A 111852-nucleotide genomic window follows, 5' to 3' on the forward strand; every position below is an offset into this window, starting at 1 on the left:
GCTGGTGCAGATGGGTCACGAAGTAACCGTCTACTGTCGAACTTACTTCACGCCGTCGCTTCCCGAATACCACGGGATGCGGCTGGTACGACTGCCCACCATCCGGTCAAAACATCTGGAGACTGTGGTGCACACGCTGCTGAGCAATTATGGATACTGGCTTTGCTCCTCGGGCTGCATATGTACCTTCTGATATACATAGGCCTCTAAGATGTTCATACAGGAGAAGATTCCATGGATGGGGGATATATCATTACGAATAAGGGAAGTTGCTGGTTCTGATTATGCCTCATGTAGGATACAGAAAGGGCTTTCACTTTCCTTCGGCGATATTGACCTGGCTGAAGAAGGAACAGGGTTCGGAGTCCCCGTACTCAAGTTCGGGCACAAAGCAATTTTTCCGGGCTGTGCTCGCATAACTAAAAACATAGAGAAGGATAAAACCTCATTAACCATTGATTATGACCTCAATCTTTGGGAAAGGATGGCTGTGAAGGGTAAGAAAATAAACAGCAGGACTTTTTACGAGATGAAGGGGTTTCTCTCCTCTTTGCACAGGGAATGTCCTCACCTTCGTAAAATACTCACCCATGCCTCCAGCATCGCAAGGCGCACCTTCGGCATAGTAACGCGATTTGAGGAAATACCTTCTCGCGGCATTGTGCAGGTGCTCTACATAATCCGCGCAGGGAATATCCATATCAGCGTGGATACAAGCAGGGTGAAGAAATATAATTGCACAGGGATAATGCTCATGAACGAGCAGGGTGCAAACTATTTTGATAAGTACCGCGATTCAAGCGGATTATCTCTCAAAGGAAATGCGATAGGGACATGGGATGAGACTTTTGCGGACGAGGCATCATTTGAGGATACCAACCACAGACTTGAATTTACATTGCAGAAGGTGGCTGGAGCAAGGATATTCCGGGGAAGGGAACTTGTGCCGGGCAGGCTTGCATGGTCAGGGCTTGCCTATTCGATACCTCCGGATACACCTAATTTTTCTTATAATATCAGGATGGTATGCAGGTAAAATGACCTCTGTTCTTTTGATATATCCATATTTTAATCCCCCGAACAACAGGTCTATCTTCCGTTTCCCTCCTCTCGGAGTGGGCTATGTGGCATCCAGTCTCAGGAATGCAGGGTACGATGTTGAAATACTTGACTGCACCTTCATGAACAGAGAGGATGCGATGAAGGCTGCCCGTGCTTGTGGCGCAGATGTGGCTGGGATATACTGCATGGTGACAATGCGTGAGGAGTGCATAAGGTTTGCAAGAGCCTTACGGAACAAGTGTGACCTTCTTGTTGCAGGCGGGCCACTGCCGTCGTGCGATCCCCTTCCCTTTATGGAGGATTTCGATGTTGTGGTCAGGGGAGAAGGGGAAAAGGCAATGGCAGAGGTAGTCCGTGCTTATGAAAGCGGCAGCGATTTTGAATCCGTACAGGGAATCGTATGCAGGAGAAAGAACACGATGAGAGGAGAAAAAAGTACGGCTGCAATTGTTTTCACAGCCTCAAGAAAATTAGAGGCACATCTTGATGAAATAGCGTTTCCCGCGAGGGATTTACTCCAGAACAACAAATACATCGGGTATTCGAAGAGAAGGTTCGGGCATGCTACCACCACGATAATCACGACAAGGGGCTGTCCGTTCAGATGCGAGTTCTGCAGCAACGCGGTCTTCGGTATTTCATATCGTGAGAGGTCGCCTGAGAATGTGCTTCTTGAGGTGGAAGAGGCGCTCTCATATGGATATGACCGCATCCACTTTGCAGATGACGTATTTACGCTTAACAGGGAAAGAATTCTTAAGTTTTGCGAGGAGATCAGGAAGCGAGAGCTTGATTTCAAATGGGAATGCCTGGGCAGGGTGGACTCCATCGACAGGGAGATTGCAGCTTTGATGAAGGAGGCGGGTTGCGACAGGATATTCTTCGGGATAGAATCCGGCAATGACAGGATATTGAAGATGATGAAAAAAAAAATCACGGTAGATAATGCGCGCAGGGCTGTGGAGGCTGCCCATTCGGCTGGGATTCGCACGGGGGCTTTTTTCATTCTCTGTTATCCCGGGGAGACCGATGACACAGTGCTCGATACTTTAAGTTTTTCCACATCCCTTCCTCTTGATTACCTTTCATTCACAGTGCCCTATCCACTGCCCGGTACTCTCCTTTATGAGAGGGTGAAGCACAGGATTAAAAAGGAATGGAAAGTCCCGGAGGGTATTTGGGACCATGTGCTTATCTATGACGATGAATTCTCCGAGATAAAAATGAATTTTGCGATTCTTAAAGGGCAGGCGCAGTTCGGGATGAGAAGGAAATTAGGGAGCTTTGCTGTGAAACCTTTTGAGATGCTGACGGATGCTGTTTTTAGGGTTATGAAGTAGGAATGCGCATATCGGGTTCTTTGACAATATACCAAAAACTCATATACGTTACAATCGGTAAACTGGGCTATTGAGAGTTTGAAGATGCGATTAGTGGTGTTTTAAATGGTGATTTTGGATCCGTGCGTCCGGCTGAAGACGATTCAGAAGCAGCTTATCCCTGCAATCATTAACAGTGCCAGGTTTGAAATTGAGACTCTGGACATCAGAGCAGCCATTGAGAAAAATCTGCCCGCTCTCGAAGAAGATTGCTACGAGCTTGCGGATAGATGCGAGAAGGCTTTCCCGGAGTGCGGGAAGGAAATTGAGCTGTGCAGAAAGGAAAGGATAAAGGAACTGTTCCAGGATGCCAGGGATAAGCTCGAAAAGATATGGGAAGAGAAGGAGAAGAAGAAAGAGGCGCAGGAAGCTGAAGCTGCTCAATGAGAAAGAGCCGGGAGGGATAGGGTTAAAGATTGTGAGGAGGAAAAAGGAGGCGTAAAGATGGAACCGCGGATGAACGCAGATTTAATGTTTATATGGTAAGGCTTATTACACTTAATTCAAATTGCAGAGAGCATTATGATATCCAAAAAAGACCTTGAGCACATAGCATGGTTATCCCGCCTTGAATTAAGCGAGGAAGACAAGGAAAAATACACGCCCAAACTTAATTCGGTTCTTGATTATTTCGGGGAGCTTGATGAGGTAGATACGGAAGGTGTTGAACCTGCATACCACATCCTGCCGATGAACAATGTTTTCAGGGACGATGTTGAAAATGTCCCCACACGCTCGCTGCCGCAGGAGGAAGTGCTTTCCAATGCCCCGAAAAAGCAGGATGGTTTCTTCAAAGCTCCAAGGATGATGTAAATGGTAAGTATCAATGAGCTGAAAGAAAGAATCCATGCCGAGTCTTCTCTCGAAATTGTTCTTGAGTATTTTGAGAAGATAGAATCCAGCAGACTGAATGCCTTTATCACCCAGGCAAAAGAAAGTGCGCTTTCCCGTGCCAGGGAAATAGATTCAGAAGGTCATGATGGAGCCCTTGCAGGCATACCTGTGGCAATCAAGGACAATATTTCCACAAAAGGTATCCAGACCACCTGTGCCTCAAAGATTCTGACAGGCTATGTCCCTCCATACGATGCCCATGTTATCGAGAGGCTAAAAGAAGCTGGCGCAGTGATTATAGGCAAGACAAATATGGACGAGTTTGCCATGGGTACCTCTACTGAGACAAGTTTCTACGGTGCTACAAGGAACCCGTGGAACCTGGATAGGGTGCCAGGGGGGTCTTCCGGAGGCAGCGCAGCAGTAGTTGCAGGAGGAGAAGCGCCGCTTGCCCTCGGTTCCGATACAGGCGGCTCTGTCCGCTGCCCTGCTTCGTTCTGCGGCATTGTCGGATTAAAACCAACATACGGCGTTGTATCCCGCTATGGGCTTATCGCCTATGCCAACTCACTTGAGCAGATAGGACCGTTTGCCACGAATGTCCGCGACCTTGCAGCGCTTTTTGATGTAATCTCTGGTTACGACCCTCGCGACTCCACATCCGTAGCGCGAGAAACAAATTATTCGTCAGCATTAAGAAACGATGTAACTGGTTTAAAAATAGGGGTGCCTGAAGAATATTTTGGGGAAGGAACGGATGAAAATGTGGAAAAAGCTGTCTGGGATGCGATTCATACGCTTGAAGACCTCGGAGCAAGCCGAATGAAAGTAAAGATGCCACATACGAAATATGCACTTTCTGCATATTACATAATAGCCATGAGCGAAGCCTCTTCCAACCTTGCGCGCTTTGACGGCATGAGATACGGTCTCAGGACTGAGGATTCGGACTGGCATACCACATTCTCGCAGGCGAGGGCAGCAGGGTTTGGAGACGAAGTAAAGCGAAGGATTCTTTTAGGCACATACGCACTCTCTGCAGGGTATCATGACAAGTATTATTTAAAAGCCCTGAAGGTAAGAACTCTAATAAAGCAGGATTTTGAGCGCGCATTCAGGGATGCGGATGTCCTTATCACGCCCACAATGCCTTATCCTGCATTCAAACTCGGGGAAAAAATAGATGACCCGCTCTCGCTGTATCTCGCAGATGTGGATACCGTGCCCATAAACCTTGCCGGCGTTCCCTCTATTTCAGTGCCGTGCGGCTTTTCAGAAGGGCTTCCAATCGGGATGCAGATAATCGGGAAGCATTTTGATGAAACCACGATATTGCGCACTGCTTATACGTTTGAAGAGAATACGGATTTCCATACCAGAAGACCGGAGGGATTGTAATGTATGAAAATCCTGACGGCGTGAAAATCGGGCTTGAGGTGCACGTGCAGTTGAACAAACTCAGGACCAAGGTATTCTGCGGATGTACCACCGATTATCACAACGACCCACCTAACTCCCATGTGTGCCCTGTGTGCCTGGGGCTTCCCGGCGCCATGCCTGTGATAAATAAAAAGGCAGTGGAAGCAGCCATAAAAGTTGGACTGGCTCTCCGCTGCAAGATAGAGGAGCATACGCAGTTTTATCGAAAGAACTACTATTATCCCGACCTTCCGAAAGGCTTCCAGATAACGCAGTATGATTTCCCGATTTCAAGCCAGGGCTATATCACCATAGAGGGCGAGGGCGGGGAACATACAGTCAGGATTACACGTGCCCATCTGGAAGAAGACCCGGGAAGGCTTGTGCATGAGGGCACAATCGAGAAATCAAAGTATACGCTTATCGATTACAACCGCTCAGGAATGGCGCTTCTTGAGGTTGTGAGCGAGCCAGACCTCAGGAGCCCGAAAGAGGCGCGGCGATATCTCGACAAGCTTCGAAACATACTTGAATATCTCGACGTTTTCGACGGCAATCTTGAAGGCGCCTTGCGTGTGGATGCCAATATCTCCATAATGGGAGGGCAGCGCGCCGAGATCAAGAATATAAGCTCGCATAAAGGGGCAGAGCGGGCGCTGCTGTATGAAATCGTGAGGCAGAAGAACGTGCTGCGCCGCGGCGGCGTTGTGGTGCTGGAGACGCGCCATTTTGATGAGGCGCGGGAGATCACACTTTCCATGCGTTCTAAGGAAGAGGCGCACGACTACCGCTATTTCCCTGAGCCTGACCTCGTGCCCCTCAAGATTTCAGGATGGGCGCCCGCGATAAAGGAGACGCTGCCAGAGCTGCCGGATGCGAGGCGGATGAGGTTTGTGGAGCAGTATGGGATTATGGATGACCATGCCAAGGCGCTGACATCTGAGATTAGGCTGGCAGAATTTTATGAAGATGTAGCAAAGAGAGCAGCCCCCAAAATGGCTGCCGTGTGGATATGCGATGTGCTGAAAGGCGAATTGAATTACCGTGATGCATCTTTTAATGTCTACAAAGAGCCACCGAATTGTTGGAATTGCGGCAAAAGAATGTTCTTGGAAAATGATAGATTTAATTGTGCATGTGGGGCATTTAGGGATAAAAATAATATTTTTATTATTCGAACACAAAAACCAGAAACCCCTGAGCGTGAACTAACATCAAAAGATATGTTAGATATACTTGATTTCTTGTTAAACAATAAAATCTCAGAAGATGGTGCAGTAGAAACCATAAGAGCCATTCTTGAGAAAGCCATACCGAAAGTGCCATCGAAGGAAAAAGTTAGTGAAATAGTTAAAGAAAAGGGATTGCTAAAAGTGGAAGGGAACATCGTGGAGACCGCGGCGCTTGAGGCGATAAAGGAGAACCCACAGGCTGTGGCTGATTACAGAGCCGGAAAGGAAAAGGCGCTCAACTCGCTTGTGGGCGCGGTGATGAAGAAGACAAAGGGCAGGGCAGATGCGCGGGCGGCGAGGGAAGTGCTGCTGGGGAAGCTGGGAAAGTAATTTTTTTGTTCTCAAGACAATGAATAGAGTGGATATAGATTTAAGATTGAAATACCAATGAGTCGTTATTATAATAGTTTACGAGATGGTAACTAATGTTTGGGAATGCACGCTCTTCTGTGATTAAATTTTTTGATTATTTAGAGAAGAATCCAAGTGATGCAGTTTCGTTTTATGCACTTTTTTTTGGCTTAATGACCCTATTGATAGCTTCAAAAAAGGATACTAATGTAGATCTAGGATTGCTGTATGTTTTGGGTATTGTTTCGATTATCGCAGGTTTTGTTTTTGGACTGGATATTATTTTGCGTAAAAAATTTAAAAATAAATTTTTAACAAATAAAATTGATTTTATGGTGAATATTTTATTTATTATAATATTTATTCCACAATTAATTAGATCAAATTCTAAGTCCGTTTCGTTTATCTTGATGTTAATAATAGTTGTGTATTCATTACGTGTTGTACTTTTTTCCTATTTTATGTTCGCATGGAGATTAAATAAGTCATCGGAAGAAGATAAAAAATTCAATGCATCAACTTATTCATTTGTATTTACATTATTCCCTTTATTAACTTCTTCGAGTATTGATTTTTTGTTTTTTAAAGTTTTCATACTTTTCTTGGCTTATGGTATTTATTATTTGGTAAGGGAAAGATATTTACCTGAATCTATTAAATCCTCTATGGAGGGAAATATAACTTATAAAAAAAGTGTTTTTTCAGAAGTTTGGAGTATGGGTCTTTTGGTTATGTATATTATATTATTAATGTTTTTATTGTTTTATTTTAATGTCTTAGTAGTTTCTGAAACCCAGCCCACTCTCTATTATTTTTATTCCACTGCAGCGCAAGTATTTGCGGCGCTTCTTGGGATTGTTGTAATGTTTAGCATATTAATTTTGCAAAAAGAAGAAAAACAGCATGCTGATAGGAGAAGAATCTTAAAAAAGGGACTTAAAGGATTTACGATATTATATATCATAATCATAGTTTTATCCATCACTGGAATTGTAATAAAAGACACTATTAATTTCAATCCAATAGAAAAAATGCCCGATATGCCTAATCTTAGTGTATTTAGGGATGTATTAAATGTGGGGATTTTTGAATTAATATTCTTAATGATCCCAGTAGCGTTATTATATCTTTACGCAATGATATCTTCATTTTTAAACTGGGAAGCTACATTTGAAATTAAGCAAGGTCAAAAAATCCTTTCAGATACAATTAAAGAAGCCAGTGGAGCAGATACGATCAAAATAGAAGTTAAATAGAATTTATCCTAGGTCATCCAATATTAACCTTTTCTTTTTTTGGTATTGCGCCGCCCCTCTTCTGCAAACTCCCGCTGGCACAGCCGCACTCGCCGACGGCGCCGCCGAGCCACGCATCGCCAGCAATGTTCCAATTTTATTCAAGCAACCTTTATAACGTTAAAAGCCAATGCATATTACAGTTATGTCCTCCGAATACGTGAAAGCCATAAATTCCCAACTCTCCCACGGTCTTGAGTTCGAGAAAAAATATATAGAGTCCACTATAAATAAAATGTTAAAGGTAGAGCTGGGCATGGTCAAGCGCGAGCTCAAGCAGTTCAAGAACTCGCTTGCTGATTTTGAAAAACGCCACAAAATGAGCTCAGACGAATTTTACGAGAAATTCAAGGCAGGCAAACTTGGGGATGACAGGGAATACCTAAAATGGTATGCTTATAAGGATACATTCAACAAGCTCATGGAACGGTTAAAGGAGATTGAAAAGGTAGTTCATGCTTGAGAACTTCCTTGCTGATCTCAAGGCATCTTTAACCGCATCTCCGATTGTTAAGGATATTGAGATACTTGATGAATTCATCACCTCTGTTTCTGGATTTTTGGATTGCAGGGTTCTGATGATTGATGGGTCAGAACTATTTGTTTCTGAATATATCACTATTCTTAAGGACAGGATAAAACGCGATAAATATTCGTATCATCTCCAAAAAAATGATGAACTTATAATAAGATGGGACAATGCGCCTCATCATAGAGAAGTTTCCACTTTTCCAGACCATGTGCACAGGAAAGATGGAGTTCATGAGTCAAAAGAGATGACCGCGGAAGATATACTGGAAGAGCTTTCAGTGATAGTTCAGGAAGGATTTTAAGAAATAATAAACTCCTATTCGGTCGCGCCTCCCTCCCTCACACAACCCACGCTGGCACAGCCGCACTCGCCGACGGCGCTCCCGAAGCGCTCACATCTTCTTCTCAAGCTCGGTAGGAGTTATTGCTGCTTTCTCTACGCCGTTTTTAAATACTATTATTAAATAGTATTATTTATGACAACCGTGACTGTTACGCGACATGCACAAATAACCATCCCGAAAAAGATAAGGGAAGCACTTGGGATCAGAGGAGGAGAGAAAGTTGATGTGTCTCTTGATAACGGAAAAATCATTGTGAGAAAAACTATACCCAGAATAAAGGAGTTCTGCGACTTTCTGCCCCAAGATTTCACTATTGTACTTGAAAAAATGCGAAAAGATTCCAGTATTCGTAATTTTACAAAACCAAGGTCTCCTTATTGAAGAATAAAAAACAAGACAATCGCCGGAATTCCTATCATCGCCCATAATACCGGGTTGTAGCGCCACACTTTTGCACCATCAAGCGGTCCGAAAGGTATCATGTTGAATCCTGCAAGGAACACATTGATAAAGGCGCCCCTACTGAGAACCTCGTATGCTAGGCCAGAAGGCATAACGAAGAATGAAGCGGTAATAAAAGATACCGCAAGTATAAGATTCACTATCGCACCAGAAACCGAGATGTATGCAAACTCCTTTGCGCTCTGGAGAGACTCCCAGTAGCGGTCTTCAGGCGGGCTGTACAACGCTCTTTTGCCGCGAATCATTACAGCACCAGGTGCAGCGAATACGAAATTACCTTTAGTGACAAAAGAAAGACCAAGCGCTAAAAGAAGACCCATTGGACTTGCTTCATAGTCAGCAACATAGCCATATTTTTGAGCTGTGAATTTATGGGCTAGTTCATGTAGCATGAAACCTATCCCCACTCCAAAAGCTGATATTAACAGTGTTTCACGACTTAAACTGGGATAGGGAGTAAACGCAATAGTTAGAACTATTAGGGATGCAACGAGATGCACTATCTCCCTTGAACTGCTCCTATCCATAGCCTAAAAATACAGTTAAAAACATATAAACTATACCATGCCGCACGCGAAGTTTGACAATAACTCGTCTTGCTGAGGGCTTTTCACACCATAGAGGCACTGGCGCGCATCCTTATAATAGAGCCGCTCTTCAAGGATGCCTTCCTTTTTTAACCTGCTCAAGGCATAGCGCACCGTTCGCGGGGGCAAGTAACTCTCAGCCACGAGCTCTTTCTGCGTAAGAAGACCTTTGTATTCAAGCACCTTGAAAACGAGTTTAACCGAAGGGGATAACTGTCCTATCTTTCGGGTGTAAACGTCCTGAACGGCTGCGGTTTCGGAATAAAGGTATTTATCCATCGTTTTTGCCATATAAATATAAAGATGCATTGATACGATTTAAATCTTTAGGCAAAATATGCCTCTATAATAAGGAATAATAACTTCCAACCAGCAGCGCTATTAATGCATCAAACCACATGTAGATTATATGGTACTGTGCTGGGGTAAGTATTCATCTACAAGACCTTGGGCTTAGTCTTCCTGGCATCCTGCACCCACTGCTGAACATTTTCCAGAGGCGGCAATTGCTTCACCAAAGATTGTGCCTTGTTAACTTGGCTTAACAAATTTGCCAGTTCACACGGGTCGCTTACCTTCTTAAGAGCATCAAGCGAGCCCACATCTGCAGCTTCCAGCAGGTTGGCATACTGTGTGTTCCCTACGATGCGCATCAGATCAGCCAGGAGCGCCCACCGCCGCAGGAGCGTGGTGCTGATGCCGAGCTTTTTCGCCAGCTCTTCCCGTAATGATGGTGTATCAGCCTTCAGGATCAGGTCGCAGTGCGAGAATATTCCCTCCTCTTTAAGTTGCCTGGCGTAAGCCTCCCTGATAATTGCCAAGCCTGCTAAGGGTAACAGGTCAGAAGTGTCAGGTACGGAAGTTCCATACTTCTTGATAATTTCATCAAATTTAGTCTTTGTCTCCTTAAACTCACGTACTCCTTTCAACGAAGGGTCTTTTTGAGCCCACTGGACGAGGGTGCCTCCTCTTTCGAGGGCGTACTCCAGATGGAATAATGCTTCTTGATATGCCTTAGTTGAAGAGTATTTCTTCTTTTCATTATCACCAACATGGGAATAGTAGCAGGCCAGGTTATACCGGCTCCTGTAAGAGAGTTTTTTTTGGTTGATGCTCGTGATCTGGGTCTCAGCCTCCTTTATATTGTCCTTGCCCACCAGGATTCCCGCATACAGGATAACCGCCATCGGATAGAACGATATCAGGAACTCTTTCAATGCCTTGTTTTTACTTTTCTCCAGTTCATTGATAGTTTCCCGGATTGCTTTCACCAACATCTTCGCTTCCTCCTCTGCCTTGGACAGGTCGCCTTTGTACCCGCTGGTGGCAGCCAACTGGTATTCAGCCTTGTACCACACAATCTTATCTGGTTTAGTGTCTTTTCTTACCAGCTCCAGTCGCTCCAGCGCTCGTTCATATTCTCCTGCTTCTGTATCCATAACTCCCAGGTTGAATAGTGCCTCCAAATTGTTCTCATGTCTGTTCAGCACATTCAGAAACATTAGCCTCGCTTTGTCATCTTTACCTTCTATCCTCCAGCGCATGCCGGCTCGTAAGTAAGCGTAACTCTGCCAGTCATTAATGCCTCTATGAGCAGACTTCCCAGCATCTTCCATAGCAGCTCTCAATTGGAAGTGGGCCCAGATTGCTGCCGGTTCGACCAAGCAATAGTACGGCACCGGGTCATTGTCCTTCACCGCGGACTGTGTCGCTGTCGGGTCGTAATCTTTCTGCCAGATCGTAATGTTACTCAGGATATTCCCAGTCTGGTTCTCCACAATAGACAATGTCAACCCAGCACCGCTATCCCCCGGCTTCTCCAAATAACCTGATAGAGTAATCACATTCGAAGGAATTATCCACTCAATCAAGTCCGACATGATCTTTATCTGCGGCGATACCGACTTAACGTCAACAGGAATTTTAGGGAGCATTTCGGCCTCCACTAGATGCACATGTGCACCCCCACTGGTTTCTAACTGCATAAGCGACTCTTCCATCATCGCTCCCATTCCTTTCCCTATTTCAAGTCCCGTTGCTCCTTTGTCGAAGTCCTGGATGTCCAATCGTGGCTCCTTATAGAAGCTCCGTAACCATGGCCAAATCCGAGATATCAGGATGTATAGTCCCAGCAGGAAGATTACAATCTCGCCCACAGGCTGTCCCCATCGCCCTATCCAGCTTCGGGCATCTCGCCAATAGGGTATATTCCCTCCAGGTAAATATTCCAGAGCCTGCTGAGCCTCCGTGAATGTCTGGTTTTTCTTTAAGGCTTCGATATAAGCATTGCGGGCTAAATCCACTTGACTGGCATTCTCATACGCCCGACCTAACTCGTAGGAATTTATTGCCTGTGCGCGCTGCGATTCATTGATTCCATTCAATGCGCAGTCAAGTTTTGGGTCTTGTTTCAGCAAAGCAGTATAATTAGTCAGGGCATCGTCATACAGCTGTGCCTTAAGCAATGCATCGGCTGCATCGCATTGTCCCTGCGCTGCCGCACCGTTTGTGAGCAGCAATGCCGCAACCAATAGCGTAAACACATATCCTGAAACCCTTACATTCACAGACATCCGCATAGATATTTCATATATAGCTCTTCTGGACGAACTCAATTTTCCCATGCATCGTATTTTCATAGCACCCACCATCTAAATATAATGTTTAATTCAATATTTTTAAAAGTTTTATTTATATCTACCGTTCTCACGGGGCTCTAATGACAAAATCCTGCGAAGTACCCGAAAATACCTTCGCAAAGCTTATTTAAAGCTAAGTGAAAGTAATATCACATGAAAGACCTTCTCGCGTGGGACCAGACATTATTCAAAGACAGCGAGCTCTTCGAGCTTGACCACGTACCCGAGCATTTTCTCCACAGGGATGCGCAGTTGCAGGCTCTGATGTACAGCATCCGTCCTGGGCTGGGCGGCTCTCGACCCCTGAACTCCCTGTGCATCGGCGCTCCCGGCACAGGCAAGACCACGGCTGTGCTTAAGATTTTCGAGGAAATAGAGAAGCACACGCCTAAAATAATCCCGGTGCTTGTGAACTGCCAGGTAAATTCCACAAGATATGCCGTGTATTCCCAGATTTTCAAGAAGCTTATAGGGTATGCTCCTCCTTCATCCGGCGTTTCTTTCAAAAAGATTTTCAGCGAAGTGGTAAAACACATCGCTGAGCGCGAGAAAGTGCTTGTGGTAGCGCTCGATGACATGAATTATCTTTTCTACGAGAATGAGGTCAATGAGGTGCTTTATTCGCTGCTGCGGGCGCACGAGACGCATCCAGGAGCGCGTGTGGGCGTTATAGCAGTACTGAGCGATACAGGCGTTCCGCATCTGCTTGACCCGAAAGTGGAATCCGTGTTTTTGCCTGAGGAGATAAAATTCCCGCAGTATTCATACGATGAAATAAAAGATATCCTGTCAAACCGCGCAAAGCTCGGGTTTTATCCAAACGTGCTTGATAGCGGCGTTCTTGAGAAGATTACAGAACACACATTTGCTCTCGGGGATTTACGTGTGGGGATAGACCTCTTAAAACGCGCCGCTCTTAACGCAGAGCGCCGTGCAAGCAGGACGATAGCCCCGCAGGATGTTGAGACTGCCTATGAAAAATCGCGGCTTGTGCACCTTTCGTATATGATGCGGGCGTTGAAAAAGGATGAGAAGATTCTTCTTGGACTGATAGCCGATTTCCCGCAGTCCAATTCAGGCGAGCTTTATGAGAGGTTCCACTCAAAGACCGCCCTCGGCTACACGCGCTTCTATGAGATGCTGAACAAGCTCGGCTCTGTCAAACTAATAGATGCTGATTTTACAGGCAAGGGGGAGCGCGGGAGAAGCAGAGTGGTAAAGCTTCGGTATCATCCTGAGGAAGTCCGTGCAAGGCTGTGAGTTCACTATCCGCGATACTTTTTGATGTAAAAAGAATTATATAAGAGTAATAACAATATCAATATAGAGGGTACAACATGTCAATACTGGACGTAACTGAAGATCAGATATTCCATACGTTAGGAAGAGGAAAGGATCCGAATTTTAAGCCGATAGAGAAAGTCAGGCCTGTAATAACCAAACCAAAGAAAACATATGCACTTAACCAGACTATCAAAACTGCACAGATGGTGAAAGCAACGCAGATGCCGACAGTTCAGGCTCAGCCTGTGATATCAATCCCTTCATCGCAAGTCGATGATGACCCTGTGAAGAAGCTCACGGCAGATCTGGATGAACTGAACAACCGTGTCGCGGGGCTTCAGAAAATGGTAAAATGGTACATAGTTCCGCAGTTTGTAGTCGTTCTGGTTTTATTCTTCGCTCTTGTAGCGAAGGGTTAAACAGTTCCATTCTTAAATTTCCGTGAATCTTTAGATTTTGAAAATAAGGTTATCTCTGATTTTAGAATTTTTGACAGATATTTCAGATCAACCGATATTTTATTGTATTAGCATTCTTTATTGAGGATATGAAATACATCGTCCTTGTAGGAGACGGGATGGCGGATTATCCCATCCCTGAGCTCGGCGGCATCACGCCCCTTCAGGCTGCAAATATCCCGAACATGGATTTTATCGCCAAGCATGGAAAATGCGGTGTTGCTAAAACTATACCTGAGAATATGCCCGCAGGGAGCGATGTGGCGAATCTTTCCATACTGGGATATGACCCAGCACAATATTATTCAGGACGCGGTCCTCTTGAAGCTGCAAGCATCGGAATAACACTTGGAAGTGATGATGTGGCTTTCCGGTGCAATCTCATCACGGAGAAGGAAGGAACGATTGCCGATTACAGCGCGGGGCATATTTCAAGCGAAGAAGCCAAGAGCCTTATCGAGGCCGTTGATGAGGAACTCGGAACCCAGGGGAAATTTTATGCAGGGGTGAGTTACAGGCATCTGCTTGTAATGAAAAAAGGCGAAAAGGCACAATGTACACCGCCTCACGATGTGGTCGGGCAGTCAGTAGATGATTGCCTGCCGCGCGGGGAGGGCTCGGAGATTCTGATAGCTCTCATAAAAGCATCAAAACCAATACTTGAAAACCATGAAATCAATATGAAGCGAAGAAAAGCCGGGAAGAACATAGCCAACCTTATCTGGCCATGGGGGCAGGGAAGGGCGCCGAACATGCCTCGATTTGCGGACTTATTCGGAGTTTCAGGCTCGATTATCTCGGCAGTGGATTTATTAAAAGGTATCGGGAAGTATGCCGGTCTTGATATCATAAATGTTCCCGGGGCTACGGGATATCTGGATACCAACTTTTCCGGTAAAGCAGCGTATGCCCTCCGTTCGCTAAAAGACCATGAATTTGTGCTTGTGCATGTGGAGGCGCCTGACGAAGCAGGACATATGGGAAATATAGAAGCAAAGATAAAGGCAATTGAGGATTTTGATGAGAAAGTGGTTGGAGGCATGTTGAATGAACTTGCCGGGGACTATAGTATTATGGTATTGCCAGACCATTTCACCCCCATTTCTGTGAGAACGCACACAGGAGAGCCAGTTCCTTTTGCGATATATTCTTCCACTGAAAGCGCGGATTATGTGGACAGGTTTGATGAGTTCGCAGCAAAAGAGGGTGTTTTTGGATCTGTGGAAGGACACAGGCTGATGAATTTGCTTATTAAGTAAAAAAGAGAGACATGAGTATGGAATGGTATTTAATAGGAATTGCCGCTGCCGTGCTTACAACTTTCGGGTTCGTGCCGCAGATAATAAAAATGCACAGCATAAAATCTGTAAAGGACGTGAGCCTTGTTACATTGTTCCAGTTCAGCGCAGGCGTAGTGCTCTGGACTCTGTATGGGATTCATCTTGGGGATAATATCATTATTGTGGCCAACGCGGTCAGTTTTATAACACTTGTTGTGGCAATAGCTTTATATTATTATTACAATCGAAAATAATAAAACCATGATATCCGGTATAGAAAAGTTCTACTGCAAATCGCGGCTTCATGCATATATCTGGAGATACCTGGCAAATAAGCTCTTACCTGCTTTAATACCGTATTTTCCGTCTTCTCCTTTTGTTCTTGAAATAGGAACGGGGCAGGGACTTGGAGCTATTTTTCTGGCTGAAAAATTGAAATATTCAAGGTTTATAGCCATTGATTACGAACGCGATATGGTGGAAACTGCGATCTGGAATGTCAATAACAGAGGTCTTCAGGACAGGATAAGAGTGGAATGGGGGGATGCGGTCAGCCTGAATTTCCAGGAAAGCAGTTTCGATGCTGTTGTCTCGATAACAGTGCTCCATCATGTGCCGGGTTATGAAAAAGCGATTTTTGAGGCGGCTCGCGTGTTGAAGCGGGGAGGATTTTTCATGATTGTGGATTTAGATTTCAAGGCAAGTATTTTTCCAAGGTTCGATGTTCTAATCGGAGGGGCTGTCAGTACAGTTTCATGGGAGCAGGTTTCTTTGGCTTTGCAAAATGCGGGGTTTGATGTATTAAAGATAGAGCGCTATGGCATGGGTATGTTCGCTTCGGTTGCCGTGAAGCTATAAAATAGTTAAAATAAAAAAAGCTAAGTACATACCAGACATTGCTACCTTGATGCTCCCACTTACTCTAACAGGATTGAAACTCAAAAACCCGTTCATGCTTGCAGCAGGCATCATGGGTACAACAGGCGGCTCTTTGAAACGAGTAGCCGAAAGCGGAGCGGGTGCGGTTGTAACAAAATCCATCGGGGCGGAGCCGAAGGCAGGTCACAGCAACCCGACTATGGTAGAGGTGGACTGCGGCTACCTGAATGCCATGGGTCTTCCCAATCCTTCATACAGGAATTTCCAGGATGAAATAGAAAAAGCAAAAGAAGGAGGCGTGCCTGTGATTGCAAGCATATTCGGCGGAGAGCCAGATGAATTCAGAGAGGTAGCAAAGGCACTTTGCCCGGATGCATTTGAACTCAATGTGAGCTGCCCGCATGCCCATGGCTATGGGACTGAAGTAGGCACGGATCCAGTTCTTGTTGAAGAAATCACAAGGGCAGTCAAAAGCACCGTCGAAGTCCCGGTCTGGGTGAAGCTAACGCCTAATGTCACCGATATAACCAGAATCGGAGTGGCAGCGCAGCAGGGCGGAGCTGATGCCGTTGTGGCAATCAACACTGTGAGGGGGATGGCAATCGATATCGAAAGCGGCTATCCCCTACTTGGCAACAAATTCGGCGGGCTTTCTGGTCGCGCCATAAAACCCGTTGCAATAAAATGCGTTTACGACCTCTTCAAAACCCTTGATATACCTGTAATAGGCGTGGGCGGTATTTCTTCCTTTCGGGACGTTATCGAGTTCGTCATGGCAGGCGCCAGGGCAGTTGAGATCGGCTCTGCTGTGGGGAATAATGTCAATATTTTCGATGATGTCTCCTCCTGCATGGAAGCATTTTTAGAAGAAAAAGAATGGACATTGAATGACATATACGGGATGGCGCATGAAGTATGAAACCTGTTAATGTTGCGATCACAAAGGTTGTGGAGGAGACCCCGACAATCAGGACTTTTTTCTTCGATACCAGTTTTGAATTAATCCCGGGGCAGTTCGTGATGGTGTGGATCCGGGGAGTGGATGAGATACCGATGGCGCTTTCCTATGAGAATGCGATAACAGTCCAGAAAGTCGGACATGCAACATCAGCGCTGTTTGAACTTGGTGAATGCGATTCTCTTGGCATAAGAGGACCTTTTGGCAACGGCTTTGAGATTAAGAAAGGGCATATCCTGCTGATCGCTGGCGGAGTAGGGGCAGCCCCTTTGGCACCGCTTGCTGAAAAGACAGGCTCAGCGGGAATTAAGGTCACAACTCTGCTCGGCGCAAAAACAAAAGATGAACTGCTGTTCAGGGAGCGCTTTGAAGCTGTCGGCGAAATGCGGATTGCCACGGATGACGGCTCTGAGGGAGAGCGCGGATTTGTGACCGAGTTGCTCGAAGCGCGGGAAAGATACAGCCAGATATACTGCTGCGGTCCCGAGGCTATGATGAAAAAGGTTCTCGATGAGGTTGCTCCATCGAAGGCGCAATTCAGCCTTCATCGCTATATTAAATGCGGCATTGGGATATGCGGGGCGTGCTGCGTGGATGGGTTGCGTGTGTGCAGGGATGGGCCTGTATTTTCAGGAGAGGTTTTGAAGAATACCGAGATCGGGGTTTACAGAAGGAATGAGTGCGGGGAGAGGGTGAAGGTGTAGCGGCAGCAGGCGATCGATGTTTTCCTAATCCATCCTCGCATCCACCACCACATGCCACACGCCCGGCGCGTACTTCTTTATTCTTCGCATCCCGATAATCTCCACCTTTCGCCCCTCTTTCTTCGCAGCCTCAATTATCCTCTCGGCAGGGCGGCGCTCTATCTCCTCAGGCACTGCCTCATGGTAATGAAGAATCCCGCCTGGCAAGAGTGCGCGAATACCCTGCGGAAGATATTCATGCGCGTCCAGATATCCCATTATCACCCTGTCCGCTATCCCGCGCGGAGTAACAATAGCGCAGTCCCCGGGTACAGGTTCAATTATATCCTCAACGTTGTTAAGGCTGATATTCTCCTTCAAATAACCAGATGCTGCAGGATTGATTTCTACAGCGAATATCTTTTTTGGTTTTGAATGTACCGCCATTGGTATGGAGAAATACCCGATGCCTGCGAACATATCCACGACAACTTCACCCCTCCACAGTTTGCTCATGCGCTTTCTTTCAGCGAGGTTTCCCTGCGAATACATGAACTGCATGGCATCGAGCTTAAAAAGGCAGCTATTTTCCTTGTGAATGGTTTCTGTTTTTTCCCCTGCAATGATTTCCCGCTGTGGCTGCCTCATTTTGCCATTTATTCCGTGGTCGAGAAGAACCGTCATGCATCTTGGATAAAGGGATAAAAGCGCCTTCCCTATCTTTGCTTTTCGATTCTCCAGTTCGGCTCGAAGCGAAATTATGATAATATCCCCGAGAATCTGCCATCCTGAGGGCAAAAGTTTTTTCTCGTACTCCGGTATATCAAGAATATCGCCAAGTGTCTTTTTCGGGAAATAGAATTCAGGATTTTCCTGCTCGATGAAGGGATAACCGGTGGTGTTGGTTTTTACCGGGATTTCAACAAAGCCATTCTTTTCAATAAGCTTTCTTGTTTTATCAAGCCCATCCCCTGAAAGCATTTGTTGCCTTATGGTTTCAGCTTCTTCACCGCTGACAAGAACAGCCTTCATGAATTTCTTACAATATACAGGATATCGCTCAGGATTGAGCTTGCGGTCTCAATCGAACCCGCCCCTTTCCCGCTGATGGTGATTCTTCCTGCAAGGTCTGTGAGTATGGACGCAACGTTCAATGTGCCTCCCACAGCAAGCGGATGCCTCTTCGGGACAAGCCGCGGCGCGACTGTGAGCTTATTCCCTGCCTCGCATACGAGTTTCACCACGTAATTATTCTTATTCGCAAGCTCAAGTGCTTCGGGCGTGATTTTGGTGATGCCTGTAACCTCAACATCCCTGTATGTTGCATCCTGCCCGAAAATGGAGTTTGCGATAATCACCAGTTTGCAGGCTGAATCAATGCCCTCCACATCATACGTGGGGTCTGCTTCCGCTATCCCGAGCTCCTGCGCCTCTTTCAGCACAAGTTCATAGGGCATCCTCTCCTCTGCCATCCTCGTAAGGATGTAATTGCAGGTGCCGTTGAGTATGCCTTCAATCCCGATGACGGTATTTCCAGCCAGAGCTTCATGGATAAGGTTGAAAATCGGAACTGCCCCGCCCACGGTAGCCTCATATCGAAAGTACAGCCCGTTATCCTCGGCTGCTTCCTTTAACTCGGTAAAGCGCAGTGCAAGAGGACCTTTATTTGAGGTGACAACATGCCTCCCGACTGCGAACGCAGCAAGCATGTTACTTAAACCCGGCTCCCCGTTTTCGATATTGGTGGGAGTAACTTCCACCACAATGTCATGCTCTACATCGCGGATAATATCAAGGGAAATCTCTTTTCCTTTTGCAACAGTGCCTTTCTGTTTTTTTCTCCTAAGCGCACTTTCAAGATCAATTCCCTTTGTATTTATTTCGCTGCCTTTTGAATCCGATATCCCGACAACGCGCAGGTCGATGCCCTGCTCAATAAGAAGCTCCTTTTTTGCAAGGAGCGAGCGCGCCACTCCCTGTCCAACAGCGCCGAACCCGATGATGGATATCCTGACTGTCTTCATGTTCCCTCCGAATTTGATGAATCCGATGATATCCATTCTTTCTCGACGGGTTCATCAAAATTCAACCTTATGGGTTCTATCATGAGCAGGTCTTTTTTATGCGCCACTTCACGAAGAATGTCAAGAGCCTTGCCCAGTTCTTTCTTGCCCACTGCATTGATGACAAGATATGCGGATGAAGCCTTCTCTATTGCAGGCATGGAGAGCGACATGTCCACAACTTCTGCAAAACCAGTGGAATCTATTTTGTCTATGGTATCTCCCAGGTCTGAATGAACAATGTGCCCTATAAGGATTACAGAAACCGCAGATCTCAGCCTTTCTTCCCCCACCCTTGCTACCTTCACGCCGCTGTTCTCAAGCCGTTCTATGAGTTTATCCAGAACCCTGTGTTCAATCTCAAACCTGACCTGTACGGGTATTGCCCCTCTCGGGGTTTTCTCGTCGTGCTGGTGTACCACGCTCATAATGTTGCCGTGTAATTCTGATATAGGTGAAAGCGCTAAAACAAGCTGCCCCGGAATATCCTTGAGTTCAAGGGTCATGGAAACAATCATGACCCCCACTATGCAGAGGTGAGTAATAAGTTTTTTTGGTGGCTACGGTACTATTTGTTGATGTCTTTCAATGCAAGCATTCCACCTGTTGCAGCCGCCATCCCGCCTATTACTACTGCATATAGCCCGTAACCGATACTGGACTGAATAGTTTCTCCTAAAATTGACCCTGAGAATAAACTAACATCCCGAAGGCTCCAGAGATTGACCGCCCCTCCGCCTATTATAAGGATGCCGCATGCAATCAATGCCAAACTTTGTAACTTCCCCCTTAGAACAAGCGATATTGCGAGGCTTGCGATTCCAAGGGCAAGGACTCCTATTCCCTGGAATTCCCAGTTAGTATTTTTACCAATGAGCCCCAGCAGCATGCCGCTTCCACTTATTGAGAAAAGACCGCTCACCGAGAGGTTGGATGTTGCGCTTGTTGCACTGAACCAGGGGAGAAAGACACTGATAATAGAGATTATTCCACCGACTATGGCCAGGATCTCTGCATTTACGATACAGTTCTTAGGTTCCATCCGTGCAGTCCTATGCTTTCCTTATATAAATTCATTACCACTTGGCCCTTTATCGGATCAAATCTACCATCAAAGCTTTCACTCCCTCTCCTTCACAAGCGCCTCAACCACCGAAGGGTCTGCCAGCGTTGTGACATCCCCGAGATTATGAATATGCGCTTTTCCTCAAGTAATGATTCAATCGTGTTTTCCTCTACCATATTTCACCTGCTCAAGAGCTTAATTTACAGTTGTCATTAAATAGATTGTCCAGACCTGAACATAGTTGTGATAGAATTTTAAGTAATATTCATATCTTATTAAGGCTAAAAACTGTGAATAACTGTTTTTTGTCTAAAAAATACTACCCCTTTGTTTCAACTGGAAAATAACCTCTATTTAAACTCAAAGCTTATATAGCATAACTACCATCTATTCACATGTAGTTCACAACAAATATTTCACCCAGAAGGACATCGGAGGGGAATCCGGATGTTCTGCTGTTCGCCTCGATGGGGCGAACAGCCCTCCTATTTTTGAGGCATAATGAAAATACGTCTTGAAATCGAAGGAAAAAATGCAGGCAGCTTGAATTATAAAGGGCAAGATGCGGCAGAGCTTGCGGTAAATTATCTAAATTCAATCGAAGCCGATGAAATGTTCATTCATCTGGTTAAGGACGACGGCACGAGAGCAGATGCTAGGTTCGAAGGCGAATTCCTTGCGATATCTGCAGCTAAATTTATAATATCGGCTGCAAAAACTAAAATTGAGCTGCAGGAAACAACATTTTCGACCGGTATTGACGGTTCACAGTCTCTCACGCTGAAAGAGCGTCTGGAGATGTTTTTGCGATTTGAATATCCAAGGGTCTGGTTCTCATCCCTTGATGTGAAAAGGCAATATGAGAGCGTTTACGGGAAGATTAACCTGAGCACCGTATCCACGTATCTTGCACGGATGTATCGTGACAATATACTTCTGCGGAAAGGAAATCGCAACCAGAGGGAATACAAGATTAGAGATGGAAGTACCCTTCCAGGTATGGAAGTGCTGGCAGAATAATAAACGGGTTGATGAGCTGACCTTTTTTTCAAAGGCTCACAGCACCCTCGCAACACTGAATTTGTGTTGGCTTTGCCGTGAATCGCGCTCCATGCGCTTTCTTAATTAGCACCCTAAACAGGAGAAATCCCAGTCGAACCACTTTCCTTTTAGACCTTGAATGGTCACGGGGCATTTACACCCTGGAAACTTGGATTTATATTCCAATGTGGTTTTCCTGCCGATCCCTGCTAGCTCATCATAGCGTGCACCTTATTGCAGTGCAATAAGGTAAATAATTATGTTGTTTTGTGGCGATTAATAGTTTTCGATAACAAAAATGATAAAAGATAAGATAACTAACTGTTAATGGTTTCAAGCTTGAACATCACGTTCAAACCCTGCAGTGTAACCTGGACTTTATCACCAAAACGCAGGATCTCTTCTACATTCACATTTTTCCCCCATTCATAGACATAATCGTGGGTGCCCTGCATTGGCTTAAACCCAAGGGACATAAGACGCTGATTAATCTCAGACGGCTTTGCTCCTTCACTATTAAACCATACGATTAGATAGCTTCTCATAGTTTCCCTTATTATTTTAATGTTTTATCATGTTTTTGGTCATTCTCCAGCATATCCCAACTCAGCTAATAGATTTTTTGCTACATCAAGGGAATCTTCTTTACTTTTTGCTTTGATGAGCATCCTGCCGCTGGGGTACATTGAGATTTCAACTCCCTTATAATCCAACAGTAATATATGTTTTGTCGCTACCCTTGTATTCAAAACGCGGCTTGCGCTAATCAGGTCGATTTTGATATTGGTACTAACTTCAAACGCTGTTCTGCCTGAACACAATCTGGCTGAAATTACCATATTTCTTATTTCTGCCAGATGCAAAGGAAATATATAAGCATGCGTACAAACTCAATGAAAATATTATGCTCAGGTTGCGAACTGTTTTATATTTATTTTTATTAATACCTGTGGCATCGGCAGCCAGCGATAGCCTGTTGAATGGAACCAGTATTTATCTTGCCACAGGTGATTCCTATGGGCTGTACCAGGGGTATGTACTGACTCTAAAAAGTGTAAGTGGTGATTCTGTCTGGCTTCAATTAACAGAAGATGATAACATTGTAAAAAGTGAAATCGTGGCTATTAAAGGTTATTTCACGTACAATAAAACCAACAGGACGATACTATCTATTAAAGTTGATAATATATATTCGGGTTCATCTGAACAAAACCTTGTTTCGCTATTCCCTGTTTATCAGTATACCGATCCCGGGAAGCCTTTGCCGAATATAACAAGAGCAATACCAAAAGATACCCAGAATTCAGTTAATGACAGCTCATCTGTTAGAATATCTACTCCAAGAGAACCGGTATTCTGGTCAGTGGGAATAGTTTTCATTCTAATTCTTTTGTATATCATGCGTAAATACTGGTGATTATGAAAAACTTTAGGAAGGTTTTATCAAAAACCTTTGCGTCAGTTTACACCGCACAACCGTCACGTCAGTTGACGCCGTACGACTGTCACGCCAGACGCTTGCGTATCCACCTATTGCTACGCAATACGTGTGTGCATCCTCAAGGGGCGCGACCCTTGACATATGGCATCGCCATACGTGGATTCATAAAACGAGGGATGGCTTTATGAAGGTCTTGAAAAAAGAACTCAGGTTCAATGAAGGGGAGATTTCACTTATTACCGAATCCCTGGACGATCTCTGGCATCTCAAATATATCCTTGAGCCACACGACATCGTTTACGCATTCACCAAACGGCGAATAGAAGGCGCCACAGACAAACTGAGGCCCGAAAAGGCTGATAAAAAAACCATCCGCCTTGGAATAGAGGTTGAGAAAGTCGAGTTCCACAGGTTCTCAAACCGCCTGCGCGTGCACGGGATTATTGCAGAGGGGGGGATTGATGCAGGCGCTTATCACACGCTTAACATCGAGGAAGGGACTAATCTTTCAATAATCAAGCAATGGAAGAACGACCAGCTTGAAAGGCTCAGGGAAGCCGAGCTTGCAGCCAGGCGCCCCAGGGTAATAATCGCAACAATAGAGGAAGGAGAGGCTTGCATAGGAGTGGTGAGGCAGTACGGGGTGGAGGAATCCTCGTCGCTTGAGCAGTCGCTTGGGAAAGGCGAAGGCAATAAACGGAACGAGTTCTTCGGTGAATTTGCGTCGCAATTAAAATGGGCAGCGGAAAAGGTGGAAGCTGTGATCCTTGCCGGACCAGGGTTCACGAAAGAGGATTTTCTGGATTTTTTAAAGACAAAAGAACCTGAACTTGCAAAAAAAATACTTCTTGAGGATACCTCCTCCATCGGTGTATCTGGTTTCCAGGAGGTGCTGCGGCGCGGCGCAGTTGACAGGATAATGGAGGAATCCAGGATCGGAAGGGAGGCAAAACTCATCGAGGAATTGATGAAGGAAATATCAATAGAGGGCAAGGCTGCTTATGGTATGGAAGAGGTACGAAATGCGCAAAGCATGGGTGCTATCGAGACGCTGCTTATCACGGATGAGCTGCTCCGTACAGAGCGCGAGGGTAAGACCATTGATATTTTTTTAAAAGATGTTGAACATTCCCAGGGGAGAATTGTGGTATTCAGCACTGAATTTGAGCCGGGAAAAAAGCTTGAATCCCTTGGAGGCATTGCGGCGCTTCTCAGGTTCAAGGTGGCTGCATGAGCCTTGAGCATGCTGACGCTGATATACGCTACCTCCTCGACAGAGGCTATCCTCCCGGAGGTGCGGTGGCTTTTGTATGCAACCACTATCGCCTGAACGATGAGGCAAGGTTTCTTCTTTCACGGGCTGTTATCTCAAGGTCTGTTGCAGAGAAAAGAAGGGGGAAATTTCTGCCATGCGGTGCAATAAAAGGAAATAAGATCTTGATTGATGGATACAACATCGTAATCGGGATGGAAAGCGTTCTCAATAAAGAGGCTTTTCTGTGCGATGATGATGTTATCAGGGATATTAAGGGTATTTTCAGGAATTTTAAGGCTTCTGAAAACACCCAGGAAGCGGTTGAGCTTATACTGCAGTTTTTGAAGGAAAATAATCCGGATTATGTCTCGTTTATTCTGGATTCCCAGATCAGCAAGAGCGGTTTGTTTGCAAAGATGCTGAAGGAGAGAATCCAAGATTTTGGATTGATAGGAGAGGCAAAGACCTCAAAGCATGTGGATTATGATTTGAAACGTTCTAAAGATATTGTCGCATCAAGCGATGGGGTGATAATCGATGCCGCAGAAAAGGTGGTAAATTTTCTCTCCTGCCTTGTATCAGGATACCCGCATCTCGGGGCAAGTGTTGCCAGGATAAGCGATTTTTCAGGGCAAATATCATGAAAAAAATCGGAATTGCAGTAACTGACCCGCATGACTGGACTGGTGTTGCTCTCTGTAATGCCGTTAAGCATTACGGCATGAATCCAGTGAAATTCAGCTTCAGTGAAGCGACCTCGAATATCTCATCAGGCTTCATATACGCAGGCAAAAGCGATTTAACAACACTCGATGCAGTCGTCGTTCGCGACCTCGGACCTGCCACAAATAGCGATGCTGCTTTCAGATTCGATATCATATGCCATCTCAAAGAGCTTGGAATCCCGGTTATCAACTCGCCTGAAGCAATAGCAAAAGCTGCGAACAAGTACGTCTCAAGCTTTTTGTTCCAGAGAAATGGCATCCCGACGCCGAAAACTGTGGTTACAAACAACATGCGTGAGGCTATCGGTGCGCTCTCTTCCTTTACCTGCGCTGTGGTGAAGCCTGTTTTCGGCTATAAAGGCATAGATGTGGAACGGGTAGAGGATAACGATAATGGTAGGCGAAGGCTTAAAGCTCTGCTTGAAAAAAACGCTTTTCTCTACATGCAGGAATTCATACCCAATCCGGGCAGGGACATCAGGGTATTTGTGGTGGATAACAGGGTTGTGGGTTCGATATACAGGGTTGCACCAGCCGGAGGATGGATAAATAACCTGAGCCAGGGAGGCAGTGCGAAGCCCTGCATATTGACCGATGAGCAGAAAAGATTGGGCTTAAAAGCCACAAAAGTAATAGGCACGGTTTATGCAGGCGTGGATATTATAGAGGGGGATAAGGATTATGTTATTGAGATCAATGGAACGCCTTCCGGGAAAGGTATATTCGAGGCTTGCGGAGTGGATGTGACGATGAAGATTGCGGAGTATTTATACCACTTGATATAATTAATGATAGTACATAAAAGGAGGACAAAACAATGGTAACACCAAAGTTGCTTTATGTATCTGAACAAACACCACAGGGTCCGCATACGCTGGATATTTACTCCCGCCTGCTTGATGACCAGAAAATATTCCTCACAGGTGATATCAATGAGGATACGGCAGAAAGCATCATCGCACAGCTTCTTTATTTAGAGGCGAAAGAATTCGAAGGCGATCTCCACTTTTACATAAACAGTCCTGGAGGAGTGATTGCTGCAGGTCTTGCCATCTACGATACCATGCAGTGCATCAAATGCAGTATCGAAACCATCTGTATTGGACAGGCAGCCTCGATGGCTGCGATTTTGCTGGCAGCGGGAGCCGAGGGGAAAAGGGTGGCGTTTCCCAATGCACGAATGATGATACACCAGCCCCTTGGCGGCGCACAGGGACAGGCATCGGATATAGAAATTCAGGCGAAAGAGATGAACAGAATCAAGAAACGTCTGGATGAAATCCTGGTTTATCACACAGGGCAGCCCATGAAGGTCATAGAGAGAGATACTGACAGGGACTTCTTCTTTACAGCAGAAGAGGCAGTGGAGTATAGGCTGATTGATAGAATAGTGAGAGCTGGTGAGGGAGTGGCGAAGAAATGAAATCCCAAGTTCAAGGGATTTTTGCAATTCGATGAATCCCACTGCAACCCGTTAACTTAAGTTAATTCAGGTAGCAATAGCCTTAATGAAACAGGAAATGTCAAGCGTGGACGTGGCAGCAATAATCAGGGAGCTGCGTCCCCGCCTTCTCGATGCTAAAATCGAAAAGATATACCAGCATTCTCAGGATGAAATGAGAATTGGATTGCATATTTTCAAGGAAGGAAGGGCAAATCTTGTAATCGAAGCCGGAAGGCGCCTGCACCTCACAAAACATCCTGAGACTGCGCAAAAGTTCCCTCAATCTTTTCCCATGCTGCTTCGAAAGCACCTGAGCGGAGGAAGGATAGCCGATATTTCGCAGTATGATTTTGACCGCATAATCGAACTCCAAATCCAGCGCGGCGAGGATAGGACAATACTGCTGATCGAGCTTTTTTCACGAGGCAATATCATTTTGTTGGACTCTGAAAAACGGATAATACTGCCGCTAAAATCCATCAGCTTCAGGGACAGGAAGGTGATACGGGGAGAGGTCTATGAGCTTCCGCAGGCGCAGCTAAGCCCTGTCACAGCTACGCTGGATAATTTAAAAGAGATGTTCTCTCGATCAGACTCTGATATCGTCAGGACTCTGGCGACACGCATGAACATGGGAGGGCAGTATGCTGAAGAACTCTGCCTCCGCGCCGGGGTTGAAAAGAATACGCTTGCGCGGCAGCTGGGCGATGTTGCATCTCTCCTGAGCGCTCTTTCGGATGTTTTCAAGCCTCTTGCCGCAGACCTGAAACCTAATATTGTACTGAAAGAGGGAAAGCCGATAGACGTACTCCCCTTTCCGCTGTCCCAGTACGAAAAAAACGAGAAGAAATATTTTGGCACTTTTAATGAGGCGCTGGATGAATATTTCAGCACGGGAGCCGAGAAAAAGGGTGCGGAGGTAAAAGAGGGAAAAGAGATAAAACCGGAAAAGCTCGGGGTGTATGAGTACCGGCTGCAGAAACAGATGCAGGCACTGGCGAAGTTCAGGGATGAGGAAAGAAATCTGGTGCATAAGGGCGAACTGATATACGGGAATTATCAGACCATCGATGGAATCCTGAACGCCATCAGGACTGCAAGGGATAAGGGATATTCATGGGACGATATCAAGAGCATCCTTAAAAAATCTGATATGCCTGAAGCCGGGGCGATCAAATCCATCAATCCAGACAAAGGGACTGTTAACGTAACTCTTGATAATGAAGAAGTTGAACTTGATATCAAACTCTCAGTGACGCAAAATTCCCAGGTCTATTACGATAGATCAAAAAAACTATCCTCAAAGATAAAAGGGGCGCTTCTGGCAATCGAGGCTACAAAAAACTTAACAGGAAAAGAAGAGGCTCCGAAGACCCGGCTGAAACTCCCTGTGCACAAACAGAAATGGTTCGAGCAGTTCAGGTGGTTTTTCTCCTCTGACGGGTTCCTTGTGATAGGCGGAAGGGATGCAGAGAGCAACGAAAATGTCGTGAAGAAATATCTTGAGAAGCGGGATATCTTCTTCCACGCCCATGTCTCTGGTTCGCCTGCCGTGGTCATCAAAACGGAAGGAAAAGAGGTTCCAGAAACCACGCTCACGGAAGCGGCGCAGTTTACGGTATCGTATTCGGGCATCTGGAAATCAGGACAGGTGAGCGGGGACTGCTACTGGGTATTACCCGAGCAGGTCTCAAAGACGCCGGAATCAGGAGAGTATGTGGCAAAAGGGGCTTTTGTGATCCGGGGCAAGCGCAACTATTACAAGGATGTCATGCTGGGCGCTGCTCTTGGCATTATGCTTAACGAGGGGAAACGACTGATAGGAGGACCTGTGAGCGCAATCCGAAACAGGGCGCAGTTTGTTATCGAGGTAGAGCCTGGGGAGTTTAACCAGAACGACCTTTCAAAGAAGATTTACAGGGTGCTTGGCGATAAATTCGAGGATAAAAAATTTATTAAGACTATTGCCTCGCCAGACAGGATTGCAATGTTTTTGCCGCCGGGCGGGTCGAGGGTGAAGGAATAATGAGTATACACTTTGCGTTCTTTGCGCCCTTTGCGATGGATTCGCCAAGCAGCGACTGATGCGGACTCGTACGAACTGGTCGAGTTCGTTGTTTTTTGTTAAGTTTTGGGGCACTGGTGATTGGTCGGTTTAAGAGAGCACCAAAACCAGTTTTAATAAACTAAAATCATGCCGGAACTGCCTTCGACTTTTTACTTTTAGCACCCGCCGCACTTTTATCGCCGGCATATTTTATCTCAACTACGTGACCTTTTATAAGAGGACCCCACTTTTTATCAATCTCTGGATCGCTCTCTATTTCCTTTATAAGGTCTTCCTCATCTTTGGCTGTGAATTTTCTCATTGTATTACCTTTTAACCATTTCCCTATATAACCTTTTGCGACTCTCTGGGGCATCGTATGCTGTAATTAAAAGCATCTCATCTCCTCCCACCGGTTCTAAGACTAACACCAGAATCCGCCCATACGATTCTCCCAACACTAAATATCTTAAAACTCCTTTTACTATCCTCCTTTGGATGGTAAAATATCCTGCTAAAACTTTATGAACTTCGGATAGGTCAATTCTATGCTTTGCTATATGCCATATAGTGTCTTCATCATATACTAACTTAATTTTTTTCCAATCAACCATCAAACAGAGGATGATATTCAGCCCTTTAATACTTTCTAATTGCCTTTTTACTGCGCCCTATAGTTTTAATGTCTATGCTGACCCTGCTCTCCTCCAATATAATCTCAACCGCGCGCCGGCGGGGCGGGCGGTGCGGCTGGGGGCTACATGGGTTTGCGGAGGCGCCGCAGATTTATAATTTTTGTAATATACTTATAAGCTTTGCGTTCTTTGCGCCTTCGGTGGGTGACAACTACCCGAACTTCACCACAGGGCATGCCCATGTGCATTTCCCGCAGCGGGTGCATTTCCCGTTGAGCCTTGCTGTTCCATTGACGCTGATCGCCCGCACCTCGCACTGTCCCACGCACACACCGCATCCCGTGCATGCCAGCGCTCGCCTTATTGTCTTTTCCGCAAGCCCGATTAATTCCCTTGTCTTTTCTGCGTCGCTGCCTCTTGCAACCACCGTCCCGCTGGCATAAACATGGACATTATCCTCTCCGCGTTGAGTAAGTATAACGCCGTCAATCGAGTTTGTATCTCCGATTACACCGAGCAGCCCCGTCTCTTCTATCAGAGGGAGATTTAACGGCATTCCGAAACTGCCTTCTGCTGTAACCCCGCCTGCCCTGCAGGGTCGGTATCCAACCACCACGGTAAATTTAACTGGCTTTTTCTCATGCTTCCGGACAAGGTTTATGCCCTTTTTCTCAGCCATCATTCTAATCGATTTTGGAAGAACCTGCCAGCGCCAGAAGCCGTATGTCACCCACTCCTGCGGCAGCCCGTTGTGCAAAGCATGTTCTTTGAGGTATTTTTCAAGCTTTTCATACAATTCGGGATGTATTTCACCCAGCCGAGAAAAATCAGCCATGCTTGCCGAGGGACACAGCCAGCATCCTATCCTGTCGAATCCCTCTTCGTACAGAGGATTGTATTTTGCCTTTTTCCAGAAAAGGTACAGCCATACATGCAGTGCTGTCCAGTTTTGAATAGGCGTGGCAGCTATCTGATTCCCTACCCAGGGATTCTTCCAGATATGTTCGCTGTTAGCCCTTATTTCGCTTTCGTATTTTCGCTGGCCTATGAATGTCAGGCAGCCGTTTTCATAGTTTTCCTCTATGATCTGCGTTATAGCCCCGAGCTTGCACACCTTGCAGCACCATCTGGCTTCAACTGTGGGAGGTCCGAAATTATCTATTGCCTGCCAGAAAGACTCGCCTGAGGAGCGCAGCTTCAAAGGCAAAGAAAGCTCCTCTGCTATCTGTCTTACATTATCAACAGTCTCCCTGAATTCAAGACCGGTGTCGGCAAAAAGGATATCGAACTCCGGCACGGCATCGCGCACAAGAAGCACTGTTGCAAGGCTGTCTTTCCCGCCTGAGTACGAGACTGTAACAGGTCTGTTGGTGGTTTCTGCCACGTTTTTTATGAAGCTGTGTGCTTTTTCCTCCATTTTTTTCAGTATATGTATATTCGCCTGCACAGCATCGTCCCATGTCCTTTTTTGTTCCGGATATGATTGCCCTATAGCTTGCGGTTTGCCGTTCCAGCGCGTTTTTACAGCCATGCCCTTCTCATGCGTGAGCATCCTCTCTGCGCTCATCCTGGCTCTTCCAGTAGCGATAACCTCTTTTTGCGGCGTCAGTACAATGACCTCGTCATCCTCCATGATGCCGGCATCCGCATCGTTCACGCCCGGCGCAAGCACCGAAGCCCCTTTTATGATAAAATCTACCGCACCCCTGTCCACAATTATCCATTTCTTCCCGCTGGCAAGAAGCCTTGCCCCGTCAAGCCTTGGGATGAATACCCATTCCATCTTTTCAAGTTCAAAGCGCAGCGAACCCATCACTGCGCCGTCAAAAATCACCTCATCCATCCTGTCCTCGTAGGGCGCCTTGTTCAGCACCACGAGCCTGCTCATTGGTATGAGTTGTACCCCGAACTGTTTTTCTGTCGTCCTGTTAATAAGGTCAATATCGTATTGGAAAGCGGGTCTCACATCACCAGGAGGGGTTATATCGATTTTTTTGGTGGCAGCTGTGCAGGCGCAGGTTTTCCCGAGTACTGGCAGGTTGCAGGAAGGGCACCAGTGCAGGAGGAGTTCGCCGAGGTAATGGGTCACATCTAATCTTTCTTAAGCCACGGCATCATGGCGCGAAGCTCCTTCCCGACCTTCTCTATCTGGTGCTCATTCTCCTGTCTCTCAAGCGCGGACAAAACGGGTCTGTTCGTTTTTCCTTCAAGCACGAACTCACGGGCGAATTCACCGCTCTGTATCCTGCGAAGCGCTTCTTTCATTGCCTGGCGCGACTGCTCATTTATTATCTTGGGACCTACAGTTAAGCCGCCGTACTCTGCGGTATTGGATACATAATACCACATCTTGCTCAAGCCCCCCTCATGTATCAGGTCAACTATGAGCTTTAATTCGTGCAATGTTTCAAAGTACGCAATCTCTGGCTGGTATCCTGCTTCAACGAGTGTTTCAAAAGACGCCTTTATCATGCTCGTGCATCCGCCGCACAGGTCAACCTGCTCGCCAAAGAGGTCGGTCTCGGTTTCTTCCCTGAACGTGGTCTCTATCACGCCTGCGCGCGTGGCACCGATTCCTTTTGCGTAAGCCATGCCGATGTCCCATGCATGTCCTGATGCATCCTGGTATATTGCAAGAAGTGCAGGAACGCCTATGCCTTCGGTATATGCGCGCCTCACAAGGAAGCCTGGACCTTTTGGTGCGACCATTATCACATCCACGTTCCTGGGCGGCACGATCTGGTTATAATGGATGTTAAAGCCGTGCGAGAAACACAGCGTTTTGCCTTCACTCATGTTCGGCGCAATCTCGGTTGCATAGATAGCAGCCTGTATCTCATCGGGCACAAGCATCTGGATTAAATCTCCCTTTTTTGCTGCATCAGCCATTGTCATGACCGTAAGCCCGTCTGTCTTTGCCTGCGCCCATGACTCGCCTCCCTTCCTCACGCCCACGATGACATCCAGCCCGGAATCGTGCAGGTTCTGTGCCTGTCCCGCGCCCTGGCTGCCGTAACCTATAACAGCAATGGTCTTATCTTTCAATCCGCTTAAATCTGCATCCTTCTCATAGAATATTTTTACCATAGTTATACCTTCTTTTCTCCTTTCATACATTAAGAGGGGATATAAATGTTTCATAAATCAAATAGTAAAATATATAGACATACCGAATGATATACCAAACTCAAGGTGCTAAAATGAGTATTAAACTAGGATTCGTGGTTTCAGAATTCAATCGTGATTTAACAATCCAGATGGAGACCCTTGGAAAGGAGCATGCTGCTTTTCTTGGAGCCTCGGTTGAGAAAATTTTATACGTCCCGGGAGTTTTTGATATGCCTCTGGCAGTAAAGAAACTCGCAGAGGATGAGAATATCGATGCAGTAGTAACAATCGGATGCGTTATACAGGGAGCAACCAAACACGATGAGATAGTAATACAGCACGCCTCACGGAAGATAGCAGACCTTGCTCTTGAATATAAAAAGCCTGTAACGCTTGGAATCTCAGGACCCGGCATGAGCCGGCTTGATGCACACGAGCGTGTAGAATATGCAAAACGGGCGGTCGAAGCAGCCATTAAAATGGTTAAAATGTTAAAAGAATAAGGCAGCATTAAAAGCGGCGCTATTGCAAATATTTATCGTCAGGATAAAATCAATCCAGCATAACATATAAACACAACAAAACACATAGTTAACATAAGGGAGGATTACGTATGGAAGTCAAGATGCCGGTAAAAGAAATAATGACAAGGGATGTCGTGACAATAGATATCAAAAGTGATGTTCAGCACTTAGCCAGAAAATTGCTTGAATATGATGTTGGCAGTGTCATCATCACGGATAAAAGCCAGCCTGTGGGAATAGTCACAGAGCGCGATATTGTCAGGAAAATCGTATCCAGGAATCTCAATCCGGATGATATTTCCATCAAAGAATTGATGACAACTCCTCTTTTAACCATACCTGCAACAGAGGACGTCACAGGTGCCATGCACATGATGTTAAAAATGCAGATACGGCGATTGCCGGTTGTTGAAACTGGAAAGCTCGTTGGTATCGTCACCGATATGGATCTCATCGCAGTTTCAGCAGAAATGGGAAGTATCTTTTCCGATCTTATCAAAATGCATCGGGAAAAGATTTCGATAGAAACCCCGCAAAAGATTCTTCGCGGCATCTGTGAGGAATGCGGGGATAATGTGGATAACCTGTTCCTCGTTGATGGAAAGCTCCTTTGCGAAAGCTGCAGAGAGACCCTGGAATAGCAAGCAGAATTTTAAATAACATATTTATACACGAGAAAAGGAGTAAGAGGCTATGAAAGTGCAAGATGTAATGACAAAGAATCCTGTTTTTGTACACGACTCGGATTTTATGACACATGCGCGCCAGGTGATGAGGGATAGAAATTATCGTACGCTGCCTGTGGTGGATTCCAAGAAAAGAGTAATCGGAATCCTGAACGAAAAGGAAATATTAAACATATATTCCACTAAATCCAACGTTACTGTGGAAGGTTATGCATCCGAGTTCCCGTTTGTCTTTCCTGATGCGGAAATGATGCAGGCTGCAAGATTGATGATAGAGTCAGGACTCGGGCGCGTTCCAGTGCTGAAATCCGGGCAGGACAAGACACTGGTAGGCATTCTTAGCATGGTGGATATATTCAGGAACCTGAACCTTGACAAGATTCCCTCAAAAAAGGTTTCTGAAATAATGACCACCGATGTTAAAACATGCTCTCCAAAGGACAATATAGCCAAGGTCTGGCTCAACATGAAAGAGACAGGTTTTTCTGGATATCCAGTGGTAAAAAACGATGAACTCATAGGCATGGTAACCCGGCGCAATATAATCAAAGCTGGCTATGCGAGAATCGAAAGGGAAGATGAGCACGGCACCAAATCTACCATGTCCCCGTCTGTTGAAAAGATCATGAGCACTCCGGCTTATTCTTTAGCTCCAGAAACGGGTTTAAAGGAAGCGATTCAGGCATTCATGAAGCTTGATGTAGGCAGGCTTTCCGTGGTCAATGACGGAAAACTTGTAGGTATAGTTGATAGGAACGATATAATAAAAGCGTTCGTTTAAAGGTGTTTTATGAATATCAGGAATAAAACTAAAAAAGGGCAACAGGATCCCAGAGGGTATATGCGGAACATGGCGCCAATTGATTTTAAATCCAGGATTTCCGAGAGATCGGGAGATATAATGACCATTGCGTCAAGGGAAGTGGTGACAATTCCGCCCACGACGCCGATAATAGACGCTGTAAAAACCATGCTTGGTAGAGGTTTCAGGAGACTTCCAATCGCCGATGCAGGTACCAACCGCTTGAAAGGAATAGTGACCTCGCAGGATATCGTAGATTTTCTTGGAGGGGGCAAAAGAAATTTGATTGTAAAGAACAGCTTCAAAGGGAATTTACTTTCCGCCGTCAACGCCAGTATCAGCGAGATTATGGAAGAAAATGTTGTCTCCCTTAATGAAAAAGATTCGCTAAAGGATGCCTTGAATACAATGCTAACAGAAAATATAGGAGGCATACCTATCACTGATGGTGAAGGAAGGGTGTCCGCCATAATCTCAGAAAAGGACTTTGTCTTTTTCGTCTCGGGTATTGTCACAGGCAAGACCGTGGACGACTACATGAGTAAGAAAATAGTGACCGCGCCGTCCGAGATGTCGGTTGGGACTGCGACCAAATCCATGATAAATAATGGTTTCAGGAGGCTTCCTATTATCAAGGATAATGTCCTTATAGGCATAATAACAGCTTCGGATATCATGCGTTTCTTGGGAAGCGGGGATATTTTTAACAAGCTTATAACTGGCAATGCAAAAGAGGTATTTGAGGTACCCATCCGCACCCTCATCAGAAGGGATGTTGTTTACACAAGGTCTGAGATAGACCTCGGGGAAGCTGCTGGCGTTATGCTGGATAAGAACGTAGGCTCGCTTCCAGTGCTTGAGGAAGGCGAATTGAAAGGGATTATAACCGAGCGTGATTTTGTCCGGGCATTGGCAGAGTAGGAGTATGATATGAAAATCAAGGATATAATGAGTTCACCGGTCTATGTGGTATCGCCTGATGAAAACGTGGCAAGAGCCAGAAACCTGATGCTTCGCCATAAGATCGGAAGGCTTGTAATCATCGAGAATAATAAGCCCATCGGGATAGTGACAAAAAAAGACATAAGCAGAAGGCTTAACCAGGCTGAACCCCAATGGCGGCGCCGCCCAATTGACCACATACCTGTAAAAAAGGTTATGACCGAGAGCATGATAACGATATTTCCCGATGCAACGCCCAAGCAGCTCGCTGAACTGATGAGTGAGAATAATATAGGAGGGCTGCCCGTTGTCAACAATAAAAATGAAGTGATAGGAATAGCCACAAAGTGGGATCTAATCAGGTATTTCTCAGAATTAGATCTTCCGCTGAAAGTCAAGGATTTGAAAATCGAGTCAGCCCTTACGGTTCACAGGCATCATACCATCAGCCACATTCTTCACGAACTCGATGCGAATTCAATGGATAGAGCCGTTGTTCTTGAGGATAACGATATGCCTGTGGGAATCATTACAAGTTCAAATCTTGCTTTCACAGAAATGAAAGATAAAAAAGGGGGTCTGCCTCAAAAGGAGATAAAGATGACCCGTAAGGAGAGCGCCGCAGGAAAAAAACAATACAGGTATATAAGCGAAGTGCCGCTCGTTGCTGAAGATATCATGTCAAGCCCTCTTATTACCATTAAAAGCGACGACCTTGCAACGCATGCCGCAGGCATAATGGTTAGAGAGAGAATCAACGGGCTGCCTGTGCAGGGCAATGGGATTATGGGGATACTGACAGGAGAGAACATTGTAAAATCAATAATGACAATGTTTGATGAACCCGTCGAAAAGAGTTGAATATTATTGGGTTCATCAAAGTGAGATGATAACATGAAAATAAAAGACATTATGAAAGAACCACTTTCGGTCCATAAATCGGATAAGATTTCACATGCTATGCAATTGATGGATAAGCATGATACGCGCAGGCTGCTCGTAATAAACGGCAGCGAACTTCTGGGCGTGATTACGGTGAGGAGCATTGCCAGCAAACTCGGGACGTGGAAGACTTCAAATCTTCCGGCATCTTCGCTCCATGTTGCAGCCGCCACGACGGATATGTTCAGAAAGGTGCTTCCTGATACAAGTATTGAGGATGCAATTGCGCTGATGGACAGAACAGGCGGGATTCTCGTTGTGAGTGATAACAGTAATATCCTGGGATGGGTGACACCTCATGAGATCCTGAAAACGGCTAAAGCTGTGAAAGGGTATGCTGCTGAAATCATGAAGGAACCCATATCAGTAAGTCCCGCGGACAGGGTCTCGCATGCAAGGCGCATCATGCTGGATAACGATATCGGAAGGCTTCCTGTGATCGAGAACGTCGATGTGGTGGGAATCGTAACAGAAAAGGATGTGGCAAGAGCAATGATGAATTTCAGGGCTCTCGTACCCGATAACCAGCAGGATGGAAGGATTCGCAACCTCATCGTGGAGGATATCATGACCCGCAACGTGAAATCTGTCAGGACGAATACTCCCATATCCGAGGTCATATCTCTAATGCTGAATGAAAACATAGGCGGAGTACCTGTTTTGAATCTCAAGGACGAAATTGTGGGTGTTATCAGCAGGAGAGGGATTATCAGGCATCTTGCCGTGATGACCCCTTCCAAAAAAGGATGAATAGGATGAGACAGGATGTCTCAGAACTGGTTAATAAATTAGATGTTGAAAAGATATCAAGGCTGCTTGAAATCCCTGAGCACAGGATAACCGGAGCGCTAAAGAGAAAGACGCTGCAGTATGTTCGCTCAAAGCCTGAGTTATTCAGGTTTGATAAACCCATTTCTTCAGCCGAAGGTGGCACAGCCGTATTCATAGAGCCGTTCGATATAGTACGCGGTTTTCCTAAGATATCGCGCACATTGTTGCTTTATCCGGCTTTGACGAAACAATTCTCTTCATGCAGAAAAGTGGTGGTGGAAGAGAAGATGAACGGTTACAATGTTCGCGTGGCGCTTGTAGGGGATGCGCTTGTTGGGCTCACGCGTGGGGGTTTTGTATGTCCTTATACCACAGAGAAAGCCAATGACTTAATCGGGCTTGAATTTTTCCGGGACAATCCTGAGCTGGTGCTGTGCGGGGAGATGGTTGGTCCGGACAGTCCTTATGTGCCTAAATCCTTTTACGATATCGAGTCGCTTGAATTTTTCGTTTTCGACATACGGGAGAAGATAACGGGGAAGCCCATGCCTGTGATGAAGCGCAGGGAGCTTATGGAGGAGTACGGGATAAAATCAGTCAGGCTTTTTGGGGAATTCGATGTAAACGAGGCGCATATTGAGATTGCGAAAATTATCAGGGAACTGGGCAGTGCAATGCATGAAGGGGTGGTTATCAAAGACCCTGAGATGTTTCTGCCTCCTGTGAAGTACACAAGCTCTCAGAGCAACTGCGCCGACCTGAGATACGCTTTTGAATTCTACAACGACTTTGGCAGGGATTTTTTCTTCGGGCGGGTGTGCAGGGAAGCCTTCCAGTCTGTGGAGTGGGGCGAGGATGAGGGTTCATTGAGCACGCGATGCCTCCAGCTCGGGGAGAGTATTCTCATGCCCATGATTAAGACCATTAAGAAGAAAAAAGCGGGCGAAAGAATCGCTGAGAACGTGCAGATAAGGGTGAGGAGCCTGGATACTGTTAAGAAATTCGAGGAGTACCTGAGAATGCTCGGGGTGGATGCTGTGTTTGAAGAGCCGGAGCAGGTAGGAAATGAATACCTTGTGAGGATTAAAAGGATAAACCAGAGCACCAACGACAAGACCGAGGCGATACTGGGCGGTCAGTTGTGGAGTTGAAAAAATTCAGGGGTATTTCAGACCGAACTCACTTAACCTCTCTTTCGCAATCTTCCTCTTTTCCTGATGTTCCTTCAAAAATTCGCGCATGAGCTCTGCAACATATTTCTTGCACTTTCCGCACACCCTTGTTCCTCCCACGCAGTCCTTATAAACCTCAAGAAGCTCGTTGTCGTCTTCAATTAGATGGTAGAGCAATAATTCATGCACCGTGCATACATCAGGCTCGCCTCCGAGCTTCTTCTGCTCCTCCAGCGTCACCCTTCCGCCTGTCTTTGCGCGCAGAACCTTCTTTTCCCCATCTTCGGGCAGGTCTGTGAGGGCTATGTAGCTCTCAGGGACGCTGCTTGACATCTTGCCACCCTGTAAGCCTGTCATGAACTTGTGGTATGTAGAGGCGGGAGACATGAAGGCATAACCTCCGTATTTAAGTTCAACTTCCCTGACCACAGGTTCGACCTCATCCAGACTTCGTGTTAAAACATCCACATGCTCTTCGTAGAGCTTGCCGCCTGTGCGCTTTGCTATCTCAGATAGAGCCTTTTCCGGGGCAGCTTTCCCTCGTACGCTTATAAATTCCTTTTCTGCTCCGTTTCTTTTCTCCACAACGAACATATTCATCTTATACGCAAGACCGCGCGTCAGCCTGATATGCGGGTCCTGGTCTGCGCCCACGGGAATCACCACAGGTTTTGGTCCTCCAAATTCTTTTAATTGCGGATGCAGTATGTCTGCGCTCTGCGTGAGCGCACTTACCATGTGCGAGATGTTCGTCTCGCCGTTGAAACCATAGATGGCTGACATCTCTGAAAAATTGGCTTTTATGCCAAGCTCGAAAGCCAGGCTTTTAACAATATCGGATTTTGACTGGAAGTAAATATGTGCTCCTGGTTCAAGACCGAGGGCTATAGCGCTTAAAATATAATCTTTACCCAGATCCTCGCATTCCTTCCAAGTTTTACCTCTCACAGCATGCGCCTCCATGTCAGCTATAGCCAGAAACACATCCCCGCCCTGCTGCTGGTGCCAGATAATCTCCTCCATCACCATCTTATGCCCGAGATGCGCCTTACCCGAAGGCATGAATCCGCTCAGGGCTGCAAAAGGTTTCCCTGAAAGCATCGCCTCGAGGACAGTTTCATAACTCCTGTGTCCGAAAATAACATGCCTGCGCATGTATCTGTGCGGGGTGGGTATTTTTCCAAGAAGGTCATCGAACCTTGATATACCGAACTCGTCAAAGAGTTTAGAATAATTATCTATCTTAACTGCGCCCCATGGGTCGAGGGTTGTCATGCCCTCTATTCTGGGTTTGTAGATATGTAAAGGTTATTGTGGTTAGGTTCTGTCAAGCTGTTACAACATGCCTGAAAAAAAGGAGGATTGTCCGAGGGGGGATTTTCGCCCCCTAATAGCAACAGAGGAGCTACCCATAGGAGGTGGGCTCGGACACTGGGCTATAATTATCATCATCATTATGCCCATAATTATACCATACATATACCTGTAATATTTAAGGCTTTCTATTAAATTTAAAAAAAATTAGAAAGTATTAATTTTTGACCGGAAAAGATTGCTTCATTTTATATTTTCCCTTATACTCCTTGCAATCTCATCGAACGCAGGCGGTCTTATCTGGAAAACATCAATGCCTTCAGGGAACTCGATCGGTCTTCCATCGGTTATGATAAAGACGCCGTTAGCATTTTCCGGCAGTTCATTTATTATTTTCGAGGCAAGCTTGCCCATCTCATCCTGCGTTTCCTGAATCTTTTTTACAAGATAGTTCCTCCAGCCTTCAAAATCGATATCCTTGCCGTAAAAGCCCTTATGGATTTCTTCGATCTCTGGAAAGAATGATTTGGAATATTCCTCAAAAAGCAGCTTCGACCGCATAATATATTCTCTTTTATCGATTCCCCTGAGCTTTGCGCCTTTATCCACCAGATTCTTTATTAATTTGTAATGGCTGCTTTCTTTTTCGAATTTATCGAAAAATTCTATTCCTATTTTCTCATCGTCGTTAATCCCTTCGAGATACAGCACGCTGATATCTCCATAAGTTGGGATGAAATAGTCTATTTTTTCCCTGACCTCGCTCCAGAACCGCTCAACCTTTGCAGTATCGAGCTTAAATTGGAAAGCCATTTCTTCTAAGGGCAGCGTCGGAACCACGTAGAGTTTGCGTTTTGCTGTGAAGCCTTTCGCTTCAGGTTTTTCTATTTTACCAAGCTCAGTCATATTATAACTCTTATTATCCTGAAAATATAAACATTATTCATGCTGTTTTAAGCGAATCAAGAATCTCTTTTAATGCCCCTTCATAGGTTCGAAGGTCATGCTGGCTGTGAAGCACAAACCTCACCTCTTCAAACCCATTATTTTTCTCAAGGAATTCCACAACAGCCCTGACGGCGACTCTGCTTGCCTTCTCGATCTGGTACCCGTATGCGCCTGTGCTGATGGACGGGAATGAGATAATCTTTAATCCCATCTTCTGGGCAAGATCAAGGCTGCTAATATAAGCCTGAGCAAGCAATTCCGGCTCTCCTCCATCTCCCCCGCTCCAGATTGGTCCGACAGTATGGATAACTTTTTTTGCTTTCAGTTTTCCTCCTGTTGTCATCACAGCTTTACCTGTGGGCAGACCATCAGGGTATAATGTCTGTCTGATAATTTTGCACTCTTTCAATATCTCCGCTCCCCCTTTCCTGTGTATGGCACCATCCACCCCACCCCCTCCAAGAAGGCTGGGATTTGCTGCATTGACTATGGCATCGGTATCCTGTTCAGTGATGTCTCCAAGTACGAGGATTATTCTTGTGGTTCCAGTAATGGTTTCCATTATTTGTTGAGATGGAATCGCTTATTTTAATTCTTTTGGTGCATATTCTCAGCTCGATAGCTATATATATTTTCGTAACACATGTGTTACATATGGACACTACTATCAGGAACATAGACCCTTTCGTTTACAAAAGATTGAAAGAAAAAGCAGCAGCAGAGGGCTTATCCATTGGGGATGCGGTCACAAAAGCTGTCAGTGAATGGTTAGGTCTTGCGAAAAAAAAGAAGAAAAGTATCCTTGAAATCAAACCAGAACATTTTGGCTACCTGTATCGAAATTTGAGTGAAGAGATCGATGAGGTACTGTATAAAAAGGAGACGGCTTGATATTCCTGGATTCCAGTGCAATTATTGCGTATAAAAATGCAGATGATGTAAATCACAAAAAGGCTGTTGAGATTTTTCAAAAACTTAATGAAGGAAAATACGGCATTGGAATTATTTCAGAATTTATATTCTCAGAAGTCACAACAGTTCTTGCGCTAAGGAAAAGCATTGATGCTGCTAAAGAAGTAGGAAATGTTTTACTAAATGCCAAAGAAATCGAAATAATGAAAGCGAGCGACGTATTTGAGAGGGCATGGGAAATCTTCATAAATCAAGAAAATACGGCTCTGAGCTTTGTTGATGCTTCCAATCTTGCATGCATGGAACAGAAGAGGATAAAGAAGATTGCAACTTTTGACAAGGATTTCCTAAAAATAAGCGAAGTTGAGGCTGTGACTGGTTGAAGGTGCTTGTATCAGCAATTACTTACTTAGAAATTCCTTAACTACCGATTCAACTTCCTGTGCTACAACTTTAAATTCCCTTCCCGCATCTATTACAACGAACCTTTTCGGCTCCCTTTTCGCGAGTGCCAAAAAATTCTCCTGCACCTTTTTCAGGAACTCGATTTTTTCAAACTTTGTATGGTTCCCCCGAACACCGCAACGCGAAACCGCAACACCTGGGTCTATTGTAAGCAGGACGGTCAGATCCGGAACAATCGTCCAGCCTTTATGAATTTTTTGTATCCATTCCATCGGATCATCGAAAAGACTTGAAAGCGTGGCGCCCTGATAGGCATACCTGCTGTCAGAATACCTGTCTGAGATTACTATTTTTCCTTCTTCGAGAGCGGGTCTGATTACTTTGGCTATATGCTCCGCATGGTCGGCTACAAATAGAAACAGCTCAGCCAGAGGGTCAGCCTCAGAGCCTATTGATTTTTTAACTGCCTTTCCAATCCAGCTTTGGGTTGGCTCCTTTGTAAAAACAGCTTCAGTGAATTTAGTTTTCAGCATTTTTGCAATGCTGGTTTTTCCTGTCCCGTCAATTCCTTCAAGAGTGATTAGTTTTCCTTTTGACATTCTGGCTATATATCGCAGTTTTAATGAAAAAGCTTATCCATTTTCCAAATAGTTTTAATTGTAATAGATTAAGTGAGATTAAAGCTTTAAAGATGCTGGTAAAATGAAGAAAAAAATTCCTCAAACAATAAAAACAATTTTAGCTGAAGCCAAAAAGCGCCTTAAGCAAATCTACGGAGATAAACTAAAAGATATTATTTTATATGGTTCCTATGCCCGTGGAGATTTTACTGAGGGTTCGGATATAGATATTATAATTCTTTTAGAAGATATGAAAGAACCAATCGCCGAGCGCAAAAAATATTTCGATGCAATTTGGGAATTAGATCTGAAATACGATACGCTGATTTCTATAATCCCGTTCAAGGAGGAAGAATACAGAACGAGAAGATTACCGCTTATACTCAATGCAAAAAGAGAAGGATTTTCTTTATGAACGAGGGAAATATCTATGGACATCAAGACCACAGCCCGCACTGAACTCATCGAGATAACCGACCGAGTACGCGCAATAGTAAAAGAAAGCGGCGCAAAAGACGGCATCTGCGTCATCTCTACGCGTCACACCACAAGCGGGATAATAGTTAACGAGAACGAGCGCGGGTTAAGAAGCGATATACTGGCGATGTTAGAAACGCTTGTCCCTGAGAATAGAAATTACGCCCACAACCAGATAGACAATAATGCCGATTCGCATCTTAGAGCAGTCCTTCTTGGCAATAGTGAGATTATACCAGTTGAAGATGGACATCTCATTCTCGGAACGTGGCAGAGTATATTCTTTGTGGAACTCGATGGACCGAGAAACCGCAGCGTGAATGTAAAAATAATAGGGGGTTTGATGAACCCATCTAAAAATGAATGAATAAAATCAGGTTCATCAAAGCTAGAAAGTATCCAGCTCTCCTCTGGTAATCATCTCTGTAATCTTTGTGATATCCGCCAGCCTCCTGTCTATGATGGCTTCTGACTCTGATTTGATGACTTTCATATTCGCACCGTCTTGGGGTATCACCTGGGCGCTGGCAATCAGAGGCTGGTCAATGGGCTTCCCAATCTGTGAAAGGATGCGGATGTACACGTCCTCAATCCCTGAAACATTCTCTGCAATATCTTTTGCTATCTGGTTGGAGAGAAGGTTGTACAGCTTGCCTACATGGTTTATCGGGTTCTTGCCGCTTGTGGCTTCCATGCTCATCGGTCTGTTCGGGGTAATCAGTCCGTTGCACCTGTTCCCCCGCCCTACCGAACCATCATCACCCATCTCGGCTGAAGTCCCCGTAACTGTGAGATAAACCGAGCCGGTTTTTTCATCATCGCCTGTGTTAACGAATACCTCGACCTCGCGGTCTGTATATTCCGCTGCAAGGTCGCAGATTTTATTGCGCAGTTCCTCTTTTATTGAAAAATAGTGGTCCTGGTCATCGATATGTTTTCCTATCATCGCACATGCCACTGTGAGAGTTATGTCATCGTTCTTTCTCATACCCATAACCTTGATATCAGTTCCAATTGCAGGGATTTCTTTCTTGAAATTCAACACCATCTGCCGCTCGGTGTTATACACAATCTGCTCCACCTCAGAGAAGGGGGCATGTCCCACGCCAAAAGAAGTATCATTAGCCATAGGAGCTTTTCCGCGTTTGAACACACTCTGGAGGTCGGTTGAGCCCACGCCGAGTTTGCAGTCGATTATAACATCATGTTCTGAATCGATGTCAGGAAGTGTGGTTCTCAGGTATTGTTTTGCGGCTCTTACTGCCGTGGTGTCGGTTGGGATTTTTATGCCCTCGAATTCTTTTGTAGCTCTCCCTACAAGGAGAACATAAATCGGTGAAATGAGTTCCCCGCCTTTATATTGCGGGCAGGAACGTCCTGCCACAACTTCAACCTGGTCGGTGTTGTGATGAAGCACTGTTCCGCATTTTTTAATATATTCGTTGCACAGCGCCCGGCTTACCGCCTCTGCAAAGCCGTCAGCCATGCTGTCTGGGTGCCCGACCCCTTTTCTCTCTACAATTTCAATTTCCTGTTTTTCGATTGGAGTTTGTGTGATTTTTTCAACGCGAATATTTCTTGCCATTAGATTACCTCAAAGGTTTTTCTCCATTTGATGTCATTTTGTATATAATAACTTTCGGTTTGAGGTAAGTCTATTAATCATCCTTTAATATTATGCGGATAAAAGAACCAATTACCAGATAATGACTTCAATCACGGAATCCACCCAAACCCTCCTCAAAAAACATGGCTACCACCTTGCAGGCACTCACGGCGCAGTAAAAACATGCCTTTGGCTGAATAAAAGCCTGCGCGGCGAAGGAGCTTGCTACAAATCCAGGTTCTACGGGATAACTTCGCACCGCTGCATCCAGATGACTCCCATCCTTGCATGCAACCAGAGGTGTCTTCACTGCTGGCGCGCAATTGAGATGCCTGTGGAAGTCCCAGAGGAATTGGATTCGCCTGAAGAAATAGTGAAGAGCTGCCTTGCTGAGCAGCGCCGTTTAATTTCAGGATACGGCGGCTCAGAATTCATGGATAAGGAGAAGTGGATAGAGGCATTTGCACCAAAGCATGTAGCAATTTCGCTCTCAGGCGAGTCCACGCTCTATCCGTATCTGCCTGAACTGGTTGATGAGTTCCATAAAAAGGACATGACCACATTTGTGGTAACCAATGGTACGAATCCTGATATGGTAGGCAAAATCAAACCCACGCAGCTTTATATCAGCCTCAATGCACCTGATAAAGAAACGTACTTGAAAGTATGCGCTCCACTCGGGGATACGTGGGAGAGCATAAAGCAGTCACTGGAAATTATGAAAGATTCAAAAACAAGGACTGCGGTCAGGCTAACCTTGACCAAGGGTATCAATATGATGAATCCTGATGGTTTTGCGCATCTGATAGGGACTGCTGAACCTGATTATGTGGAGCTGAAAGCTTACATGCACCTTGGCTTTTCAAGAAAGCGTTTGTCTTTGAACAACATGCCCTCCCATGAAGAAGTGCTGGATTTTTCAGGAAAGGTAGCACAAGCCCTCGGTTACTGCATCGCTGATGAATCCAGGAATAGCCGGGTAGTACTCCTTTCAAAAGACGGGATAAGGCATGGTATATGACAAAATCCTTATGTGCTTTTATATGCTTATATCCATGCAAATATGACTGAAGGAGAGGCTGAGGTAACTTCCAGTGAAGACATACTGGAAGAACCTATTGAGATTCTGGTGACCCTTGCTAAAAACGGGGAGATCGACCCGTGGAATATCGATATAGTCGAGGTCACGGATAAGTTTTTACGGCATGTAGAAGAGCTTGAAAAGATGGACCTGCGTGTTTCCGGAAGGACTCTTCTGTACGCAGCCATATTGCTGCGCATGAAATCCAATATACTTGTGGAAGTGGAAGAGCCGCAAGATATGATAGAAGATGATTCTGTGCAATTTGAAATCACCGATTATCCCGTGCCTGCAATGCCTCTTCGCCGCTCATCCAACCGCCCTGTCACACTTGAGGAATTGCTGTCAGAGCTCAAGAAGGCTGAGGCATTAGAAAAGAAAAGGATGGAGCGCTTTAAAAACAAAACAGAAGAGCGCCGCATCACCATCGAGGAAGTGCTTTCATTTGCCCATGAAGAAGACATTGAAAGCAGGGTTGGGAGAATGAGAGATTTATTGAATGAACTCTTTGAGAAACAAAAGTATATAAAATTTTCAGATCTCTCAACTCCGCTTGACAGGACAGGACGTGTAGTGGCTTATCTTGCCCTTCTCTTCCTTGCCACAAAGAAGGAAATCTGGCTTGAACAGGAAGAACTTTTTGGTGAACTTTACATCAGGAGACAAGCCATATGAGTGGTGATAAGGAGATTATAGAAGCAGCCCTATTTGCATCAGGTGACCCGCTGGATATAGAACAGCTTCGCAGGTTATTAAGGGGAAAGAACGCCAGGGAATTGATCCAGCAGTTGATGGATGAGTATGCGCAGCGGGGCAGCGCTATCGAGATAAGGGAGATTGAGGGAAGGTTCGTGATGCAGGTCAAGCCCGAATATGCGGAAAAGGTCAGATCGGTCGCGCCAAAAGAGCTGCGCTCGCCAGTGCTGCGCACGCTGGCTATGATAGCGTATCACCAGCCTCTCACGGTGGCTGAGCTTGTATACAGGAGGGGGGCTGCTGCATACGACCATGTAAGGGAACTTGAGGAGAACGGTCTGGTATCAGCCACGCCGCAGGGCAGGACGCGCCTTCTTCAGACAACGACGAGGTTTGCCGAGTATTTCAACCTCGATTCCACCGAACCTGAGGCCATAAAGCGCAAGATTATAGAACTTGCCCGCGAGCAGAAGATGGGGCTTGATAAGTGGCTCGGGAAGCAGGGGATTGGCGTCACGGCGATGTATGAATCATTGATGGCACTCTCTGGAATTGAAGAATATGAGGTGATAAATCCGTATACTCCCACGGACGAAACGCGCGACAGGCTGGCTGAACTGGGCGTGCTTGTGATACCTAAAGGTTATGAAGAGCGAGTGAGAGGATACTTTGACGGAAGGATAATTGAGGTCTCAGGTGCAACATTTGAGGAACTGATTAATTCGGTTAATATTCTTGCTGAGTACGGCAGTAAAAGGAAAGTCAGGGAGAGTATAGAATACATCTCGGGATTGAAGGATGAGTATATAGAAAAAGCCTATGCCATAGGGGCAAAAGTTGCGCCGCAGACTGAAATGGTGTCGCGTATGGTCAGTGAGCTGCGCCTGGGGATTTCCTCGGATGGCGTGAAAATTGCGCCTGATTATGGCACGTCAAGTAAAGGCAAAGAGATTGGAAGTGGGGCTGATATTCTTATTCCCACACATAAGAATGCGGAAGTGGACATTGTTAAAAGGATATGCCAGAGATATGATGCCGTGATCGAGGGATTAAAAAGTGTAAAGAGGTAAATGTTATTCCACTTCGACCTTTATTCCACCCACATGCGGAACGATAAAGTTGTATATAATAGCTATTATTGCGCTGCCGATGAAACCAAGTATGAAAAACGCTACTGGATAGGCGACTATAGCAAGAACTCCTATACCCCGTGCCATCATTGCAGATGGCCCGGCATAGTAGGGCGCAAGGCTCATCATGGCTCCGATGAACAGAGCCTCGATAATACCTACAATGAGACCAAGCACAGCCTCTATTAATCCTATCGTCAGCGCAAAGGGGATTACCTCTATTTTTTTAATTGTCTTTTGTTCCATAAAGCTAACCTCATTTCATTAATTGCAGTGGTCTTTGTATGCACACAAGAAGTCTTCGATGCTCATTTAAAATCCTTTCACCAAAGAATTCCATCTATTACCACCAAGATTTTAAGAAGTTTTGTCCGTTATATACTTTTGCTTAATTAAATAGTTTGGAATGTGGAGGTCGAGCAGTTCAAGACGTTTTCACCTGCCTTTCTCCAGTTTCCTCACAGCAAAATCCGAAGCCTTATTCAGCACATCATAATTCTCGGCAAGCATGGGGCAGTAAGCCATTTCTGTCTGGCTGAGAGTATAGACGTCTATACCGCATTTTATCGCAAGAGAGATGACATTTATGCGCGCCCCGGCTCCTTCCCCGACGACCTGACCACCCAGGACTTTTCCTGTTTTCGCATCCGCAATAATCTTGACCGTGATATCCTTTGCGCCGGGATAATAATCAGGCTTATTTTTCCCGTGGGCTTTTCCTGAGATTATCTTATATCCAGCAGACTGAGCAAAGAACTCATTAAAACCTGTAGCTGCAACCTCAAGTTTTCCTATAAGCGAAGCAAAAGTCAAAAGTGCCCCTTCATACGTATCATACCCGCCAGCTGCATTAGTGCCTGCAACCATTCCCTGCCTGTAAGCCGCTGAGGATAACTGCATAACCGTGGGTCTGTGATCGATAAGACTCACGGTTTCAGTGCAATCCCCGACTGCATAAATCCCTTTGGCATTTGTTTCCATCCTTGCATTTGTTTTAATGCCCCATCTTCCAGTTTCAATACCTGCATTTCTTGCCGTGTCAAGGTTTGCTCTTACCCCTGAAGCAAGAACCACCATATCCGTTTCGATAATTTCATCCCCGATTGAAACAGATTCAACAGGCGAGCCGTTTACACTGCTGACGGTTTTATTGAATAACAATTTAATCTGGCTTTCCTCAACCGACTGCTCCACCACCTTTGCCATATCCCTGTCAAGGGCGCGAGGGAAAGCATGAGAAAGCATCTCCACCACAGCAACATCAAGCCCATTTTTCCTCAAAGCAGCGGCAATCTCAAGACCTATTGGTCCTGCTCCCACGACCACTGCTTTTTTTGCATTTTTGGCATGCTCTATGATTTTTCGTGCGCTCTCAATATCATGAAGGACAAAAACCCCTCTATCAATATTTTCTTTTGCACCTTTTATCGAAGGGATGAAAGGCTCAGCACCAGAGGCAATTATGAGCGAGTCGTATGGAACCGATACAATCTCACATGTTTTCAGGTTCTTTACCACGACCTTTTTCTCAGCAGAATTAATTGCCTGCGCTTCATGCTCCAGCAGTTTTGTTATTTGCTTATCATCCGGCAGGGAGAATCTAAGGTCATCAAGGCTTACTATGCCTTCTATTGCAAAGGGCATCCCGCAGGGAGAAAACATCTCATAAGCTCTTTTCTCGATAATTGTGATGGAAGATTTACTGTCAGTTCTTCGTGCAGCCAGGGTGGCTGCAAAACCACCGCTTCCAAGACCTATTATTACTATATTTGCCATGCTTGTTCATTAATGCCAAACTAATTATAACTTTTCAATTGTCTCCTGCCTTCTCTACCAAAACTATAAATAATATTCAAAGCATACAAATAACTACATAATTACGAGACTAAGGTAAGATGAAGAAGGGTCGGATTTCAACTGGGATATATGGTCTTAATGACCTGATGGGCGGAGGCTTTCGAGAGAACACCATCAATATTATCCGTGGAGGGACTGGCGTTGGGAAAACCACCTTTGCATTGCAGTATTCCCTTTTCGGTCTTGATCGAGGGGAAAAGGTGATATACGTTTCCTTTGAGATGTCGGAGGAACAAATTATCCGTGATTGCACGGACATGGGGTGGGGAGTTATCAAAGATTATATTGAAGACGGAAGTCTAAAAATAATCAAAGTTTTTGGAGAGAATCTTACTTTTCCATCGCTGGATATTGTGGAGATAGTTAAAAAATCGATAATTGCTTTAAACCCCAGAATAGTAATTGATCCCCTCACCTATCTTACCTTTTATTCTGAGAAAGAGAAACGGAAATCCCTGAGCACAATCTTTCAAGAGCTGCGCAAACTGGGAACTGTCGTGATGGTGCTCGAAGAAGCTGTGGATGGAAACCAGGAAGGCTCTGCAATGCCATTGTATCTTTCAGATACCGTGATACATCTCCAGAACCTGGGTTTTGGTGAAATGTACGATAGAACATTGAGAATTATGAAGCATCGCGGTTCAAAACACGGAGAGGGGCTTTACCCATATTCCATAGAAAATGGTCTTGGAATTGTGCTCCATGCTTCTGAAAAACAAATAGAACGAGTGAAATCTAATACTAAATTCGATGAACAGTTTGAAGAGGCAATCGAAAAAACAAAATCTATGGGTGCATTGGGAGAAAAATTGTCAGCAAAGATAAAGGCTTTGCAGAGGAACTGGACGCATGATAACGATCCATCGCCAATTCTCAAGCTGGTTTTGGAAGAAGAGAAAAAAGGATATGGCAAAAGAAGTTGAAGAAACTCTTGATGGGCTTTATGAAATCGAAGGGGTCGAGGCATGTATACTCTACAGAATAGACGGCATGCCCATATCCATCAGAACCCCGGGATACAGAGAGCATCTCTTGAAGACCATGTTCTGGCTTGAGAAGCAGATCGGGCATGTGCTCGGGCAGATGAACCGAGAGGGGCTCCAGGAGACCATTTTTTATTTCAGGAATAACAGGATTCTGATCGCTCCTTCCTCGAAGTCCACTGTGCTGGTTACGATTGCTGAGGCGGAGGCGAACCAGCAGCTTATTTCACTGGAAACGCTTCGGGCGACCAAGATTATTGAGGAATGTGTGGCTTAAGATACTGGTTGATAGAGAATTATTTAATCAGTCTAATTTAAAATTTGATCAATCTATTACATGCGAATAAAGTGAAATCTCTCTTGTGTCTGTCCATAACGAATCTGTCATCATCATCATAAGTTATATATATTCTATTAAACAATATAATTGAATGTTCAGGACAGATGATAGGGAAGATTTATTGTCAGAATAAAAAAAGGTAGTAAAAATGAAATCAGTTACTCTTTTCAGTAATAAGAAGGACTATAAGCAGGCTGCAAATGAAATCGTCGAGCTGGCTCATGAACGTTTGGATTTTAAGCCCGACCTTATTTTATTCTATGCCACGTTAAAGTACAATGGCAAATACCAGACAATGCTGGATATATTCCATGAGGAGTACGGCGACATACCGCAAATCGGCGCCTCAGTTGATGGGATGATTTATCCCGACGACATGAGGATGGACGGTGCTGCGTTGGTGCTGTGCAAGGACAAAGATGCAAAGGTACGCGTGGATGGGGTTAGAGAAAAAGGCGCAATCGAATCTGCGGAAAAGCTTGCAAAAAGAGTGAAATGTGAGACGGGTGCTGTTGTGCTTCATTTCCCTCTGGTGCATGTGCCTGGGGCGCTCAAGTCTGCGGAGTTTTATGCTAAGGGTTATTATTATAGTAAGATGTGCAAAGGAACGAGTCAGGGAAAACAGAAAGAATATGCTGGGAAATTTGCCGATTACTGCAATAAAGAAAATATCTTCTACCTGCCTCCCACGGTGTTAAGCATATTCGCAAAGCATACGGGTTACAAAGTCCCTATCATAGGCATAAACGTGATGCATACGCAGGTAAGATTTGACTCCCCACATATATTCTGCAATTTCGAGGATATTGACGGGGGCATTGCGGCACTGACGGTAGAGAAAAATAATATAAATGCTGTTTATGATGATATATTTCCTGAGAAGGGAAGTACGTTTGAAGAAACGAAAGATATAGTACGAAAAAAATTCACAATATTGAAAGAATTTAAAGCAAGTTTTGAGAAAAGTGTGTTAATTTCGCTGGACGGGGTGCCGCCGATGAACGCTGTGAAAAATCTGACAGCAGTATCCACGAAAAAAGAAGACGATTTATTAACGCAAATGGGCAAAGGAGACTTTCAAGTTCAGACACCATACATGCTAATATTCTTTACCAAAAAACCAAAAGGAGTGGTTCTTGTGGGTGCCGGCTCTTATTATCCTTTTGATCTTTACCCATTTTTTATCAATGTTTCAGATTACTATGACGATGTATTCCTCGGATACGAATTTATAGATTTTAAGTCCAATGACTTTATATCCAGTTTGAGGCATCTCAGGCAAAATGGTGATTTCAAATTCTTCTGTATAGATGTTGGAACAATCTCAGCTTTTGGAGAGAAAATTTTTAGTTATAAGGATGAAGTAAAAAAATTGGCAAAGGAAAATTATTTTGGTATAATAACCGAAGCTCCTTCTGTATACCTTCCAAACGGGATGAAAAAAAGGAATTATATTTCTGAAGCAGAAGACAACATCTTCTTCACATCTGCTGGAACAAATGTTTGTTTAGAGATTAACTGAAAGCTCCTGCTCCCAAAAGGATTATGGAAAAATAGGTTGTAACAACCATTATTTTGATGCGCTTGATATCTCCAGTTTCAAGTATCCAGTTTTTTTTTGTGAAGTACCAAAAAGTATTTTTCATAAAGTAAAAAAATGGGATAGTAATCAGCAATATACTGCGGCTGAAAATATTCAAAGCGATGGAGTTTAAGATAACTATATAATATAGAAGCAAAAAAATACATGATAGTTGAAAAAGCCTTGATGGTGAAAAGACGACACCAAAAGTTTTTAATTTAGCTTTTCTGTCTCCTGATATGTCTTTTAAATCCTTTAGTAATACAACAGAAATTCCAAAAAATAAAAATGCTAAAGCTAATACAAGACCAGTTGTATTGAAATTAGAATAGATAAGCCATATACTAAGTGTATAAACAGGATATGCAACACTGTAGGTTATTAACTCGCCAACATAATGAGTTTTTAATCTAAAACCAAATATTTTTTTTAAAAAAATATTATCTGAGTACCACCATGTAATCAATGTCCAGATAAAAAAAAATAGATATACAGGTCTTCCGACTCTTATAGAAATATAATAAACACTAATCAATGATACTATATATAATATTAAAGATAATATCACGGCAGAACGATATGAAATTATTTTCTGGGTTAATGCATTTTTTTTACCTTGTGCGAAATCTTCCTTTAGATCATTAGTGTGATTCCATATGTTAGATGCAAAACTTGATAAAAGACATACTCCCACTCCAGCGGTAAGAGAGAATATATGAAATGCAATCGAATCATTAAACTTATTTGATAATAGAAAGATTACTATCGCAAAAAATGGTATAGGGGAAAATAGCGAATAGGGGGTATAACACAACTTTATTATTTCTAGCAATTTTTTCGGCATCGAAAAGAGGGGAAACTTCCGCAGGTCTGCGGAAGTATATTTATTTAAGATAATTCATCCGCCGTATAGTTTTACACCCTTGAACATCTCTTCCGCTACCTTCTCATCCTCTTTTCTCTGTGATTTCTGTTTCTCGTTTTTCATTTTTTATCGCTCCTTATTTTCTTGCCCATGAAGGGCAACCTTTCTTATGGCATGTGTCAATATAAAATAATACTAAATATAGTTAAGAAATTATATTAAGAAAAATAATTAAGAAACTCTGCTCAGTGAATTTATTTATACCATTTCAGCACTTTTAACATTCATGTCCAAATCAGGAGAAATCGCAGACAAAATTCTTGCAGAACTTAGAGAAGGAAAAAAGATTAGTGTAAATGAACTTGGAAAAAAAGTACCATTAACAAATAAGATAATTCTCGATCTTCTGAAAGAGTGCGGGCTTATTGAGTTGAAAAACGGAGAGGTCAGAATAACGGAGTTCGGCTCTGAATTGCTTACTTTAGAATGACTTCTTTAGCTTTATTTAAAAATATTTTTCCTTTTTCTGTTGTTGTATATTTATCCGACTCATTCTCTATAAGACCATGCTTTTGCAGCAGCGCTAGATATTTGTCAGCAAGCTTAAAATTAAGGTTTGCTTTATAGACAATGCTCGTTTTATTAACACTCGCAATAGCAATATCCAGAATGTCAACAATAATATCTAGACTGTTTCTTCGCATATTTAACCTTCCCTTGATACATCACAGTAGGTACTCCTATTTATAAGTTATGATTATTATCGCGATGATGATAATAAATATTATCTACATAAATAAATATATATGGTAGTAGCAGTGATACTTGTACCCGCATTCATAGAAATGTAGGTTTGGTGGGAATAAATGGAAAAAGAGAGCCCGTTTGGTACACTAAGGAACACATATTTACAAAATAAACATATCCATTTCTACATATCTATTTATATATAACAAACTCTAAATAGTAATATCTGAGTACTAGGGCATACGATGAGTGACTATACACTTGGCATCAAGGAACTGGATGAAGCAATCGGTGGCATAAAGAAAGGCTCGAATATCATGTTTATCGGCCCTCCGATGAGCGGAAAAGAAGCCATCCTGAACTACATAGTGTATCACGGCGCTACAAAAAATGAAAATGCAATAATAACAGTAACCACGCGCGAATCCGCAACCCACATCCTGGACTGGTTCAAAGAAAACAAGTTAGCCCTTCCCATGTCAAGAATCGGGATAGTTGACTGCGTTACAAAAACGCTTGGCGGCGCTGCGGTTGATAGTGAAAACATTAAAATCGCAAGCAGTCCGGTTGATTTAACTGGAATCGGGGTAAAAATCAGCCAGTTTTTTGAGGAATTCTTTATGAAAAAGAATACCCGAAAGATCCAGCTTCATATCAATTCGCTTTCTACAATATTGATGTATTCAAACATTCAAACTGTTTTCAGGTTTCTCCATGTATTTACAGGACGCATTAAAGCAGCCGGGGCTATTGGAATATATGTGATAGAGAGCGGTATGCATGACGCGCAGGCGATAGCAACCTTAAAACAGTTATTTGATGGCATGATAGAGATAAAATCTGAGAACGATAAGAATCTCATAAGGATTGCCGGGCTATCCTCAAAACCCACCCCCTGGTTTGAATACGAGATTGAGGGAGCTAGTGTCAAGATATTGAGGGGAAAATAACATGGTAGAAACCGGGATACCAAAATTGGATGAATTCCTCGGTGGGGGTATACCTAAAGGCAAGAGTCTTGTATATTGTAATCAACCTGGCGTTGAAGGCGAGATTTTTGGGCTGCAAACTATTTATAGTAATCTAAAAAACGGCGGTACCGGTGTTTTCGTAGTATCGAGTACCATGCCCGAAATTATGAAGGGTCAATTTAAGGAGTTCGGTTGGGATATCACTCCATTTAATGAGAGGCTGTTTTTTGTCGATGCTTATAATCCTTTAATAGGGGCACCTTCTAAAGAAAAATATGTTATTTCAAGTCCAGACAACATCGACAATTTCAGTAAGATAATAATAGATGTAATGCAAGAATTGCCGCCAAGCACTATAGTATTCGGTTCCCTATCCACCATAATGGATTTATGCGGAGAGAAGGAAACTATCGAGGCTGTAAAGTCTTGGAACAAAATGGCAATGCTGTACGACCATGTCATTGTTTATAATTTCACTGCATGGCCATATTCTCAGGAAACCCTGAACTTAATAAAAGGAGATTTATTCAATGCCGTCATATCTATCGGTGGCATAGCTGAACGTGTCATCTTCGGTCAGTATTTCGGGATACTCAGGTCAGACTGGGTAAATGAAACAAAGAAATCCATGCTTTTCAGGGTATTGCGCCCCGGAGGAATAAAATTATACATACCAAAGATACTTGTGACAGGACCTTTTGATGCCGGGAAATCCACGTTTGTGCATGCCCTTTCAACACGTGCTATATCCGTTGACAGGCTGGGGACAACAATCGCCATGGACCATGGTCATCTCGATTATAAAGGTTTCAGCGCAGATATTTTCGGAACGCCAGGACAGGAGAGGTTTGATCCAATCATAAAACTAATAAGCGGCGAATCTATGGGTGTTTTTCTTGTTGTGGATTCCACAAATCCAGCGGATTTTGTTCGAGCAAAGCAGATGCTTGAGATTACAAAGTCCTATGGGCTGCCATATGTTGTGGTTGCAAATAAGCAGGATTCACCCGGTGCTCTTACGCCTGAAGAAATAAGAAAGCAGTTCAATTTGCCCGACGATGTTCCTGTCGTTCCAGCGGTTGCGAAGGATAAAATCGGCGTGTTTGAGGCATTTGAAGTCTTGATAGAAAAAATAACGGGAGGAACTTGATGCCTGATACTATTGATATGGTTGACAAACTGCTTGCAGACTTGAAGAATATCGGGGGAGTGGAAGCCTGTGCTGCCGCCAGTCGCGACGGGTTGCTTATTCGTGCCATTATGCAAAAAGAATTATTTGTAGATTCCCTGGCTGCAATGTCTGCTACCATACTCGGCGCTGCCGAGACTGCCACTACACATGTGGAAAAAGGGGTGCCCAATCGGGTTATTGTGGAAACCGATTACGGAAGATTAGTTGTTATTGGCGCAGGGCCCAAAGCACTGCTGATTCTTCTTGCAAGTCAGGATACTGGACTGGGTTTAATCCTTCTGGAACTTGAAAAATCGGCAAAAAAGCTCAAAGATATATTGGCATGAACAAACAAAAAAGCAAGGCAGAGGGTACTTCTCTTGACGCTACTATTCATGTCGGTAAATCAGGCATAGAGCCTGTGGTTGAAGAGCTAAAAAACCAGTTGAAGATTAAGGAGATGGTGAAAGTAAAATTCCTCAAAACCGCCATTATTGAAATTGGGAAACATGAGCTTTCAGAAAAACTTGCAAACCTTACAGATTCGGAACTTATTGAGGTCAGGGGAAATACTGCAGTATTTCGCCGAAAAAGGTAAATACTATCCGACAAATACTAAAGACCTCCTTAGTGATAATTTTATGGAGGATCAACATTGACAACAGTATATGATGTGCCTGCCGAGATGCTTATAAATAAGGCAGCACAGAAATTAAAAAATGACCAGAAAGCCAAGCCCCCCGAGTGGGCACGTTTTGCCAAAACTGGCGCTCATAAAGAACTTTCCCCGGATAACTCCGACTGGTGGTTTATCAGATGCGCTTCGATATTAAGACGCATCTATATAGATGGTCCTGTCGGGGTCTCTCGCCTGCGGAGCTTCTACGGCGGGCGGCACAGGAATGGAGTAAAGCCCATCCACTTTTCAAAAGGGAGCGGCTCCGTTGCAAGAGAGGCACTGCAGCAGCTTGAAAAAGCCGGGTTTGTGAAAACCCAAAAAACAGGCAGGATAATTTCTAAGGACGGGCAGTCGTTTTTGGATAATACAGCAAATGAGGTTAAATCAGAGCTTGTCAAATCCAATCCGGCTGTTGCCAAATATTAGATAAGACCTGGAACCCCGAATTTAATTGATGGGGGCTGAGGAACATGGATGAGGAACTCGAAGAGATAAAAAGACGTAAGCTTGAACAGTTGCAGCAGCAGCAGTACGGCGCGCAGGCACAGGCAGTCCAGCAGGAACAGGCTCGCGCCGAGTATGAGGCAAAGAAGCAGGCAATACTGCGCCAGATACTCACGCCTGAGGCGAGGGAGCGGCTAAGTACGCTTAGGATGACCAGACCCGAGCTTGTGGAGAGCGTGGAGGCGCAGTTAATAGCGCTTGCACAGAGCGGGAGGCTTCAGACCAAGATAGATGATGCCAAGCTCAGGGCGCTGCTTGTCCAGTTGCAGCCGAAAAAGAGAGAGATGCAGATCATCAGGAAGTGAACAATCTCAATCCAAGTACCGAATCAAAGCTCCTGAAAGTTTCAAGAATCTTTTCCGATGATTTTTTGTCTGGATTCATCCTGCTGACATCATCCGTAAACTCTTCCATCACTTTTAACGCCTTTCCCGTGTTAAGGTTATCATCCAAAGCCTGCTCAAATTTTTTCATGACTTTGCTTGCTATTTTCCCAGCATCATCCTCACCATTAGCTTTCCCAAGTCTTTCAATGGTGCTGCGAAGCTTTTCAAGTTTTCTCCCGGCCCCCACAAGCCCCTCGAATGTGAAATTCAGCCGTCTCCTGTAACTTATAGAAAGGAGCAGGTACTTTATCGCCATCGGCTCAAATCCCATTTCAAGAAGCTCTCGTAACGTGTAGAAATTGCCTGCTGATTTTGACATCTTCTTTCCATTAACCATAAGATGCCTGATGTGGAGCCAGTATTTTGATGGGTTTTCTCCGAATGCACCGAAATTCTGGGCTATAACGTTCTCATGATGCGGAAAAATATTATCCACTCCTCCGGCATGTATATCAAAATGCGTGCCAAGATGCTTGGAACACATGGCTGAACACTCTATATGCCAGCCGGGTCTTCCTTTTCCAAGCTCTGTTTCCCAGAAAACCTCCCCATCCTCCTTCTCGTATGATTTCCAGAGGGCAAAATCCGAGATTATAGATGTAGACTCACCCCATTCATCGCGTTTTATTTTTTTCTCCCCCCTCCTGAGCTTCAAATGCGAGAGCTTTCCCCAGCCTTTGAATTTTGAGACATCGTAGTATACAGAGCCGTCATATCCGCTATAGGCATAGCCATTCTCCATGAGTTTCTTTATTATCCCAACGATCTCCTGTACATGTTCTGTAGGTTTTGGAAAAACATCAGCCGGCAATAAATTTAATGTTTCCATATCCTCAAAAAATACCTTTGAATAATATTCGGTCAAATCCCGAAGCGCCTTTCCTTCCTTTTTGGCAGTTTCTATGGCTTTATCCTCGATATCAGTTAAATTCATCACCCGCTTTACTCTATAGCCTCTGAATCTCAAGTACCTCACAAGCACATCCTCGAATATGAAAGTCCTGAAATTCCCGATGTGCGCATATTGGTAAACCGAAGGACCGCATGTGTATATTCCTACAACATCCCCAAGAGGCTGGAATTTTTCTTTTTTTCTGGTAAGGGTATTAAAAAGCTTGAGCGTGGTTACATCCTCCTGAAACTCAACACTCCAAGGATCATCATAATAGCTGAAAAAACCATCATTACTGCGATGTCAAGATAGAATGGAAAATGATTGATACCAAGGATAATGCCGCGCACTGCATCCACCCCATACGTTAAAGGATTGTATTTTATCAGCGTGCTAAGCCATGGGGGTGTATTTTCCAGTGTAAACAGGGCGTTGCTGAAGAAAAACATGGGCCACATGACAAAGTTAATCACAAGCCCAAAGCCTTCGGGACTCTGCAGGTTCGCCCCTATCACCAGTCCAATGCTTACCATTGCAACGGAGATTAAAAGGAGCATGAGAAACGCTTCAATGATTTTGATTGGCGTCAATGGGATACTTATTAAAAGACCGATTATCAGAAGAAATACGACCTGCACCATTGCATCTGTTGCTCCGCCGAGAACCTTTCCCGCGAACACGCTGGCTCTTGAAACAGGCGCTACCAGCACTTCTTTTAGAAAATCAAGCTTCCGGTCCCAGATTATGTATATCCCGTAGAACAGTGATGTGAACAATACCGCCATGACCACTATCCCGGGATAGATAAAAACCTGGTAAGGTAACCCCTCGATAGATTTCAGGTTCGCCCCTATACCCGTTCCGAAACCGAATATCCAGAGAAGCGGTGAGACCGCTGAAGATACGAGCCGTTCCTTCTCCCTGACATAGATCTTAGCCTCACGAAGCCAGACTGCGTACATTCCTTCAAATTCATTCATAAGCTGACTCATCTTTTCATCACCCTTTCCCAGAAACCTCCTTCTGCTTCACCTTCGCGTATCTCCCTGCCTGTGTAGTGCAGGAACACATCGTTGAGCGTCCCGCTTCTTACTTCCACAAAATCTATGGGGCCAGTGTGGGTGAGAAGGTCCTGAAGATGTTTGCTTGCATCCTTGATCGAAAGATGGAGCAAACCATCTTTTTCCTGAAGGTTTCTTACATAATCAAGCTTTTTGATTTTTTCGATATCAGGATTCTTCTGTTTAAGTTTCACCATGTCCCCCACTATCTGGTTCTTGAGCGCCTCCGGCGAATCAAGCACTACTATCTTCCCGTAATCGATTATCGCAACTCTGCCGCATAGCTGTTCCGCCTCCTCCATGTAGTGTGTCGTGAGCATGACAGTCATGCGCTCCTTTTTAGCCAGATCCTGGATATATTCCCAGATATGTTCCCTTGTCTGCGGGTCAAGACCCAGTGTGGGTTCATCGAGGAAAAGGATTTTTGGGTGGTGCATTATCCCGCGCGCCAGTTCAAGACGCCTCCGCATGCCGCCTGAATATGTATTGACAAGGTCATCTGCGCGTTTCTCAAGATTTACAAGGGACAATACCTCAGCTATGCGCTGCTTTCTTATCCTCTTCGGCACCCCGAAAAGCAGATTGTGCATGGAAAGATTCTCCCGTCCCGTGAGAAGGTCGTCCACACTCGGCTGCTGGAATACTATGCCTATGGATTTCCTGACTTTCGAGGATTCCCTGACAATATCAAAACCGTTAACCCACGCCTTGCCCGATGTGGGCTTTAAAATAGTGCAGAGCATTGAAATAAGGGTTGTCTTGCCTGCACCGTTCGGACCGAGGAGCCCGAAGATCTCACCCTCTTCCACATGCAGGTTTAGGTTGTCTACCGCTGTTAGTTTCCCGTATTTTTTGCTGAGAGCTTCGGTTTTGATGACCATAGCACCAATTATGAATGTGAAGGATAAAAATCTGATGGAATTATAGCCGAACTACACCCTTTGCGCTCTCGACTTTAATTTCTCTCTCATTATTAAACACATCAACTTTGCCAGTTATCCTTACACTGTCCCCGGCTTTTACAGCATTATACACGTCCTTCGCTCCTTTATCCCTCGATATAAAAACATTGATATTGAGATTTGAGAGCTTGAGGATGAGATTCTCACCGGTTTTCGTCATCTGTTTGGAAAGTATCGTTCCTTCCACATACACGCGTTCCCCGGGCTTTGAATCAGACGAATAAGCAAGAGTTTGCGTTGCAAAACCAAAATAACCGATAATAAGTGAAAGTACTGCCATAACCATCAGTACTACAACCACCTTTTCTTCCTTCTGCATCATGCTATTGTATGGACTTCAGGGTCACATTGAAAATCAATGTCTTCCCCGCAAATTCAGGATTCTGATCCATTATTATGGACGTTTCATTGAAACTGACCTTCATCGGAATCATCTGTCCAAACATGTTTTGGGTTGTAATCACAGTATCTGGAATGGGATTATGTCTCAGCGTGATATTCACGTTATTCAAACCAACCACTGTGGTGTTCCACGGAGCACCCTGTAACTGAATGATTTCGTTCTTGCTAACATTAGCTTTTATTGTAATGTTTTTTTCGTCAATTTTTATTACGGTCTCATTCCACGGCGCTCTTGATTGCCAAATATTATCTCCTAATTTAAGATTATAGGATACCGACACATTGGAAGTAATATTCAGGATTGTCATATTAATATTCGTCCCAGGGATTGTGACGATTTCGCCGATGTTGTGGTTTGGACCTAATGTGCTCTCAAACTGGTTACGGGGAACTTCTAAAACCTTTGGTAACACTTGTGTCGCTGATATATTTTCTATTACTGGTATTATCTGCATCAACACAGGATTAATTAAACCGTATGCTTTTTCTGGCGGAATCCTTAAAGTTCTTGACTCGCCGATCTTCATTCCCACTACACCTTCATCAAGTCCTTTGATAACCTTCCCTTTCCCTACTGTGAAATTAAGCGGTTTATATATCCTGCCTTGAGCGAACACATTATTTTCTATTGCTACCTTCTCATTCGAAGTATCGAAGACCTTCCCGTCAGGCAGACTTCCTATGTAATCAACAGAAATATTATCACCGTTTTTCACTTCGGTTTTCACTGTTTTCTGCGCCAGACAGCCGCTGAACAATACCGCGGCTGCGAGTAAAAGAATTAAGAATTTTTTCATTGTAATCACACCTTCACAAAGATGATAACATATAAGTAATTTGTGATATTTCATAGAAAGATATTTTAGATAATCCATTCATCAAGGCAATACAATGCAAATCCCACCTTTTCTTTTGCCGGTTGTTACTCTGGCGATAAGTTTCATCATAGCCAATGTTATAAATCTGATTTTAAGGATATTAACAAAAAAAGCTGAAAAGACCGGCACTAAAATTGACGATATTATTTTACATGCCATCGGAAGACCCCTTTACATATTGGTTATTGTTGCAGGCATATACTATGCGATTCATCAGACACCGTATCTTGGAGATTGGATAGATAAATTTGATGCAGGATACAAGTACAGGCACTTTATTCTCACTATTTTCGGGACATGGACTGTTGCCACACTTGCAAAAGGATTCATAAGAGAATACGGTTACGAATTGGCAGCCAGGACAGACGGGCATGTGGATGAAAGGCTTGTAGCCCTTGCCGACATGTCTGCAATGTACATCATCTGGTTTCTTGGTATTCTGATCGCCCTTGACGCGGTTGGAGTGCAGATAACACCTCTCATAACTGGCATGGGAATCGCGGGTCTTGCGATCGCCCTCGCTGCGCAGAATTTGCTTTCAAATGTGTTCGGAGGCGTTACTATCACCCTTGACCAGCTCTACAAGGTAGGAGACAGGGTGGAGATGGGAAGTGTTTATGGCGATGTCTATGACATAAAACCCAGATACACCAAGATAAAAACGCTTAATAATACCATTATAACAATCCCCAATTCCAGGGTGATTAACGAGCAGATAATCAATTATGCATTCCCTGATACCACGACGCGGGTTAAAATCCCGATTAGTGTGGCTTATGGGACAGACCCCAGGAAAGTGGATGAGCTCCTGCTTGACATAGCAAATAGAACACCACTTGTCCTGAAACACCCAAAACCTCTTGTCCGTTTTACAGAATATGCCAATTCCTCACAGAATTTCGAGCTTCTTGTATGGATTGGACATTACGACGACAGGCATCCTGTCCTGGACTGGATTTTCAGGGAGATGTTCACCCGATTCAAGAAGGAAGGTATCGAGATACCATTTAACCAGATGGATGTACATATAAAGAAAGATTGAAATGAACATTACACGAAAATCAATCCTATCGATGGGAAGCGGGATTGTACTCGCATGCGGGTTAATTGTTATTCTTGTTCTTATATCTGCGCCTTTTTCCTCTCGTTTTTCCTTGCCGGTTCAAAAGAGCGTACCGTATTTTATTTTCGTTCTCTCGTTGCTTGTGATAGCGCCTGTGATTGCACGAAGGTTGAACCGCCTTGCTGATATAAAGAGAGTATTAGGCTGGACTTTCATCGGAATCGGGATGGAATTTATTGCTTTTCCGGTTTCTTTTCTATTCGTTGTAAAATCAGCGAATTCCACCGGTGCTTTAATGGCAAGTGCAATGATATTTATCTATTCTGTACTTTTTGGGATGCCCGCAGGATTGATATGCATTGCTATCGGGATATTCCTGATAAAAAGTGGATAACATGACAGAAGACGACGAGCTTGCCCTGATAAGAAGGAAAAAACTTGAAGAATTGATGAAACGGCAGAAGAGCGACTAAGCCCCTCTAACGGAAAACAAGCGTTCGTGGGCGCACCGCCTTTTATCGAGGCATTGCGGCAGGCAGTGGTTAAATCTCAAAAGGAATACGTTCAATCCTCCCGCCTCTTAGGTCACTGAACTCCACCCCTCCTTGTACCCCCGAAATTTCAATGCCGTCAAATTCATCGCTGCCGCATAATATATCCTGTTCAGGATGCGTCCCTGGAATTATGCTGCAGCTGATCCGTGTCCTGTCGCCGGCAGAAACCACAATCTTCAGGCGCTTTGATGCAGGATGTTTTTTTGGCAGGACGATGAAAGGCGAACCCACTTCACGAATCATATAAAGCACGCACTTTAATCCGTTTATGGTTGTTTTATCAGCCCCGAATCCAGAGGCTACAAGCAGGTCGTCGGGTTCCAGCGCCAGGAGTATCTCCTCCTTCTCAGTTTCCAGGAAAAATTGGTTTTTCTCCCCTACTTTGACTATACCCAGGGTGCCTTCTTTTCCCCGCAAAAGAAGCATCTCATCATTATTGAGTGGGATCATTATTCTTCAGCACACAGGCTCACGTTTGCCGAATGACAGGAGGGGCATCTTAATTTATGTCCAAAGCCCTTGAACTCGTTATTGCAATCTCCGCACTTGTAATATTTAGCATCTGCATCCAGTTCTTTAATATCGAAATCGTATATTTCGCCGCCGACACTGCACATGTTTTTTCACCTCCGTAATATCATGATTGTCATGTTTAATCCTGTTCTTATATTAAGCTTATGCAAGACACGTCCCATCCAGCCTCAGCCTCCACTCTGGCGGCAAGATGTTCCTTCTAAGCACCGCTTCACAAATTGATTTGAGGTTCATATCCTCTTCCGGTCAATCTTGAATTGCAGACCCGTCACGCATACTGTCCCGCTACAAAACCAGAAGCCCACGCCCACTGTAAATTGTATCCTCCAAGCTGCCCTGTCACATCGATAACCTCACCCGTAAAATAGAGACCTTTGACCCTTCTTGATTCCATTGTTTTGGATGAGAGTTCATTCGTATCAATTCCACCAAGTGTGACCTCGGCAGTTTTGAAACCTTCGGTAGATTTCGGTTTAATCTCCCAGTTATGAACCTGATGAGCGATGTTCCTGAGTTCCTTTTCAGTATATTGGTTGAGTGGTTTTGACTGGAAACTCAATAAGCACCAGATCTTCGCAAAGCGCGAGGGCAGATACTGCGAAAGCAAGTTATGCATCTCGATTTTACTCTTGCTTTGCTGTTTTGCAATGAAAATACCGTATATATCAATTTCAGGCAATAGATCAATAACAATAGTATTACCCTCCTTCCAGTATGAAGAAATCTGGAGTATTGCAGGACCGCTAAGTCCGCCGTGAGTAAAGAGGATGCTTCCACGAAACTCCATATGCTTGCATTTGACAGCGACGTCAATTGAAATACCGCTTAATTCGCCAAATATTTTCACGTCTTTTTGGGAAAAAACCAAAGGAACAAGCGCAGGTTTTAGCTCCACAACTTTAATACCGAACTGCTTTGCTATCATGTACCCTATACCTGAAGCTCCTGACTGGGGATAAGACAATCCCCCGGTAGCAATAACAAGCGACTCAGACTCAAAAATTCCATGATCAGTCGATACTATATAAGATTCTGCTTTTTTAACGTCCAGAATCTGGCAGTTTAAAATTATGTTTACACCAGCATCGTTACTTTCCTTCTCAAGCATTCGAATTATTTCCTCTCCGCTTTTTGCGCAGAATAATTGCCCCTGTTCTCTTTCTTCATATTTTATGCCATGTTTTTCAAGCAGGGCAATAATATCATGAGGTGTAAAACGGGAAAGCGCGGATTTGCAGAAATGAGGATTACTTGATAAATAATTAGTGGGGCTTATGTTGATATTGGTAAAATTACAGCTTCCGCCACCGGAAATACGGATTTTGTTTCCGAATTTTTTGGCGTGGTCAAGAACGAGAACCGAGCGACCTCTTTTTCCGGATTCGATGGCGCATATCATGCCCGATGCACCTGCTCCAATGATGATAACATCTTTTTCAATCATATTTTTCTTAGGTTTCACCTACGTTGCATTCTTTTGTATTATCCTTATCTCTTGTCTCTTTTGATGCGGTTTATTCGCACATAATCTTAAATATACGAGAATTATTAAACAAGCCTTCAACTTTTATAAGAATTACTATGAGCTCTAACATTGACAAAAAAATTCCGGAAGGCTATAAATGGACCGCCCTTTCCGTAACCTCTCTCGGGATGCTTGTCGGGATCCTCAATGCCAGCACCCTGATAATCGCCCTTCCCACTATGATGGTGAAACTGAAGACAGACCTCTTCGGGATAATGTGGGTACTGATAAGTTATTCTCTTCTCCTCACGATACTCGCACCTGCCTGGGGCAGGCTTGCAGATATTTACGGGCGCAAGAAACTCTACGTCTATGGATTGGCAGTTTTCACGATCGGGTCATTACTTTGCGGTTTTGCCGCTGACATAAACCAGCTTATCGCTTTCAGGGTATTGCAGGCTGTGGGAGGATCAATGCTTGTATCCAACGGCACCATCATAGTCACCGATGCTTTCAGGCGGAATGAACTGGGAAAAGCAATGGGGATCCTCAGCATGATCATGGCTGCAGCATTCGTTGTGGGCCCGATACTGGGTGGTGTCCTTACGTTGATAGACTGGCGGCTGATTTTCTTTTTTAATGTTCCAATTGGTATCGTTACTACGGTTTGGGCGCATTTGAAATTGAAAGATGTGGCAGAGCTGCCGAAAGGAGAAAAATTCGATCTTAAGGGAATGGTCTTATTCACGATTGCCTTCATCACGACCATGATATATCTCACGGCAGGGTTTATTCTCGGCTTGACATCCTTTCCAATGCTTCTGTCGCTTATTATCGCTATCGTTAGTTTTGCCGCCTTCCTGCGCGTTGAAAAGCGAGCGATATATCCATTGATGGATCTGAACCTGTTCAAAATAAGAATCTTCTCCTACGGGCAGCTAAGCGCCCTATTGAATTCCATAGCCAGGGGAGCGGTAATGATTCTCCTCATCCTTTTCTTCCAGGGGCCGAGGGGCTATGACCCGCTTATGGCAAGCATACTCATCACGCCCCTTGCTATCGGTCTTGCAATAACAGGTCCGATAGGCGGCGTACTTTCAGATAAATATGGTTCCAGGATCATCAGCACAGTTGGTCTGGCTATATCTCTCGTGGGTTTGCTGGGTCTTGCGACGATGCACTACAATACGCCTTACTGGATACTTGCTGCGTGGATGTTCATCAACAGCTTCGGTTCAGGATTGTTCCAGCCCCCGAATACCAGCGCCATTATGTCGTCAGTATCCCCACAGCGGCGCGGCGTAGCCTCATCCATGAGGGCATTTTTCAACAGCGCCGGCATGGTGCTGAGCATGGGGATAGCTTTCCCGCTTATCATGGGAACAATCTCTCTTGCACAGATGATGGATATGTTCGTTGTTGGCGGAGCGAACATGCCTGTAGCTGTACAGGAGGCTTTCACAGGCGGTATAACCGGGGCATTTATTGTGTCTTCCATAATCACCGTGCCTGCAATTATTGTCTCAGCCATGCGAGGAAAGGAAAATCTGGGAAGTGAATTGGCTTCATAGGATGCGCAATGTATATTCCTACTCTCGTAGTAACAGTTTCATATCAACCTGCCTGCTTTGCAATACATCAAGAGCGTATCATTGTCAGGATCATCTTAAATTTCCTTACCGCTCTTAATGAATGCGGTTGATGGGCAGGCATTATAATCGTCTCGCCTTCCTTCAAGCGAAGGGGTCTCCCCGAGATGACGATTTCAGCTTCACCTTCAAGAAGATAAACAATGGCGTCAAAGGGCGCTGTATGTTCGCTTAACCCCTGCCCCTCATCAAAAGCAAAAAAAGTCACCGTCCCCGTCTTTTTGTCTATTATGGTTCGGCTCACCACCGAGCCCTCTTGATAGTCCCCAAGATCAATTAATCTCACCGCCTGCCCTACAAGTTTTTCAACGCCTGTTTGCGGTCCATTGTGCTCCATTTTTGCCTCCTTTATTGATTTATAGCGAATTAACGGGAAAAATTCAGTTTTGCAGTCTTCCTTACTTTCCTTGCGCCTGCATATCATTTAAAATTTCCATAAGGTCTTTCCTTGAAATTTTTATACCGAAATTGTTCTTCAGAGCCCTTCTAATATCCTCAGGCACCATGGAACTGGTTGACACCCTTCCAATAAAACCAGTCAGGTCTTCATAGACAGCCCATGGATATATTATCCACTTCCAGCCATCCTGCTTTTCTGCCCAGTAATCAGGAACGCAGGTTGAACAGGTTTTGTAGTGCAGAACAGCGGTTTTAACCTCCGATGGGTTCTTTTCCTTTATGTAATCCATAACCACAGAAAAGGTATCCCCGCTATCTGCAACGTCATCCACAATAAGTATCTTCTCACCTTTTATGTCTATTGGAAGAGGGAACTTTATTTCGGCTTTTCCAAGCATGGCTGCGATTCCCCAGTGCTCGACTTTTATAGCTGCAAGGTCTTTTTTGAGAAGAAAATCACACACTACGCGCGCCGGCACAAGTCCTCCCCTGGCTATCCCTATTACAAGGTCAGGCTTAAATCCTGATTTTTTGATCTTATGTGCTAAATTTTTTGCCAGCGTGTAAGCTTCATCCCAGCTTACCAGATAGCATTTAAATGTATCTTGCGGCTTTACCATCGTATTGTAATGGCTTATTGTAATACATATTCTTTCCGAATTAAAGCTCCGACCCGCGCCTGGGTCTGTTTGCGGCGGCGCAACTATAAATTATAGTTAAAAACTAAACATTTTAAACTTATCTTTGCGACCTTTGCGCTCTCGGTGAATAAAATCAAGCACCGCGAAGAACACCAAGAACGCAAAAGTGTTTCATAAAATAAGTATCGAAAATTGGTTCTTAACTATAGTTAAAGACAAGATTTAAATTAGATGGGGTTATATTGGCAAAAGTTTCGGGCCCGTAGCTTAGCCAGGTGGAGCGCTCGGCTGATAACCGAGAGGTCCTGCGTTCAAATCGCAGCGGGCCCATATCGCTTGAAAAATTGGGGATTATTGAAGCTACAATAACCAATGACGATAAAGGAAAAAGGGTTAGATACAGGCTTACTGCGAAACGGAATAAAATAGCGCCTTTATTAATTGAAACAGTAAAGATATTTAGAGAATGCTGAAGAACCATTACGAGCATTGCATTTACCAAGAAAAAAGGTTTTAGGCATCCTCTCTATCTGATAGATACCCTGTCCTTTGAAAAGTAAGAGGCGGTCTGTGAATGGCAAATGTTCCATAACTCAAGTAATTTTATAGATAATGTTATAATCCCCTGCACCGCCATATTGAAGTTGATAACTTCCGATATTTGAAGGTACATTGAATGCAACACTTCCATTTATAGAGCCACCATCGGGTATATCAACTCTAGCCAATACATCATCCAATTGATAACTTCCAGATTCAACATATTTTATATTGTTAGCTATAAGGTCAAAAGTGGATGGACTTACGTGGAACTTCTCATATCCATGATTTTCTATGTTCATTGTGATAACTAAAAATACCATGCCTGAATTAGCTTCTCCATATTGCCCAATCGTATTAACCTTTTTAGCTGAATAACTGATGATTATGTTTTGAGTTGCAACAGCCGATTTAGGATTTGATGAACTCGATTGAGATGTTATACATCCCATTGCGATAACAGATACCAAAACCATTATAATTATTCCAATACGATTTAATTTCATAATATTCATCATAACCTATTGATAAAAGTAATTCTTTATTAATGTTCCTAAAAAAAGAGAAGGTATTAAAGCTCTATTATCCCATCCCTGCTGGCTTCCTCTCATTGAATGCCCTGTCATTCCCTTAAGCTTCTATAGTGCCCTTGCTGGCTGAGGCAATGAGAGCATTGGAAAAGGCAGAAGGAATTTTATAGCGGAAGCTTTATTTATAAGCATTATCATTTTTGCTTTGTTTTTGTTATTTTAAATCGGTAGCGAGCTCATTTTTTAGCACAACTTCCTGAACATCCGCGCCTGGAAGCCGTGGTACTTACAGACCCCCTCGGCATCCTTCTGGTCTATCGTCTTGCTGTCGAACGACGAGAGGTCGGCAGAATACAGAGCAAACGGCGAATCCCTCGCAACCACCTTCGCGCTGCCTTTGTAGAGCCTGACCTTCACGTTTCCTGTCACTCTTTCCTGTGTCCTGTCAATAAAAGCATTCAAATCAGAATACAGGGGCTCATCCACAAGCCCTTTATATGCAAGCTCGCTCCACGTTTCATCCACGACGGACTTGAATCTAAGTTCCTCTCTGGTAAGCACAAGTTTTTCAAGGTCTTTGTGCGCTGTTAATAGTACCGTGGCAGCCGGATGCTCATAGTTCTCCCTTGCCTTCAAGCCCAGCACCCTGTCCTCCATCATATCCGTGCGTCCCACGCCGTGTGAACCGCCTATTCTGTTGAGTTTCTGGATCAACGAAACGCCCTCCAGCTTTTTGCCATCCAGGGATACAGGCACGCCGCATTCAAACCCGACGTCAATATTCTCTGCGTCCGGCGCTTTTTCAGGCGCTACAGTCCATTCAAATATCTCCTCAGGAGGGATGAAATCAGGCTCCTCAAGACGACCGCCCTCGATGCTGCGGCTCCATATATTCTCATCCACGCTCCACGGTTTTGATTTCGTGGCTGCCACAGGTATCCCGTGCTTCTTGGCATAATCCATCTCCCACTCGCGGGTGAGGTTCATGTCCCTCATGGGAGCTATGACCTCGAGGTCGGTGCTCCTGAACACGGCTTCGAATCGCAACTGGTCGTTGCCTTTGCCCGTGCATCCATGCGCAAGGGCGTGAGCTTTTTCTTTATGTGCGATCTCCACGACTTTCTTCGCTATAAGGGGGCGGGCTATCGACGTGCCCAGAACATAGCCTTCGTAGCTGCCATTGGCTTTGATAAGTGGGAAGATGTAATCCTTTACAAACTCCTCCTTGGCGTCTATGGTGTAATGTTTGTCGCTTATTTTTTCTGCTTTGTTCTGCGCCTGCTGGATCTCTTTTGTCGGCTGTCCCACATCCACGGTCACCGTGATGGCATAATCGCAGCCGTAATGTTCTTTCAGGAGGGGTATGCACACCGAGGTGTCAAGCCCGCCCGAATATGCAAGTACTACTTTTTTCATTGTCTCGCTAAATAGTGCGAGAAGATTAATAGTTTTTGTCTATCCTTGCAGGAAGCCACGATTCACCAAAATTAATTTACACTGACCGCCGAAGATTCACCAGAACTTCAACCGTTATTCTTATATAGAACATCAAACATTGTTTTGCCACAACGGCATCCCGATATCTGTATAATTCTATACGGTTTATATAATTCGTCGGGTACTTAAAATCAGACTACATATGACAATACAAGGAGAACGATAATCATGGCAGCACAACTTGGCGGACAGCCTATTATAATTTTGAGAGAAGGCACTGAGAGAACGCGCGGACAGGAAGCCAGGAACAGCAACATCATGGCAGCAAAAGCCGTAGCCGATGCTGTGAGGACAACGCTGGGACCAAAGGGCATGGACAAGATGCTTGTAAGCGGCGGGGATGTTACAATCACAAACGACGGCGTTACCATCCTCAGGGAGATGGACATCGAACATCCGGCTGCAAAAATGCTTGTTGAGGTAGCCAAGACCCAGGACGATGAAGTAGGGGACGGCACCACAACTGCTGCCGTGCTCACCGGGGAATTGCTTGAGCGCGCAGGGGAGCTGCTGGAACAGGGCGTGCATCCCACAATCATTGCCACAGGCTACAGAGCGGCTGCAGAGAAGGCTGCTGAAATACTGAAGGATATAACCCACAAAATTTCAGAGAATGACGAGGAGGCGCTTCTTAATATTGCAAAAACAGCAATGACAGGGAAGGGGACCGAGGGCGCAAAAGGAAAACTTGCAGAAATTGCAGTAGCAGCGATAAAATCCATAGTGGATGAGGAAGACGGAAAAAAAGTGGTGGATATCGATAATATAAAAATCGAGAAAAAAGTGGGAAAAAGCGTGGACGACAGCGAGCTTATAAAAGGCGTTGTTCTTGATAAGAATAAAGCACACCACAATATGCCAAACAAGGTGAAGGATGCAAGGATTGCACTCATCACTCGTCCCATAGAATTTAGCAAGATGGAGCTTGAAGCCGAGATTAAGATTTCAACACCCGGCGAGCTTACCAGATATCTTGACCAGGAAGAGCAGATCGTTCACGATATCGTGAATCGAATCGCAGCTTCAGGGGCAAACGTTGTGCTCTGCCAGCTCGGCATAGAGGATATTGCCCAGCATTTCCTGGCAAAAGCGAATATTTTTGCAGTTGAACGCGTCGAGAAAAAGGACATGGAGAAAGTTGCCAGGGCTATCGGGGCAAATCTCATAACAAGCGTTGATGATTTTGACGCATCCGACCTGGGGAGCGCTGGACTAGTAGAGCTGAAGGGGCACGGCGAGGACAAGATGCTTTTCATCACAGAATGCAGCAATCCAAGGGCTGTATCCATCATAATCCACGGCGGCACGGAGCATGTCGTGGACAGCACGGAGCGGGCTCTTGAAGATGCATTGCGAGTTGTTGGCGTGGCGATAGAGGATGAGAAACTGGTTGCGGGCGCAGGTTCGCCTGAGATTGAGCTTGCCTTGAGATTGAAGGACTATGCTTCGGGGATGAAAGGCAGGGAGCAGATGGCGGTTTCGAAGTTTGCAGAAGCTCTTGAGGTCATTCCAAGAACTCTTGCTGAGAATGCAGGGCTTGACCCGATTGATATGCTTGTTGAGCTTCGAAGCCAGCACGAGAAAGGAAGGAAGGATGCCGGGCTGAACGTGTTCACCGGAAAGGTCGAGGATATGTGGAAGAACGGGGTTATTGAGCCCCTGCGCGTGAAGACGCAGGCTGTGAACTCAGCCACCGAGACTGCAATAATGATCCTGAGGATCGATGATGTGCTTGCCGCCACTGGAGGTACCGAAGGCGGGGCGTGCGGTCCAGGGGGCGCTCCGTGCGGTATGGGAGGAATGCCTCCTGGCATGATGTAAGTGTTCGTTGGTTTTCTCTGCTTATACCGCAACACGAATAAGTCGGTATGATAGCTTTTATTTTTCATTATTTATCCATGAATCTTTAGATTCATGATTAGTTTCACCTTGCTCACACAACCATTTTTAACCCATAGAACTCTTATGTATCCCTATGAACTTCCTGCACGCGAGCGACTTCCACCTCGGCTATGCGCAGTACGGTCTCCTCGAGCGCTTCAAGGACTACGCCCGCGCCTTCCAATATGTCATACAATACGCCATCGACCACAAGGTCGAATTCATCCTCATCTCAGGCGACCTCTTCCATAAAAGGAACATAAACGCGCCCACGTATGAACAGGCGTATAAGGTGCTTTCAGAACTCAGGGAGAAAAGCCCTTCCACTCAGGTGTATGCCATTGAGGGAAACCATGACCTCGCTCTCTACCAGGACGGCAAAAGCTGGCTTGAGATACTCAACTCCCAGGGTTTGCTCAAACTCATAAGGCTGAAAGAAGCCAATGGTGTGAAACTGATGGGCGACTTCGTGGAGCTGGATAATTTCCGCATCTTCGGGGTGAAATACCTTGGCTCATCCACTGTTTCTGTAATTCCACAGGTAGCAGAGGAGATAAAGAAAATAAATGCTGCGAATGGAGAAAAATATACCATCCTGATGATGCATTTTGGCATGGAAGGGCAGATAAAACAGGAGGTTGCCGGGGAGGTACCATATAATTCGCTCCTGCCCTTAAAAGAAGTGGTAGATTACCTTGCGCTCGGGCATTATCATACGAAATATGAACTTGATGGATGGGTTTTCAACCCGGGCAGCGTTGAAATGATGTCCTTGAACGAGTATGATATGCCAAAGGGGTTCTATCATATCCGGGATAATGGTGCAAAACTCATATCCCCCATTACCCGTCCCGTCAGGCGCATCAGGCTTGACATGAGCGATATCGCCACTCTCGAAGACCTTTATTCGAAAATCAACGCTAAAATCGAAAGAGAAACTACAGTCCAATCAGATAAGGCACCGCTTATCGAACTTATGCTCTATGGAGAGATGAACTTCCCGAAATCCGATGTGAACCTGGATCGCATCAGGAATATGCTTATCGAACAATTTAAACCCCTGTGGTCGGAGGTCAAGCTCCAGCGAACAAATTCACCATACACCATCAAAGAAGGGGACGTGCGGGGGCTTACGCGCGAGCAGATAGAGCTTCGTGTATTCTCAGACCGGATAAAACTTGACGGGAGGTACAGGGATAATGTGGATGATGTCGTAAAGATAATGGTCGAAGTGAAAAAAATGGCTGCTGCGAATATCGAAGCGAACTCAGTCCTTAAAGAATTGAGATGGAGCTTTGCGAAAATAAAAAGCGATGTCTCAGAAAATAATATCAGGACAGATAAGATGGAAAATCCTCAACAGACCTTACTTTCACGCATGGGGGAATGAATGCTTATCAAATCCGTGGAATTAAAGAACATCAAATCCTACCGTCATGCAACCATCGAGTTCAAAGAAGGCATAAACGGCATCAGCGGCCAGAACGGGCACGGGAAAACTACCATCCTCGAAGCAATAGGATACGTCCTGTTTGACTACCTGCCCTACAAAGATGCAGACTTCCTGCGCCGCGGGGAAAAATCAGGTATGGTTTCTGTTGAAGTTCTCGCAAATAATTTGACTTACATACTTACAAGAAAACTTGGTGGCGAATACAGTGTCCGGGGAGAGAATCTCCATATCACAGGCAAAAAAGACGTTCTCTCCTGGCTCATCAGCAGCATATTCCCTGTATCCACTGAAGATGAATTGCCGCGGATTTTTGAAAACACGATTGGAGTGCCGCAGGGCATGCTTACGGCAGCATTCATGGATACCCCAACGAAGAGAAGAAAGACATTTGATGAGATGCTCAAGGTCGACGAGTACAGGAATGCCTACGAGAATCTCAGAAACACGATGATCCTGATAGATGAAAGCGTACGGAGCATAGAAAATGACATCAGAGAGCTGCGCATCAGGACAGAGAATTATGAGCAAAAAAAGATTGAGAGGGATGAACTTGGAAAGACCATTGAGAGCATAAAGAAAATCCTGAAAGAGTGCAGTGAGACCCTGAAGGTAGCTAAGGGCAGGCGGGATGCGCTCAAAAAGCAGAAGGATGCGATGGATAAGCTTGAAAATGAGATAAAACAGGGTCGCATAAAACTAGAGGGATTGAAGCAGCTTCTTGAAAAGTCAAAAGACGAGCTTAAGAAATCCGAAGAAGCACAGAAGATAGTATCCGCACTTTTGGCGGATAAAGAAAGATACGAAGAAGAGAGAAAGAAACAGGAAAAGCTTGAGGGTATGCGAAAAGAACGTGATGTGCTGAAGGACAGGTTAAACGGGATTAAAAATGAGCTTGCAGGATTGAATGAAAAACGCATGCGTCTTGAGGCGTTGAAAGCCGAGATAGAAAAGAACGCATGTGAAAAGACGGCTCTCATACCTCTATTGGAAAAGCAGGATGAGCTTGAAGAGAAGCTTGAAAACGTAAAAGGGGAACATGCAGTCGCGCTCAATGAGATTAAGGATATAAAAGGCAGGATGAGCATCGCAGGCACTGAGAACCTTTGTCCTGTGATAAAAGGGATCAGGTGCAGCACAGTGGCGGATTTTTCTTCATATTTCAGGGAGCAGCTTGCAGAGGCACAGAAAAGACTTGGGGCTTCTGAAGATACACTGAAAGCCATGAATTCAGAATTAAATGTTCTTGGCGACCCGCGAAGTAAAATGAAGGCTCTGGAACTGCTTGCCAAAAAAGGTGCGCAGGATATTGAAAAAATATCCGGGGAAATAGAAAAAATCTCTGAAAAAGAAAGCGAAGCATCTCTACTTAAAACTGCCCTTGAAAGATACCTTTCTCTTGATATGGATGCAAGCGAGGTGAAGAAAAAGCTAACGGAACTTGAACCTCTATACCAGAGATATGTGCAGAACCAGCCGCTTGCAGCAAAGTCTGTGGAATATAGGAATGAGTGCGAGAAGCTTGGAAAAACAATCGTTGAGGATGATAATAGGCTTGTGCAATCCCAAAAGCTATATGACGGGATGGCTTTAGGTTTTAGCGCAAAGGCGCTTGAGGGCGCCGAACATGAATGTGTGGAGCTTGGGGCAAAAGTTCGCGGTTTTGAGGTGGAAATAAAAGAAAAAGACCGCCAGTTCCTGAAGCTTGATAAAGAGATTGCTGAAATGATGAGCTATCTAACAAAGATTGGCGAATTTGAGGCAAAGCTTGAAAACGAGAAGCGCTTCGGGGATTTTGCAAAGTTCATCCGCGAGACACTGCGGGATTCTGCGCAGCATATCGTTCTTGAACTGATAAGTGAGATAAGCGAAGAGGCAAACAGTCTTTACTGCGCTATCATGGACGACTTCTCACAGGAATTGCGATGGAGCGAGGACTACGGGATATTAATTACCGAGAGCGGTGAGGAGAAAAATTTCCAGCAGTTAAGCGGGGGTGAGAAAATGGGGGCAGCGCTTGCTCTGCGACTTGCGCTCCTCAAGATGCTTTCCAACTCGGATTTCGTGTTTCTCGATGAACCCACGCAGAACATGGATGAGATACGAAGAGAGAACCTCTCAGAGCAGATAATGAACATCAAAGGCTTCAAACAAATTTTTGTTATATCCCACGATGACACGTTTAATGAGAAATACGGACATGTTGTGAAAATCGAAAAAATCAATGGTGAAAGCAGGGTTATTCATGAAAAACTTTAAGAAAGTTTTATCAAAAACTGTTGCGTCAGTTTACACCGCGCACACGTATGGCGAAGCCATACGTGGACACACCCTCCCGAGGCGTGACTCGGGATGTCATAAAGGGGCGTAACCCTTTATGAAAAACTTTAGGAAAGTTTTATCAAACGAAGGGGTATGCAAAGCATACCCCAACACGCCCTCCCGAGGCGTGACTCGGGACGTCATAAAGGGGCGTAACCCTTTATGATAGACCTGAAAAACATCTCTTTGCAGTTTGATGCCAAGCTTGCCGCAATAAAATCGTACGATGTTGAGCGCTCAGAATTAACAGAGGAGTACAGGAAAGAACTTGCAAAATGGACGAGTATTGATATTTCAATGAACGGGCGTCTCCCTTCGTACAGCGGAGCTAAAATCCTTGAAGAGGGAAAACTCATCCATCCTTTTCAATATAACTGGAAAAACCGACATGAAGCGATGGAGTGGGTGGACTCTGTACTTTGCGGAGTTGCAGTTGGAGCAGTTGACGGAAGCCAGATATATTCGGATAAGAATTTTGAGATGCCAATTGCAGTGCTTCAGGCATCGTGCATATTTAACAGGCATACCGACAAAAGAGAGTATAAACAGGAAACAGAGGCTGCGATAATAACACCTGATGAGTTCGAGGCTGCAAGCGTGTATTCCTTCGGAAGCGAATACGTGGATGCGCGCCGTTTTTCCATGGAATGCGATTCCATCATAGCGCTCATCAGGGAACATGAAAAGCTCTGCGTCCTGCTGGACGGGGCGCTTATTCTATCTCATATAAACGTGCTGAACAGGAATATCAGGCAGATTTACATAAACGCAATCATTAAGCTTCTTGATGCCTCTAAAAAAACAGAGAATCCTGTGATCGGTTTTATCGATACAACAATGCCGCGGGATATTACCCTTATGATGCATTTCTTTTTCAAATTAAAAAAGAGTAAACTGTCTGACACGCATCTTTTTTCCAGCCTTCTATGGGGAGAGAGGACAGCAGCATTTGTTTGCGACAGGGACGATAGAAGAGGCGGGGAATCCAGATCCGTGCTGGATAACTATGAATCGTTTAGGAATGATATAGCCTTTTTTTATATGAGATTGAGCAGCGGTCTTCCGGCGCGCGTTGAATTCCCGGCATGGGCATATGAAAAAGGGCTGGTTGATAAAATCGCAGACATCATACGCGCCCAGTGTGTGATCCGTGGCAATTACCCTGATATCCTGATGCGGGCGCATGATGCGGCTATTATACGGTTGAATGAGCATACTTTGTTCTACGGGATGTTTGATAATTTCTGCAAGGCACATGGGATTAAGATACATAAGAGCGCAAAATATTTTCATAAAAGGGTGATATGATGGCATTAGGAGACATAATCCGGGTTGAAAACGCAAACACATATCTGGTAAAAATACCGCCGGATGCACAAAAAGAGCGCATCGGCAGGTTTGTTAAAATTAAAAAGGATGATGGAATTATAATAGGTGTCATAAAAAACATCACGCACTCGATACGCGAAGACCTGATTCCTTATATCGAGCCTGACATGCAGCCAAAGTATGCCCCCTTTAATGAGGATTTCAGGAACAGTTATTATGTCATTCATGGATTGGGGGTAATGAGTAAGGGAGAGGCGAAATACGAACTAGATTCCCCACCGGATGTCAGGGACTGTGTTGAGATTTTGAATCCTGATGAGTTAAGGGAATTCCATACCAGTAATGGCAAGCCCAGCATCGCATATTTCCATACTAACACGGAGCTTGATAAAAAAGTTCTCTTCAGCATGCTTGCACAGCTTGAGACCCAGTTTCCTGAATGCACAGCAATGCTCAGGCTGGTTAGAAAATATATTGAGAGGGATGGCAAATGATCGGGACTGTCAATTTTTCAGATGAACAGGGTTTCACTTTTATTTCATGTGAGCGGCTCCCAAAAGGGATGTTCGTGTCCTATACCGATACTGGAAAAAAGATTCTGTGCAGGGTAAAACACGGCGAGCCAAGGAATCAATATCCTGAGGAGTTCCTTACTGATATGAAAATCGAGGCAGAGGAAATATCGAGATTTTACGGCTTTGACCCTCAGGATTTTAAGTATTATTCATATTCAGCTTCGGTTATAGGTTATTTCGATAATGCCATGGGCGAATTCATAAACCCCAGGACAAATCCTGCATGCGGTGTAAAAATAGAACAAGCCGGTGATGATGTCCTGAAGGATGTGAACAAAGTTCAAAAAGGCACATCAGGCTCTGCATTTATGGGAACTATTCTGGGTTCCAATACGGATATGGTATTGTCTGTTCGCGATATCGTGAGCCAGCATCTGTCTGTCATTGCATCCACAGGTGCAGGGAAATCATATACTGTCGGGGTTCTGGTTGAAGAGCTCTTGAAACCTTATAACATGGCGCCGGTTCTGATTTTTGATCCACACGGTGAATACTCCACGTTGAGCGAGGTTCAGAATAGACTGGAGTTCATCACGCCTTCTTATCGTCCAAAAGTAAAAACCGTAAAGCCAAAGGATATAAAAATACGCATTAGTGACCTTCTTGTAAGCGATTTTATCAGTATAATGGACGACGGCACCATGTCTGATAAGATGAAAACCATCTTTAGATCAGCCTATCATAACCTTAAAAACAACAGCAAGAAACCATTCACGCGCAATGAACTTAAAACTGAGATAGAGGCGCTGGGCGACGAAACAAACAAACCCACTATCGAAGGCATCCTATGGAGGTTTGGGAAGATTTACGCCAACATATTCGATGATTTCCAGACAATTCCACTTGCTGATTATTTCAAAGTAGGACAGCTTACGATACTGGATGTCTCAGGCATCGAGGAAGCCTTCCAGCAGTTGATAGCATCGGTCATGCTGCGCCGGCTGTTCGATGCGCGCGAGGGCACTGAGAACAACAGGTACAATGAATCCCATGTGGATAAGTTCCTGCCCTATCCTGTATTCGTGGTTATCGAAGAGGCGCACAGGTTTGCGCCGCACAGCGGCGAGGCGAAATCAAAGGGCATCCTTAAAACTATTCTATCTGAAGGCAGGAAGTTCGGCGTGGGCGTATGCCTGGTCTCCCAGCGCCCGAGCAAATTAGATGCGGATTCGCTTTCCCAGTGCATGACCCAGATCACGATGCGAATAATCAACCCCACAGACCAGCAGCAGATCGCCCAGAGCATCGAGTCTGCGAGCAGGGAACTGATATCAGAGCTGCCAGCGCTTGCGAAGGGTCAGGCGATAATCTCAGGCGTGGGGATAAACACGCCAGCGCTTGTGAAAATAAGGAAGAGGCACACGAGTGATGTCAAGGGAAAGAGCAAGGATGCGCCGGCGCTGTGGCAGGCGCAGAGAAAGTATGAGGAGAAGAATGAGGCGCCGGAAGTGAGAGCGGATGAGGAGATGGATGTGGGGGTTTAGTTATCAACCACTTTGTTTTCTGAGGGCATCAATTCGTGGCCACCTAATGTATCGTACAATGGGTATGTATATGGAGTAAATACAAACAATGGAAAAAGGCATGATGTTTCGAAAGCTATTCGCATATTTTATCATTTTTATTAGGGATTTCAAACCAGCTTCATCGCCGCTTTCAAGTCAATCGGCTTGATCAAATTCTTTGTAGCCTCGAAATGACGGGTATCGTCCGTGAGAATATTCCTGATATTTTCAACCACACCCGTTGCTGCAATCACAGAATCAACTGTGGGGATATCATATCTTAGACGCAGATCTCCGGCGCGCATTGCGATTGTACGGGTAACATTTACAAAAATCAATCTAGAAGATAATAGTTCTTGCCTAGTTTTACGCATTCGTTCCTCATCTATCATGCCCAGTCTTTTTGTTAATTCTGTGAGGGAGATAACCGAACATATTGCCTCGATATCCCCATCAGTTATTGCGCCGGCTAAGTCAAGATAAGAATCATCTTTGAAAAGTTTCGCCAGATGCATCGTATCTATTAAAATCCTATCCATCCGATCACTTCTTCAAGTTCTTCTTAATGTCTTTTCTATTAACCTCTCCCTCTCTTTTTCTATCTCTTCATCGCGCTCCCGATCTTCTATTATTTCTTTTGTCAAAGCTTCCACGTCAAGGTCTGGCCACGAACCACAAAGTTTTCTAAGATCTGTCGGAGGTAACATCTTAATATAGCCCTCCTCCTCCATAAGTACCAGCTTCTTGCCTTTTTTAAGCCCGTACTTTTTCCTGAGTCTTGCAGGGATGATCACTTGTCCCTTTGTGCTCATTATTACTGTTTCTATTCCCATGTGTCTTACTCCACTTACTATGTAAGACTAACACTATAAATCTGTTTCGCTCCTTCTTGAGTAATATAATCAAGTAAAATCTATTTCCCCCAACTCTGCCTTCACCACCTTAATCACCCAATAATCCTACTGGACAACTTCAATGCCAAGATTTAATCGTTTTGCTTGTTTTATTAGTATAGCATCGCAAGTAAGGGAAGATGGATGTGGGGGTGTGAAGTTTATAGATGGCAGATACTCCTTTCATGCAGCGCTTCTTACAAATTTCTGTGGGATTGCTACCCAATTTATCCAAATAATCCTTATATCATTAAAGCAAATATGACCCTCATGAAAGTCAGCTTCTCATCCCTTGCCCTCGTGAACAACCCTTTTGACTGGGCTTATGACCTTGAAGACCTGGGCTTTTCGGGCTGGGAAGTGGTGAGCGAAGGCAGGCAGCAGTTAAATGAAGGAACACTGTCAGAAATAAGGAATGTTGTCGAAACCACGCATCTTGTACTTACGCTTCATCTTCCCTTCTCCGACCTTAATCTTGGAAGTTTGAATCATCCCATCTGGAAAGAGACAATCCGGCAGATGACCAAGTGCATCGAAAGAGCCTCGGACTTCGTGGAGCTTGCTGTTGTTCATCCCGGTCATCTCTCTCCTCTCGGGATGCAATTGCCTGATATGGCATGGCAGCAGAGTCTTGAAGGCTTGCGGTCAATCTGCGATTTTGCGGATGAGCTCAGCATTACAATTGGAGTGGAGAACATGGTAAACATGCAGCATGTCTTCGGAAAACAGCCGGGTGAGATTCTGGGGATGATTGAATCCCTGGAGAGGGAGAACGTTGGATTGACGCTTGATATTGGACACGCCAATACAAACGGCAATGTTTTTGAATTCCTGGAAGATTTGAGTAAAGTTGTGCATGTGCATCTCCACGATAACAAGGGGAAAAGCGATGAACATCTCGAACTCGGCAAAGGTAACATAAACTGGAAAGAGGTCATGAGGAAACTCAAGGGATATAAAGGCAGGTTCGTGACCGAGGCTAGGACAGTGGAAGAGGGGACTGCGAGTTTAAAATATTTGAACAGTATTAAATAAATTAAAAATATTACCCAAACCTTATATAGAATTTAACCTATTATTTAATCAGAACAGGAGGGTATAATGAACATCGTTCCTTCGTATATTCCTGAATTGGATGACATCCTTGAAGGTGGCTTCAATAAGCCTTCGGTTGTACTGGTAGCAGGGGCTGCAGGAAGCGGGAAGACCACATTCGCGGCCGAATCGCTCTTCAATGCAGCAAAATCAGGCGAGACATGTCTTTTTATTTCAACCCTCTCCGAACCCCCTGCGATGATTAACAGCTACATGTCGCGCTTTTCCTTCTATGACCAGTCGCTGTATGAAACTAACAAAATGAACATCGTCAGCATAAGCGAATCCTTATTAAAGCAGGGACATGATGCGATTCTGGAATTCATTAACACGAGAATATCCTTACTTAAGCCCTCAAGGATCGTCATCGACCCGCTGACGGTACTCGGAGACATTCTTAAATCGTTTGAGGGAAGACCGGTTAGCGATGATGAGCGGCGCGGGTTCTATTTTGATTTATTCACTTCCATGAAAAGCTGGAACACGCTGGTAATTATAACAGGCGAATTCGTACTCGAAGACCTTCGCAAAAATGTGGTGGGGTACCTTGCAGATGCGATAATATATCTTTCCGAGGAAACCGTGGGCATGCGGGTGGAACGGAATATTCGCATCCTTAAAATGAGGGGACAAAAGTACATCGCAGGGAAGCATTCTTTTGATATCAGGGATAAGGGCATAGTTGTCTTTCCGCGGCTTTTACCTGCAGCGGAAGAAAAGCCTGCCCTGTCTGTCAAAGTCAGTACAGGCATCCTTGGACTTGATAAGATGCTGAAAGGAGGAATTCTGAAAGACGATGTCTTATTGATTTCAGGAACAACAGGCACAGGCAAAACCACATTTGGTCTACATTTTATTTGTGATGGTCTTCTCAAGGGAGAGAATGCGTTGGTAATTTCCCTGGAAGAGCGCCCTTCGAAGCTCATACGGAATGCAAAAACCTTTGGCTTGAGGCTTGAACCATATATAAACAAAAAAATGCTGGAAGTCCTGTATATTTCTCCTGTTTTGTATATGCCTGATGAAGAGGCTTTGATATTAAAAAGAAAAATAATAAAAAATAATGTGAAACGCATTTTATTTGACGGTATAGAAAACCTTGAGACATCGATTCCCGAGGATATAGAACGTAAAAACTATATCACCGTGCTGCTCGATCTCTTTTCATCCATGAGCGTGACAACCTGCGTCAGCAGCGAGATTTCTGAACTTTTCGGGGCAGTCAAATTAACCCATGAAGCTCTGTCAGGTGCGGTCGATAACATTATTCTCCTGCGGCATGTTGAGATCGATGGAAAGATATACGGCGTCCTGAGCATACTGAAATCCCGCGGCATCGAGCACGACACCGAGATACGGGAATTTGAAATCACAGAAAAGGGCATCAATGTCAAGGCTGCAATGAAAGGGTATGAAAGCGTACTCAGCGGGAGTGCGCGCAAAACGCCTGCGGATGTATTCAAAGAAGCGTTCGGTGAAAAGCGTTGATCAATAATACGATTTTTCTAATCTTGATTCTGGTTCTGGGTATTACATACGTGTTTCTTATCGGATTTCCTTTTAGTATTGCTTATTTTTATGAGAAAGTTTTTAAAAAGCGTGTATTCCCTTATCTTTTTATCATATCGGGTGGTTTATTCATCGTTTCTTTTTTAATTTTTCTTTATGACTTTTTCAGTGACACAGGAAGCGTCTTTTTTGCCTCAGGTGGCATTTTATTAGCCGCTGCAAGCCTGCGGCTTTACTATGTAATGACAGGGAGGGATTAGGATTACACCAGAGCTGCATCTGCTGTTGCTATCGGTTGGGACGATTGGTATTGTCATTTTTTATCTTGTGCTGGCGAAGCTCAGTGCACGAATGGGGAACGGGCTTGGGCTTGCACCTTATTATCTATGGGATTATGTAGCATGTATTATCGCTTTATCAAGCATATATGTTCATGCACAGTTGCACCCCATACCGCAGCACGCTTCTCTTGATGTGCAGGGACTCTATATATCCCTGCTTCTCTTAAGTAATGTTATCGTTGTTATTGTTTCCTTTAAGTATTGGTGGTGGTTAAAGGATGAACTTGGGGGTAAATCAGAGCAAGGAGGTAAATCAAATGAGTAAAAAAATAATGGTTGTGGACGATGAGCCAGACACCGTGGATTTGATTAAACTGGTTCTTGAGACCGAGGGGTATGAGGTTATTCCGGCATACAGCGGCAGGGAGTGTCTTGAAAAACTCGAAATAGAAAAACCTGCGGCAGTGCTGCTGGATATAATGATGCCAGAAATGGATGGGTGGGAGGTTTTCAAAAAAATCAGAAAAAAATATGAGGATCTTCCTGTGGCTATGCTCACGGTAAGGAACCAGGATATAGATAAAATGCTCGGACTGCATGTGCTTAAAGTGAATGATTATATAACCAAACCATTTGGAAGAAAAGATCTGGTGGAAAGGGTCAAAAAGCTGGTTGAGTTGTGAAAAACCTGAGTATAAGATATAAGTTAATAATTTTTCTAATAGCAATCTCAATCCTGCCCTATGCGGTAATAAGCTACATCAATTATTCAACAGAAAAGGATACCCTTGAGAAAAAGGTATTCGAAGATCTAAGTGGACTTGTTGAGGCAAAGAGCACCCATATCTCAACAGTTGTGAACTTCAGGATAGAGCAGGTTAAGGAAGTTGCCACCGCCAACTTCCTGCAGCAGCTTGAAAATAGAAATACGGGTGATATCAATCTAAATCTTTTGAGAGTAAAACGGGAGATTCCAGAATTCTTTGAAATATCTGCCCTTGACGTAAACGGCATAGTTCTGGCTTCTACGGAAAGCGGGCTTCTAAATAAAAACTACAGCGAAGAAGAGTTTTTTAAAAAAGGCAAAGAAGCTCTGTATCTTGGAAATATAAATTATTACGATAACAATACCGGATATATACTATCGTATCCTGTATTTAATAGAAGCACGGGTAGATTCATAGGTGTAATTGCAGCCACCGTTTATCCAATGTTCATATACGATGTTACAAACGATTATACCGCTCTGGGTGAAAGCGGCGAGGCTCTTCTTGTCCAGAAAAGAGGGAACGAGGTCGTCTTTTTGAATCCTTTACGCCATAATCCTGATGCTGCGCTGCGCATGAAATTTCCCATGGATTCTAACCTTGCCATTCCCGCAATTCTTGCTGCAGAAGGAAAGAACGGAACCATCCAGGCGTTCGATTACCGCGGAAAGGAGGTTTTTGCCGCGTATTCCTATATCCCTGCAGGGGACTGGGGTCTTGTGGTAAAGATGGATGCGTCCGAAGCATTGATGCCAGTAACCAGGTTTGAGGAGAGATCCATTGCACTTGGTATGTTCTATTTTGCCGTAGTTGTTGTGCTGGCATACATGCTCGGGAGAAGGTTTACAGCTCCTCTCGTAAGACTTACAGATGCATCAAAAAAAGTTGCCAAAGGTTACCTGACAGTGGAGATAGAACCTGAGAGCAGGGATGAAATCGGCGAACTTGCAGGGTCTTTCAATATCATGGTGCAAAAATTGAGGGAGGTATATGAGGGTCTGGAGCAGAAGGTAAAGGAAAGAACCAAGGATTTAAACAGGAGAAACCTTGAGCTTGCTGCGCTTATAAAAACTAACCAGAGCATTTCAAGCGGTCTGGATTTAAATAAAGTTCTGGGAATAGCGGTCAGGGAAGCGGTAAGAATAGTCAATGTCTCCTATTGTTCCATCGCACTTGTGGAAGGAGGAAAGGATTACGGGACTGTGGCTTCTGAATACAGCCCCGGAAACCAATTGAAGCCGTCCCAGGGAGAAATATTGTACCTTAAGGACTTTCCATCACTGAGTGAAGCATATACCAGAAAGCAGTATGTGCTTGTGCCGGATACCAAAAAGGCGGACCTCTCTCCAAAAGAAAAAGAGATGGCGGACAGGCTGAATATCAGGTCTATCCTTGTAATGCCGCTTATTATCGGGGAGAAAACGCTTGGGACAATGCAGTTGAGCAGCCTTGGTGAAGTTAAAGAATTCACTGTGGAGGAAATCGGGGTCTGCCAGACGATTGCAAACCAGGCGGCAATTGCCATTGAAAATGCCCATCTGTACTCAGAACTCCAGTACCATGACAAAACTCTCGAGACGCTTTTTGAAATAGACAGGGTGGTGAGCCAGTCATTAGACCTGGATGAAATCTTCAAAGAGGCGCTTGCCAAGACCATCCAGGTGACTTCATCCGATGCAGGTGCCATCTATCTGCTTGAAGAAACTGAAAAGAAACTGAAATTTAAAACTTCGATAGGCTTGTCAGAGACTTTTGTCAGGGCAGTTTCTGAGATAAAATTGGGTGAAGGTATAGCAGGAACTGCTGCCCAAAATAAAAAGCCTTTCGTTACTGATATAGATCATTTCCCCACTCGTGAACTTCTGCCCTACTTAGAAAAAGAAGGGCTGATTACGCTTGTAGGTACACCTCTAATTGCTAAAGGCAAGGTTGTGGGAGCCATGAACCTTGCCAACCGCAGGCGCAGGGTATTCTCGAAAGATGATATTGATGTCCTTGCATCCATAGGCAGCCAGATAGGAGTGGCAATTGAAAACGCAAGGTTGTATCAGGAAGCCAGGGTCTCTTATGAAAAATTGCAGTCGGCTTACGACGAGCTTAAATCCCTGGATAGGATGAAGAGCGAGTTCCTTTCAAACGTTTCCCATGAACTCAAGACTCCGCTTGTCTCAATTCGCGGATACAGCGAGTTGATGTACGATGAAAAATTAGGCACCATACCAGAGACTCAGAAAAAAGCACTGGAAGCCATAATCAGAAATACGGACAGGCTCACGCGGCTGATCGACAGTCTTTTGTTTTTGAGCATACAGCAGATGGGCAAGCCTGAGATTAAGATGAAGCCAAAACCACAGCTCATCGATGAAATAATAACCGCTTCCATGGCAGATATGAATGTTCTGGCAGGGAAAAAGAACATAAGCATTATAAAAGACGTACCTTCAAACCTTGCGGCTATGGGAGACAGGGACAGGTTGACAGAGGTATTCCTGAACCTTATGGACAATGCCATAAAATTCACACCAGTGGGAGGCAAAATCACAATAAAAGCCTGGGAAGAAAAGAACAGTGTGCATACGAGCGTTACAGATACGGGCGTGGGTATTCCCAAGAGTGTGCTCCCCTTTCTTTTCCAGAGATTTTACCAGGCTGATGCCTCCCTGGCCAGGAAATACGGAGGAACGGGTCTTGGGCTTTATATATGCAAGAGTATTGTTGATGCACATAAAGGCGAAATCTGGATCGAAAGCGAGGTCGGAAAAGGGGCGACGGTTCATGTACTCTTACCGCGAATTAAAAGTTAAAGGCATGTTTGTAAATAGTTTCATCTTGAATCGCAGGAACTATTTTCAAAACGTGAGAAGGCGTTCATATGATTATAACAATGATGCTTATAATTGATAAAGGTTATAAACCTTTAATGAGTATAGTCAAATCAAATATAGCAGGAAAAAGGATGCTTAATGTTAGCATTTGGTTGAAGGAACAAACATGACAGTTCGGGTATATGCCATTGCCTCTGGAAAAGGAGGAACTGGTAAAACTACAACAACTCTGAACCTTGGTACTTCACTGGCAATGCTTGGGAAAAAAGTCATAGTCGTAGATGCCGATATAGGCATGGCAAATCTTGGACTTTTAGTCGGGCTTGAAAATAGCAAAATAACATTGCACGAAGTATTAAGCGGGGAGGCTGATATAAAAGATGCCATCTATAATGGACCTTCGGGTCTTAAGGTGGTGCCGAGCGGATTATCTTTAAAAGGATTCCAGAAATCCAATCCCGATAAATTAAAGCAGGTGATACCCATTCTTTCAGAGGGCATGGATTTTGTATTAATAGATGCGCCTGCAGGCATAAGCAAGGATGGTCTAATTCCGCTTTCTGTTTCAGACAGGGTTCTTCTTGTGGTAAATCCCGACCTTTCCTCCCTGGCAGATGCCATAAAAACAAAAACATTGGCTGAACTTCTCGGCAAGAGTGTGGAAGGTGTAGTCCTGAACTGCACTCAGCTTGAAAAAACAGAAATCAATCGAAATAAAGTCCAGGAACTCCTGGGCGCGCAGGTACTTGAAATGATACCTGAGGATGCAAATGTAAGATGTTCTGCCGCATTAAAGATGCCCGTGGTCATGAGGATTCCAACATCCCCGGCTTCAATTGCCTTTAGAAGGCTTGCAGCAAAGATAGCAGGTGAGAAGTTTATTGAACCTAAAGAGAAAAAGAGAAGTTTTTTTGACATCGCTAAGACAATCTTTGGAGGAAAAAAAGCGGAATAAAGATAATTTTAACAATGATATTGTATATTTCAGAAGTCTAGTTTTTAATGATTTGAAGAAATAAGATATAGTAATATGGAAGAAATACGCGAAAAAGTGCGTGGATTCTTAACTGAATTTACGAGTCCTGGTGAGAAGGATGTAGAGAGGTTTGTGAGCAATATAGCTGCAGAAAACCCCTCTCTTGAAATCGGGCTTTTCAGGAAGAATTTGATCAAGCTCGTAAAGCAGGCAAGAGAAATTACAGCTTATAAAAAAGGGCTTTCTTTTTTAGAAAAGGACTCGCCTTATTATAATGAACTTGAAACTGCTTTAAAAAAAGCTAAAGAAGGGCAGCTGAATCTGGAAGATATTTCCGAAGAATTAAAAACGGTAAAAAGAATCCTGAAATCGGTTAAAAAAGCAGAAGGCGCAGAGAAACTAAAAACTATAGAGAAAATAGAGGATTCTCCAAGACTCGAAGAGACGATTGAAAAAGAGGAAGAAAAAAGGCCAGAGAAGCCAAGAAAGGATGAAAAAACCGTAAAAAAGAGGGGAAAAAGAAAAGAAGAAAGAACAGAGAAAGGTGAACTTGAGGGGATGGAAGGGCTGGTGCAGCACCTCGATGCGGATACGACTCGTGAAATAATAAAGGAGGGGATGACACCTGAAAAACATGCCAGATTCGAACAACTTCAAGAAAAATTATTATCAGATGTCGAAACCGGCATGAAAAAGCTTAAAGAGGCTCCCCCCGAAACACCGGTGACTTTGTTTGGGAGGATAAAAACTTTTTTCACAAAAGAAGCTGAAGAAATAGAGGGATACAACCAGGCATTGCACGGTCCGCTAGTCACCTTTGAAGGCATGAAAGGGTATAATGAAGTTGAGCGCTACTGGGTAAATGAACCTTATGCTTTTGTGGTAATGCTCTTTAATCTTGAAAAAAACTCCTATCTGTATTATGTGGCAGAGCCAAAACTTTCAGATTTCGAGGATTTATTCCTGAAAGAAATTAAAGACAGACTAAAAGATGTCCTTCTTTTTGAAGATATAAAGAGCGATGAAGATAAGGAAAAAATTCTAACATCTAAAGTCAGACGCCTGGTAAAGGATTATGCTATTGATATAAACCCGGTGACCCTTGAAAAAATATTATACTATACACGGAGAGATTTCATCAAATTCGGCAAGATCGACCCGCTTATGCATGACAACAATATTGAAGATATTTCTTCCAACGGCTACGACATCCCGATATATCTTTACCATAAGAAATACACCAACATGCCCACAAACGTTTATTATACCGAGAACGAGCTTGATTCGTATGTAATAAGGCTTGCCCAACGCTGCGGAAAGCATATCTCGATAGCTGAGCCAATGGTTGACGCCACCATGCCCGATGGTTCGCGTATCCAGATGACGCTCGGCACTCAAGTGACAACCCACGGTGCAACGTTTACCATTCGAAAGTTCAGCGAAGTCCCGATAACGCCAGTTGACCTGATTAACTGGAGTACGTTCTCGGCAGAGGAAATGGCATATCTCTGGCTCTGCATTGAAAACAATAAGAGTTTGATTTTCTCTGGTGGCACAGCTTCAGGAAAAACTTCCTCGCTCAATGCAGTTTCCATTTTCATTCCATGGCAGGCAAAAATAATCTCACTTGAAGACACCCGTGAACTGAAACTTCCACATCCCAACTGGATTCCAGGAGTAACCAGGGACTCCTTCACTGCTGACGGAAAGGGAACCATCGATATGTACGATCTCTTAAGAGCCGCGCTGCGCCAGAGGCCAGAATACCTGCTGGTGGGCGAGGTCAGGGGTAAAGAAGCACTCACACTATTCCAGGCGATGAGCACAGGTCACACCACGTTCTCAACCATGCATGCCGATTCGGTTTCGAGCGCTATACACCGTCTTGAGAATCCTCCCATCAGCGTTCCAAGGAGCATGATTCAAGCCCTTAATATTATGAGCATTCAGGCGCAGACCTATGTAAACGGAAAAAGAGCACGCCGCAACATGAAACTCGTTGAGATTACCGATATAGACCCCACAACCAGGAACATAAGGACTAATGATATATTTGCATGGGACGCTTTAACAGATAAATTCCACAGGGTTGGGGAGTCAAAAGCCTTGAATGATATAGTGATCAGGAGAGGCTGGAATATTACGGATTTGAAAAAAGAATTATCTAACAGGCAAAAAATACTCGAGTTCATGGTTAATAATAAAATAACAGATTTTAACGCGATTTCTACCATTGTCCATGATTATCAGGTAGCTCCTGACAAGGTTCTCAAAAATTTGAACATCTCAGGATGAGAGCGATGGCGAGTAAAATCGAATTATTTTTTCAGAAATTAAAGATATTGCCATTTGTCCTGCTCGGCGACAGGATGAGAGCGAGGAAGGAAGAGTTCCGAGACCTGCGGACGGCATTGAGACAGGCGCGTATCCCCATATCCTATGAAATGTATATATCAAATGCTGTGTTTTACTCGGTGCTCGCGGGTCTTGTGGGGGCAGCCCTGGGTTTGATAACAGCTTATATTGTGGTAAGTATGCTTCCGGCACAAATCACCCGTCTCACATTCACTCCATCGACTGTATGGCTGCTCCAGTATAGAGAAATATCAGTTTCTATTTTTATCGTGGTATTTCTTGCCCTGCTGTTTGGCGGTATTACTTACATGCTCTTTCTTGTCTACCCAGCTTTCACCGCAGGAGAGAGAAAAGGCTCAATTGATAAAAACCTGCCCTATGCCGTTACCTTCATGTATGCATTAAGCCGGGGCGGAATGAATGTTATTGAGATATTACGCTCCATGAGCAAATGCACCGACACGTATGGCGAAGTAGCCAAGGAAGTGGATGTTGTGGTGCGTGACATGGATTTTTTCGGGAACGACCTCCGAACCGCGCTTCACAGTATATGCGAGGTTACACCGTCTGAGAATTTCAGGGACCTTATGTACAATCTTCTTACGGTGATAGACAGCGGCGGAAATATTTCCACCTATTTTCGGGATAAATCCGAGCAATACCTCAACAGAGCCAAGATCGAGCAGAAAGGATTCCTTGAAACACTGGGATTGATAGCAGAGTCATACGTGACAGCCTTTGTGGCAGGTCCCCTGTTTATTATAATTCTTGGGGTGATGATGTCGGTAATGGGTTCAGGCAGTCAGATAATGATATATGCTATAATATATGCTGTGATACCAATCGGTTCAATGATGTTTGTAGTAATGGTGAGTATAATAACCCCCGGTTCCACGGACGAGGCGCCGCTTCTGCCAACTCATAATTACGTTGGTGAAATAGTTGTTCCTGAAACAGACGAAAAGACTATATTTTTTAAATTTATCAAATCGAGAAACTCTCTAAAAATAAGACAGATGCTCCGCGACCCATTAAAGCCCATGAAAGAAAAGCCGGAGTATTCTTTGGTAGTAAGCGGACCTATTGCTCTTATCTTCCTTGTAATTTCAATTTTTAGTGCGATGAAAGCACCGGACTTTATAGACTTCATAGATGATAGAATAGTTTTTACAGTCTTTATCCTGATCATCCCCCTGATGTTTTTTCACGAATACAAGAAAAGAAGGGAAGACAAATTACAATCTCAGATGCCCGATTTCTTGAAAAAACTTGCCAGTACCAATGAGACTGGAATGACACTTCGAGATTCTCTCAAATTGATAACGCGCACAGATATCGGTTTGGGCAAGGATATTAAGAAAATATGGAATGATATTGAGTGGGGACTTGCAATTAATGAAGCACTTGTGCGCTTCGCAAACAGGATAAGGACACATATCGTGGCTCGTTCTATTACTTTATTGACAAAAGCCAACGAATCCAGTGGCGATATGAGCGAAGTGCTGAATGTCGCGGCAAGGGATGTCGCTGCAGAGCAGGAATTAAAAAACGAACGCAGGGTTAATATGTTTATTTACGTTGTAATTATTTACATATCGTTCCTCGTATTCATTGGTATCATTTACATAATCTCTACAACATTCCTTGCGGAGATGGTAAAGGCGGGAGAAAAAGTTTCAAGCAGCAGCGGTGCAGGGGGTGCGGTTCCCCTCAGTCTAAGTCGGGAAAAATTGAATGTGTATAACCGCATATTCTTCCACGGCGCCCTGATACAGGGTTTTTCCTCTGGATTGATTGCAGGAGTAATGGGAGAAGGCAGCGCTCTCTCAGGCTTAAAGCATTCTGTGATAATGGTAACTATTGGCTATCTCTTATTTACGCTGTTTGTGCTTTAACACGGGAAGGAATAAGTCTTCATAGTTCCCTCTATTTATCATGAGGCGCTGCATTGGAATTTAGACTTGTTTCTGGTTTTGAACCCAAGGGAGACCAGATAAAAGCGATTGAAATCCTTATTTTCGGCATAGAACAGGGTATGAAGCACCAGACCCTGCTCGGCGTGACGGGTTCGGGAAAAACATTCACGGTTGCGAATGTTATAAACAAGGTGCAAAGACCCACGCTCGTGATTTCACACAACAAGACCCTTGCAGCACAGTTATACTCCGAGTTCAAGGCATTTTTTCCTGAAAATGCAGTGGAATATTTTGTGAGCTATTATGATTACTACCAGCCTGAAGCGTATATTCCGCAGACAGATACGTATATCGAAAAAGATGCATCGATAAACCAGGAAATCAACAGGATGCGCCTTTCCGCCACACGCTCACTCTTTGAGCGGCGGGACGTGATTGTTGTGGCAAGTGTGTCCTGCATCTACGGCATCGGTTCGCCTCAGGAATGGCAGGAGATGTCCATTTTGCTTAAGAAGGGAGAAGAGATTGAGCGGCGGGTTTTACTTTCAAGCCTTGTGGATATGCAGTATGAGCGCAATGACCTTGATTTCAGCACCGGAAAATTCCGGGCGCGGGGAGATACAATCGAGGTATTCCCGTCGTATGCTTCAAACGGTGTCAGGATAGAACTTTTTGGCGATGAAATCGATAGAATTTCCGAATTTGACACCCTGACAGGAAAAACATTGAGGGAGAGCGATGCTGTGGTTATATACCCGGCAAAACATTTCGTGATGCCTCAGGAAAAGATAGAGGCTGCTATCGAGTCGATCGAAGCCGAACTCAGGGACAGGCTCCATGAGTTAAAATCCATGGGGAAAATTCTTGAAGCCGCCCGCCTTGAGCAGCGAACGAAGTTCGATATCGAGATGATGCATGAAATCGGTTACTGCCAGGGGATAGAGAACTACAGCCGCCACATGGATGGGCGCAGAGCCGGCGAGCCGCCTTACACATTACTCGATTATTTCCCGAAAGACTTTCTTATCGTTATCGATGAATCGCATGTCACGCTGCCGCAGCTGCGAGGAATGCACGCCGGCGACCGCGCAAGGAAAGGTTCGCTTGTGGATTATGGTTTCAGGATGCCTTCAGCTTATGATAACCGCCCGCTGACTTTCGATGAGTTCAGTTCCAGGGTGAACCAGGTGCTGTATGTTTCTGCCACGCCTGCCGAATATGAAATAGAGCAGAGCGCACAGGTTGTTGAGCAGATCATCCGCCCCACAGGGCTTGTGGATCCCGAGATTGTGGTAAAACCAGTACAGGGGCAGATAGATGACCTGATGGCTGAAATCCATGCGAAGACCGCAAAAAAACACAGGGTGCTTGTCACCACGCTTACAAAAAGGATGGCAGAAGACCTGACAGAATATCTCATCGGCGCAGGAATCAAGGCAAGGTACATGCATTCAGAGATTGAGACGCTTGAGCGCATTGAGATTATCAGGGGGCTGCGCCTCGGCGAGTTCGATGTGCTTGTGGGAATTAACCTCCTGCGTGAGGGGCTTGATTTACCAGAGGTTGCACTGGTTGCGATACTCGATGCAGACAAGGAAGGCTTCCTGCGCTCCGACCGCTCACTGTTGCAGACCATAGGCAGGACATCGAGGAATATCGAAGGCAGGGTTGTGATGTATGCAGAAAGGATTACGGGTTCGATGCAGAGGGCGATGGATGAGACAAACCGCAGGCGAGCGATGCAGGTAAAGTACAACGAGGAGCATGATATCACCCCGCAGACCATCAGGAAGGCGGTGGAACCGAGGGCGATAACCGAGGAAGCTGCGCTGCCAAAAGAGGAGATGTTCAATTATATTGTTGAGCTTGAGGCTGAAATGCACAGGGCTGCGAAGAACCTTGAATTCGAGAAGGCTGCGAAGATAAGGGACAGGATTGCGAAATTGAGGAAAGATATCTGAGACTTCAGTATCAGCAATCACTTGACGTATTCCACGTTCGGAACATCTTCAAATGCAATATCGCCTGTGAGGAATCGTATTTTCATTCTATTGGCGATTGTGTATCCAAGTGCATCGACATAGCTCAGCGCCTTCTTCTTTTTCTTCATTTTTAACCTGAACTTCATGGCGCCTTTAATGTCCTTATCAGTGAACTCTATTGAATAGCCGATAGTTTCATCGTAGTATTTCTCAGCAGTCGCTTCTCCATAATCCCTCAGCAGGTGATAATATATCTCCATAAGATTCAGGCGGGTAGTAACAACCTCTGAATCAAGGTATTTCAAATAATTCTCATTTCCAAAAAATATTTCAAACAGTGCATAGGTGTCGAAGAAATAGATCATTCTTCCCAGCCTGTCCTTATCTCTTCCTTGAGCTTCTGTGCGGTTATCTTTCTGCTTAGTGTTCCAAATAATCGTTTAAGAGGTTCATTCTTTTTTTTGATTTCAATCTCAATTATCTCGTTTTCAACTATCTCTTTGTTTCTTATGATATCTACTGGCAGTGTAATTCCAAGGCTATTTCCCCATTTTTTTATTTTGACATAAACCATAGTTTTAAGTTATACAATTAGTTATACTTATATCTATTGCAGGGAATCAACCGAAAACTCATAATTATCATAAAGGCAACGGTTATATATTATAATGATTAATATTTAATTTGGTGCAGGGATACATGCTCTAATGGGAGGAAAACATGCAAATCAAACCCGTTTCAGGATGTGCTATCGGCAAAGGGTTATTTGCCTCTTTTGCCGGTTATGAGCGAGCCGACATACTGCCTTTGCGTCTCGTGACCGAGTGCATGCTGAAACTAACAAAAGATTGCAATATAGATATCTGCCCGAGATTCAGAACAGGGATTATGGGTTCACACAGGATATCATGGCAGAATGAAGGCGCAAGAATTTGACATCTTTCGAATAAAGGATGAATTTTTCACTGCCACCTAACTCAGTTTTTTATCACGTATCCTGGATACATAACCGAAAGGGCAATGATATTTTTTTATATAATCATGCCATTTCTGAAAGCGCTGGAATAATATGGAACTATTTAAAACGAAACAAGGTATCCATAAATCAAAAGGCGGACTGATCAGGTCATTCGTAACAGTGGAAGATGGCGTTATCAAGGACATAACTCTCTCAGGTGATTTCTTTCTGTTTCCTGAGGAGGCGTTCTTCAAGATTCTCGAACAATTAAAAGGAACGTCGGCAAACCGTGAGGAAATACAGAAAAATATAGAAAAGATATACAAAAAAGAGCACATCCAGTCCCCAGGAACCTTGCCTTCCGATTTCACAGAATCCATAATGAAAGCGCTGGAGAACTAATATGGAAGAGTGGCGCTTCATCGACTTCGGACTTGTGGACATACGCGATATGATGGCAATGGACGAAGCTATATTGAAAGGGGATGAAGGCAATACCTTCTTTTTCTGGACACCCAAAAAATCCATAATCCTGGGGTTTTTCCAGAAGGCAGGCGTGGAATTGAACCTTGCCAACTGCAGAGATTATACAATTACAAGAAGAATAAGCGGGGGCGGGATAGCGTTCTCGGATGACATGGGAAGACAGATCAATTACGGCGTTGTGGGAACAATCGACAACGACTTATTTCCGCTTGATATAATCGAATCGTATGAACAGATATGCGGCGTCATAATAGATGCGCTTCTTCATTATGGTCTGAATGCAGCGTTTCGCCCCATCAACGATGTCGTGGTGGACAACAAGAAAATCTCAGGCAATGCCCAGACAAGGTGGGAAGGGAAACTGCTCCAGAACGGCACCTTGCTCCTTGATTTTGATATAGAGGAGATGCTCAGGATATCGAATATACCAAAGGAAAAATTCCTTGATAAAAAAATAGCATCCATCAGGGAAGGGCTTACCTGGCTTGACCGCGAACTTGGGGAAAGGCGCGATATGGAAGAGATCAAATCCATAATAAAAAGAAAATTCGAAGAGCGTTTCCATGTCAGATTAAAAACCGGAATCCCAAGCGAAAGAGAAAAGACACTTGCCGACAGACTTTTGCCAAAGTATTACTCGTATGAGTGGGTATATAGATGAGCTATGATGCGATTGTGGTGGGAGCGGGACCTGCAGGGTCTGTTACCGCAAAAACTGTAGCTGCAGCAGGCTTTAGCGTGCTGGTGCTTGAAAAAAACACCACGTGCAGGTCGCCGTGCGCCGGATACATCAGCCGCACCATCAATCTTGAGCTGCCCGAAAACTGCATCATCCAATCAAAAATAACAACAATGCGCACCTATTTTCCTGATTTATCGTTCCATGATTTCCAGCTTGATGGGTTCGTGGTGGATAGACCTTCGTTTGACACGGCTCTTGTAATGAAAGCGAAAGAATCGGGTGCAGAATTCAAATGGGATTCGCCTCTTTCGAACCTGATTCCAGGAGGTGTTGAATTCCGGGGCGGAAAGGCTTCTGGAAAGGTAATAGTTGGAGCAGATGGGGTTTTTTCAAAAACAGCGACGCTTCTGGGGATGGAGAGACAAAAAGTTGCGGTGTGCGCCCAGTATCACGTAAAAGGCATCAGACTTTTATCAGAAACAGGTGAGATTTTTTTTGATAACAATTACGCACCGGGAGGATATGTATGGGTATACCCGACAGGGGAAGATTCTGCGAAAATAGGTCTGGGTCTCACGAAAGGAAACCCGCGTGAATATCTGGATGCTTTTATTGGAGACCGAATCGCAGACCGGTTTGCCGGTCGGAAAAAAGAATACATCACCGGTGCCCTTCCTGTCGCAGGACTCCGGGAAAAACTCGTTTTTAACAATGTTCTTCTTGCCGGAGATAGTGCAGGAATGGCTGACCCGATAACTGGCGCAGGTATCAACAATGCTGTACTTTCCGGCGAGATAGCTGGAAGAACAATAATAGAAGCACTTGAAAATGATGACGTGGCAGTGCTTTTGAATTACGAAACCAGAATTAGAAGGCTGCTTGGAAAGCCGCTTGCAAGAGCGCTTGAAAAAAGAAAGAGGCTGGATGCCTGTGTTAATAATGAGTTATTACAGGAGCATCTGCCTGAATTTTGGGTTACTTTTAAGCAGTACTGGGCATGAGGACAGCATTGATACTGCCATCCTGCCCGGGTCTATTTGTCACGCGGGCGCTGCCGATCTCTGTTTTTATGATAGAGCCTTTTGTCACAATGTTTCGCCTGACATAGTGTATATTAGCCGGGTTGCCCGTCACTGTCTCTATCTTGACCCTCTTAGATTTCTTTGTTCTTGGGTCTGTCACTATAGCAGTACTGTCTCTTAAGAGCCTGACTTTTTCCCGACCGCCCAGGGTTTTAACTGTTTTCCTTATAGTTTCACCAAGATGTGTATTTGCGGGTTCTCCGCCAATTTCAAATTTTCTTTTTCCTCTCGCCCGTATTATTCTCCCGCCTGTGTATTTGCGCGTTGGTTTGCCTTGCCATCTCATAATAATCCTCTTTAATTTTCCTGTTATTTTTAAATTATAAACATCATTAAATCCGGTTTGCCTCTTATTTGGTTGGGAGATTATATACCTTTAGGTTTCTTTAACCCTGACAATCAACACAGCCCCGTCCTTTCCTGTTATGACCACTTTAGTTCCCGGCTCGATCATCTCCTCTGACCTTGCCTTCCAGTATTCTCCCTGGTACCTCACAAAACCTGTTGCTTCGGGAGTTATAACATCGATTGTCTCTGCAACGTCCCCCGCAATTTCTCCAATCACAGGTTTTTTCCTTCGTATCTGCATCATCTTGTAGATCGCAAAGGCAAGAAACCCGCCAAAGACAATAGCAGGCGCAAGCAGGCTTATCAGCATGGTTGTCTGGAATTCGATTGAATACATACCTGGATAACCCAATGGCACAAGCAGTATACTTCCCACAACAACGCATACTATTCCTGCTATGCCTATGAGTCCGAATGTCGAGATGTGCAGTTCGAATAATAACAGTGCCATCCCAAGAGCAATCAGGAACAGCGCTGCTATATTCACCGAGAAACCAAGCCCAATCAGCCCGAGGCTTATGGAAATAACGCCGAATATCTCTGCGCCGAAGCCCGGACTTGTAAGCCCGAATACGAGTGAATAGATGCCGACGAGTAAAAGAAGAGCCGCTAGAATCGGGTTTGAAAGGATATTCATGATTGAGAGGCGAATCGAGGGCGAATAATAGCTAAAGGCAGCCCCTGATGTGGCAAGCACCCTCCCCTTTACCTTCATCCCATCCACCTTTGTCAGCAGTTCTTCGATGCTGGGCGAAACAACCTCTATTACAGTCGCATTTTTTGCCTGTTCAGCATCCAGGTTCAGGTTTTTCGTGATAAATTCACCCGCTGCGCTCACATTCCTTCCATGCTGCCTTGCCTTTTCTTCCGCAAGTGCAACAACCGCATTTACAATCTTTTCTTCCGTGACAGGCGTCAAGCCTTGCGAAGTTACTTCCACTGGCTGTGCCGAGCCGATTATCGTATTCGGCGCCATGGCTGCAATATCTGTTCCGAGAAGTATTATCGTTCCGGCAGACCATGCAGTGGCGCCTTTTGGATACACGTAGCCTATTACAGGCACAGGCGAGGCATCGATGGCATCAAGGATTTTTTTAGTTTCATCAAGCCCGCCGCCCGGTGTATTCAGGGTGATTACGAGTGCCTGGGCGTGCTCAAGCCTGGCAGTTTCAAGCGCTTCGTTCACAATACTGACGCTGGCAGAAGTTATGGTATCCTTAAGTTCTACCACCACAACCTGTGCGCTCGCGGTCTGTACGAAAAAGGAAAAAATTAATAAAGCAGCAGCCAGAAGCTTCATTTATTTTCAGCCTTCGTTCCACCCTTTGCGAAAGCGCCTGTCAAACCCGCGATATTACTGATGTCGCTTCCCGGCGCGCCGGTCGTGACAACGATCATGTTCTTTTCTCTTGCAATCTCTGCAAGCGTCTGGAGTTCTCGCAGCTTCATGGCGATGGGCACCTTCTGGTACAACTCGGCAGCTTCCATCATCTTCTGGCTTGCCTGGAATTCTCCCTCTGCAAGTATGATCCTTGAGCGGCGCTCCCTCTCAGCTTCTGCCTGCTTCGCTATGGCGCGCATCATGGATTCAGGCAGGCTCACATCCCGTATCGTGACTGCTGTGATCTTTATACCCCACGGCTCCGTTGCCACATCAAGGACAGCCTGGAGTTTCTTGTTCAGATCTTCCCGCTTTGCGAGCAGGTCATCCAGTTCTATCTGTCCCAGGATATCCCGCAGCGTGGTCTGCCCAAGCATGCTTGTGGCTATCCTGTAGTTCTCCACCTTTGTGATCGCATTCGTGGGTTCTACGACCCGGTAGTATATGACGGCATCAACGTCAACGCTCACGTTATCCCGTGTGATTATGGTCTGTTTTGGCACATCGATTGTGATTATCCGAAGATCCACCTTCACGGGGCTGTCCATGATTGGGATTATCAGGAATATCCCTGGCCCTTTTGCCCCGAATAATCTGCCCATCCTGAAGATGACAACGCGCTCGTATTCTCGGACAACCTTGATGGACTGTGCGAGTATTATTACTATTAATATCACGACGATTACTGTTGCTATTATGTCTACCATATATCCTGCACCCATTTTTTATATGACGCAATTGCATAAATAGTTTGGTAATGTTTACCAGGTCTTTACGGAATCATGAACTTCACGCCCGCAATAACAAGCACTACTGCGAGCAGACAAAACAGGGTTGCATTAGCAAGCCTGCGGCTGCCGAGGCTTGAGCCGATTAAGCCGCCAAATACTGCGGCAAATGACAGCATGTAGATGGCATCTGGTAAAAATTTCACACTTGCGAGATGTCCGGCGATGCCTGCTATGGAGTTTACAAGAATAAATGCAGCCGAAACCCCGGCGGTTTGCTTTGTTCCAGCCCAGCCCATCAGCAGAATTAAAGGGCTTAAGAAAATACCTCCGCCCACACCTACTGCTCCAGACAATAATCCAATGCTGGCGCCGAAAAGGACGGCAGCAAGAACCGGTACTGGTTTTGTTTTATCCGCAATTGCAGATTCCCTGTATCGAAAAAAACGATAGGCAGCGAAGAGGAGGATAAGACCAACGACCTGTTTATAGAAATAACCCGGAAGAGATATCGCGCCTCCTATAAACGCAAACGGGATGGAACCCGCAGCAAACGGCCAGAAGATATTCCACGAAAAAAAACCTGCACGTAAGAACTGAACTGCGGCAATCAATGCTACAAGAATGTTCAAAACAAGAGCCGTTGGCTTCATTACATCAGGTGCGAGACCGAACAGCGCCATTGCTGCCAGATATCCGGATGCTCCGGCATGTCCTACCGAGGAATAAAGCAGTCCTGCGGCAAAGATCAGGATAGAGAGAAGTATGATGTCGTCCATGTTGCTTATCAGGGATAACCAAATTCTTTTTCAATATTATCCAGCAGCAAATACAGCAGTTTACGTATTTCCTGCACATTGCTGATATGCGATACGATTTCATCGGGCTTCTGTATGTATTTCCCATCCACGATCTCATCGCTGCAGTTCTGGAACATGAGAGCAATGCTTTGCGCCGAATAATCAAGATGGAACTGCAATCCTGTCACTCTTCCGTTGTTATACTCGAAGGCTTGATTTGCACACCCTTCGCTTTCTGCTATTTTTTTGGCACCTGGCGGCGTATTGAATATATCACCGTGCCAGTGGAAAGCCATGAATTTCCTGGGAAATGTACTGAAAATCAAGGAACTTCCTGCATCTTTAGTTAATGTCACAGGAAACCATCCGATTTCCCTGTAGTTATTCCTGCTGACTTTGCCGTCGAGAACATCGGCAATGAGCTGGGCTCCGAGGCATACTCCCAGAACGAGTTTTTTGCGCGCGATTGCATCAGCTATGAATTTTTTCTCCTGCACAAGCCAGGGATATTTATCTTCTTCGTAGATGTTCATTGAGCCGCCCATGATGATAAGCCAGTCGAAGTCATCGATATCTGGGAGTTCTTCGTTATTGAAGAGCAATGTTCTGGATATAGTGTGACCTTTATTATTTGCCCATACTTCGATATTCGCCAGACCTTCAAAGGGTTCATGCTGCAAGGAATGGATTCTCATCGTTTTTCTCCAGTGCGATATTATGGTGCTCTATCTTAAACCTGTACGTATGCAGTATATCCTCAGCCCTTATAATTCCCACTTTTTCTCCATTCTCTACCACCGCTAAATGCGAAACATTATGGCGCCTGAACAGCTCCAGAGCATCAGTAATCCATTTATTGGATTCGATAGTTAGCTCAGGAGAGTGCATGATTTCATCCACTGAAATATCCCCTTTTCCACTTGAGGCGCTGTAAGCAATATCCACCACAGAAACAATGCCGGCAAGCTTGTTATTTCTGCTCACCAGCACGCTTCCGATGGTGTTTTTCTTCATTAGCTTCGTTATTTCAATGAGTGTTGTCCCGGTGGGAACCACCACCGGGTTTTTCAGGAGGATGTGGCTTATTTTGGACATTTGTACTCCTTTCATTCATTCACCGCAAAGACGCGGAGGGCGCAAAGAATAGGAGCAACAACCTTTGCGCTCTTAGCGCCTCTGCGGTGTTTCATCTCCCCAACCTGTCACCTTGCTTTTGGTTCGCACAAGATATTCTTCTTCGGGCATCCCCGCGCACATGCACCGCAGCCGATGCAGTTCTCAGGATGCGCCACTGTCATGACCTTTGCACCGCACAGGTCATCAGCATTGGGATGATCGATGTACTCGAAAACCCCGCGCCCGCATATCTTGAAGCATTTTCCGCAGCAGCCGCAGTCGTTGATATTGCTTCTCACAACAAAAGTGGGAGTCCATGTTCCGCCAGAAGCTGTTATTCCTGTTACGTATTCCATATTTTCACCTCACTGATGCAGTTTGTTGGGGTCGTACTTGTGCCCCAGTATGGCGTTCGTCATCTGGTCAAGCAGGTAGATTGAGCCGTTGTAGCCCATGATGGAATAGCGATACACGCCCACGCGGTCGTACACGGGGAACCCGAAGCGCACTAAAGGAACGCCCTCATCATCCGCTATGTCCTTTCCCTTGGAGTTGCCAAGTATCAGCTCAGCGCCGTGGGTTTTTACAACCTCGTGGAATTCATACAGGTCAGTGCCTTCAAGAATCTGCGTATCGGCCTTATATTCGCCGTTCACCGCTTTGATGTCCGGGGCAAAGTCCTTATGCTTCGTTGCGGTCATCGCTACTGTGGGGTTCATCCCGGCTTCTGCGCAGAACCTAACGATAGCAGACACAAGATCAGGATCGCCGAATATCGCAACCTTTCTGCCAAACATGTAGTGATGCACGTCCACCATGCTGTCTATCAGGCGCCCGCGTTCGATCACAATTTCATTCGGGATTGGCGCTTTACTCAAACGGCTTATATTCTGCACGAACCTGTCCGTGTTTGCAACGCCGATTGGCGCAGGGTCAAGCACTGCGGGGACGTTGAACTTGTTTTTAAGATATACGGCAGCAGAGCCTGCTGTCCTGCATATCGCTATGGTACCAAGCGAGTTCGCCGAGTCTGCGATGTCGGCAATCTTTGTTCCGCCATCAGGGAGCATTGGTTTATGTCCGCCTGGCAATATGGGAGTATCAAGGGTTTCGGAGATATCTGACAGGAAGATGCTTTGCACATTCATTAAGCGCAGCATGTTCTTTAACTCCCTGATATCGCCGGGATTGATTATGCCCGTGATAATGTTTACCTTATTGTTAGGTTCACCCTTTACTGCCAGTGTTTCCACAAGCGTCCTGAGGGCATTGTCATATCCTGTGAGATGCGTGCCAACATAGCTTGGCGTGGACGCGGGGAATATCTTCATCGTATCATCAGCCAGCGCCTTCTTTGCGATCAATTTCACATCATCGCCTATCGTCTCGCTCATGCACGTGGTACAGATACCAATGGCAACCGGGTTCAGCCTGGACTTGATGTTCTTTATGGCTTCTGTCAGGTTCTTGGCTCCACCATAAACAGCGGCATCTTCAGCCAACGAGGAGACAGCAACCTCAGCAGATTCCCTGAAATGCCGGGCGATATTGTAGCGTGGGTAGGTGCTGCATCCCTGAGAGCCGTGCACCAGCGGGACGCAGCCGTGCACTCCCATGTAGGCGAGTATTGCACCCATGGGCTGACACATCTTGGGAGGATTGATAGTAACGCTTCGTGCCATTTAGCTCACCTCCAGGGGCTTGTTTATGAACTTCCATACAGGGCTGTTGACCGCAACGTCGATGTCCCTTGCAAAGTTCACGAATCCCTCAAATCCCGCATACGGTCCTTCTTCGTAGGAATGACCGTTGATAAAGGGTATGCCGAGCTTGTATGTCAGGTATTTCTCCTTCAAGCCCCCGATAAAGAAATCGGGCCTGAGCTTGACCAGGTATTCCTCGATCTCAAGGGCATTCGGGTTATCAATGCAGATATGTCCTGGCTTTGCCTTTGACATGATCTTCTCGTAATCGTCCTTGTGCCCGAAGGTAGTTGCTGTAAGGATGGTCTCGATGCCCAGTTCCCTCATCGGCTCAATCCAGTGCCATGCACGAGGCGCACCCTGGTATATGAAGCACTTCTTGCCTTCAAGCCTCTTTCTGTAATAATCGATATTCTTCTGATATTTTGCAAGCTCCTCTGCTATCACCTTATCCGCGTTTTCTTCAAGGTGGAAGAATTTCCCGACATCGCGAAGGGCTTCTGCCGTTTGCTTCATGCCGAACAGGGATACGTTGATGTATGGAATGTTGTACTTGTCCTGTATCATTTTGGCGATATAGGTGGACGACCTTTGGCACTGCACTATATTCAATTTCGCACGATGCATTGGCGGCAGATCAGCATACGAGGCATTCCCTGTAAACACGGAAAGGACTCTAACACCCATTCTTTCAAACAGCGGCTTGACTATCCAGGCATCGCCGTCGATGTTGAATTCCCCGATTATGCACATGTCGTAAGGCGTGGTGGTCTCGGGCTCCTTTGTTCCAACCACTTTCTCAAACAGCGTTCGGTTGGCGATGTGGTGTCCAAGGGACTGGCTCACGCCCCTGAAGCCCTCGCAATGGAAAGGCACAACGGGTATTCCGATCTTTTCCTGGGCCTGCTTGCATATAGCTTCGGTATCGTCGCCTATGAGTCCGACCACGCATGTGGAATACACAAAAACTGCCTTGGCTTCGGGAAACAGTTCATGCGCCTCTATAATGGATTTTAATAGCTTTTTTGCACCTCCGTATATCACGCTTTCTTCGGTCAGGTCTGTACTGAAGCAGTACTTCCTGTGCAGCTTTACATCTGAAAGGTTCCTGCGCGTGCCCCACGTATAATAAGCGCATCCTATCGGACCGTGCACCAGCTGAATTACATCCTTCACGGGACCTCCCACTACGCCCCTGCACCCCGCAAACGTGCAGCCGCGCTCGGTCATGTCACCCGGCACTGTCTGGATATTGCACATGGGCAATATGATGTTCCCGGGCTCATGGCAAACAATATGCGGTCGGCGCTGTGGTATGGGGATGTCGCATTCAGGTAAAATTGTTGTCATTTCTTTTCTCCTTTTTTAGTAAATTTTTAACCGCAGATGAACGCAGATAAACGCAGATTTGTTGTCTGTATACCTACGATTTGTTTTCACTTCAAAGCCTGTTCTCCTATCTCTCCTGTTCTCACTCTTACAGCGTCCTCGACAGGGCATACGAAGATCTTTCCGTCTCCAATCTGCCCGGTCTGGTTTGTCCTTATTAATGTCTCAACGACTTTTGGGACATCGCTGTCCTCGACCACTGTATATATCATCCTCTTAGGAATGAACTGGAGTTTAGTTTCCATTTTTGCCTCGTTCATCTCATCATCAGGTTCGATCAAACCGCGCTGTTTTCCCCTGCCCTCAACGCTTATCATCGTAAGGGCAGGAACACCAATACCCAGAAGACCTGCCTTGGTTTCCTGTATTTTATGTCTTCGTATTATGGCGATAACTTCCTTCATGATCTCACCTATAATCCTGATTCTCCAGTCCTCACAGTGTAAGCCTCTGAAACATCGGTCACGAAGATCTTGCCGTCGCCGATATTCCCGGTGCGAGCGCTGTTCTGGATAACGTTCACAGCCTTTGGGACGTCCTCGTCATTCACAACAAGCATCAGCATCACCTTGGGCAGTTCATCGTAACATACCGTCCCTACCCTGATTCCCTTCTGTTTGCCACGCCCGAAAACATTCATCTTTGTGAGGGAATAAAACCCCTCTTTTTCCAGGTGCTCCACGACTTTTTCTTCCTTGTTTGGTCTGATTATTGCACGTATCATCTTCATGTTCTCACCTCTCCACAATACCGAATTCGACCATCATGTCCTCAAGCTCCTGCATCGCCATTGGTTTTGGTATCACGAAATTCCTGTTCTCGATAATGTTCTTTGCAAGAGAACGATAAACCTCGGCCTGCTTGCATGCGGGGTCAAAATCTATCACAGTTTTCCGGTTGATCTCAGCGCGCTGGACAATATTGTCCCGTGGCACGAACTGTATCAAATGAGAGCCTATCTTTTTTGAGAATTCGGTAAGCAGTTCCAGTTCATTGTCCACATTGCGGGAGTTGCATATTATGCCTCCAAGGCGAGCATCGCCGTTCTCTGCGAATTTCACTATGCCCTTGCAGATGTTGTTGGCTGCGTAGAGAGCCATGAGTTCCCCGCTTGCAACGATGTAGATCTCTTTGGCGTAGCCTTCGCGTATTGGCATTGCAAAGCCACCGCATACCACGTCTCCAAGCACATCGTAGAAGACGAAATCGAAGTCTTCATTGTATGCTCCCAGTTCCTCCAGCAGTTTTATTGCCGTGATAACACCGCGTCCTGCGCATCCAACGCCTGGCTCAGGACCTCCTGCCTCGACGCACTTTATCCCGCCGAAGCCTGTGTGCTGGACAACATCAAGAGTTACACCGGCTGGGCCATTGTCACGCATGGTGTCCAGTACCGTTGCCTGCACTTTTCCCCAAAGGAGCATCCTCGTTGAATCTGCCTTCGGGTCGCACCCTATCTGCATCACCTTCTTACCGAACGAAGCAAGTGCAGCGGTAAGGTTCTGTGTGGTGGTGGACTTACCGATTCCACCTTTTCCGTATATTGCAATCTGCCTCATGTTCCTCCTATTTTTTTTATAACGGTAGTCCACTGGTGACCTAATTATATATAAAGATTTTCAGTATAAAGATGTTGATTATGATAAACTTTATATAATATTAGATGTCCCTTGGATAGCCGTATGCCTTTAATGAGGCATCATAGGAGGATAATGAAAATGAGACTTAAAAAATCGATATACTGGTCGGTAATAATGGTTCTTCTACTGCTTTCTGTACCTGCTCTGGCAGCGGAAGCACCTAAAGTAGATAGCGGCGACACTGCATGGGTTCTTGCGAGTTCAGCGCTCGTAATGATAATGACCCCCGCTCTGGGCTTGTTCTACGGGGGGATGGTGCGAAAGAAAAACGCCCTCTCAACGATAATGTTTAGCCTTACGATTCTTGCATTAATAAGCGTCCAGTGGGTGTTATTTGGCTACAGCCTTGCCTTTGGTCCTGACGTGCATGGTGTGATTGGCAGCCTTGCCTGGTTAGGACTCAATGGCGTAGGTCAGACGCCAAACGCTGACTATGCGGCAACCATTCCTGCGCTGGCATATATGATATTCCAGGCGATGTTTGCCATAATTACAGTAGCACTCATTTCCGGTGCATTCGTTGATCGCATAAAGTTCAGTGCCTTCATGGTGTTCTCCCTGCTCTGGGCAACTCTTGTGTACGACCCGATAGCACACTGGGTATGGGGTGCTGGAGGCTGGCTTCACAATTTGGGTGCGCTTGATTTCGCAGGGGGCACGGTTGTGCACATCAGCTCTGGAGTTTCAGCTCTTGCAATTGCCTTTGTGATAGGCTCGCGTAAGGGTTATGGAAAGCATCCGATGGAGCCGCACAACATCCCGATGGTTGTTCTTGGCGCCGCACTCCTGTGGTTCGGCTGGTTCGGGTTCAACGGCGGAAGCGCAGTAGCAAGCAACGGACTTGCAACAAGCGCCTTTGTGGTAACCAATACAGCAGCAGCAGCAGCGGCATTGATGTGGATACTCCTTAGCTGGTACCACAAGAGACCGAGTGTTCTGGGTGCAGCCACCGGCGGTGTTGTGGGTCTGGTAGCGATTACGCCTGCTTCAGGTTTCGTTACTCCGATGGCAGCAATAGTGATAGGAGTGGTGGCAGCCGTCATCAGTTACTATGCTATGCTCTTCAGGAGCAAACAGAACGTAGATGATTCCCTTGACGTCTGGGCATGCCACGGTCTGGGCGGAACCTGGGGCGCTATAGCCACGGGCATATTTGCCACCGTTGCTGTAAATTCCGCAGGTGCAAATGGCTTGCTCTATGGAAATCCCGGACAGCTTACGACGCAGTTAATTGCAGTCGGTGTGACATGGGTGTACGCTTTTGTTATGACGGTCATCCTTGCAAAGATTATCGACGCGACCATGGGATTGCGAGTCACCGATGAAGAGGAATCCATAGGTTTAGATATATCTCAACATGCAGAGAAGGCTTATTCGTGAGGTGAAAAAGATGAAGAAAATTGAAGCAATAATACGACCTGAAAAGCTTGACGACGTTCGTAAAGCGCTTGAAGAAAAAGGTATCCTGGGCATGACTATGGCAGAAGTACAGGGACGCGGACGCCAGAAAGGTGTGTGCCTTCAGTGGCGTGCAGGCGAATACTGTGTGGATTTCCTGCCCAAGCTCAAGCTGGATATAATAGTGGACGACAAGGATGTGGAAACAGCGATAACGACGATAACCAAAGCCGCCAGAACAGGACAGAATGGAGACGGCAAGATTTTCATATATCCTGTTGAGGACGTTGTGCGAGTTAGCACAGGCGAACGGGGAAAGGAAGCCATATAACATGGCTTCCTGAGGTTTCTTAAAAAAACGTTATAGGAGAAGATATAATGACGACAACACCTCAAAAGCTTCTGGAATTCATAAAAGAAAAGACAGTAAAATGGGTAGACCTCCAGTTCATGGACATCCCGGGCTACATACAGCACATCACGATCCCTTCATACACATTGAAAGAAGAGGATTTCACAGACGGCATAGGAAAGCTGGACGGCTCTTCCATCAAGGGCTTTAAGGCCATCTTCGAGTCTGATATGAGGATGTTCCCAGACCCGAGTACCTGCGGCATCCTCCCATGGACCGACAACACGCCGCACAGGACGATACGCCTGATATGCGACCTCTACGATGCCTTCGGAGGACCGCGATTCTCACGCGACCCCAGGCACATAGCACAGAGGGCAGAGCAGGCTGTAAACAAAGCGGGTTTTGACCTCTCATACTGGGGACCTGAGCTTGAGTTCTTCGTGTTCGACTCGTTCAGGATGTATCCAAGCTTCTCCACGGCACGCGATGCCTGGTCTGGCACAGGATATGAAATCGAATCAAAAGAAGCCCCCTGGTCGCAAGCGAGCGGCATAAACCACCCGATCCGGTTCAAGGAAGGCTACTATCCTGCACCCCCACAGGACACTCTGCAGGAATACCGCAGCGAGGTAACAGGGCAGCTCTACGACTACTTCGGCATAATCTGCGATGCGCACCACCACGAGGTAGCGACCGCAGGACAGTGCGAGATCGACATGAAGTACGACACGCTCACGAAGATGGCTGATAACGTGCTCACGTACAAGAACGTGGTCAAGAACGTGGCATACAATATGAAAATGGTCGCCACCTTCATGCCCAAGCCGATATTCGGAGACAATGCCTCTGGCATGCACATCCACCAGTCGCTCTGGAAGAAAGGGAGGAACACCTTCTATGACCCTGACGACGAATACGCTGAAATATCGCAGACCTGCCGCTACTACATCGGCGGACTGATGGAGCATTCAAGGGCACTGTGCGCCATCACCTCACCCACCACAAACTCGTACAAGAGGCTTGTTCCTGGCTACGAGGCTCCTGTCTATATCGCATGGAGCAAGCGCAACCGCTCGGCAAGCATAAGGGTACCTGTGTACGAGAAGGGCAAAGAGGCTCCGAAGAGGATCGAGTTCAGACCGCCTGATACGAGCTGCAATACCTACTATGCGTTTGCAGCACTCACTGCAGCAGGGCTTGACGGCATCAAGAGAAAGACCGACCCCGGGGACCCGTGCGACGAGAACATCTACCACCTCACGCCTGAGCGGAGGAAGCAGATGGGAATCAAGGAGTGCCCGGGCTCGCTGCTTGAGGCACTTGGTGAGCTTGAGTCGGACAGGAAATTCCTTGAGCCGATCTTCCCGGGTGATGCCATCGATATGTGGATAGAGCTCAAATCCGAGGAATACAAGCAGAACTCGATAAGACCAACGCCGTACGAGTTCTACCAGTACTTCGATATATAATTCAGTTCCATTCCAGCATGATCGAAGACATGCTGGAGATGTCCTTTTATCCACATCATATGATATGCGTATAAGATGTGAGTTCATCGAAGTTACTATTTAATTTGGCTTCCTATTGACCTTAACCGAAATCCTCTACAGTATAGGTGAACCTGTAATCAGGCTCCCTGCCACATATCCCAGGATAGCCCCTCCGTTCAGGAAGGGAAGACCTGCCTGGGGTTTACCTTTTATTACCAATACCATAAGTATAGAGAATCCCACGAAAGTTCCAAGCATGGCGCCGACCGCTGGAATATTCACAGCTCCGAGGAGCGGGATGGAACCAGCCCTAAAAGTGTTTGCTGAAATTACAAGTATTGTGGGCATTACCACATCACCGAGTCCCATGAAGAAGGCTTCCCGTTCTTCTTTATCGAACTTATCTGTAAGAAAAGAATAACTCCAGTGCTTTGGTATTACCAGTAAAATCGGAAGCCTCAAATCCATTACACCTTCGGCAAGCGCAATCATGTGTTTTGTTCTATAGACTGCGATATAATCGTAAACAGCCAGCAGAACAAGTAAAAGCAATGTCGGAATAATAGCAAGTGATATACCGAAAATCGAGGCTGCCCCGGCGCCGATTATCACGCCTGTTATATCTACAACATACCATTCCGGGAATTTATAGAGGAAAATAGTCAGAGCTATTGAAAGCGCGATGGTCAAGAAAATGTTTATTTCCAGAGGTAAAAACATAGAGAATATTGCAAAAAAAACATAGTTTAAGGTTGAAAATACGGTAAAGAGGATAAATGCCTGTATTATCCATTTTTTGTTCATCTTAACAATTATCAATATAAAGACAGTAAAAACGAGGATGATAGCAACCCACCATAGAACATTGCTTGTGGCTTCCGGGTTGGAAAATGCCTTTATGTCGTTTACCTCAAAAGGTTCGCTCAGGGCAACCGCAATTAACTGGACGAGAAAAAGCAAGAACGCCATGCCTATGAATGGTATATATTTCGTTATTTTCAAATTAATCTCCGCTTATAATATCGGGGAAGGCTTTAAAAGTTTGCTACATGATTTGATTTTTCTGAAATCCAAATCCTTAGGGATGCCACACCGATTTTCCCTAAAAACGCCACTCAAATGAAACATAAAGTATATAGCAATTAGAATAATATAGTGTAATGTATGGAAGCAGGAGTCAAACTCAGTACTGGGATTAGCGGGCTGGATGAGATGCTTGATGGCGGTATAAATCACGGCAGTATTGTAGCAGCGGTCGGGCCTCCGGGAAGCGGCAAGACTATTTTTTCACTTCAGTTTCTCCATGCATCCTTGAGCAGCGGCAGGACGTGCCTCTATATCTCGGCGAACCACAGGGTGGAAGAGCTGATGCGGTATTCACAGAGCTATGGCTGGGACTTTTCGCAGTTCATCACGAGCAAACAGCTCGTGCTCATGCAGATACCTCCGGTTCAACTCATGCAGAGGGGTGGAGAGATGCATCTTGTTTCCGAATACCTCGATGAGTTGCCGCGCGTGGTAAACGAGATCAAGATGGAGGTCGTGATAATAGACTCGGTCACGGACTTCCTCATGCTCTGCAAGAGCCAATTCGAAAGCCGAAGCAGGCTGCTCAACCTATTTACGATAATTTCGGATAACGGCTCTTCAGCACTGATAACAGCCGAAACTGATGTGAACTCAGACTCATCGAAGTATGGCATAGTTGAGTACGCGGCTGACGGACTTATTGTGCTGCGCAGGGTACAGTCAGCCGACCTGAGTGAGATAGTACCTGTAATTCAGGTTGCCAAGATGCGCTGGAGTAAGCACATGAGGGAGATACGGCAGTATGACTTCACAGACAGGGGAATAGTGGTGTATAACAGGTACAATGTAATGCTCAGTGATATGCATGGATGATAAGTTTTTTGACGATATCATGTTGAAAGGGAGCGTATTGCTCACAGCATC

127 protein-coding genes, 1 tRNA gene and 1 pseudogene (1 of these 129 only partly in view) are annotated in these 111852 nt (G+C 45.0%); 78 read left to right on the forward strand and 51 right to left on the reverse strand.

Going from position 1 to position 111852, the window contains the following annotated elements:
- From O8C68_12910 to O8C68_12960, 11 genes are all read left to right on the forward strand, one after another.
- Positions 1-193 (forward strand): hypothetical protein (locus O8C68_12910; protein ID MCZ7396691.1); only part of this gene is annotated, 193 nt, incomplete at its 5' end.
- Between the two features lie 18 nt (positions 194-211).
- The gene (locus O8C68_12915) at positions 212-1036 is read left to right on the forward strand and encodes a hypothetical protein (GenBank protein ID MCZ7396692.1); all 825 of its coding nucleotides are present in this window, start codon (positions 212-214) and stop codon (positions 1034-1036) included.
- A gap of 1 nt (position 1037) precedes the next feature.
- Entirely contained in the window at positions 1038-2402 is a 1365-nt protein-coding gene (locus O8C68_12920; protein MCZ7396693.1) for a radical SAM protein, read from the forward strand.
- A gap of 105 nt (positions 2403-2507) precedes the next feature.
- Positions 2508-2828, forward strand: a complete 321-nt coding sequence (locus O8C68_12925) for a hypothetical protein (GenBank protein ID MCZ7396694.1) — start codon at positions 2508-2510, stop codon at positions 2826-2828.
- Positions 2829-2963: 135 nt separating this feature from the next.
- Entirely contained in the window at positions 2964-3254 is a 291-nt protein-coding gene (gene gatC / locus O8C68_12930; protein MCZ7396695.1) for an Asp-tRNA(Asn)/Glu-tRNA(Gln) amidotransferase subunit GatC, read from the forward strand.
- Positions 3255-4673: an Asp-tRNA(Asn)/Glu-tRNA(Gln) amidotransferase subunit GatA gene (gene gatA / locus O8C68_12935; protein ID MCZ7396696.1), complete on the forward strand. Its 1419-nt coding sequence runs from the start codon at positions 3255-3257 to the stop codon at positions 4671-4673.
- Positions 4673-6256, forward strand: coding sequence for an Asp-tRNA(Asn)/Glu-tRNA(Gln) amidotransferase subunit GatB (gatB, locus tag O8C68_12940; protein ID MCZ7396697.1), 1584 nt, complete (start codon positions 4673-4675; stop codon positions 6254-6256). The genes gatA and gatB overlap by 1 nt, the downstream gene beginning before the upstream one ends.
- 95 nt (positions 6257-6351) lie before the next feature.
- Positions 6352-7533 carry a hypothetical protein gene (locus tag O8C68_12945; GenBank protein ID MCZ7396698.1) on the forward strand — a complete coding sequence of 394 codons (1182 nt, stop codon included), beginning with the start codon at positions 6352-6354 and terminating at the stop codon, positions 7531-7533.
- A 184-nt stretch (positions 7534-7717) separates the two neighbouring features.
- On the forward strand, positions 7718-8035 hold the full coding sequence (locus O8C68_12950) for a hypothetical protein (GenBank protein ID MCZ7396699.1): 318 nt from the start codon (positions 7718-7720) through the stop codon (positions 8033-8035).
- Positions 8028-8405, forward strand: a complete 378-nt coding sequence (locus O8C68_12955) for a DUF6516 family protein (protein ID MCZ7396700.1) — start codon at positions 8028-8030, stop codon at positions 8403-8405. The genes O8C68_12950 and O8C68_12955 overlap by 8 nt, the downstream gene beginning before the upstream one ends.
- A 174-nt stretch (positions 8406-8579) precedes the next feature.
- Positions 8580-8828, forward strand: a complete 249-nt coding sequence (locus O8C68_12960; GenBank protein ID MCZ7396701.1) for an AbrB/MazE/SpoVT family DNA-binding domain-containing protein — start codon at positions 8580-8582, stop codon at positions 8826-8828.
- On the opposite strand, the gene O8C68_12965 is transcribed toward O8C68_12960, so the two are convergent.
- The 3 genes from O8C68_12965 to O8C68_12975 all read right to left on the reverse strand — a co-directional run bounded on the left by O8C68_12965 (position 8822) and on the right by O8C68_12975 (position 12135).
- Entirely contained in the window at positions 8822-9436 is a 615-nt protein-coding gene (locus tag O8C68_12965) for a M50 family metallopeptidase (GenBank protein MCZ7396702.1), read from the reverse strand. The genes O8C68_12960 and O8C68_12965 overlap by 7 nt on opposite strands.
- Positions 9437-9466: 30 nt before the next feature.
- Positions 9467-9787 (reverse strand): helix-turn-helix domain-containing protein, encoded by a 321-nt coding sequence (locus tag O8C68_12970; protein ID MCZ7396703.1) that lies wholly within the window; start codon positions 9785-9787, stop codon positions 9467-9469.
- Positions 9788-9933: 146 nt separating this feature from the next.
- A complete protein-coding gene (locus O8C68_12975) occupies positions 9934-12135 on the reverse strand; it encodes a DUF4332 domain-containing protein (protein ID MCZ7396704.1) in 2202 nt (733 codons plus the stop codon).
- Between the two features lie 153 nt (positions 12136-12288).
- Between O8C68_12975 and O8C68_12980 the strand changes: the two genes are divergently transcribed.
- The 7 genes from O8C68_12980 to O8C68_13010 all read left to right on the forward strand — a co-directional run bounded on the left by O8C68_12980 (position 12289) and on the right by O8C68_13010 (position 17698).
- A complete protein-coding gene (locus tag O8C68_12980) occupies positions 12289-13395 on the forward strand; it encodes an ORC1-type DNA replication protein (GenBank protein ID MCZ7396705.1) in 1107 nt (368 codons plus the stop codon).
- Positions 13396-13472: 77 nt separating this feature from the next.
- Positions 13473-13838, forward strand: coding sequence for a hypothetical protein (locus tag O8C68_12985; protein ID MCZ7396706.1), 366 nt, complete (start codon positions 13473-13475; stop codon positions 13836-13838).
- Between the two features lie 128 nt (positions 13839-13966).
- A complete protein-coding gene (locus O8C68_12990) occupies positions 13967-15136 on the forward strand; it encodes a cofactor-independent phosphoglycerate mutase (protein ID MCZ7396707.1) in 1170 nt (389 codons plus the stop codon).
- Positions 15137-15153: 17 nt separating this feature from the next.
- Positions 15154-15411: a SemiSWEET family transporter gene (locus O8C68_12995; GenBank protein ID MCZ7396708.1), complete on the forward strand. Its 258-nt coding sequence runs from the start codon at positions 15154-15156 to the stop codon at positions 15409-15411.
- A gap of 7 nt (positions 15412-15418) precedes the next feature.
- Positions 15419-16015 (forward strand): methyltransferase domain-containing protein, encoded by a 597-nt coding sequence (locus tag O8C68_13000; protein ID MCZ7396709.1) that lies wholly within the window; start codon positions 15419-15421, stop codon positions 16013-16015.
- A gap of 49 nt (positions 16016-16064) precedes the next feature.
- On the forward strand, positions 16065-16955 hold the full coding sequence (locus O8C68_13005) for a dihydroorotate dehydrogenase (GenBank protein MCZ7396710.1): 891 nt from the start codon (positions 16065-16067) through the stop codon (positions 16953-16955).
- Complete coding sequence (locus O8C68_13010) at positions 16952-17698, forward strand: dihydroorotate dehydrogenase electron transfer subunit (GenBank protein MCZ7396711.1); 747 nt, start codon at positions 16952-16954, stop codon at positions 17696-17698. The genes O8C68_13005 and O8C68_13010 overlap by 4 nt, the downstream gene beginning before the upstream one ends.
- 24 nt (positions 17699-17722) lie before the next feature.
- Here the strand turns inward: O8C68_13010 and O8C68_13015 are convergent, their stop codons facing one another.
- The 4 genes from O8C68_13015 to O8C68_13030 are packed head-to-tail and all read right to left on the reverse strand — an operon-like array spanning position 17723 to position 20782.
- Positions 17723-18709 carry a class I SAM-dependent methyltransferase family protein gene (locus tag O8C68_13015; GenBank protein ID MCZ7396712.1) on the reverse strand — a complete coding sequence of 329 codons (987 nt, stop codon included), beginning with the start codon at positions 18707-18709 and terminating at the stop codon, positions 17723-17725.
- Entirely contained in the window at positions 18706-19701 is a 996-nt protein-coding gene (locus O8C68_13020) for a homoserine dehydrogenase (GenBank protein MCZ7396713.1), read from the reverse strand. Before O8C68_13020 ends, O8C68_13015 begins: the two co-directional genes overlap by 4 nt.
- Positions 19698-20258 carry an amino acid-binding protein gene (locus O8C68_13025; protein ID MCZ7396714.1) on the reverse strand — a complete coding sequence of 187 codons (561 nt, stop codon included), beginning with the start codon at positions 20256-20258 and terminating at the stop codon, positions 19698-19700. Before O8C68_13025 ends, O8C68_13020 begins: the two co-directional genes overlap by 4 nt.
- A 50-nt stretch (positions 20259-20308) precedes the next feature.
- A complete protein-coding gene (locus tag O8C68_13030) occupies positions 20309-20782 on the reverse strand; it encodes a hypothetical protein (GenBank protein MCZ7396715.1) in 474 nt (157 codons plus the stop codon).
- Positions 20783-21307: 525 nt separating this feature from the next.
- Between O8C68_13030 and O8C68_13035 the strand changes: the two genes are divergently transcribed.
- Complete coding sequence (locus tag O8C68_13035) at positions 21308-21826, forward strand: hypothetical protein (GenBank protein ID MCZ7396716.1); 519 nt, start codon at positions 21308-21310, stop codon at positions 21824-21826.
- A gap of 338 nt (positions 21827-22164) precedes the next feature.
- Here the strand turns inward: O8C68_13035 and O8C68_13040 are convergent, their stop codons facing one another.
- Together O8C68_13040 and O8C68_13045 are read right to left on the reverse strand one after the other, a co-directional pair.
- Positions 22165-22392 carry a hypothetical protein gene (locus O8C68_13040; protein ID MCZ7396717.1) on the reverse strand — a complete coding sequence of 76 codons (228 nt, stop codon included), beginning with the start codon at positions 22390-22392 and terminating at the stop codon, positions 22165-22167.
- 39 nt (positions 22393-22431) lie between these two features.
- Entirely contained in the window at positions 22432-22686 is a 255-nt protein-coding gene (locus O8C68_13045; GenBank protein ID MCZ7396718.1) for a hypothetical protein, read from the reverse strand.
- Positions 22687-22751: 65 nt separating this feature from the next.
- Here O8C68_13045 and O8C68_13050 point away from each other — a divergent pair, with 65 nt between their 5' ends.
- The 6 genes from O8C68_13050 (at position 22752) to rqcH (ending at position 28738) form a co-directional block, all read left to right on the forward strand.
- Complete coding sequence (locus tag O8C68_13050) at positions 22752-23264, forward strand: S-layer protein domain-containing protein (GenBank protein MCZ7396719.1); 513 nt, start codon at positions 22752-22754, stop codon at positions 23262-23264.
- A gap of 208 nt (positions 23265-23472) precedes the next feature.
- Entirely contained in the window at positions 23473-24522 is a 1050-nt protein-coding gene (locus tag O8C68_13055) for an mRNA surveillance protein pelota (protein MCZ7396720.1), read from the forward strand.
- On the forward strand, positions 24519-25187 hold the full coding sequence (locus O8C68_13060) for a DUF434 domain-containing protein (protein ID MCZ7396721.1): 669 nt from the start codon (positions 24519-24521) through the stop codon (positions 25185-25187). Before O8C68_13055 ends, O8C68_13060 begins: the two co-directional genes overlap by 4 nt.
- Positions 25184-26053 carry a RimK family alpha-L-glutamate ligase gene (locus O8C68_13065; GenBank protein ID MCZ7396722.1) on the forward strand — a complete coding sequence of 290 codons (870 nt, stop codon included), beginning with the start codon at positions 25184-25186 and terminating at the stop codon, positions 26051-26053. The genes O8C68_13060 and O8C68_13065 overlap by 4 nt, the downstream gene beginning before the upstream one ends.
- Positions 26054-26085: 32 nt before the next feature.
- Positions 26086-26691 (forward strand): ATP-dependent Clp protease proteolytic subunit, encoded by a 606-nt coding sequence (locus O8C68_13070; GenBank protein MCZ7396723.1) that lies wholly within the window; start codon positions 26086-26088, stop codon positions 26689-26691.
- 85 nt (positions 26692-26776) lie between these two features.
- Positions 26777-28738: a ribosome rescue protein RqcH gene (rqcH, locus tag O8C68_13075; GenBank protein ID MCZ7396724.1), complete on the forward strand. Its 1962-nt coding sequence runs from the start codon at positions 26777-26779 to the stop codon at positions 28736-28738.
- Between the two features lie 166 nt (positions 28739-28904).
- Here the strand turns inward: rqcH and O8C68_13080 are convergent, their stop codons facing one another.
- The 4 genes from O8C68_13080 to ilvC all read right to left on the reverse strand — a co-directional run bounded on the left by O8C68_13080 (position 28905) and on the right by ilvC (position 32481).
- Positions 28905-29081: a hypothetical protein gene (locus tag O8C68_13080; protein ID MCZ7396725.1), complete on the reverse strand. Its 177-nt coding sequence runs from the start codon at positions 29079-29081 to the stop codon at positions 28905-28907.
- Between the two features lie 4 nt (positions 29082-29085).
- Positions 29086-29373 (reverse strand): hypothetical protein, encoded by a 288-nt coding sequence (locus tag O8C68_13085; protein MCZ7396726.1) that lies wholly within the window; start codon positions 29371-29373, stop codon positions 29086-29088.
- A 232-nt stretch (positions 29374-29605) separates the two neighbouring features.
- Positions 29606-31483, reverse strand: coding sequence for a phosphoadenosine phosphosulfate reductase family protein (locus O8C68_13090; GenBank protein ID MCZ7396727.1), 1878 nt, complete (start codon positions 31481-31483; stop codon positions 29606-29608).
- A gap of 2 nt (positions 31484-31485) precedes the next feature.
- The gene (gene ilvC, locus O8C68_13095) at positions 31486-32481 is read right to left on the reverse strand and encodes a ketol-acid reductoisomerase (GenBank protein ID MCZ7396728.1); all 996 of its coding nucleotides are present in this window, start codon (positions 32479-32481) and stop codon (positions 31486-31488) included.
- Positions 32482-32594: 113 nt separating this feature from the next.
- On the opposite strand from ilvC, the gene ribH reads away from it, so the two are divergent.
- The 7 genes from ribH (at position 32595) to O8C68_13130 (ending at position 38320) form a co-directional block, all read left to right on the forward strand.
- Positions 32595-33005 (forward strand): 6,7-dimethyl-8-ribityllumazine synthase, encoded by a 411-nt coding sequence (gene ribH / locus O8C68_13100; GenBank protein ID MCZ7396729.1) that lies wholly within the window; start codon positions 32595-32597, stop codon positions 33003-33005.
- A gap of 110 nt (positions 33006-33115) precedes the next feature.
- Positions 33116-33667: a CBS domain-containing protein gene (locus tag O8C68_13105; GenBank protein MCZ7396730.1), complete on the forward strand. Its 552-nt coding sequence runs from the start codon at positions 33116-33118 to the stop codon at positions 33665-33667.
- A 52-nt stretch (positions 33668-33719) separates the two neighbouring features.
- Complete coding sequence (locus tag O8C68_13110; GenBank protein ID MCZ7396731.1) at positions 33720-34493, forward strand: CBS domain-containing protein; 774 nt, start codon at positions 33720-33722, stop codon at positions 34491-34493.
- A gap of 120 nt (positions 34494-34613) precedes the next feature.
- Positions 34614-35435, forward strand: coding sequence for a CBS domain-containing protein (locus tag O8C68_13115; GenBank protein MCZ7396732.1), 822 nt, complete (start codon positions 34614-34616; stop codon positions 35433-35435).
- Positions 35436-35444: 9 nt separating this feature from the next.
- Positions 35445-36317, forward strand: coding sequence for a CBS domain-containing protein (locus O8C68_13120; GenBank protein ID MCZ7396733.1), 873 nt, complete (start codon positions 35445-35447; stop codon positions 36315-36317).
- 33 nt (positions 36318-36350) lie between these two features.
- Positions 36351-37148 carry a CBS domain-containing protein gene (locus O8C68_13125; GenBank protein MCZ7396734.1) on the forward strand — a complete coding sequence of 266 codons (798 nt, stop codon included), beginning with the start codon at positions 36351-36353 and terminating at the stop codon, positions 37146-37148.
- Between the two features lie 5 nt (positions 37149-37153).
- Positions 37154-38320, forward strand: coding sequence for an RNA ligase (locus O8C68_13130; protein MCZ7396735.1), 1167 nt, complete (start codon positions 37154-37156; stop codon positions 38318-38320).
- Positions 38321-38326: 6 nt separating this feature from the next.
- Here the strand turns inward: O8C68_13130 and O8C68_13135 are convergent, their stop codons facing one another.
- Positions 38327-39616, reverse strand: a complete 1290-nt coding sequence (locus O8C68_13135; GenBank protein ID MCZ7396736.1) for a tryptophan--tRNA ligase — start codon at positions 39614-39616, stop codon at positions 38327-38329.
- 67 nt (positions 39617-39683) lie between these two features.
- Between O8C68_13135 and O8C68_13140 the strand changes: the two genes are divergently transcribed.
- Complete coding sequence (locus O8C68_13140; protein ID MCZ7396737.1) at positions 39684-39830, forward strand: hypothetical protein; 147 nt, start codon at positions 39684-39686, stop codon at positions 39828-39830.
- 68 nt (positions 39831-39898) lie between these two features.
- On the opposite strand, the gene O8C68_13145 is transcribed toward O8C68_13140, so the two are convergent.
- Both O8C68_13145 and O8C68_13150 read right to left on the reverse strand, forming a co-directional pair.
- Entirely contained in the window at positions 39899-40561 is a 663-nt protein-coding gene (locus tag O8C68_13145) for a hypothetical protein (protein MCZ7396738.1), read from the reverse strand.
- Positions 40562-40598: 37 nt separating this feature from the next.
- Entirely contained in the window at positions 40599-41165 is a 567-nt protein-coding gene (locus tag O8C68_13150) for an O-acetyl-ADP-ribose deacetylase (protein MCZ7396739.1), read from the reverse strand.
- 92 nt (positions 41166-41257) lie between these two features.
- On the opposite strand from O8C68_13150, the gene O8C68_13155 reads away from it, so the two are divergent.
- Entirely contained in the window at positions 41258-41494 is a 237-nt protein-coding gene (locus O8C68_13155; GenBank protein MCZ7396740.1) for a hypothetical protein, read from the forward strand.
- Positions 41491-41898, forward strand: coding sequence for a PIN domain-containing protein (locus tag O8C68_13160; GenBank protein ID MCZ7396741.1), 408 nt, complete (start codon positions 41491-41493; stop codon positions 41896-41898). The genes O8C68_13155 and O8C68_13160 overlap by 4 nt, the downstream gene beginning before the upstream one ends.
- Before the next feature lie 18 nt (positions 41899-41916).
- Here O8C68_13160 and tmk read toward each other — a convergent pair whose 3' ends face one another.
- On the reverse strand, positions 41917-42519 hold the full coding sequence (gene tmk, locus O8C68_13165; protein MCZ7396742.1) for a dTMP kinase: 603 nt from the start codon (positions 42517-42519) through the stop codon (positions 41917-41919).
- 103 nt (positions 42520-42622) lie between these two features.
- Here tmk and O8C68_13170 point away from each other — a divergent pair, with 103 nt between their 5' ends.
- Together O8C68_13170 and O8C68_13175 are read left to right on the forward strand one after the other, a co-directional pair.
- A complete protein-coding gene (locus O8C68_13170) occupies positions 42623-42955 on the forward strand; it encodes a nucleotidyltransferase domain-containing protein (protein ID MCZ7396743.1) in 333 nt (110 codons plus the stop codon).
- A gap of 15 nt (positions 42956-42970) precedes the next feature.
- The gene (locus O8C68_13175) at positions 42971-43384 is read left to right on the forward strand and encodes a secondary thiamine-phosphate synthase enzyme YjbQ (protein ID MCZ7396744.1); all 414 of its coding nucleotides are present in this window, start codon (positions 42971-42973) and stop codon (positions 43382-43384) included.
- A 21-nt stretch (positions 43385-43405) separates the two neighbouring features.
- Here the strand turns inward: O8C68_13175 and O8C68_13180 are convergent, their stop codons facing one another.
- On the reverse strand, positions 43406-44602 hold the full coding sequence (locus O8C68_13180) for a methionine adenosyltransferase (GenBank protein ID MCZ7396745.1): 1197 nt from the start codon (positions 44600-44602) through the stop codon (positions 43406-43408).
- A gap of 121 nt (positions 44603-44723) precedes the next feature.
- On the opposite strand from O8C68_13180, the gene twy1 reads away from it, so the two are divergent.
- Genes twy1 through scpB form a run of 3 tightly spaced genes read left to right on the forward strand, consistent with a single transcriptional unit; the run spans position 44724 to position 47470 of the window.
- Entirely contained in the window at positions 44724-45644 is a 921-nt protein-coding gene (gene twy1, locus O8C68_13185) for a 4-demethylwyosine synthase TYW1 (GenBank protein ID MCZ7396746.1), read from the forward strand.
- 42 nt (positions 45645-45686) lie between these two features.
- Entirely contained in the window at positions 45687-46379 is a 693-nt protein-coding gene (locus O8C68_13190; GenBank protein ID MCZ7396747.1) for a ScpA family protein, read from the forward strand.
- Positions 46376-47470: an SMC-Scp complex subunit ScpB gene (gene scpB, locus O8C68_13195; protein MCZ7396748.1), complete on the forward strand. Its 1095-nt coding sequence runs from the start codon at positions 46376-46378 to the stop codon at positions 47468-47470. The genes O8C68_13190 and scpB overlap by 4 nt, the downstream gene beginning before the upstream one ends.
- A gap of 3 nt (positions 47471-47473) precedes the next feature.
- Here the strand turns inward: scpB and O8C68_13200 are convergent, their stop codons facing one another.
- A complete protein-coding gene (locus tag O8C68_13200) occupies positions 47474-47776 on the reverse strand; it encodes a hypothetical protein (protein MCZ7396749.1) in 303 nt (100 codons plus the stop codon).
- A 189-nt stretch (positions 47777-47965) separates the two neighbouring features.
- Positions 47966-49306 (reverse strand): FAD-dependent oxidoreductase, encoded by a 1341-nt coding sequence (locus O8C68_13205; GenBank protein ID MCZ7396750.1) that lies wholly within the window; start codon positions 49304-49306, stop codon positions 47966-47968.
- Between the two features lie 119 nt (positions 49307-49425).
- On the opposite strand from O8C68_13205, the gene O8C68_13210 reads away from it, so the two are divergent.
- From O8C68_13210 to O8C68_13220, 3 genes are all read left to right on the forward strand, one after another.
- Positions 49426-50310 (forward strand): hypothetical protein, encoded by an 885-nt coding sequence (locus O8C68_13210; GenBank protein ID MCZ7396751.1) that lies wholly within the window; start codon positions 49426-49428, stop codon positions 50308-50310.
- A complete protein-coding gene (locus O8C68_13215; GenBank protein ID MCZ7396752.1) occupies positions 50294-50647 on the forward strand; it encodes a hypothetical protein in 354 nt (117 codons plus the stop codon). Before O8C68_13210 ends, O8C68_13215 begins: the two co-directional genes overlap by 17 nt.
- Before the next feature lie 211 nt (positions 50648-50858).
- Complete coding sequence (locus O8C68_13220) at positions 50859-52232, forward strand: hypothetical protein (protein MCZ7396753.1); 1374 nt, start codon at positions 50859-50861, stop codon at positions 52230-52232.
- Here the strand turns inward: O8C68_13220 and O8C68_13225 are convergent.
- Positions 52225-53136 (reverse strand): UbiA family prenyltransferase, encoded by a 912-nt coding sequence (locus O8C68_13225; GenBank protein MCZ7396754.1) that lies wholly within the window; start codon positions 53134-53136, stop codon positions 52225-52227. The genes O8C68_13220 and O8C68_13225 overlap by 8 nt on opposite strands.
- A 307-nt stretch (positions 53137-53443) precedes the next feature.
- Here O8C68_13225 and O8C68_13230 point away from each other — a divergent pair, with 307 nt between their 5' ends.
- Positions 53444-53647: a hypothetical protein gene (locus tag O8C68_13230; protein MCZ7396755.1), complete on the forward strand. Its 204-nt coding sequence runs from the start codon at positions 53444-53446 to the stop codon at positions 53645-53647.
- Here O8C68_13230 and O8C68_13235 read toward each other — a convergent pair.
- Positions 53634-53861, reverse strand: a complete 228-nt coding sequence (locus O8C68_13235; GenBank protein ID MCZ7396756.1) for a hypothetical protein — start codon at positions 53859-53861, stop codon at positions 53634-53636. The genes O8C68_13230 and O8C68_13235 overlap by 14 nt on opposite strands.
- Before the next feature lie 288 nt (positions 53862-54149).
- On the opposite strand from O8C68_13235, the gene O8C68_13240 reads away from it, so the two are divergent.
- From O8C68_13240 to O8C68_13265, 6 genes are read left to right on the forward strand one after another with little or no spacing between them, the layout of a single operon-like run.
- Positions 54150-54854, forward strand: coding sequence for a recombinase RecA (locus tag O8C68_13240; GenBank protein MCZ7396757.1), 705 nt, complete (start codon positions 54150-54152; stop codon positions 54852-54854).
- A 1-nt stretch (position 54855) separates the two neighbouring features.
- Positions 54856-56025 carry a GTP-binding protein gene (locus O8C68_13245; protein ID MCZ7396758.1) on the forward strand — a complete coding sequence of 390 codons (1170 nt, stop codon included), beginning with the start codon at positions 54856-54858 and terminating at the stop codon, positions 56023-56025.
- Positions 56025-56393, forward strand: a complete 369-nt coding sequence (locus O8C68_13250; protein MCZ7396759.1) for a roadblock/LC7 domain-containing protein — start codon at positions 56025-56027, stop codon at positions 56391-56393. Before O8C68_13245 ends, O8C68_13250 begins: the two co-directional genes overlap by 1 nt.
- Complete coding sequence (locus O8C68_13255; protein ID MCZ7396760.1) at positions 56390-56644, forward strand: YhbY family RNA-binding protein; 255 nt, start codon at positions 56390-56392, stop codon at positions 56642-56644. The genes O8C68_13250 and O8C68_13255 overlap by 4 nt, the downstream gene beginning before the upstream one ends.
- A gap of 57 nt (positions 56645-56701) precedes the next feature.
- Positions 56702-57151 carry a 30S ribosomal protein S19e gene (locus O8C68_13260; GenBank protein ID MCZ7396761.1) on the forward strand — a complete coding sequence of 150 codons (450 nt, stop codon included), beginning with the start codon at positions 56702-56704 and terminating at the stop codon, positions 57149-57151.
- Positions 57152-57195: 44 nt separating this feature from the next.
- The gene (locus O8C68_13265) at positions 57196-57534 is read left to right on the forward strand and encodes a DNA-binding protein (GenBank protein MCZ7396762.1); all 339 of its coding nucleotides are present in this window, start codon (positions 57196-57198) and stop codon (positions 57532-57534) included.
- Here O8C68_13265 and cysS read toward each other — a convergent pair.
- The 5 genes and pseudogenes from cysS to O8C68_13290 form a co-directional block, all read right to left on the reverse strand.
- Positions 57524-58723, reverse strand: a pseudogene (gene cysS / locus O8C68_13270) (cysteine--tRNA ligase). The gene O8C68_13265 and the pseudogene cysS overlap by 11 nt on opposite strands.
- Before the next feature lie 17 nt (positions 58724-58740).
- On the reverse strand, positions 58741-59487 hold the full coding sequence (locus O8C68_13275) for an ABC transporter permease (protein ID MCZ7396763.1): 747 nt from the start codon (positions 59485-59487) through the stop codon (positions 58741-58743).
- Positions 59488-59495: 8 nt separating this feature from the next.
- Positions 59496-60449: an ATP-binding cassette domain-containing protein gene (locus tag O8C68_13280; GenBank protein MCZ7396764.1), complete on the reverse strand. Its 954-nt coding sequence runs from the start codon at positions 60447-60449 to the stop codon at positions 59496-59498.
- Positions 60450-60489: 40 nt separating this feature from the next.
- Positions 60490-60852, reverse strand: a complete 363-nt coding sequence (locus O8C68_13285; GenBank protein ID MCZ7396765.1) for an OB-fold nucleic acid binding domain-containing protein — start codon at positions 60850-60852, stop codon at positions 60490-60492.
- 1 nt (position 60853) lies between these two features.
- Complete coding sequence (locus O8C68_13290) at positions 60854-61729, reverse strand: FKBP-type peptidyl-prolyl cis-trans isomerase (GenBank protein MCZ7396766.1); 876 nt, start codon at positions 61727-61729, stop codon at positions 60854-60856.
- Positions 61730-61823: 94 nt separating this feature from the next.
- Here O8C68_13290 and O8C68_13295 point away from each other — a divergent pair, with 94 nt between their 5' ends.
- Positions 61824-62852: a mechanosensitive ion channel gene (locus tag O8C68_13295; GenBank protein ID MCZ7396767.1), complete on the forward strand. Its 1029-nt coding sequence runs from the start codon at positions 61824-61826 to the stop codon at positions 62850-62852.
- 1 nt (position 62853) lies between these two features.
- A complete protein-coding gene (locus O8C68_13300) occupies positions 62854-63267 on the forward strand; it encodes a hypothetical protein (GenBank protein MCZ7396768.1) in 414 nt (137 codons plus the stop codon).
- Between the two features lie 148 nt (positions 63268-63415).
- Here the strand turns inward: O8C68_13300 and O8C68_13305 are convergent, their stop codons facing one another.
- The 3 genes from O8C68_13305 to O8C68_13315 form a co-directional block, all read right to left on the reverse strand.
- Positions 63416-63877 (reverse strand): hypothetical protein, encoded by a 462-nt coding sequence (locus tag O8C68_13305; protein ID MCZ7396769.1) that lies wholly within the window; start codon positions 63875-63877, stop codon positions 63416-63418.
- Positions 63877-64044, reverse strand: a complete 168-nt coding sequence (locus O8C68_13310) for a hypothetical protein (GenBank protein ID MCZ7396770.1) — start codon at positions 64042-64044, stop codon at positions 63877-63879. Before O8C68_13310 ends, O8C68_13305 begins: the two co-directional genes overlap by 1 nt.
- Positions 64045-64229: 185 nt before the next feature.
- Entirely contained in the window at positions 64230-65405 is a 1176-nt protein-coding gene (locus O8C68_13315; GenBank protein MCZ7396771.1) for an NAD(P)/FAD-dependent oxidoreductase, read from the reverse strand.
- Between the two features lie 137 nt (positions 65406-65542).
- On the opposite strand from O8C68_13315, the gene O8C68_13320 reads away from it, so the two are divergent.
- On the forward strand, positions 65543-66997 hold the full coding sequence (locus O8C68_13320) for an MFS transporter (GenBank protein MCZ7396772.1): 1455 nt from the start codon (positions 65543-65545) through the stop codon (positions 66995-66997).
- Positions 66998-67064: 67 nt separating this feature from the next.
- Here O8C68_13320 and O8C68_13325 read toward each other — a convergent pair whose 3' ends face one another.
- Both O8C68_13325 and O8C68_13330 read right to left on the reverse strand, forming a co-directional pair.
- On the reverse strand, positions 67065-67412 hold the full coding sequence (locus tag O8C68_13325; GenBank protein MCZ7396773.1) for a cupin domain-containing protein: 348 nt from the start codon (positions 67410-67412) through the stop codon (positions 67065-67067).
- A 61-nt stretch (positions 67413-67473) separates the two neighbouring features.
- Complete coding sequence (locus tag O8C68_13330) at positions 67474-68094, reverse strand: phosphoribosyltransferase (protein ID MCZ7396774.1); 621 nt, start codon at positions 68092-68094, stop codon at positions 67474-67476.
- A gap of 277 nt (positions 68095-68371) precedes the next feature.
- Between O8C68_13330 and O8C68_13335 the strand changes: the two genes are divergently transcribed.
- Positions 68372-68445, forward strand: a tRNA-Ile gene (locus O8C68_13335).
- A gap of 263 nt (positions 68446-68708) precedes the next feature.
- Here the strand turns inward: O8C68_13335 and O8C68_13340 are convergent.
- Together O8C68_13340 and O8C68_13345 are read right to left on the reverse strand one after the other, a co-directional pair.
- Positions 68709-69173 carry a DUF4352 domain-containing protein gene (locus O8C68_13340; protein MCZ7396775.1) on the reverse strand — a complete coding sequence of 155 codons (465 nt, stop codon included), beginning with the start codon at positions 69171-69173 and terminating at the stop codon, positions 68709-68711.
- Positions 69174-69428: 255 nt separating this feature from the next.
- On the reverse strand, positions 69429-70601 hold the full coding sequence (locus O8C68_13345; GenBank protein ID MCZ7396776.1) for an argininosuccinate synthase: 1173 nt from the start codon (positions 70599-70601) through the stop codon (positions 69429-69431).
- A gap of 249 nt (positions 70602-70850) precedes the next feature.
- Here O8C68_13345 and thsA point away from each other — a divergent pair, with 249 nt between their 5' ends.
- The 6 genes from thsA to O8C68_13375 all read left to right on the forward strand — a co-directional run bounded on the left by thsA (position 70851) and on the right by O8C68_13375 (position 79723).
- On the forward strand, positions 70851-72503 hold the full coding sequence (thsA, locus tag O8C68_13350) for a thermosome subunit alpha (GenBank protein ID MCZ7396777.1): 1653 nt from the start codon (positions 70851-70853) through the stop codon (positions 72501-72503).
- 154 nt (positions 72504-72657) lie between these two features.
- Entirely contained in the window at positions 72658-73953 is a 1296-nt protein-coding gene (locus tag O8C68_13355) for a DNA repair exonuclease (GenBank protein MCZ7396778.1), read from the forward strand.
- Positions 73954-76272, forward strand: coding sequence for an SMC family ATPase (locus O8C68_13360; protein MCZ7396779.1), 2319 nt, complete (start codon positions 73954-73956; stop codon positions 76270-76272).
- A 225-nt stretch (positions 76273-76497) separates the two neighbouring features.
- Positions 76498-77643, forward strand: coding sequence for a DNA double-strand break repair nuclease NurA (locus tag O8C68_13365; protein ID MCZ7396780.1), 1146 nt, complete (start codon positions 76498-76500; stop codon positions 77641-77643).
- Complete coding sequence (locus O8C68_13370) at positions 77640-78158, forward strand: hypothetical protein (GenBank protein ID MCZ7396781.1); 519 nt, start codon at positions 77640-77642, stop codon at positions 78156-78158. Before O8C68_13365 ends, O8C68_13370 begins: the two co-directional genes overlap by 4 nt.
- Positions 78155-79723: an ATP-binding protein gene (locus O8C68_13375; GenBank protein ID MCZ7396782.1), complete on the forward strand. Its 1569-nt coding sequence runs from the start codon at positions 78155-78157 to the stop codon at positions 79721-79723. Before O8C68_13370 ends, O8C68_13375 begins: the two co-directional genes overlap by 4 nt.
- A gap of 149 nt (positions 79724-79872) precedes the next feature.
- Here the strand turns inward: O8C68_13375 and O8C68_13380 are convergent, their stop codons facing one another.
- On the reverse strand, positions 79873-80283 hold the full coding sequence (locus tag O8C68_13380) for a PIN domain-containing protein (GenBank protein ID MCZ7396783.1): 411 nt from the start codon (positions 80281-80283) through the stop codon (positions 79873-79875).
- Positions 80284-80295: 12 nt separating this feature from the next.
- Positions 80296-80577: a hypothetical protein gene (locus O8C68_13385; protein MCZ7396784.1), complete on the reverse strand. Its 282-nt coding sequence runs from the start codon at positions 80575-80577 to the stop codon at positions 80296-80298.
- A 321-nt stretch (positions 80578-80898) separates the two neighbouring features.
- Between O8C68_13385 and O8C68_13390 the strand changes: the two genes are divergently transcribed.
- The 9 genes from O8C68_13390 (at position 80899) to uvrB (ending at position 94322) form a co-directional block, all read left to right on the forward strand.
- Positions 80899-81672 carry a sugar phosphate isomerase/epimerase gene (locus O8C68_13390; protein ID MCZ7396785.1) on the forward strand — a complete coding sequence of 258 codons (774 nt, stop codon included), beginning with the start codon at positions 80899-80901 and terminating at the stop codon, positions 81670-81672.
- A gap of 66 nt (positions 81673-81738) precedes the next feature.
- On the forward strand, positions 81739-83220 hold the full coding sequence (locus O8C68_13395) for a hypothetical protein (GenBank protein ID MCZ7396786.1): 1482 nt from the start codon (positions 81739-81741) through the stop codon (positions 83218-83220).
- 306 nt (positions 83221-83526) lie between these two features.
- On the forward strand, positions 83527-83847 hold the full coding sequence (locus O8C68_13400; GenBank protein ID MCZ7396787.1) for a hypothetical protein: 321 nt from the start codon (positions 83527-83529) through the stop codon (positions 83845-83847).
- On the forward strand, positions 83840-84205 hold the full coding sequence (locus O8C68_13405; protein MCZ7396788.1) for a response regulator: 366 nt from the start codon (positions 83840-83842) through the stop codon (positions 84203-84205). Before O8C68_13400 ends, O8C68_13405 begins: the two co-directional genes overlap by 8 nt.
- On the forward strand, positions 84202-87093 hold the full coding sequence (locus O8C68_13410; GenBank protein MCZ7396789.1) for a GAF domain-containing protein: 2892 nt from the start codon (positions 84202-84204) through the stop codon (positions 87091-87093). The genes O8C68_13405 and O8C68_13410 overlap by 4 nt, the downstream gene beginning before the upstream one ends.
- A 187-nt stretch (positions 87094-87280) precedes the next feature.
- Positions 87281-88069, forward strand: a complete 789-nt coding sequence (minD, locus tag O8C68_13415) for a cell division ATPase MinD (GenBank protein ID MCZ7396790.1) — start codon at positions 87281-87283, stop codon at positions 88067-88069.
- Between the two features lie 75 nt (positions 88070-88144).
- Positions 88145-90385 (forward strand): type II/IV secretion system ATPase subunit, encoded by a 2241-nt coding sequence (locus tag O8C68_13420; protein ID MCZ7396791.1) that lies wholly within the window; start codon positions 88145-88147, stop codon positions 90383-90385.
- Between the two features lie 5 nt (positions 90386-90390).
- Positions 90391-92340: a type II secretion system F family protein gene (locus O8C68_13425; protein ID MCZ7396792.1), complete on the forward strand. Its 1950-nt coding sequence runs from the start codon at positions 90391-90393 to the stop codon at positions 92338-92340.
- Positions 92341-92393: 53 nt separating this feature from the next.
- Positions 92394-94322, forward strand: coding sequence for an excinuclease ABC subunit UvrB (gene uvrB / locus O8C68_13430; GenBank protein ID MCZ7396793.1), 1929 nt, complete (start codon positions 92394-92396; stop codon positions 94320-94322).
- Between the two features lie 17 nt (positions 94323-94339).
- Here uvrB and O8C68_13435 read toward each other — a convergent pair whose 3' ends face one another.
- A complete protein-coding gene (locus tag O8C68_13435; GenBank protein ID MCZ7396794.1) occupies positions 94340-94708 on the reverse strand; it encodes a PIN domain-containing protein in 369 nt (122 codons plus the stop codon).
- The gene (locus tag O8C68_13440) at positions 94705-94917 is read right to left on the reverse strand and encodes a hypothetical protein (protein MCZ7396795.1); all 213 of its coding nucleotides are present in this window, start codon (positions 94915-94917) and stop codon (positions 94705-94707) included. The genes O8C68_13435 and O8C68_13440 overlap by 4 nt, the downstream gene beginning before the upstream one ends.
- Positions 94918-95063: 146 nt before the next feature.
- Here O8C68_13440 and O8C68_13445 point away from each other — a divergent pair, with 146 nt between their 5' ends.
- The 4 genes from O8C68_13445 to O8C68_13460 all read left to right on the forward strand — a co-directional run bounded on the left by O8C68_13445 (position 95064) and on the right by O8C68_13460 (position 97470).
- Entirely contained in the window at positions 95064-95279 is a 216-nt protein-coding gene (locus tag O8C68_13445) for a hypothetical protein (protein MCZ7396796.1), read from the forward strand.
- Between the two features lie 133 nt (positions 95280-95412).
- The gene (locus O8C68_13450; protein MCZ7396797.1) at positions 95413-95703 is read left to right on the forward strand and encodes a hypothetical protein; all 291 of its coding nucleotides are present in this window, start codon (positions 95413-95415) and stop codon (positions 95701-95703) included.
- Between the two features lies 1 nt (position 95704).
- Positions 95705-96448, forward strand: a complete 744-nt coding sequence (locus O8C68_13455) for a biotin/lipoate A/B protein ligase family protein (GenBank protein MCZ7396798.1) — start codon at positions 95705-95707, stop codon at positions 96446-96448.
- Complete coding sequence (locus O8C68_13460) at positions 96445-97470, forward strand: NAD(P)/FAD-dependent oxidoreductase (GenBank protein ID MCZ7396799.1); 1026 nt, start codon at positions 96445-96447, stop codon at positions 97468-97470. The genes O8C68_13455 and O8C68_13460 overlap by 4 nt, the downstream gene beginning before the upstream one ends.
- On the opposite strand, the gene O8C68_13465 is transcribed toward O8C68_13460, so the two are convergent.
- The 12 genes from O8C68_13465 to cfbC form a co-directional block, all read right to left on the reverse strand.
- Complete coding sequence (locus tag O8C68_13465) at positions 97451-97837, reverse strand: 30S ribosomal protein S8e (protein MCZ7396800.1); 387 nt, start codon at positions 97835-97837, stop codon at positions 97451-97453. The two genes, O8C68_13460 and O8C68_13465, sit on opposite strands and share 20 nt — an antisense overlap.
- A gap of 90 nt (positions 97838-97927) precedes the next feature.
- Positions 97928-99199 carry a nodulation protein NfeD gene (locus O8C68_13470; GenBank protein MCZ7396801.1) on the reverse strand — a complete coding sequence of 424 codons (1272 nt, stop codon included), beginning with the start codon at positions 99197-99199 and terminating at the stop codon, positions 97928-97930.
- Positions 99196-99987 carry a slipin family protein gene (locus O8C68_13475; GenBank protein MCZ7396802.1) on the reverse strand — a complete coding sequence of 264 codons (792 nt, stop codon included), beginning with the start codon at positions 99985-99987 and terminating at the stop codon, positions 99196-99198. Before O8C68_13475 ends, O8C68_13470 begins: the two co-directional genes overlap by 4 nt.
- A 65-nt stretch (positions 99988-100052) precedes the next feature.
- A complete protein-coding gene (locus tag O8C68_13480) occupies positions 100053-100787 on the reverse strand; it encodes a sulfite exporter TauE/SafE family protein (GenBank protein MCZ7396803.1) in 735 nt (244 codons plus the stop codon).
- Between the two features lie 8 nt (positions 100788-100795).
- A complete protein-coding gene (locus tag O8C68_13485; protein ID MCZ7396804.1) occupies positions 100796-101503 on the reverse strand; it encodes a type 1 glutamine amidotransferase in 708 nt (235 codons plus the stop codon).
- Positions 101478-101903 (reverse strand): CBS domain-containing protein, encoded by a 426-nt coding sequence (locus O8C68_13490; GenBank protein ID MCZ7396805.1) that lies wholly within the window; start codon positions 101901-101903, stop codon positions 101478-101480. The genes O8C68_13485 and O8C68_13490 overlap by 26 nt, the downstream gene beginning before the upstream one ends.
- A gap of 107 nt (positions 101904-102010) precedes the next feature.
- Positions 102011-102280, reverse strand: a complete 270-nt coding sequence (locus O8C68_13495) for a 4Fe-4S binding protein (protein ID MCZ7396806.1) — start codon at positions 102278-102280, stop codon at positions 102011-102013.
- A 9-nt stretch (positions 102281-102289) separates the two neighbouring features.
- Positions 102290-103606 carry a nitrogenase molybdenum-iron protein subunit beta gene (locus O8C68_13500; GenBank protein ID MCZ7396807.1) on the reverse strand — a complete coding sequence of 439 codons (1317 nt, stop codon included), beginning with the start codon at positions 103604-103606 and terminating at the stop codon, positions 102290-102292.
- Positions 103607-104977: a nitrogenase component I subunit alpha gene (locus O8C68_13505; protein MCZ7396808.1), complete on the reverse strand. Its 1371-nt coding sequence runs from the start codon at positions 104975-104977 to the stop codon at positions 103607-103609.
- An 86-nt stretch (positions 104978-105063) separates the two neighbouring features.
- A complete protein-coding gene (locus tag O8C68_13510) occupies positions 105064-105420 on the reverse strand; it encodes a P-II family nitrogen regulator (protein MCZ7396809.1) in 357 nt (118 codons plus the stop codon).
- Between the two features lie 8 nt (positions 105421-105428).
- Positions 105429-105746: a P-II family nitrogen regulator gene (locus tag O8C68_13515; GenBank protein MCZ7396810.1), complete on the reverse strand. Its 318-nt coding sequence runs from the start codon at positions 105744-105746 to the stop codon at positions 105429-105431.
- A gap of 4 nt (positions 105747-105750) precedes the next feature.
- Positions 105751-106575 (reverse strand): Ni-sirohydrochlorin a,c-diamide reductive cyclase ATP-dependent reductase subunit, encoded by an 825-nt coding sequence (gene cfbC, locus O8C68_13520; GenBank protein ID MCZ7396811.1) that lies wholly within the window; start codon positions 106573-106575, stop codon positions 105751-105753.
- 159 nt (positions 106576-106734) lie between these two features.
- Here cfbC and O8C68_13525 point away from each other — a divergent pair, with 159 nt between their 5' ends.
- From O8C68_13525 to glnA, 3 genes are read left to right on the forward strand one after another with little or no spacing between them, the layout of a single operon-like run.
- Positions 106735-108036, forward strand: a complete 1302-nt coding sequence (locus O8C68_13525) for an ammonium transporter (GenBank protein MCZ7396812.1) — start codon at positions 106735-106737, stop codon at positions 108034-108036.
- Between the two features lie 10 nt (positions 108037-108046).
- Entirely contained in the window at positions 108047-108385 is a 339-nt protein-coding gene (locus O8C68_13530) for a P-II family nitrogen regulator (GenBank protein MCZ7396813.1), read from the forward strand.
- 47 nt (positions 108386-108432) lie between these two features.
- Positions 108433-109878 (forward strand): type I glutamate--ammonia ligase, encoded by a 1446-nt coding sequence (gene glnA / locus O8C68_13535; protein ID MCZ7396814.1) that lies wholly within the window; start codon positions 108433-108435, stop codon positions 109876-109878.
- 135 nt (positions 109879-110013) lie between these two features.
- Here the strand turns inward: glnA and O8C68_13540 are convergent, their stop codons facing one another.
- Positions 110014-110907, reverse strand: a complete 894-nt coding sequence (locus tag O8C68_13540) for a presenilin family intramembrane aspartyl protease (protein ID MCZ7396815.1) — start codon at positions 110905-110907, stop codon at positions 110014-110016.
- Between the two features lie 156 nt (positions 110908-111063).
- Here O8C68_13540 and O8C68_13545 point away from each other — a divergent pair, with 156 nt between their 5' ends.
- Entirely contained in the window at positions 111064-111801 is a 738-nt protein-coding gene (locus O8C68_13545) for an AAA family ATPase (protein MCZ7396816.1), read from the forward strand.
- Positions 111794-111852, forward strand: partial view of a hypothetical protein gene (locus O8C68_13550; GenBank protein MCZ7396817.1) — the 5' portion only. Its footprint extends 661 nt past the window's final position; 59 of the gene's 720 nt are visible here — the first part of the coding sequence; it begins with the start codon at positions 111794-111796; its stop codon lies beyond the right edge, outside the window. The genes O8C68_13545 and O8C68_13550 overlap by 8 nt, the downstream gene beginning before the upstream one ends.

The organism is Candidatus Methanoperedens sp., assembly GCA_027460525.1.
Lineage (GTDB): Archaea > Halobacteriota > Methanosarcinia > Methanosarcinales > Methanoperedenaceae > Methanoperedens.

Bases quoted from the DNA above. Each gene is read 5' to 3' on its own strand.
- O8C68_12915 (MCZ7396692.1), top strand. From the start codon at position 212: ATGTTCATACAGGAGAAGATTCCATGGATGGGGGATATATCATTACGA.
- O8C68_12920 (MCZ7396693.1), top strand. From the start codon at position 1,038: ATGACCTCTGTTCTTTTGATATATCCATATTTTAATCCCCCGAACAAC.
- O8C68_12925 (MCZ7396694.1), top strand. From the start codon at position 2,508: ATGGTGATTTTGGATCCGTGCGTCCGGCTGAAGACGATTCAGAAGCAG.
- gatC (MCZ7396695.1), top strand. From the start codon at position 2,964: ATGATATCCAAAAAAGACCTTGAGCACATAGCATGGTTATCCCGCCTT.
- gatA (MCZ7396696.1), top strand. From the start codon at position 3,255: ATGGTAAGTATCAATGAGCTGAAAGAAAGAATCCATGCCGAGTCTTCT.
- gatB (MCZ7396697.1), top strand. From the start codon at position 4,673: ATGTATGAAAATCCTGACGGCGTGAAAATCGGGCTTGAGGTGCACGTG.
- O8C68_12945 (MCZ7396698.1), top strand. From the start codon at position 6,352: ATGTTTGGGAATGCACGCTCTTCTGTGATTAAATTTTTTGATTATTTA.
- O8C68_12950 (MCZ7396699.1), top strand. From the start codon at position 7,718: ATGTCCTCCGAATACGTGAAAGCCATAAATTCCCAACTCTCCCACGGT.
- O8C68_12955 (MCZ7396700.1), top strand. From the start codon at position 8,028: ATGCTTGAGAACTTCCTTGCTGATCTCAAGGCATCTTTAACCGCATCT.
- O8C68_12960 (MCZ7396701.1), top strand. From the start codon at position 8,580: ATGACAACCGTGACTGTTACGCGACATGCACAAATAACCATCCCGAAA.
- O8C68_12965 (MCZ7396702.1), bottom strand. From the start codon at position 9,436: ATGGATAGGAGCAGTTCAAGGGAGATAGTGCATCTCGTTGCATCCCTA.
- O8C68_12970 (MCZ7396703.1), bottom strand. From the start codon at position 9,787: ATGGCAAAAACGATGGATAAATACCTTTATTCCGAAACCGCAGCCGTT.
- O8C68_12975 (MCZ7396704.1), bottom strand. From the start codon at position 12,135: ATGAAAATACGATGCATGGGAAAATTGAGTTCGTCCAGAAGAGCTATA.
- O8C68_12980 (MCZ7396705.1), top strand. From the start codon at position 12,289: ATGAAAGACCTTCTCGCGTGGGACCAGACATTATTCAAAGACAGCGAG.
- O8C68_12985 (MCZ7396706.1), top strand. From the start codon at position 13,473: ATGTCAATACTGGACGTAACTGAAGATCAGATATTCCATACGTTAGGA.
- O8C68_12990 (MCZ7396707.1), top strand. From the start codon at position 13,967: ATGAAATACATCGTCCTTGTAGGAGACGGGATGGCGGATTATCCCATC.
- O8C68_12995 (MCZ7396708.1), top strand. From the start codon at position 15,154: ATGGAATGGTATTTAATAGGAATTGCCGCTGCCGTGCTTACAACTTTC.
- O8C68_13000 (MCZ7396709.1), top strand. From the start codon at position 15,419: ATGATATCCGGTATAGAAAAGTTCTACTGCAAATCGCGGCTTCATGCA.
- O8C68_13005 (MCZ7396710.1), top strand. From the start codon at position 16,065: ATGCTCCCACTTACTCTAACAGGATTGAAACTCAAAAACCCGTTCATG.
- O8C68_13010 (MCZ7396711.1), top strand. From the start codon at position 16,952: ATGAAACCTGTTAATGTTGCGATCACAAAGGTTGTGGAGGAGACCCCG.
- O8C68_13015 (MCZ7396712.1), bottom strand. From the start codon at position 18,709: ATGAAGGCTGTTCTTGTCAGCGGTGAAGAAGCTGAAACCATAAGGCAA.
- O8C68_13020 (MCZ7396713.1), bottom strand. From the start codon at position 19,701: ATGAAGACAGTCAGGATATCCATCATCGGGTTCGGCGCTGTTGGACAG.
- O8C68_13025 (MCZ7396714.1), bottom strand. From the start codon at position 20,258: ATGATTGTTTCCATGACCCTTGAACTCAAGGATATTCCGGGGCAGCTT.
- O8C68_13030 (MCZ7396715.1), bottom strand. From the start codon at position 20,782: ATGGAACCTAAGAACTGTATCGTAAATGCAGAGATCCTGGCCATAGTC.
- O8C68_13035 (MCZ7396716.1), top strand. From the start codon at position 21,308: ATGAAAATACGTCTTGAAATCGAAGGAAAAAATGCAGGCAGCTTGAAT.
- O8C68_13040 (MCZ7396717.1), bottom strand. From the start codon at position 22,392: ATGAGAAGCTATCTAATCGTATGGTTTAATAGTGAAGGAGCAAAGCCG.
- O8C68_13045 (MCZ7396718.1), bottom strand. From the start codon at position 22,686: ATGGTAATTTCAGCCAGATTGTGTTCAGGCAGAACAGCGTTTGAAGTT.
- O8C68_13050 (MCZ7396719.1), top strand. From the start codon at position 22,752: ATGCTCAGGTTGCGAACTGTTTTATATTTATTTTTATTAATACCTGTG.
- O8C68_13055 (MCZ7396720.1), top strand. From the start codon at position 23,473: ATGAAGGTCTTGAAAAAAGAACTCAGGTTCAATGAAGGGGAGATTTCA.
- O8C68_13060 (MCZ7396721.1), top strand. From the start codon at position 24,519: ATGAGCCTTGAGCATGCTGACGCTGATATACGCTACCTCCTCGACAGA.
- O8C68_13065 (MCZ7396722.1), top strand. From the start codon at position 25,184: ATGAAAAAAATCGGAATTGCAGTAACTGACCCGCATGACTGGACTGGT.
- O8C68_13070 (MCZ7396723.1), top strand. From the start codon at position 26,086: ATGGTAACACCAAAGTTGCTTTATGTATCTGAACAAACACCACAGGGT.
- rqcH (MCZ7396724.1), top strand. From the start codon at position 26,777: ATGAAACAGGAAATGTCAAGCGTGGACGTGGCAGCAATAATCAGGGAG.
- O8C68_13080 (MCZ7396725.1), bottom strand. From the start codon at position 29,081: ATGAGAAAATTCACAGCCAAAGATGAGGAAGACCTTATAAAGGAAATA.
- O8C68_13085 (MCZ7396726.1), bottom strand. From the start codon at position 29,373: ATGGTTGATTGGAAAAAAATTAAGTTAGTATATGATGAAGACACTATA.
- ilvC (MCZ7396728.1), bottom strand. From the start codon at position 32,481: ATGGTAAAAATATTCTATGAGAAGGATGCAGATTTAAGCGGATTGAAA.
- ribH (MCZ7396729.1), top strand. From the start codon at position 32,595: ATGAGTATTAAACTAGGATTCGTGGTTTCAGAATTCAATCGTGATTTA.
- O8C68_13105 (MCZ7396730.1), top strand. From the start codon at position 33,116: ATGGAAGTCAAGATGCCGGTAAAAGAAATAATGACAAGGGATGTCGTG.
- O8C68_13110 (MCZ7396731.1), top strand. From the start codon at position 33,720: ATGAAAGTGCAAGATGTAATGACAAAGAATCCTGTTTTTGTACACGAC.
- O8C68_13115 (MCZ7396732.1), top strand. From the start codon at position 34,614: ATGACCATTGCGTCAAGGGAAGTGGTGACAATTCCGCCCACGACGCCG.
- O8C68_13120 (MCZ7396733.1), top strand. From the start codon at position 35,445: ATGAAAATCAAGGATATAATGAGTTCACCGGTCTATGTGGTATCGCCT.
- O8C68_13125 (MCZ7396734.1), top strand. From the start codon at position 36,351: ATGAAAATAAAAGACATTATGAAAGAACCACTTTCGGTCCATAAATCG.
- O8C68_13130 (MCZ7396735.1), top strand. From the start codon at position 37,154: ATGAGACAGGATGTCTCAGAACTGGTTAATAAATTAGATGTTGAAAAG.
- O8C68_13135 (MCZ7396736.1), bottom strand. From the start codon at position 39,616: ATGACAACCCTCGACCCATGGGGCGCAGTTAAGATAGATAATTATTCT.
- O8C68_13140 (MCZ7396737.1), top strand. From the start codon at position 39,684: ATGCCTGAAAAAAAGGAGGATTGTCCGAGGGGGGATTTTCGCCCCCTA.
- O8C68_13145 (MCZ7396738.1), bottom strand. From the start codon at position 40,561: ATGACTGAGCTTGGTAAAATAGAAAAACCTGAAGCGAAAGGCTTCACA.
- O8C68_13150 (MCZ7396739.1), bottom strand. From the start codon at position 41,165: ATGGAAACCATTACTGGAACCACAAGAATAATCCTCGTACTTGGAGAC.
- O8C68_13155 (MCZ7396740.1), top strand. From the start codon at position 41,258: ATGGACACTACTATCAGGAACATAGACCCTTTCGTTTACAAAAGATTG.
- tmk (MCZ7396742.1), bottom strand. From the start codon at position 42,519: ATGTCAAAAGGAAAACTAATCACTCTTGAAGGAATTGACGGGACAGGA.
- O8C68_13170 (MCZ7396743.1), top strand. From the start codon at position 42,623: ATGAAGAAAAAAATTCCTCAAACAATAAAAACAATTTTAGCTGAAGCC.
- O8C68_13175 (MCZ7396744.1), top strand. From the start codon at position 42,971: ATGGACATCAAGACCACAGCCCGCACTGAACTCATCGAGATAACCGAC.
- O8C68_13180 (MCZ7396745.1), bottom strand. From the start codon at position 44,602: ATGGCAAGAAATATTCGCGTTGAAAAAATCACACAAACTCCAATCGAA.
- twy1 (MCZ7396746.1), top strand. From the start codon at position 44,724: ATGACTTCAATCACGGAATCCACCCAAACCCTCCTCAAAAAACATGGC.
- O8C68_13190 (MCZ7396747.1), top strand. From the start codon at position 45,687: ATGACTGAAGGAGAGGCTGAGGTAACTTCCAGTGAAGACATACTGGAA.
- scpB (MCZ7396748.1), top strand. From the start codon at position 46,376: ATGAGTGGTGATAAGGAGATTATAGAAGCAGCCCTATTTGCATCAGGT.
- O8C68_13200 (MCZ7396749.1), bottom strand. From the start codon at position 47,776: ATGGAACAAAAGACAATTAAAAAAATAGAGGTAATCCCCTTTGCGCTG.
- O8C68_13205 (MCZ7396750.1), bottom strand. From the start codon at position 49,306: ATGGCAAATATAGTAATAATAGGTCTTGGAAGCGGTGGTTTTGCAGCC.
- O8C68_13210 (MCZ7396751.1), top strand. From the start codon at position 49,426: ATGAAGAAGGGTCGGATTTCAACTGGGATATATGGTCTTAATGACCTG.
- O8C68_13215 (MCZ7396752.1), top strand. From the start codon at position 50,294: ATGGCAAAAGAAGTTGAAGAAACTCTTGATGGGCTTTATGAAATCGAA.
- O8C68_13220 (MCZ7396753.1), top strand. From the start codon at position 50,859: ATGAAATCAGTTACTCTTTTCAGTAATAAGAAGGACTATAAGCAGGCT.
- O8C68_13225 (MCZ7396754.1), bottom strand. From the start codon at position 53,136: ATGCCGAAAAAATTGCTAGAAATAATAAAGTTGTGTTATACCCCCTAT.
- O8C68_13230 (MCZ7396755.1), top strand. From the start codon at position 53,444: ATGTCCAAATCAGGAGAAATCGCAGACAAAATTCTTGCAGAACTTAGA.
- O8C68_13235 (MCZ7396756.1), bottom strand. From the start codon at position 53,861: ATGCGAAGAAACAGTCTAGATATTATTGTTGACATTCTGGATATTGCT.
- O8C68_13240 (MCZ7396757.1), top strand. From the start codon at position 54,150: ATGAGTGACTATACACTTGGCATCAAGGAACTGGATGAAGCAATCGGT.
- O8C68_13245 (MCZ7396758.1), top strand. From the start codon at position 54,856: ATGGTAGAAACCGGGATACCAAAATTGGATGAATTCCTCGGTGGGGGT.
- O8C68_13250 (MCZ7396759.1), top strand. From the start codon at position 56,025: ATGCCTGATACTATTGATATGGTTGACAAACTGCTTGCAGACTTGAAG.
- O8C68_13255 (MCZ7396760.1), top strand. From the start codon at position 56,390: ATGAACAAACAAAAAAGCAAGGCAGAGGGTACTTCTCTTGACGCTACT.
- O8C68_13265 (MCZ7396762.1), top strand. From the start codon at position 57,196: ATGGATGAGGAACTCGAAGAGATAAAAAGACGTAAGCTTGAACAGTTG.
- O8C68_13275 (MCZ7396763.1), bottom strand. From the start codon at position 59,487: ATGAATGAATTTGAAGGAATGTACGCAGTCTGGCTTCGTGAGGCTAAG.
- O8C68_13280 (MCZ7396764.1), bottom strand. From the start codon at position 60,449: ATGGTCATCAAAACCGAAGCTCTCAGCAAAAAATACGGGAAACTAACA.
- O8C68_13285 (MCZ7396765.1), bottom strand. From the start codon at position 60,852: ATGATGCAGAAGGAAGAAAAGGTGGTTGTAGTACTGATGGTTATGGCA.
- O8C68_13290 (MCZ7396766.1), bottom strand. From the start codon at position 61,729: ATGAAAAAATTCTTAATTCTTTTACTCGCAGCCGCGGTATTGTTCAGC.
- O8C68_13295 (MCZ7396767.1), top strand. From the start codon at position 61,824: ATGCAAATCCCACCTTTTCTTTTGCCGGTTGTTACTCTGGCGATAAGT.
- O8C68_13300 (MCZ7396768.1), top strand. From the start codon at position 62,854: ATGAACATTACACGAAAATCAATCCTATCGATGGGAAGCGGGATTGTA.
- O8C68_13305 (MCZ7396769.1), bottom strand. From the start codon at position 63,877: ATGATCCCACTCAATAATGATGAGATGCTTCTTTTGCGGGGAAAAGAA.
- O8C68_13310 (MCZ7396770.1), bottom strand. From the start codon at position 64,044: ATGTGCAGTGTCGGCGGCGAAATATACGATTTCGATATTAAAGAACTG.
- O8C68_13315 (MCZ7396771.1), bottom strand. From the start codon at position 65,405: ATGATTGAAAAAGATGTTATCATCATTGGAGCAGGTGCATCGGGCATG.
- O8C68_13320 (MCZ7396772.1), top strand. From the start codon at position 65,543: ATGAGCTCTAACATTGACAAAAAAATTCCGGAAGGCTATAAATGGACC.
- O8C68_13325 (MCZ7396773.1), bottom strand. From the start codon at position 67,412: ATGGAGCACAATGGACCGCAAACAGGCGTTGAAAAACTTGTAGGGCAG.
- O8C68_13330 (MCZ7396774.1), bottom strand. From the start codon at position 68,094: ATGGTAAAGCCGCAAGATACATTTAAATGCTATCTGGTAAGCTGGGAT.
- O8C68_13340 (MCZ7396775.1), bottom strand. From the start codon at position 69,173: ATGATGAATATTATGAAATTAAATCGTATTGGAATAATTATAATGGTT.
- O8C68_13345 (MCZ7396776.1), bottom strand. From the start codon at position 70,601: ATGAAAAAAGTAGTACTTGCATATTCGGGCGGGCTTGACACCTCGGTG.
- thsA (MCZ7396777.1), top strand. From the start codon at position 70,851: ATGGCAGCACAACTTGGCGGACAGCCTATTATAATTTTGAGAGAAGGC.
- O8C68_13355 (MCZ7396778.1), top strand. From the start codon at position 72,658: ATGAACTTCCTGCACGCGAGCGACTTCCACCTCGGCTATGCGCAGTAC.
- O8C68_13360 (MCZ7396779.1), top strand. From the start codon at position 73,954: ATGCTTATCAAATCCGTGGAATTAAAGAACATCAAATCCTACCGTCAT.
- O8C68_13365 (MCZ7396780.1), top strand. From the start codon at position 76,498: ATGATAGACCTGAAAAACATCTCTTTGCAGTTTGATGCCAAGCTTGCC.
- O8C68_13370 (MCZ7396781.1), top strand. From the start codon at position 77,640: ATGATGGCATTAGGAGACATAATCCGGGTTGAAAACGCAAACACATAT.
- O8C68_13375 (MCZ7396782.1), top strand. From the start codon at position 78,155: ATGATCGGGACTGTCAATTTTTCAGATGAACAGGGTTTCACTTTTATT.
- O8C68_13380 (MCZ7396783.1), bottom strand. From the start codon at position 80,283: ATGGATAGGATTTTAATAGATACGATGCATCTGGCGAAACTTTTCAAA.
- O8C68_13385 (MCZ7396784.1), bottom strand. From the start codon at position 80,577: ATGGGAATAGAAACAGTAATAATGAGCACAAAGGGACAAGTGATCATC.
- O8C68_13390 (MCZ7396785.1), top strand. From the start codon at position 80,899: ATGACCCTCATGAAAGTCAGCTTCTCATCCCTTGCCCTCGTGAACAAC.
- O8C68_13395 (MCZ7396786.1), top strand. From the start codon at position 81,739: ATGAACATCGTTCCTTCGTATATTCCTGAATTGGATGACATCCTTGAA.
- O8C68_13405 (MCZ7396788.1), top strand. From the start codon at position 83,840: ATGAGTAAAAAAATAATGGTTGTGGACGATGAGCCAGACACCGTGGAT.
- minD (MCZ7396790.1), top strand. From the start codon at position 87,281: ATGACAGTTCGGGTATATGCCATTGCCTCTGGAAAAGGAGGAACTGGT.
- O8C68_13420 (MCZ7396791.1), top strand. From the start codon at position 88,145: ATGGAAGAAATACGCGAAAAAGTGCGTGGATTCTTAACTGAATTTACG.
- O8C68_13425 (MCZ7396792.1), top strand. From the start codon at position 90,391: ATGGCGAGTAAAATCGAATTATTTTTTCAGAAATTAAAGATATTGCCA.
- O8C68_13435 (MCZ7396794.1), bottom strand. From the start codon at position 94,708: ATGATCTATTTCTTCGACACCTATGCACTGTTTGAAATATTTTTTGGA.
- O8C68_13440 (MCZ7396795.1), bottom strand. From the start codon at position 94,917: ATGGTTTATGTCAAAATAAAAAAATGGGGAAATAGCCTTGGAATTACA.
- O8C68_13445 (MCZ7396796.1), top strand. From the start codon at position 95,064: ATGCAAATCAAACCCGTTTCAGGATGTGCTATCGGCAAAGGGTTATTT.
- O8C68_13450 (MCZ7396797.1), top strand. From the start codon at position 95,413: ATGGAACTATTTAAAACGAAACAAGGTATCCATAAATCAAAAGGCGGA.
- O8C68_13455 (MCZ7396798.1), top strand. From the start codon at position 95,705: ATGGAAGAGTGGCGCTTCATCGACTTCGGACTTGTGGACATACGCGAT.
- O8C68_13460 (MCZ7396799.1), top strand. From the start codon at position 96,445: ATGAGCTATGATGCGATTGTGGTGGGAGCGGGACCTGCAGGGTCTGTT.
- O8C68_13465 (MCZ7396800.1), bottom strand. From the start codon at position 97,837: ATGAGATGGCAAGGCAAACCAACGCGCAAATACACAGGCGGGAGAATA.
- O8C68_13470 (MCZ7396801.1), bottom strand. From the start codon at position 99,199: ATGAAGCTTCTGGCTGCTGCTTTATTAATTTTTTCCTTTTTCGTACAG.
- O8C68_13475 (MCZ7396802.1), bottom strand. From the start codon at position 99,987: ATGGTAGACATAATAGCAACAGTAATCGTCGTGATATTAATAGTAATA.
- O8C68_13480 (MCZ7396803.1), bottom strand. From the start codon at position 100,787: ATGGACGACATCATACTTCTCTCTATCCTGATCTTTGCCGCAGGACTG.
- O8C68_13485 (MCZ7396804.1), bottom strand. From the start codon at position 101,503: ATGAGAATCCATTCCTTGCAGCATGAACCCTTTGAAGGTCTGGCGAAT.
- O8C68_13490 (MCZ7396805.1), bottom strand. From the start codon at position 101,903: ATGTCCAAAATAAGCCACATCCTCCTGAAAAACCCGGTGGTGGTTCCC.
- O8C68_13495 (MCZ7396806.1), bottom strand. From the start codon at position 102,280: ATGGAATACGTAACAGGAATAACAGCTTCTGGCGGAACATGGACTCCC.
- O8C68_13500 (MCZ7396807.1), bottom strand. From the start codon at position 103,606: ATGGCACGAAGCGTTACTATCAATCCTCCCAAGATGTGTCAGCCCATG.
- O8C68_13505 (MCZ7396808.1), bottom strand. From the start codon at position 104,977: ATGACAACAATTTTACCTGAATGCGACATCCCCATACCACAGCGCCGA.
- O8C68_13510 (MCZ7396809.1), bottom strand. From the start codon at position 105,420: ATGAAGGAAGTTATCGCCATAATACGAAGACATAAAATACAGGAAACC.
- O8C68_13515 (MCZ7396810.1), bottom strand. From the start codon at position 105,746: ATGAAGATGATACGTGCAATAATCAGACCAAACAAGGAAGAAAAAGTC.
- cfbC (MCZ7396811.1), bottom strand. From the start codon at position 106,575: ATGAGGCAGATTGCAATATACGGAAAAGGTGGAATCGGTAAGTCCACC.
- O8C68_13525 (MCZ7396812.1), top strand. From the start codon at position 106,735: ATGAGACTTAAAAAATCGATATACTGGTCGGTAATAATGGTTCTTCTA.
- O8C68_13530 (MCZ7396813.1), top strand. From the start codon at position 108,047: ATGAAGAAAATTGAAGCAATAATACGACCTGAAAAGCTTGACGACGTT.
- glnA (MCZ7396814.1), top strand. From the start codon at position 108,433: ATGACGACAACACCTCAAAAGCTTCTGGAATTCATAAAAGAAAAGACA.
- O8C68_13545 (MCZ7396816.1), top strand. From the start codon at position 111,064: ATGGAAGCAGGAGTCAAACTCAGTACTGGGATTAGCGGGCTGGATGAG.